107 protein-coding genes, 4 tRNA genes and 1 riboswitch (1 of these 112 running past the window's edge) are annotated in these 110,622 nt (G+C 66.4%); of the genes, 30 read left to right on the forward strand and 81 right to left on the reverse strand.

The window, feature by feature from the left end:
* The 26 genes from HUW53_RS00275 to HUW53_RS00395 all read right to left on the reverse strand — a co-directional run.
* Positions 1–210: the 5' portion of a DUF2274 domain-containing protein gene (locus HUW53_RS00275; protein ID WP_237343740.1), read on the reverse strand. It extends 54 nt beyond the left edge of the window; only the first 210 of its 264 coding nucleotides appear in the window; its start codon is at positions 208–210; its stop codon lies beyond the left edge, outside the window.
* Positions 207–1,481 carry a TraB/TrbI/VirB10 family type IV secretion system protein gene (locus HUW53_RS00280; RefSeq protein ID WP_237343741.1) on the reverse strand — a complete coding sequence of 425 codons (1,275 nt, stop codon included), beginning with the start codon at positions 1,479–1,481 and terminating at the stop codon, positions 207–209. The genes HUW53_RS00275 and HUW53_RS00280 overlap by 4 nt, the downstream gene beginning before the upstream one ends.
* Positions 1,478–2,470, reverse strand: coding sequence for a P-type conjugative transfer protein TrbG (trbG, locus tag HUW53_RS00285; RefSeq protein WP_237343742.1), 993 nt, complete (start codon positions 2,468–2,470; stop codon positions 1,478–1,480). Before trbG ends, HUW53_RS00280 begins: the two co-directional genes overlap by 4 nt.
* Positions 2,471–2,484: 14 nt before the next feature.
* A complete protein-coding gene (gene trbF / locus HUW53_RS00290) occupies positions 2,485–3,180 on the reverse strand; it encodes a conjugal transfer protein TrbF (protein WP_237343743.1) in 696 nt (231 codons plus the stop codon).
* A 3-nt stretch (positions 3,181–3,183) separates the two neighbouring features.
* Positions 3,184–4,533, reverse strand: a complete 1,350-nt coding sequence (gene trbL, locus HUW53_RS00295; RefSeq protein WP_237343744.1) for a P-type conjugative transfer protein TrbL — start codon at positions 4,531–4,533, stop codon at positions 3,184–3,186.
* A gap of 6 nt (positions 4,534–4,539) precedes the next feature.
* Positions 4,540–4,845 carry an EexN family lipoprotein gene (locus HUW53_RS00300; RefSeq protein ID WP_237343745.1) on the reverse strand — a complete coding sequence of 102 codons (306 nt, stop codon included), beginning with the start codon at positions 4,843–4,845 and terminating at the stop codon, positions 4,540–4,542.
* 10 nt (positions 4,846–4,855) lie between these two features.
* Positions 4,856–5,584 carry a P-type conjugative transfer protein TrbJ gene (gene trbJ, locus HUW53_RS00305; RefSeq protein WP_237343746.1) on the reverse strand — a complete coding sequence of 243 codons (729 nt, stop codon included), beginning with the start codon at positions 5,582–5,584 and terminating at the stop codon, positions 4,856–4,858.
* Positions 5,581–8,013 (reverse strand): conjugal transfer protein TrbE, encoded by a 2,433-nt coding sequence (trbE, locus tag HUW53_RS00310; RefSeq protein WP_237343747.1) that lies wholly within the window; start codon positions 8,011–8,013, stop codon positions 5,581–5,583. The genes trbJ and trbE overlap by 4 nt, the downstream gene beginning before the upstream one ends.
* Before the next feature lie 4 nt (positions 8,014–8,017).
* Positions 8,018–8,281 carry a VirB3 family type IV secretion system protein gene (locus HUW53_RS00315; RefSeq protein ID WP_110372410.1) on the reverse strand — a complete coding sequence of 88 codons (264 nt, stop codon included), beginning with the start codon at positions 8,279–8,281 and terminating at the stop codon, positions 8,018–8,020.
* Positions 8,281–8,553, reverse strand: a complete 273-nt coding sequence (locus HUW53_RS00320; RefSeq protein ID WP_183856974.1) for a TrbC/VirB2 family type IV secretion system protein — start codon at positions 8,551–8,553, stop codon at positions 8,281–8,283. Before HUW53_RS00320 ends, HUW53_RS00315 begins: the two co-directional genes overlap by 1 nt.
* A 182-nt stretch (positions 8,554–8,735) precedes the next feature.
* Positions 8,736–9,704, reverse strand: coding sequence for a P-type conjugative transfer ATPase TrbB (gene trbB / locus HUW53_RS00325; protein WP_442478251.1), 969 nt, complete (start codon positions 9,702–9,704; stop codon positions 8,736–8,738).
* Complete coding sequence (locus HUW53_RS00330) at positions 9,701–10,198, reverse strand: CopG family transcriptional regulator (RefSeq protein WP_237343748.1); 498 nt, start codon at positions 10,196–10,198, stop codon at positions 9,701–9,703. Before HUW53_RS00330 ends, trbB begins: the two co-directional genes overlap by 4 nt.
* Positions 10,195–12,201, reverse strand: coding sequence for a conjugal transfer protein TraG (locus HUW53_RS00335; protein WP_237343749.1), 2,007 nt, complete (start codon positions 12,199–12,201; stop codon positions 10,195–10,197). Before HUW53_RS00335 ends, HUW53_RS00330 begins: the two co-directional genes overlap by 4 nt.
* A 516-nt stretch (positions 12,202–12,717) precedes the next feature.
* A complete protein-coding gene (locus tag HUW53_RS00340; protein ID WP_237343750.1) occupies positions 12,718–13,392 on the reverse strand; it encodes a hypothetical protein in 675 nt (224 codons plus the stop codon).
* 176 nt (positions 13,393–13,568) lie between these two features.
* On the reverse strand, positions 13,569–15,533 hold the full coding sequence (locus HUW53_RS00345; RefSeq protein WP_237343751.1) for a relaxase/mobilization nuclease and DUF3363 domain-containing protein: 1,965 nt from the start codon (positions 15,531–15,533) through the stop codon (positions 13,569–13,571).
* Between the two features lie 221 nt (positions 15,534–15,754).
* Complete coding sequence (locus HUW53_RS00350) at positions 15,755–16,459, reverse strand: lytic transglycosylase domain-containing protein (protein WP_237343752.1); 705 nt, start codon at positions 16,457–16,459, stop codon at positions 15,755–15,757.
* A 241-nt stretch (positions 16,460–16,700) separates the two neighbouring features.
* Entirely contained in the window at positions 16,701–17,030 is a 330-nt protein-coding gene (locus tag HUW53_RS00355; protein ID WP_237343753.1) for a DUF736 domain-containing protein, read from the reverse strand.
* A gap of 33 nt (positions 17,031–17,063) precedes the next feature.
* On the reverse strand, positions 17,064–17,615 hold the full coding sequence (locus HUW53_RS00360) for a S26 family signal peptidase (protein ID WP_237343754.1): 552 nt from the start codon (positions 17,613–17,615) through the stop codon (positions 17,064–17,066).
* A complete protein-coding gene (locus HUW53_RS00365) occupies positions 17,612–18,082 on the reverse strand; it encodes a DUF2840 domain-containing protein (protein ID WP_237343755.1) in 471 nt (156 codons plus the stop codon). Before HUW53_RS00365 ends, HUW53_RS00360 begins: the two co-directional genes overlap by 4 nt.
* Positions 18,079–18,354 (reverse strand): ribbon-helix-helix protein, encoded by a 276-nt coding sequence (locus HUW53_RS00370; RefSeq protein WP_237343756.1) that lies wholly within the window; start codon positions 18,352–18,354, stop codon positions 18,079–18,081. Before HUW53_RS00370 ends, HUW53_RS00365 begins: the two co-directional genes overlap by 4 nt.
* On the reverse strand, positions 18,351–18,986 hold the full coding sequence (gene parA / locus HUW53_RS00375) for a ParA family partition ATPase (RefSeq protein ID WP_237343757.1): 636 nt from the start codon (positions 18,984–18,986) through the stop codon (positions 18,351–18,353). Before parA ends, HUW53_RS00370 begins: the two co-directional genes overlap by 4 nt.
* A 337-nt stretch (positions 18,987–19,323) precedes the next feature.
* Positions 19,324–20,187, reverse strand: coding sequence for a replication initiator protein A (locus HUW53_RS00380; RefSeq protein ID WP_237343758.1), 864 nt, complete (start codon positions 20,185–20,187; stop codon positions 19,324–19,326).
* Positions 20,188–20,196: 9 nt separating this feature from the next.
* Complete coding sequence (locus tag HUW53_RS00385) at positions 20,197–20,427, reverse strand: helix-turn-helix transcriptional regulator (protein WP_110372399.1); 231 nt, start codon at positions 20,425–20,427, stop codon at positions 20,197–20,199.
* Between the two features lie 115 nt (positions 20,428–20,542).
* On the reverse strand, positions 20,543–21,184 hold the full coding sequence (locus HUW53_RS00390; RefSeq protein WP_237343759.1) for a DUF2285 domain-containing protein: 642 nt from the start codon (positions 21,182–21,184) through the stop codon (positions 20,543–20,545).
* Positions 21,105–21,341 (reverse strand): transcriptional regulator domain-containing protein, encoded by a 237-nt coding sequence (locus HUW53_RS22035; protein ID WP_394086110.1) that lies wholly within the window; start codon positions 21,339–21,341, stop codon positions 21,105–21,107. The genes HUW53_RS00390 and HUW53_RS22035 overlap by 80 nt, the downstream gene beginning before the upstream one ends.
* Positions 21,342–21,636: 295 nt before the next feature.
* Positions 21,637–22,833 (reverse strand): DUF932 domain-containing protein, encoded by a 1,197-nt coding sequence (locus HUW53_RS00395; RefSeq protein ID WP_237343760.1) that lies wholly within the window; start codon positions 22,831–22,833, stop codon positions 21,637–21,639.
* Positions 22,834–23,277: 444 nt separating this feature from the next.
* Between HUW53_RS00395 and HUW53_RS00400 the strand changes: the two genes are divergently transcribed.
* Positions 23,278–23,523 carry a type II toxin-antitoxin system Phd/YefM family antitoxin gene (locus tag HUW53_RS00400; RefSeq protein WP_237343761.1) on the forward strand — a complete coding sequence of 82 codons (246 nt, stop codon included), beginning with the start codon at positions 23,278–23,280 and terminating at the stop codon, positions 23,521–23,523.
* Entirely contained in the window at positions 23,513–23,797 is a 285-nt protein-coding gene (locus HUW53_RS00405) for a type II toxin-antitoxin system RelE family toxin (protein WP_237343762.1), read from the forward strand. The genes HUW53_RS00400 and HUW53_RS00405 overlap by 11 nt, the downstream gene beginning before the upstream one ends.
* A 119-nt stretch (positions 23,798–23,916) precedes the next feature.
* Here HUW53_RS00405 and HUW53_RS00410 read toward each other — a convergent pair whose 3' ends face one another.
* Both HUW53_RS00410 and HUW53_RS00415 read right to left on the reverse strand, forming a co-directional pair.
* Positions 23,917–24,228 (reverse strand): DUF736 domain-containing protein, encoded by a 312-nt coding sequence (locus HUW53_RS00410; protein ID WP_183856684.1) that lies wholly within the window; start codon positions 24,226–24,228, stop codon positions 23,917–23,919.
* Positions 24,229–25,083: 855 nt separating this feature from the next.
* A complete protein-coding gene (locus tag HUW53_RS00415; protein ID WP_237343763.1) occupies positions 25,084–25,350 on the reverse strand; it encodes a helix-turn-helix domain-containing protein in 267 nt (88 codons plus the stop codon).
* Positions 25,351–25,445: 95 nt separating this feature from the next.
* Between HUW53_RS00415 and HUW53_RS00420 the strand changes: the two genes are divergently transcribed.
* Positions 25,446–25,883 carry a hypothetical protein gene (locus HUW53_RS00420; protein WP_237343764.1) on the forward strand — a complete coding sequence of 146 codons (438 nt, stop codon included), beginning with the start codon at positions 25,446–25,448 and terminating at the stop codon, positions 25,881–25,883.
* Between the two features lie 192 nt (positions 25,884–26,075).
* Here the strand turns inward: HUW53_RS00420 and HUW53_RS00425 are convergent, their stop codons facing one another.
* The 4 genes from HUW53_RS00425 to HUW53_RS00440 form a co-directional block, all read right to left on the reverse strand.
* Entirely contained in the window at positions 26,076–27,998 is a 1,923-nt protein-coding gene (locus tag HUW53_RS00425; RefSeq protein ID WP_370877823.1) for a ParB/RepB/Spo0J family partition protein, read from the reverse strand.
* 31 nt (positions 27,999–28,029) lie between these two features.
* Entirely contained in the window at positions 28,030–28,386 is a 357-nt protein-coding gene (locus tag HUW53_RS00430; RefSeq protein WP_237343765.1) for a hypothetical protein, read from the reverse strand.
* Complete coding sequence (locus HUW53_RS00435) at positions 28,383–30,275, reverse strand: hypothetical protein (RefSeq protein WP_237343766.1); 1,893 nt, start codon at positions 30,273–30,275, stop codon at positions 28,383–28,385. Before HUW53_RS00435 ends, HUW53_RS00430 begins: the two co-directional genes overlap by 4 nt.
* 18 nt (positions 30,276–30,293) lie before the next feature.
* Positions 30,294–30,368: transfer RNA gene (locus HUW53_RS00440), tRNA-Gly, on the reverse strand.
* Between the two features lie 351 nt (positions 30,369–30,719).
* Here HUW53_RS00440 and ettA point away from each other — a divergent pair.
* Entirely contained in the window at positions 30,720–32,375 is a 1,656-nt protein-coding gene (gene ettA / locus HUW53_RS00445) for an energy-dependent translational throttle protein EttA (protein ID WP_237343767.1), read from the forward strand.
* 55 nt (positions 32,376–32,430) lie between these two features.
* Here the strand turns inward: ettA and HUW53_RS00450 are convergent, their stop codons facing one another.
* The 3 genes from HUW53_RS00450 to HUW53_RS00460 all read right to left on the reverse strand — a co-directional run bounded on the left by HUW53_RS00450 (position 32,431) and on the right by HUW53_RS00460 (position 36,231).
* The gene (locus HUW53_RS00450; RefSeq protein WP_237343768.1) at positions 32,431–33,738 is read right to left on the reverse strand and encodes a sensor domain-containing diguanylate cyclase; all 1,308 of its coding nucleotides are present in this window, start codon (positions 33,736–33,738) and stop codon (positions 32,431–32,433) included.
* 162 nt (positions 33,739–33,900) lie between these two features.
* Entirely contained in the window at positions 33,901–34,869 is a 969-nt protein-coding gene (locus HUW53_RS00455; RefSeq protein WP_237343769.1) for a homoserine O-succinyltransferase, read from the reverse strand.
* A 38-nt stretch (positions 34,870–34,907) separates the two neighbouring features.
* A riboswitch (SAM-I-IV-variant riboswitch) is annotated at positions 34,908–35,020 on the reverse strand.
* Positions 35,021–35,082: 62 nt separating this feature from the next.
* Positions 35,083–36,231: a M23 family metallopeptidase gene (locus HUW53_RS00460; protein WP_237343770.1), complete on the reverse strand. Its 1,149-nt coding sequence runs from the start codon at positions 36,229–36,231 to the stop codon at positions 35,083–35,085.
* A gap of 127 nt (positions 36,232–36,358) precedes the next feature.
* Here HUW53_RS00460 and tam point away from each other — a divergent pair, with 127 nt between their 5' ends.
* On the forward strand, positions 36,359–37,135 hold the full coding sequence (tam, locus tag HUW53_RS00465; RefSeq protein ID WP_237343771.1) for a trans-aconitate 2-methyltransferase: 777 nt from the start codon (positions 36,359–36,361) through the stop codon (positions 37,133–37,135).
* Between the two features lie 156 nt (positions 37,136–37,291).
* On the opposite strand, the gene HUW53_RS00470 is transcribed toward tam, so the two are convergent.
* The 5 genes from HUW53_RS00470 to HUW53_RS00490 form a co-directional block, all read right to left on the reverse strand.
* Positions 37,292–38,095, reverse strand: a complete 804-nt coding sequence (locus HUW53_RS00470) for a MetQ/NlpA family ABC transporter substrate-binding protein (protein ID WP_237343772.1) — start codon at positions 38,093–38,095, stop codon at positions 37,292–37,294.
* A 70-nt stretch (positions 38,096–38,165) separates the two neighbouring features.
* Positions 38,166–38,852 (reverse strand): methionine ABC transporter permease, encoded by a 687-nt coding sequence (locus HUW53_RS00475; protein ID WP_237343773.1) that lies wholly within the window; start codon positions 38,850–38,852, stop codon positions 38,166–38,168.
* Positions 38,845–40,011 carry a methionine ABC transporter ATP-binding protein gene (locus HUW53_RS00480; RefSeq protein WP_237343774.1) on the reverse strand — a complete coding sequence of 389 codons (1,167 nt, stop codon included), beginning with the start codon at positions 40,009–40,011 and terminating at the stop codon, positions 38,845–38,847. The genes HUW53_RS00475 and HUW53_RS00480 overlap by 8 nt, the downstream gene beginning before the upstream one ends.
* A gap of 249 nt (positions 40,012–40,260) precedes the next feature.
* A complete protein-coding gene (dmeF, locus tag HUW53_RS00485; RefSeq protein WP_237343775.1) occupies positions 40,261–41,238 on the reverse strand; it encodes a CDF family Co(II)/Ni(II) efflux transporter DmeF in 978 nt (325 codons plus the stop codon).
* Positions 41,239–41,273: 35 nt separating this feature from the next.
* Positions 41,274–41,555: a metal/formaldehyde-sensitive transcriptional repressor gene (locus tag HUW53_RS00490; protein ID WP_237343776.1), complete on the reverse strand. Its 282-nt coding sequence runs from the start codon at positions 41,553–41,555 to the stop codon at positions 41,274–41,276.
* A gap of 222 nt (positions 41,556–41,777) precedes the next feature.
* On the opposite strand from HUW53_RS00490, the gene aliB reads away from it, so the two are divergent.
* The 3 genes from aliB to badI all read left to right on the forward strand — a co-directional run bounded on the left by aliB (position 41,778) and on the right by badI (position 45,469).
* Positions 41,778–42,953, forward strand: a complete 1,176-nt coding sequence (aliB, locus tag HUW53_RS00495) for a cyclohexanecarboxyl-CoA dehydrogenase (protein WP_237343777.1) — start codon at positions 41,778–41,780, stop codon at positions 42,951–42,953.
* A gap of 61 nt (positions 42,954–43,014) precedes the next feature.
* Positions 43,015–44,643, forward strand: a complete 1,629-nt coding sequence (gene aliA / locus HUW53_RS00500) for a cyclohexanecarboxylate-CoA ligase (RefSeq protein WP_237343778.1) — start codon at positions 43,015–43,017, stop codon at positions 44,641–44,643.
* 28 nt (positions 44,644–44,671) lie between these two features.
* A complete protein-coding gene (gene badI / locus HUW53_RS00505) occupies positions 44,672–45,469 on the forward strand; it encodes a 2-ketocyclohexanecarboxyl-CoA hydrolase (protein ID WP_237343779.1) in 798 nt (265 codons plus the stop codon).
* Between the two features lie 76 nt (positions 45,470–45,545).
* On the opposite strand, the gene HUW53_RS00510 is transcribed toward badI, so the two are convergent.
* A complete protein-coding gene (locus tag HUW53_RS00510; RefSeq protein WP_237343780.1) occupies positions 45,546–46,049 on the reverse strand; it encodes a MarR family winged helix-turn-helix transcriptional regulator in 504 nt (167 codons plus the stop codon).
* Positions 46,050–46,214: 165 nt separating this feature from the next.
* On the opposite strand from HUW53_RS00510, the gene HUW53_RS00515 reads away from it, so the two are divergent.
* Positions 46,215–46,982: a glucose 1-dehydrogenase gene (locus HUW53_RS00515; RefSeq protein WP_237343781.1), complete on the forward strand. Its 768-nt coding sequence runs from the start codon at positions 46,215–46,217 to the stop codon at positions 46,980–46,982.
* A gap of 306 nt (positions 46,983–47,288) precedes the next feature.
* On the opposite strand, the gene HUW53_RS00520 is transcribed toward HUW53_RS00515, so the two are convergent.
* The 9 genes from HUW53_RS00520 to HUW53_RS00560 all read right to left on the reverse strand — a co-directional run bounded on the left by HUW53_RS00520 (position 47,289) and on the right by HUW53_RS00560 (position 53,971).
* Positions 47,289–47,543, reverse strand: coding sequence for a hypothetical protein (locus tag HUW53_RS00520; RefSeq protein WP_237343782.1), 255 nt, complete (start codon positions 47,541–47,543; stop codon positions 47,289–47,291).
* Between the two features lie 264 nt (positions 47,544–47,807).
* A complete protein-coding gene (locus HUW53_RS00525) occupies positions 47,808–48,137 on the reverse strand; it encodes a lipid-A-disaccharide synthase N-terminal domain-containing protein (protein ID WP_237343783.1) in 330 nt (109 codons plus the stop codon).
* A complete protein-coding gene (locus HUW53_RS00530) occupies positions 48,137–48,886 on the reverse strand; it encodes a glycosyltransferase (protein ID WP_370877828.1) in 750 nt (249 codons plus the stop codon). The genes HUW53_RS00525 and HUW53_RS00530 overlap by 1 nt, the downstream gene beginning before the upstream one ends.
* The gene (locus tag HUW53_RS00535) at positions 48,880–49,794 is read right to left on the reverse strand and encodes a phosphatase PAP2 family protein (protein WP_237343785.1); all 915 of its coding nucleotides are present in this window, start codon (positions 49,792–49,794) and stop codon (positions 48,880–48,882) included. The genes HUW53_RS00530 and HUW53_RS00535 overlap by 7 nt, the downstream gene beginning before the upstream one ends.
* Complete coding sequence (locus HUW53_RS00540; RefSeq protein WP_237343786.1) at positions 49,791–51,524, reverse strand: ArnT family glycosyltransferase; 1,734 nt, start codon at positions 51,522–51,524, stop codon at positions 49,791–49,793. The genes HUW53_RS00535 and HUW53_RS00540 overlap by 4 nt, the downstream gene beginning before the upstream one ends.
* Before the next feature lie 326 nt (positions 51,525–51,850).
* Positions 51,851–52,012: a hemin uptake protein HemP gene (locus HUW53_RS00545; RefSeq protein WP_237343919.1), complete on the reverse strand. Its 162-nt coding sequence runs from the start codon at positions 52,010–52,012 to the stop codon at positions 51,851–51,853.
* 331 nt (positions 52,013–52,343) lie between these two features.
* On the reverse strand, positions 52,344–52,982 hold the full coding sequence (locus HUW53_RS00550; RefSeq protein ID WP_237343787.1) for an NrsF family protein: 639 nt from the start codon (positions 52,980–52,982) through the stop codon (positions 52,344–52,346).
* The gene (locus HUW53_RS00555; protein WP_237343788.1) at positions 52,979–53,572 is read right to left on the reverse strand and encodes a sigma-70 family RNA polymerase sigma factor; all 594 of its coding nucleotides are present in this window, start codon (positions 53,570–53,572) and stop codon (positions 52,979–52,981) included. The genes HUW53_RS00550 and HUW53_RS00555 overlap by 4 nt, the downstream gene beginning before the upstream one ends.
* Before the next feature lie 252 nt (positions 53,573–53,824).
* Entirely contained in the window at positions 53,825–53,971 is a 147-nt protein-coding gene (locus HUW53_RS00560; protein ID WP_237343789.1) for a hypothetical protein, read from the reverse strand.
* Positions 53,972–54,157: 186 nt separating this feature from the next.
* On the opposite strand from HUW53_RS00560, the gene HUW53_RS00565 reads away from it, so the two are divergent.
* Positions 54,158–57,112 carry an outer membrane protein gene (locus HUW53_RS00565; protein WP_237343790.1) on the forward strand — a complete coding sequence of 985 codons (2,955 nt, stop codon included), beginning with the start codon at positions 54,158–54,160 and terminating at the stop codon, positions 57,110–57,112.
* Between the two features lie 56 nt (positions 57,113–57,168).
* Here the strand turns inward: HUW53_RS00565 and HUW53_RS00570 are convergent, their stop codons facing one another.
* The 3 genes from HUW53_RS00570 to gph form a co-directional block, all read right to left on the reverse strand.
* Positions 57,169–57,840 carry an SGNH/GDSL hydrolase family protein gene (locus HUW53_RS00570; RefSeq protein WP_237343791.1) on the reverse strand — a complete coding sequence of 224 codons (672 nt, stop codon included), beginning with the start codon at positions 57,838–57,840 and terminating at the stop codon, positions 57,169–57,171.
* 378 nt (positions 57,841–58,218) lie between these two features.
* A tRNA-Val gene (locus HUW53_RS00575) sits at positions 58,219–58,293 on the reverse strand.
* A 186-nt stretch (positions 58,294–58,479) separates the two neighbouring features.
* On the reverse strand, positions 58,480–59,154 hold the full coding sequence (gene gph, locus HUW53_RS00580; protein WP_237343792.1) for a phosphoglycolate phosphatase: 675 nt from the start codon (positions 59,152–59,154) through the stop codon (positions 58,480–58,482).
* 206 nt (positions 59,155–59,360) lie between these two features.
* Between gph and HUW53_RS00585 the strand changes: the two genes are divergently transcribed.
* From HUW53_RS00585 to HUW53_RS00595, 3 genes are all read left to right on the forward strand, one after another.
* The gene (locus tag HUW53_RS00585; RefSeq protein ID WP_237343793.1) at positions 59,361–59,810 is read left to right on the forward strand and encodes a hypothetical protein; all 450 of its coding nucleotides are present in this window, start codon (positions 59,361–59,363) and stop codon (positions 59,808–59,810) included.
* Positions 59,811–59,953: 143 nt separating this feature from the next.
* On the forward strand, positions 59,954–60,658 hold the full coding sequence (gene rpiA / locus HUW53_RS00590) for a ribose-5-phosphate isomerase RpiA (protein ID WP_237343794.1): 705 nt from the start codon (positions 59,954–59,956) through the stop codon (positions 60,656–60,658).
* Positions 60,659–60,684: 26 nt separating this feature from the next.
* Positions 60,685–61,227 (forward strand): DUF2059 domain-containing protein, encoded by a 543-nt coding sequence (locus HUW53_RS00595; RefSeq protein ID WP_237343795.1) that lies wholly within the window; start codon positions 60,685–60,687, stop codon positions 61,225–61,227.
* Between the two features lie 188 nt (positions 61,228–61,415).
* Here HUW53_RS00595 and HUW53_RS00600 read toward each other — a convergent pair whose 3' ends face one another.
* Entirely contained in the window at positions 61,416–63,611 is a 2,196-nt protein-coding gene (locus HUW53_RS00600) for a glycosyltransferase family 2 protein (RefSeq protein ID WP_237343796.1), read from the reverse strand.
* A gap of 228 nt (positions 63,612–63,839) precedes the next feature.
* Between HUW53_RS00600 and gor the strand changes: the two genes are divergently transcribed.
* Entirely contained in the window at positions 63,840–65,216 is a 1,377-nt protein-coding gene (gene gor / locus HUW53_RS00605) for a glutathione-disulfide reductase (protein ID WP_237343797.1), read from the forward strand.
* A gap of 55 nt (positions 65,217–65,271) precedes the next feature.
* Here gor and HUW53_RS00610 read toward each other — a convergent pair whose 3' ends face one another.
* Entirely contained in the window at positions 65,272–66,507 is a 1,236-nt protein-coding gene (locus tag HUW53_RS00610; RefSeq protein ID WP_237343798.1) for a multidrug effflux MFS transporter, read from the reverse strand.
* Between the two features lie 360 nt (positions 66,508–66,867).
* Between HUW53_RS00610 and HUW53_RS00615 the strand changes: the two genes are divergently transcribed.
* Complete coding sequence (locus HUW53_RS00615) at positions 66,868–68,262, forward strand: class II 3-deoxy-7-phosphoheptulonate synthase (RefSeq protein ID WP_237343799.1); 1,395 nt, start codon at positions 66,868–66,870, stop codon at positions 68,260–68,262.
* A 92-nt stretch (positions 68,263–68,354) separates the two neighbouring features.
* On the opposite strand, the gene cynS is transcribed toward HUW53_RS00615, so the two are convergent.
* From cynS to HUW53_RS00655, 8 genes are all read right to left on the reverse strand, one after another.
* Entirely contained in the window at positions 68,355–68,837 is a 483-nt protein-coding gene (gene cynS, locus HUW53_RS00620; protein WP_237343800.1) for a cyanase, read from the reverse strand.
* A gap of 44 nt (positions 68,838–68,881) precedes the next feature.
* Entirely contained in the window at positions 68,882–69,802 is a 921-nt protein-coding gene (locus HUW53_RS00625) for an ABC transporter ATP-binding protein (RefSeq protein ID WP_237343801.1), read from the reverse strand.
* Between the two features lie 5 nt (positions 69,803–69,807).
* Positions 69,808–70,647, reverse strand: coding sequence for a nitrate ABC transporter permease (ntrB, locus tag HUW53_RS00630; RefSeq protein WP_237343802.1), 840 nt, complete (start codon positions 70,645–70,647; stop codon positions 69,808–69,810).
* Positions 70,648–70,651: 4 nt separating this feature from the next.
* Positions 70,652–72,019 (reverse strand): CmpA/NrtA family ABC transporter substrate-binding protein, encoded by a 1,368-nt coding sequence (locus tag HUW53_RS00635; RefSeq protein WP_237343803.1) that lies wholly within the window; start codon positions 72,017–72,019, stop codon positions 70,652–70,654.
* 81 nt (positions 72,020–72,100) lie between these two features.
* Positions 72,101–73,285 carry an NAD(P)/FAD-dependent oxidoreductase gene (locus HUW53_RS00640; protein WP_237343804.1) on the reverse strand — a complete coding sequence of 395 codons (1,185 nt, stop codon included), beginning with the start codon at positions 73,283–73,285 and terminating at the stop codon, positions 72,101–72,103.
* 226 nt (positions 73,286–73,511) lie between these two features.
* A complete protein-coding gene (locus HUW53_RS00645; RefSeq protein ID WP_237343805.1) occupies positions 73,512–74,369 on the reverse strand; it encodes a sulfurtransferase in 858 nt (285 codons plus the stop codon).
* A 123-nt stretch (positions 74,370–74,492) separates the two neighbouring features.
* The gene (locus HUW53_RS00650) at positions 74,493–75,614 is read right to left on the reverse strand and encodes an acyl-CoA dehydrogenase family protein (RefSeq protein ID WP_237343806.1); all 1,122 of its coding nucleotides are present in this window, start codon (positions 75,612–75,614) and stop codon (positions 74,493–74,495) included.
* 98 nt (positions 75,615–75,712) lie between these two features.
* Positions 75,713–76,285: an OsmC family protein gene (locus HUW53_RS00655; RefSeq protein ID WP_237343807.1), complete on the reverse strand. Its 573-nt coding sequence runs from the start codon at positions 76,283–76,285 to the stop codon at positions 75,713–75,715.
* A 269-nt stretch (positions 76,286–76,554) separates the two neighbouring features.
* Here HUW53_RS00655 and HUW53_RS00660 point away from each other — a divergent pair, with 269 nt between their 5' ends.
* On the forward strand, positions 76,555–77,220 hold the full coding sequence (locus HUW53_RS00660) for a TetR/AcrR family transcriptional regulator (RefSeq protein WP_237343808.1): 666 nt from the start codon (positions 76,555–76,557) through the stop codon (positions 77,218–77,220).
* Positions 77,221–77,290: 70 nt separating this feature from the next.
* On the opposite strand, the gene HUW53_RS00665 is transcribed toward HUW53_RS00660, so the two are convergent.
* From HUW53_RS00665 to HUW53_RS00675, 3 genes are all read right to left on the reverse strand, one after another.
* Positions 77,291–80,416, reverse strand: coding sequence for an efflux RND transporter permease subunit (locus tag HUW53_RS00665; protein ID WP_237343809.1), 3,126 nt, complete (start codon positions 80,414–80,416; stop codon positions 77,291–77,293).
* Positions 80,416–81,630, reverse strand: coding sequence for an efflux RND transporter periplasmic adaptor subunit (locus HUW53_RS00670; protein WP_237343810.1), 1,215 nt, complete (start codon positions 81,628–81,630; stop codon positions 80,416–80,418). The genes HUW53_RS00665 and HUW53_RS00670 overlap by 1 nt, the downstream gene beginning before the upstream one ends.
* Positions 81,631–81,732: 102 nt before the next feature.
* A complete protein-coding gene (locus HUW53_RS00675; protein ID WP_237343811.1) occupies positions 81,733–82,404 on the reverse strand; it encodes a TetR/AcrR family transcriptional regulator in 672 nt (223 codons plus the stop codon).
* Between the two features lie 445 nt (positions 82,405–82,849).
* On the opposite strand from HUW53_RS00675, the gene HUW53_RS00680 reads away from it, so the two are divergent.
* On the forward strand, positions 82,850–83,563 hold the full coding sequence (locus HUW53_RS00680; RefSeq protein WP_237343812.1) for a sulfate transporter family protein: 714 nt from the start codon (positions 82,850–82,852) through the stop codon (positions 83,561–83,563).
* A gap of 12 nt (positions 83,564–83,575) precedes the next feature.
* Here HUW53_RS00680 and HUW53_RS00685 read toward each other — a convergent pair whose 3' ends face one another.
* From HUW53_RS00685 to HUW53_RS00695, 3 genes are all read right to left on the reverse strand, one after another.
* Positions 83,576–84,931 (reverse strand): ABC1 kinase family protein, encoded by a 1,356-nt coding sequence (locus HUW53_RS00685; protein WP_237343813.1) that lies wholly within the window; start codon positions 84,929–84,931, stop codon positions 83,576–83,578.
* Between the two features lie 43 nt (positions 84,932–84,974).
* Positions 84,975–85,469: a DUF6790 family protein gene (locus HUW53_RS00690; RefSeq protein WP_237343814.1), complete on the reverse strand. Its 495-nt coding sequence runs from the start codon at positions 85,467–85,469 to the stop codon at positions 84,975–84,977.
* Positions 85,470–85,559: 90 nt separating this feature from the next.
* Positions 85,560–86,435, reverse strand: a complete 876-nt coding sequence (locus HUW53_RS00695; protein ID WP_237343815.1) for a LysR substrate-binding domain-containing protein — start codon at positions 86,433–86,435, stop codon at positions 85,560–85,562.
* A gap of 104 nt (positions 86,436–86,539) precedes the next feature.
* Here HUW53_RS00695 and HUW53_RS00700 point away from each other — a divergent pair, with 104 nt between their 5' ends.
* Positions 86,540–86,974 carry a tautomerase family protein gene (locus HUW53_RS00700; protein ID WP_237343816.1) on the forward strand — a complete coding sequence of 145 codons (435 nt, stop codon included), beginning with the start codon at positions 86,540–86,542 and terminating at the stop codon, positions 86,972–86,974.
* 96 nt (positions 86,975–87,070) lie between these two features.
* On the opposite strand, the gene HUW53_RS00705 is transcribed toward HUW53_RS00700, so the two are convergent.
* Positions 87,071–87,730, reverse strand: coding sequence for a DsbA family protein (locus HUW53_RS00705; RefSeq protein ID WP_237343817.1), 660 nt, complete (start codon positions 87,728–87,730; stop codon positions 87,071–87,073).
* A 118-nt stretch (positions 87,731–87,848) separates the two neighbouring features.
* Positions 87,849–88,373: a DUF721 domain-containing protein gene (locus HUW53_RS00710; RefSeq protein ID WP_237343818.1), complete on the reverse strand. Its 525-nt coding sequence runs from the start codon at positions 88,371–88,373 to the stop codon at positions 87,849–87,851.
* Positions 88,374–88,498: 125 nt separating this feature from the next.
* Between HUW53_RS00710 and mutY the strand changes: the two genes are divergently transcribed.
* Positions 88,499–89,584, forward strand: a complete 1,086-nt coding sequence (gene mutY, locus HUW53_RS00715; protein WP_237343920.1) for an A/G-specific adenine glycosylase — start codon at positions 88,499–88,501, stop codon at positions 89,582–89,584.
* Positions 89,585–89,606: 22 nt separating this feature from the next.
* Here the strand turns inward: mutY and HUW53_RS00720 are convergent, their stop codons facing one another.
* From HUW53_RS00720 to HUW53_RS00735, 4 genes are all read right to left on the reverse strand, one after another.
* Entirely contained in the window at positions 89,607–90,803 is a 1,197-nt protein-coding gene (locus HUW53_RS00720) for a site-specific DNA-methyltransferase (protein WP_237343819.1), read from the reverse strand.
* Between the two features lie 81 nt (positions 90,804–90,884).
* Positions 90,885–91,601 (reverse strand): SGNH/GDSL hydrolase family protein, encoded by a 717-nt coding sequence (locus HUW53_RS00725; protein ID WP_237343820.1) that lies wholly within the window; start codon positions 91,599–91,601, stop codon positions 90,885–90,887.
* 68 nt (positions 91,602–91,669) lie between these two features.
* Complete coding sequence (locus HUW53_RS00730) at positions 91,670–92,818, reverse strand: OpgC family protein (RefSeq protein WP_237343821.1); 1,149 nt, start codon at positions 92,816–92,818, stop codon at positions 91,670–91,672.
* Between the two features lie 216 nt (positions 92,819–93,034).
* A complete protein-coding gene (locus HUW53_RS00735) occupies positions 93,035–93,574 on the reverse strand; it encodes an Hsp20/alpha crystallin family protein (RefSeq protein WP_237343822.1) in 540 nt (179 codons plus the stop codon).
* A gap of 433 nt (positions 93,575–94,007) precedes the next feature.
* Here HUW53_RS00735 and HUW53_RS00740 point away from each other — a divergent pair, with 433 nt between their 5' ends.
* Positions 94,008–94,826: a TrmH family RNA methyltransferase gene (locus tag HUW53_RS00740; RefSeq protein WP_237343823.1), complete on the forward strand. Its 819-nt coding sequence runs from the start codon at positions 94,008–94,010 to the stop codon at positions 94,824–94,826.
* A 5-nt stretch (positions 94,827–94,831) separates the two neighbouring features.
* Here the strand turns inward: HUW53_RS00740 and HUW53_RS00745 are convergent, their stop codons facing one another.
* On the reverse strand, positions 94,832–95,548 hold the full coding sequence (locus HUW53_RS00745; protein ID WP_237343921.1) for an MgtC/SapB family protein: 717 nt from the start codon (positions 95,546–95,548) through the stop codon (positions 94,832–94,834).
* Between the two features lie 141 nt (positions 95,549–95,689).
* Between HUW53_RS00745 and HUW53_RS00750 the strand changes: the two genes are divergently transcribed.
* The 8 genes from HUW53_RS00750 (at position 95,690) to serA (ending at position 105,117) form a co-directional block, all read left to right on the forward strand.
* Positions 95,690–95,860, forward strand: a complete 171-nt coding sequence (locus tag HUW53_RS00750; RefSeq protein WP_237343824.1) for a hypothetical protein — start codon at positions 95,690–95,692, stop codon at positions 95,858–95,860.
* A gap of 92 nt (positions 95,861–95,952) precedes the next feature.
* Positions 95,953–97,380, forward strand: coding sequence for a 3-isopropylmalate dehydratase large subunit (leuC, locus tag HUW53_RS00755; protein WP_237343825.1), 1,428 nt, complete (start codon positions 95,953–95,955; stop codon positions 97,378–97,380).
* Between the two features lie 470 nt (positions 97,381–97,850).
* Positions 97,851–98,312: a metallopeptidase family protein gene (locus HUW53_RS00760; RefSeq protein WP_237343826.1), complete on the forward strand. Its 462-nt coding sequence runs from the start codon at positions 97,851–97,853 to the stop codon at positions 98,310–98,312.
* 61 nt (positions 98,313–98,373) lie between these two features.
* Complete coding sequence (locus tag HUW53_RS00765) at positions 98,374–98,934, forward strand: cytochrome b (RefSeq protein ID WP_237343827.1); 561 nt, start codon at positions 98,374–98,376, stop codon at positions 98,932–98,934.
* Positions 98,935–99,011: 77 nt separating this feature from the next.
* Positions 99,012–99,617 (forward strand): 3-isopropylmalate dehydratase small subunit, encoded by a 606-nt coding sequence (gene leuD / locus HUW53_RS00770; protein ID WP_237343828.1) that lies wholly within the window; start codon positions 99,012–99,014, stop codon positions 99,615–99,617.
* A gap of 270 nt (positions 99,618–99,887) precedes the next feature.
* Positions 99,888–101,966: a cation:proton antiporter domain-containing protein gene (locus HUW53_RS00775; RefSeq protein ID WP_237343829.1), complete on the forward strand. Its 2,079-nt coding sequence runs from the start codon at positions 99,888–99,890 to the stop codon at positions 101,964–101,966.
* A gap of 251 nt (positions 101,967–102,217) precedes the next feature.
* Positions 102,218–103,393, forward strand: a complete 1,176-nt coding sequence (locus HUW53_RS00780) for a phosphoserine transaminase (RefSeq protein WP_237343830.1) — start codon at positions 102,218–102,220, stop codon at positions 103,391–103,393.
* 137 nt (positions 103,394–103,530) lie between these two features.
* Positions 103,531–105,117 (forward strand): phosphoglycerate dehydrogenase, encoded by a 1,587-nt coding sequence (serA, locus tag HUW53_RS00785; RefSeq protein ID WP_237343831.1) that lies wholly within the window; start codon positions 103,531–103,533, stop codon positions 105,115–105,117.
* Between the two features lie 17 nt (positions 105,118–105,134).
* On the opposite strand, the gene HUW53_RS00790 is transcribed toward serA, so the two are convergent.
* Entirely contained in the window at positions 105,135–106,094 is a 960-nt protein-coding gene (locus HUW53_RS00790) for a DMT family transporter (RefSeq protein WP_237343832.1), read from the reverse strand.
* A gap of 230 nt (positions 106,095–106,324) precedes the next feature.
* Here HUW53_RS00790 and yhdJ point away from each other — a divergent pair, with 230 nt between their 5' ends.
* On the forward strand, positions 106,325–107,236 hold the full coding sequence (yhdJ, locus tag HUW53_RS00795) for an adenine-specific DNA-methyltransferase (protein WP_237343833.1): 912 nt from the start codon (positions 106,325–106,327) through the stop codon (positions 107,234–107,236).
* Positions 107,237–107,388: 152 nt separating this feature from the next.
* On the opposite strand, the gene HUW53_RS00800 is transcribed toward yhdJ, so the two are convergent.
* The 3 genes from HUW53_RS00800 to HUW53_RS00810 all read right to left on the reverse strand — a co-directional run bounded on the left by HUW53_RS00800 (position 107,389) and on the right by HUW53_RS00810 (position 108,347).
* A tRNA-Arg gene (locus HUW53_RS00800) sits at positions 107,389–107,465 on the reverse strand.
* A gap of 153 nt (positions 107,466–107,618) precedes the next feature.
* A complete protein-coding gene (locus tag HUW53_RS00805) occupies positions 107,619–107,924 on the reverse strand; it encodes an ETC complex I subunit (protein WP_237343834.1) in 306 nt (101 codons plus the stop codon).
* A 126-nt stretch (positions 107,925–108,050) separates the two neighbouring features.
* Entirely contained in the window at positions 108,051–108,347 is a 297-nt protein-coding gene (locus tag HUW53_RS00810; protein WP_237343835.1) for a hypothetical protein, read from the reverse strand.
* A gap of 417 nt (positions 108,348–108,764) precedes the next feature.
* Between HUW53_RS00810 and HUW53_RS00815 the strand changes: the two genes are divergently transcribed.
* The gene (locus tag HUW53_RS00815; RefSeq protein WP_237343836.1) at positions 108,765–110,060 is read left to right on the forward strand and encodes a PrpF domain-containing protein; all 1,296 of its coding nucleotides are present in this window, start codon (positions 108,765–108,767) and stop codon (positions 110,058–110,060) included.
* 257 nt (positions 110,061–110,317) lie between these two features.
* Here HUW53_RS00815 and HUW53_RS00820 read toward each other — a convergent pair.
* Positions 110,318–110,394 (reverse strand) — tRNA-Pro (locus tag HUW53_RS00820).
* Positions 110,395–110,622 lie beyond the last annotated feature (228 nt).

Here is a 110,622-nt window from a genome sequence, read left to right on the forward strand (position 1 = left end):
AAGCCGCGCGGCACGGAATCCCTTGTCACGAGCAATAAAGGTTTCGAGCATGAGCGGGGCCAACGTCAAAGCATCGACAACCGTGCCATGAAGCTCGGAATGAAGAGCGGCATATCGATCGAGGTCGGCTCGAAGTTGCACCGATATGGTAATGGTGAGTTTGACGGTTTCGGCCTTTGGCACTGGTCCGAGGCAAAGTTTTCTGGTCAATCATCCCTCCTGATGTCAGCCGTCATCGGTGTGGCGCGATAGGGTCGCAAGACGAGATCCTTATTGACGATGACGCGGACCGGAAAGCCCGGTCGCACCTTCAAGGTCGGCTGGATATTGAGATTTCGCCGCGTGATTTGCTGGCCGACATCGTTGATGGTGTCCTGGGCGCCGTCGCGCGTCGCGATGATGATCTGATCGCCGTTCGTCCCCTGATTTTGAGGCGCTGCCAACTCGGCGCCGATGCCGAGCAGCGAGGAGAGGACCGCGCCTCCGATCAGGCGGAACCAGTGATTGTCCACCTCATCTTCGAGGCCCGAATAGCCGGCGGTATCGACGCCGGAGAGACGATCCAGCACGATGGAGGAGCCGTCCGGCATGACAAGGCGATTCCAGACCAGGAGCACACGGCTCTGGCCAAAGGCGACGCCGGAATCGTACTGGCCCATCAGGCGGGTGCCCTGGGGGATAAGGAGATGCCTACCCGTCGCCGTGTCGTAGACATTCTCGGTGACGGTACCGATGATCTGGCCCGGAAGATCGGAATTGATCCCCGTCACCAAGGCGGCCGGAATGATGGTGCCGGCCATCACCTGATAGGGCGAGCGCGGCGTCTGGAGAGTTCCAGATCCGTAGATTTTCTGGTCGGTTTCTCGGCTCGCGAACGCCTGCTTGCGGTCCTGCATGTTTTGCGTGGTCATTTCATCGACAGGCGGAGCAACGGTCGTTTCCGCACCGGTAGCGCGTATGGCGGTAAGATCGAGCCGGTTTGGCTCCGGTGAGGCGGCCGCGGTTGCCGATACCTCCTGTTTCGGGCGCGTCGTCTGAAAGAACACGGCTGCCTTCGCTGCAGCTTCCGCTTCCTGCTGGGCACGAAGGCGCGCCGCGCGTTTGGCATCCTCTTCCGGATCGGCTCTGAAACTCGGTCGCTCGGGCATGGGCGGAATGCCCGCCTCCCGTTCGGTGCGCACGACTGGCCCGCCGAGCTCGCCGGGCAAGGGGGCACCGAGCTTCGGTGGTTGAACCTGCGTATAGTCGCGCGGCAACATTTGCAGCCCCTCCGCCGGGTTGACGCGATCGGTGTTGTAGAGCTCCTCACCGGTCCGAGCTGATCTGTCCCGGCCTTGCAATGCCCAAATCATCGCGCCGAGCACTGCGGCCGAGACGGCGCCGGCGAGCGCCATCAAGGTCCAGCGATTGAGACGGGTCACGGGACGCGGCTTGGCGCGAATGGCGAGATCGGGCGGTGGGGATTTGGGTGGCACGGTCATAGCCCGAAAATCCCCCGCCGGTTGCCGTCGGTGCGCGAGATACGCACGATCTGCTGCTTCTCGCCTCCGAGACGAAGCTCGGCCGCACCGAACAAGCGATCGACGATGTAATAAGGCGGTTTTGCGCGGTAGTTGACGAGCTGGTTCTCCCCGGTGGGGCCGACAACGAACAGCGGCGGCAACTCGCCCTGGGCGATACCAGCGGGAAACTGGATATAGACCTTCTCACCGTCGTCGAAGACGCGGGTCGGCCGCCATGATGGATTGTCGCCCGTGATCTCATAGCGGAACTGGACTCGCTCGAGCGCGACGGCATTTGCGACCGGCGTGACAGTCCCCGCACGATCGTTCTGACGTTGCAGCGCGAGGAGGCGGTCGTGTGGATAGTCCCAGGAGACCGACGCCATCCAGGTCTGGGGCGTCGATGTGAGTTCGAGAAGGTAGGTCCGGCGGTTGGTGTTGACCACCAGATTGGTCTTCAGATCCGGCCGCGTCGGTTTCACCAGGATGTGGGTCTGCTGGCTTCCGCCCCCACCGCTGGTCGTGTCACCGATCACCCATCGCACGGTGTCGCCGGCCGAGACGGAAATCAGCTCTTCGCCGCTCTGCAGGGCGATGTCCGTTACTTTTTCAGGCGCCGCATAAACCTGATAGAGCGCGCCGGCCATGTAGGGCCAGACCTGCGTGGCGTTGACATAGCCGGTGCGGGTCGGCTGCACGCGGGCGGCATCATTGGCCGTCGTGACGCGCAGCTTCGGATCGGCAGGTTCAACTGTTCCGCCCTTGACCGGCATCGGCTTCAACTGGCCGGGCAGCGGCAACGGCTTCGGCAGCTCGACTATTTCGACGGGACCAGCCGCTTCGACGATCCGGCTCGCCTCGTAGGGGTCATCCAGGGAGATTTCCGGCGGCGGTGTTTTCCCGGCGCAACCCGCCAGCAACGTGACGGACGAGAGGAGGAGAATGCGGAATGGCAGCATGCGGGTCATGATCCTTTTCTCCTTCACGACCCGCCGGCGCCGAGTTCACGGCTCCAGTTGATGCCGTTGACGAAAATGCCGAGAGGATTCTTACGCAGCCGATCCTCGGTGCGCGGTGGTTGCATGATGATGGTGAGGATGCCGGTCCAGCGATCCGTGCCGGCAAGCTGATTGTTCTCATAGCGCCGCTCGATCCAGCGGATCTGGAAGGAGCTGTCCGATGCGCGCACGACGCTGGTGACCTCGACGGCGACCGACATTTTGCCGACCTTGCCGAACGGATCGTTTGCACGCGCATAGTCATTCAACCCGGCGCTGCCGCGATCGGTGGTGAAGTCGTAAGCCTCCAGCCAGTTCTGCCGCACCACGATGGGATCGGTGGGCAGTGCGCGCACATTCTGTATGAAGCGCGCGAGCGCGTAGGCAATCTGGGCGTCGGTCGGCCGATAGGCTTCCACGGCCGGGCCAATGGTCTTGACTTGACCGAGCTGATCGACCTCGACCACATAGGGCGTGACGGCGGAGCGGCCAGCCTGCCACAACAGACCGCCAGCCATGCCCACGGCAAGTGTCAGGCAGCCGAAGGACATGAGCCGCCAATTGCGTGCTTGAACGCGGGCAGAGCCTAGGCGTTCATCCCACAACTGGCCGGCGGCCTGATAGGGCGTGGCGGGTTCCGACGTCTGCGAATAGCGCACGCCAGCGCGTTTGAAGCGCATTGTTCAATCCTCCTGTCGCAGGGATGGGTTGGCTCCCGAGCCGCCATGATCTCCCGAGCGAAGGGCGTGAGCCGCAGTGGTTGCTCCGTGGGAGACGTGCGAGTTGCGCGGTCCATGTCTCACGCGGCTGGCCCATGCGGGAGCACCGCCGGCACCGGCGAACGACGCATCGTTCCCAGCCTCACCCATCGCCCCCATGGGCTTGCCGCCGGTAGCCGTCCAGGCGCCACGGGCGCCAGCGGAAGCACGTGAGCCGACCGTGCCCGCGACGCGTGACACGACACTGCGACCCGCCTGCATGACGGCGCCACCACCCGCTTGCGCCACGCCAGCAAGACCAGCTCCAACGGCTCCCATGCCCGATGCACCGGACGTCGCTGCACCAAGTTCGAAGGCGGCGCGCGCGCCGCCCGACATGGTGGATGCCGCCTTGACGCCGGAACCGATAGCGGCCCCACCAAGCCGTGCCGCGCCGATAGCTCCTGCGCCTGCCGCGACCGCCATGCCGCCGGCGGCGAGCGCGGTGCCGGCGACTGCACCCGCCCCGAGCTGCGGGGCTCCGGAGACGAGCCCCGTCGCGATCGACGGGCCGAAGATGCCCAACCCAAGCATGGCGAGCGACGCCAGCATGATCGCCAGCGCATGATCGATGGACGGCTCTGTTCCCGCCGAGGCGCGAAATTCCGCGAAGAGGCCGTTGCCGATGCCAACGATAACGGCAAGGACCAGGATCTTGATCCCGGACGACACGACATTGCCGAGCACGCGTTCGGCCAGGAAGGCGGTCTTGTTCCAAAATGCGAAGGGCACCAGCACGAAGCCGGCCAACGTGGTCAACTTGAACTCCAGCAACGTCACAAAGAGCTGCACCGCGAGCACGAAGAAACTGACGATGACCACGAGCCAGGCGAGGAACAGGACGGCGATGGTGTCGATGTTGGAGAAGACGGAGGTGAAGCCGGACAAGTCGCCTATCTGCGCGAGGATCGGCCGGCCGGCGTCCATGCCGACGGAGGCGAGCTTACCGGGACGCAGGAAATCGTCCTGAGACAGGCCGGAGCCAGAGGCGGTCAGGCCGAGCCCGGCGAAGGATCTGAAGATGATGCCGGCCAGCGAATTGAAGTTTGTAATGATGTAGGCGAAGGCCCCGACATAGAGGACCTTCTTGATGAGCTTCGCCAGAATCTCATCATTGCCGGCTCCGAAGGCCCAGAACAGGCCGGCGAGCGTTATATCGATGGCGATGAGCGTCGCCGAAAGGTAAGCGATCTCACCGTGAAGCAGGCCAAACCCGCTGTCGATATATTGCGAGAAGGTGTCGGTGAAACGGTCGATGACGGAGAGATCGTCCATGGACAATCACTCCGCGTCCGGCGCGATGGGGTCGGTCTTCTTCAGCGACGGGAACAGATCGACCGGATGTGGCGTGTACGGTGTTCTGCCTGAACCCATGAAGCGGCGCCGCTGCGCCTTGCTAGCCATGGTGCACAGCTCGTCGCCTGTCCCAACCCAGTCGTCCTTGCACAGCTTTTGCACCTCACGGAGCCGTTGCGGATCGGCGGCGAGGCTGTCCACCGTGTCGGCCGCCCGCGCGGATTGGGCGAGAAGTCCGGCGCCGATGGCAATCGCGGCCACGACAGAGAGACGGATAATTTGTCTGAGCATGGCGGGCCCCTCAATCGCGGAACAACCGGACGGGTGCCGGCGCATAGCTGTTGCCATCGCCCATGAATCGGCGGCGAACCTCACGCGCCCGCTCTTCCTCAGCGACGGCACGGGCCTGTTCCGCGGCGACGGCGCGGTCCTGAGAGAGCTTGAGCCGGGACGCATCGATCGCCTGCTTAGCCTGAAGGGCAAGGAGCTGGTTGGTCGCCTGCGTCGCGTCGAGATTCCCCGTTGCTGACTGACTGCGAGTGACGAGATCGCTGAGAGTAGCCTCATCGGAAGCGAGGTTTTCGGAGACCTGCGCCTGCATCTTCATGGCCGTTTCCAGAGCGGCCCGAGACTGCTCCCAGCGCTTTCGCACATCGGCGAGGATCTGGTCGCCCGATGCGGATGCCGCGTATTCCTTCGGGTAGAGCTGCTGGAATTGCTGTTCCATCGCCGATATGTCGAAGCTCAAGCCCTCGGCCTCTTTGATAAGGCGCTCCGTCTTGGCGACGGACTGCTTCATCTCGTTTAGTGCGGAGAAGTCGAGGCTCGTCAGGTTCTTTGTTTGATTGAGGAGCGACTGAGCTTCGTTTTGCAGGCTCTTGATCTGGTTGTTGACCTGGTCCAAGGCTCGGACCGCCGACAGCACATTCTGGCTGTAGTTGTTTGGATCGAAGACGATCTGCGCCGCGACCGGCGGCGCGAGAGCGATGCCAAGCGCGCAGGCGCCGGCAAGGCAAAGTGGTGTCCTCATGATGCGGTCTCCTGATTTTGCGGAAGCGGGAATTGGCGGATGAGGTCGGCTGCCCAATCGAGCCCGCGCACGTCGAGCCATGCTGCGGCAAAGGCATCGCGCCCATAGGACAGGAGGACATCGTCCATCTGGCGATGATCCTCGGGGCGGCTGGCACCGGCGAAGGCGAGCGCCACAGGCCCGAGATCGAGATCGAACAGCCGATTACCGAGACGGGATTGGTAGTAATAATCCCGCTTCGGCTGAGCCCGCGTGATGATATCGATCTGGCGGCTGTTGAGGCCAAATCCTTCATAGATCGTGCGGAGCTGCGGTTCGCTCGCCTGCGGCGACGGCAGGAAGATCCGGCTCGGGCAGCTCTCGACGATGGCCGGCGCGATGGCAGAACGCTGGATGTCGGCAAGCGACTGGGTGGCGAAGACGACGGCGACGTTCTTCTTGCGCAGCACCTTCAACCATTCACGGATGCGTGCAGCGAAGATGGGATCGTCGAGAAATACCCAGGCCTCATCGAGTACCAGCAGCGTGGGCGATCCGTCGAAACGCTCATCGAGACGATGTAAAAGATAGGTGAGTACCGGCGTCACGGCGCTCGCCGTGTGCATCAGCTCCTCCATTTCGAAGCCCTGCACGTCGCCGAAGCCAAGCCGATCGGAATCAGCGTCCAGCAACCGGCCATGCGGCCCCGACAGTGTGTAGGGTTGCAACGCTTGGCGTAGCCGGTTCGATTGCAACAGCGTGGAAAAGCCGGTGAGCGTTCGCTCCTCGCGCGGGGCGGACGCAAGGCTGGTCAGCGCCGACCAGACGGCGTCCTTCACATCGGGCGTGATCTCGACATGTTCGTGCCCGAGCAGGCCGGCGATCCAGTCGGCCGCCCACGAGCGGCTGTCGTCATCCTCAATGCGGGCGAGTGGCTGAAAGGCAATGGCGTCGGAGGATCCGAGATCGTAATACTCGCCGCCGAGGCCCAAGATGGTAGCACGGGCCGAGCCACCCTTGTCGAAGATGAAGATGCGAGAGCCGGCGTAGCGGCGGAATTGGAGCGCCAGCATTGCCAGCAGCACGGATTTGCCGGCACCGGTGGGGCCGACGATCAGGGTGTGACCGACATCGTCGACATGAGTGACGAGTCGGAACGGCGTGCCGCCGGCCGTGCGGGTGACGATCAGCGGCGGAGCATCGAGATGGCCGTTCTTCTCGGGGCCTGCCCAAACCGCCGAGACCGGCATCATGTGTGAGAGGTTCAGAGTCGAGATCAGCGGCTGGCGAACATTGGCGTAGGCATGTCCAGGGATCGAGGATAGCCATGCCTCCGTCGCGTTCAGCGTCTCCGGAATGGTGACGAAGCCACGCCCCTGGATGATCCGTTCGACGGCCTTCAGCTTCTCGTCGGCGAGGTCCGGACTTTTGTCCATGACCGTAACGGTGGCCGTGACATAGCCATAGGCCACGGCATCTGAGCCCAGCTCCTGCAATGCTTCGTCCGCATCGGCGGATTTGTTGGCGGCGTCTGAATCGACCAGCGAAACTTCCTGCTGGAAGATCGTTTCGCGCAGCAGCGTGACGATACCCTTGCGCTTCGCGAACCATTGCCGCCGCACCTTGGTCAGCTCGCGTTCGGCTTCCGCCTTGTCGAGCGACAGGAAACGGGTGGACCAACGATAGGCGAAGCCGAGACGGTTGAGATCGTCAAGGACGCCGGGCCAGGTCGAGGGCGGAAAGCCGCGAATGGTCAGCACACGCACATGCTGGTCGCCCAGCATCGGCGCTAGTCCACCGGTGAAATCGCAATCGGGCAACAGCGCGTCGAGATGGAACGGCACCTGGGGAACGGCGACAGGGTGCCGCTGCGTGGAGATGCAGGCGTGAAGGTAAGTCAGCGTCTCCTCATCGGAGAGCCAGCGGATCTCCGGCATGACGCCGTCGAGCAAGGAGAGAAAGCGGTCGGTCTCGGAAATGAAGGCTGCGAGATAGTCGCGCCAATTCACGGTGCGCCGCTCGGTGCTCTCGTAGAGGAGCTGGCCGGCGCGGGCCTTGCTTTCGGACGGCGGCAGGAAGGCGAGCGTGATGTAGTAGGCACTCTCGAAATGCGTGCCCGCTTCCTCGAACGCCGCGCGCCGCTCTTCCTCCACGAGCCACGACACCGCGTCGGGAAATTCCGAGATGGGATATCCGGCGGCGATGCGCCGTTCTGCGTCGACGAACAGCGCCCAGCCGGAGCCGAGGCGCTTCAGCGCATTGTTGAGGCGGGCGGTGGTCGCGACCAGCTCGCTTTCCGTTGCACTGTCGAGGTCCGGGCCACGAAACTGCGCGGTGCGTTGGAACGCACCGTCCTTGTTGAGCACGACGCCCGATGCGACCGGCCCGGCCCAAGGGAGATAATCCGCGAGGCTCGCGGGGCGCTTGCGATATTCGGCAAGGTTCATCATGGCCTCACGCCTCCAGAAACGCGCGGTGCTTCAGGTGACGGGCGAAGACCTCCATGAACTGGGGATCGGCCTTCGCCCCCCAGACGGCGAGCGCATGGCCAGCCATCCAGAGCACGATGCCGCCAATCCACAGATGCAGGCCGATGCCGATGGCGGCGGCGAGTGTCCCGTTGAGGATCGCCACCGATCGTGGGGCGCCGCCCAGCAGGACGGGCTCCGTCAGTGAGCGGTGCAGCGGCACTTCGAAGCCGTCGGCATGGACCGCCATTAGACCAGCGCTCCGCCGCCAAAGCTGAAGAAGCTGAGGAAGAAGGAACTGGCGGCGAAGGCGATGGAGAGGCCGAAGACGATCTGGACCAGCTTGCGGAAGCCACCGCCGGCATCGCCGAACGCCAAAGTGAGCCCGGTCACGATGATGATGATCACGGCGATGATCTTGGCAACCGGCCCCTCGATCGATTCAAGGATGGATTGCAGAGGCGCTTCCCATGGCATGGACGAACCAGCGGCGTAAGCTGGGGAAACCAGAAAGGCGGACATCAGCAAAGCCGCCGTTCCGGAGATCCGGTTTCGAAACTTTCCTGCAATGCTCGAAAGCGGATTTGCTGAAATGCGTGTCTCCGGATTTACGGAAACGCACGAATCCGCACTTGCGGATTTACGTTTCTGGTTTGTTCCGGCATTCAGGAAAAGCGTGAATACGGACGTGATGGGCGGCATCCCTAATCTCCTGTGAAGTGCTCTATTGCGTAGGCATCGCCGTCGAGGCCCGTGACGCGGATGATGTCCTCGACGCGGCGTTTGCTGCCGCGCCCGGCGATGAAGACGATGATGTCTACGGCCTCCGCGATCAGCGCGCGCGGCACGGTGACGACGACTTCTTGTATGAGCTGCTCCAGCCGGGTGAGTGCTCCCCGCGCCGAGCCTGCATGCAATGTCGCGATGCCGCCGGGGTGCCCGGTTCCCCACGCCTTCAGGAGATCCAGAGCTTCGGCGCCGCGCACCTCGCCAACAACGATGCGATCCGGGCGAAGCCGCAAGGTGGAACGCACCAGATCGGCGGTGGAGACGGTATTGGCCTTTGTCCGGAGAGCCACATGATCGTCGGCTACACATTGCAGCTCGATCGTGTCTTCCAGCACCAGGACGCGATCGCCAGTGGCCGCGATCTCTTGGAGCAGGGCGTTAGCGAGGGTGGTCTTTCCCGTTGACGTTCCACCGGCAATGATGATGTTCCGTCGGTCGAGGACAGAGCTCCTCAGAAACTCTGCCTGCACCTCGGTCAAGATGCCGTTGGCGACATATCGGGCCAGCGGTATGACGCCGGCGGCGCGCTTGCGGATGGCGAAGATCGGTGCGACGGCGATGGGCGGCAAGACGCCTTCGAACCTTTCGCCCGTTTCCGGCAACTCGGCGGAGAGAATCGGATGCTCGCGGTTGACCTCGAGGCCGACATGGTTCGCCACGACCTTGATGATGCGGGCGGCATCCTCCGGGGAGAGGATGGCGCCCGTGGGCTCGCGGCCCGAGCCGAGCCTGTCGATCCAAAGCTTTCCATCGGGATTGAGCATGACTTCCACGACGTCCGGATCGTCGAGCGCGGCGATGATCGCCGGCCCCATGGCGCTGCGCAGCATGCGGACCTGGCGATCGCTGACGATCCGGGACGGGGAGCGCGGCCTGTCCATCATGGCGGCGCCGCCTCTGCATCGTGGTCTTCCGATCCAGCGGACCCCTGATCCTCGTTGTCATCGGCTAGGCCGAAGAAGCGACCTTCATCAGGGAAGATTTCTTCATGGACCTGCCGAACGAGGCTGCCGCCACGCTGCAGGTGGCGGCCGAGTTGGTCGACGAATTGGTTGAAGCGTAGGCGCCCCTGCGCGCGAGCCGCCTTCTGATGCGCCTCCGGAAGCGGAGCTGAAACCGACAACGTGTAGCGGATGAATAGCGCCAGGGTCTCGATCAGGATGGTCTGGTCACGTTCCAGCCGGCCGAACTGGTTCGACAGTCGGTCGAGGCGTGAGGCAAGCGCCGCCTCTCGCCGGTCGGCACCATCGGGAGAAAGATAGGAAGAGAGCGCGGCCGCGACGATCGCTGATTTCGTTTCACCTTTGAGGGCTGCAAGCTGACGCAGTCGCTTGGCATGGTCGGGCTCGATAAAGATGTTGAGACGGGTTTTGCTCATAGCGCGATCCCGTCATCGGGATCGAGCGAGGCCAGACGCGCCACGCGCCGGAACTGCCGGTCCGGTTTGGGGAGCTTACCGTCGCGTGTGACGGGGTTATCTGTCTCATCGTCGAGGACGGACAGATCGTCATCGCGGCCATCATGCAGACGTATGACTTCGGCTTTGTCGAGCTCCGGTAGGAGTTGATGTCCGCCTTCTACGGGCACGGCCGATGCCTGTGCGCCCGTAGAAGCGGGGATAGAAAATTTCAACCGCGGAAGGCCGGTCCAATCGTCCGTTCGCGCTGCCGGCCGATCAGCATATCCATCGTCTGAGAGAACCGGCGCCGGCAGCACGCGCGAAGTGAAATTGCTGTCGGTGAAGTATCGGATCTTGGTGGCCTTGGCCGGTGGATGGCCGGAGACCATGATGACTTCTTGAGTGTCGGGAAGCTGCATGACCTCGCCGGGCGTCAGGAGCGGGCGGGCTGTCTCTTGCCGAGATACCATGAGGTGTCCCAGCCAGGGTGACAGGCGATGGCCGGCATAGTTGCGCTGGGCGCGAAGTTCCGTCGCCGTGCCGAGCGCGTCCGAAATGCGTTTGGCTGTGCGTTCGTCATTGGTCGCGAAGGCGATTCGAACGTGGCAGTTGTCGAGGATGCTGTTGTTCGGCCCGTAAGCCTTTTCGATTTGATTGAGGCTCTGCGCGATGAGGAAGGAGCGCAGGCCATAGCCGGCCATGAAGGCCAAGGCGCTCTCGAAGAAGTCCAGCCGGCCGAGCGCCGGAAACTCGTCGAGCATGAGAAGCAGCTTGTGCTTGCGGGCGATGCCGTCCGAGCCGTCGAGGCTTTCTGTCAGCCGGCGGCCGATCTGATTGAGGATCAAGCGAATGAGCGGTTTGGTGCGCGAAATGTCCGAAGGCGGCACGACCAGATAAAGCGAGACCGGATGATCAGCGGCGATCAAGTCGGCGATGCGCCAATCGCAGCACGATGTAACGGTCGCGACCGTCGGATCGCGATAGAGGCCGAGGAACGACATCGCGGTCGAAAGCACACCGGAGCGCTCGTTCTCGCTCTTGTTCAACACCTCGCGCGCGGCGCTGGCAACGACGGGATGCGGGCCAGGCTCCCCGAGATGCGCCGTGGTCATCATAGACCACAAGGCCCTCTCGAACGGGTGAGCCGGATCGGAGAGAAAGTTGGCCACACCGCGGAGCGTTTTGTCCTCTTCAGCGTAGAGGACATGCAAGATGGCGCCGACTAGAAGCGAATGGCTGGTTTTTTCCCAGTGATTGCGCCGCTCCAACGCACCTTCGGGATCCACCAATATGTCCGCAATGTTCTGGACGTCGCGGACCTCATGGACGCCTCTGCGGACTTCCAAGAGGGGATTATAGGCGGCGCTCTTCGGGTCGGTCGGGTTGAACAGGAGGCAATGGGAGAACTGCGCGCGCCAGCCGGCGGTCAGCGTCCAATTTTCCCCCTTGATGTCATGGATGACGGCAGAATGCGGCCATGACAGCAGCGTCGGCACAACGAGCCCGACGCCCTTGCCGCTTCTCGTCGGCGCAAACGCCATGATGTGTTCGGGGCCGGCATGGCGCAGATAGGTGCTGGCCATGAGCCCGAGAAAGACGCCGGCTGGCTTCGTCAGGCCCGCCGCCGCGATGTCCGTCTTATCGGCCCAGCGGGCGGAGCCATAGGTGGTGACGAGCTTCGACTGCCGGGCTCGCCAGACGGAACCGATGATGGCGGACAGAGCGGCAATGACGCCGCTGCCGCCAGCGATCGTACCCCCCGTTTGGAAAATGTCTGGAGCATAGGCATCGTAAACATACCACCACTCGAACAACCGCCAAGGGTAGTAGACGGGTAGGCCGTTGATCAAGAACCAGGGCTCTCCAAGGCGTGGCTGGAAGCCGAGCTCGAAGGCGACCCATTGCGTGGCGGCCCAGGTGCCGGCAAGCGCGATGCCGAACACCACCAGCATCTGACCGATCAACACCTTCGTCGGTGTCATTCCCGCTCCTGCAACAGCCGCCGTTTCCGGCCGTGCGAACGGCCGACAAGGCATAAGGCTTGTTGCTTGAAGGGGTTAAGTCAAAGACCATTCTTGCGCACGACGGCAGCAACTATGATCTAAGTACGACCCGGCACTACTCCTTACCATTTCTTACTACTAATGGCAATTTAGTATTGCGGCAATGAGCCACGTAAACTATTGGAAATATCTTGAGCACCGAGACGCGTCAGAGACAAATCGCATACAGCGGCGCAATACAGTACCTGCACTCTACTTTTAGTAAGCCCGGAAGGCGCCTACTCTGATAGCGATTGCTGCGGTGCACCAAAATGGGGTGACGCAAGCGGGTATATACGCCACGTAGCTTAGAGGCCATGTCGACATTCCCGACTTCGCATCGGTTTATGCAATCGATCACGGTCTCGCGCTTCAGATCGATGTCATTGGCACTTACGGTAAGAATTGAAAGCGCCAATGACGATAAAGTTGAGATGTTCTCGATCTCGCGCTCGGTTAGGCAGCTAACGCCAGTTTTACCCCGTCGTTCGTCATCTTGGAGCTGATGTTGAACCACGCATTTGGAGAATCGGGATCGATCTGCTGGACCTTGAAGCCAAGGGCCAACGCGGCTGCGATCAGCATTCCATTCGCGACATAACCACGCGAATGCCGTGAATCCCCGAAGCGCTCAGCCTGATGTTTCAGACCATAGCTAGAAGATTTGCGGTTGATCGTCTTACGTTTGCTGAATTGCGATAGAAAACGGCATGCTTGGATGAACTCATCGGCGGCGTGATCGCTCAGCATTGACGCTCGGTCTGCCATGAACTCGGCCCGGCGCTCCTCAGGGGTCTTTGAACGGCCGCGATAGACGTTATAGCCGAATTGAGTGAGGAACGGTTCCAGCGCCATCGCACGTCGAATGCCGACCTTGGCCAAAGTGCGTGCGATCCGTCCAGGTTCGGAATCGAAACCGTGTTCCTGCAGATAGCCCAGGAAGGCTCCTTCGTCGGTGGAAACCTCGGCTGAGCCATTCGCGAGTCTCGCCCTCATGGCGGCATTGGTGTTCCACCCGAGGCCCCGAGCAAGGGCTTCGATCCTGTGCGACGATTTCACCTCCGGCAGAGTTGCACGCAGCTCTGCCTTCATGTCCTCGACGTCGTTTGCGGTGATTTCCAATTTCATCATCAAGTCCTCGGTTCCGGGCTCGAGCAGTTCGCCGATTACGCAGCCAGCCCAATCCGCAAGGATTGATGAGAGGTCGCACGAGGATCAATATTTAGGCCGTTTGACCCGGCGATAGGTCGAAGGTGGCAAACCGAGTTCGAAGATGGTCATCGCGTGGCTCGGCGTCAAGGTTGACGTTAAATTCCCAGTCCCTTGGGCCGCCCGAACTCCCAGGAGACGCTATTGCCACGAACAACCCCACCGACCGTCTGACCAAGGCGCTTTTCCAGCACCGGACGCCACGGCACGAGGCTGAATCCCACGCCGTCGTCCAGCATGGCAAAGCGACCACTGGCGAGCATGATGGAGCGGCGATAGATGCCGGCTACGTGTTCTCCGTCGCGCACGGCGCGATGATGCAGGCCGGTCTCCTCGACGATCTTCCTGGCAGCGGTTTCGACTTCCCGATCACGAAGCGTGGCGAGCAGATTCCGGGCGAGCAGCACACGCTGCCCACGCCGCTCGGCCAGGCCCTGATTGACGAGGAAGTTCTCCCGCTCGCGCATGGCGTCTCGAACGCTGGCGCCGAAGCCGGTCTGCGCGAGTAAGGAGGTGTCGCCTAAGCGCTGCCTGTCGAGCCAAGTCGCACCAATCGCGCGCGTCTGTCGATCAAGCGGCAGATGTGATCGAAGCTCGACGTCAAAACCACCAAGGCCGCGGGCATCATGAGCTTTACCGCGCTCGGCGAGGTCGGCCGGCACGCGCCAGACGCCTTCGTCCATACGGTCGACGATCCCGACCCGGCGAAGGGCTTCGAGTCGACGGACGTGTGCGGCGACGAAGTTCTCCGGATCGTATCCTGGCTTGGCTTCGGCGCGCTCCACCGCAAGATGGTGTTCGGCGCGGTAGATGCCGTCAATAGCGAGGCTGGCGATGGTCCTGTCCGCCCCGCGTTCCACTACCGCGCGCGTCTCGACGATGCCGCCGATCGGAAGGGCCTCGAGATCGGCGCTCACCGAAAGCGGAACATAGTGTGCCCGGCCATCGATCCCGTCGACAACGAGATAGGCGCGATCATAGAGTTCGTCAGCCAGTCCCTTGTCGACGATGCGACCGATGACGGGCGTTTGTGATGACATCGCGTCGAGCACGACCAGCTCACGCTTCTCGCCGGACATGACGCGCTGCATGGTACGGATGATGTCGCCGCGCTCGCCCATGCCACGCAACGCGGTTTCGGCGTCGTCGTGAAGCGCCCAGACGCAACTGCCAGTGCGGTCGGCAAGGCCCATCTCAGTGAGCCGCTGGAGCCGACCGATCATCACCGTGCGTCGGAAGCGAGCGTGGGCGTCGGCGGGTTCGCTAAGCAGGTCGATGATACCCGCCTCCGCCTCATGCTGGATCATTCGGTCGACGCCGGTCCAGCGCTCCTGCTCGACCTCGCGCGACATGGAGTTGCGGATTTCCATCTCAGTGCGGGGACCGAGCCATTCGGTTGCCAGTTCGCGGGCACGGTTGCGCATGCCGTCGGCGATGTAGTCGCGGGCGATAACCAGATCCGATCCGTCGTCCTGGCGACCGCGCAGCACGATATGAGTGTGAGGATTGTCCGTGTTCCAATGATCGACCGCCACCCAATCGAGCTTGGTTCCTAGATCGGCTTCCATGCTGCCCATGAGATCGCGGGTGAAGGCTTTGAGATCGCCAAGATCGACCGCATCTTCCGGTGAGACAATGAAGCGGAACTGATGTCGGTCCTCGCGGCCGCGCTGTTCGAAAGCGGTGGTATCGGCCTTGTCCATGCCGGGGTCATAGGCGTGGGCCTTGCCGCCATCCTTGGTCACGCCGTCGCGCTCGATATAGCGCAGATGGGTGATGGTCGAGCGCGCACCGGCCTTCTCCAGCCTGACCACGCGGGCCTTGATGACCACGCGGCGAGAACTGCCGCGCAGGGACTGACCAGCGAACTTCGCGGCGACGTGGCCGCGGCCGAGACGGGCGCCGGAACGCATCTGCCCGGAACTGAACGATCGGCCGCTTGTCGAACCGGAATGGGAAACGGCCTTAAGAACGCGTGCGGTGAACTTCGGCGTCCTTCCTCGGCCACGCGATTTTGGTGGCGAGACCCTTGGCCGGAAGCGGTTGTCGTCACGATCTGGCATGACGGCGGTCCTGCCAATCCTGTACAAGCCCATGCGATGAAGCACGCGAAAGCTCACGCATAAACAATGGCTTGATGATTCTATAGGCACGCGGGCTCATCCGCCGCGTGCCGCCCCAACCGACGTGCAGACAAGAACTTCGGGACAGGCGTGTGCCGTCCCCTTTTATCTTGCCCTGCGCCCCTAGCGCTCCGCATCCGTGCTTCATCGTGGCTATGCCATCACTTCTGCTGCACGTCGGGGCTGTCGCTGTCGTCTGGTTCGACGTGTTCGACGCGTGGCTTGACGGTCACAAAGAGCGTGCCGGCAGATGGTTGAGATGGGAGCGAGCCGATGGTGGATTTCGTCCGCGCGTCGACCGCGAACAGTGGTGCTCCCGGACCGCGGTTTATGTGCGTCTCCGAACCCGCGAAGAGGCTCGGAGCCGGGCTGCCGATGATCGACGCGAGCTTGTCGAGATAAGCACGCGTCTCATCAGGAAGCGGCACACCCAGGAGTTTGTGTTCCTCATAGCGCGCCGGCCCCGCATTGTAAGCTGCGAGGAACCCCGGCGCCCCGTAGCGATCGTACATCTCGCGCAGATAGGCAGCACCGGCGGTGATATTGTCATACGGATCGAAGGGATCGTCGCCGAGCCCGTATCGGCTTCGCATCGCCTCCCAGGTGGCAGGCATGATCTGCATCAGGCCGATCGCACCTTTCGCTGACACCACGCGCGTTTCGCCGTCACTTTCGACACCCATGACGGAGCGTATCCACTGCTCCGGAATGTCGAAACGTTGTGCCGCTTCGGTGATCTGCGCAGCCCACGGATCGGCCGATAGTTGATGGTTCGCGGGCGCTTTCTCAGGCGGCGGTGTGGACGCAGGTTCCGCTCGGGCCTCGGCGCCGGAAATCATCAGCAGCGTACAGATCATCGCCTGCATGGCGCGCCGTTGAGGCGAGCGCGACGATGTTTTGCACCATGCTCCTTGTCCGAGCGCGGACAGCCTGCCACCGTCCTCGCTCCCGTCAAGGGCGAGGCGTTGCCGGCCGCAAAGCGACCGCCCCTGACCTTCGCTGCGCGCGGTGGCTGTCTGGCCAGCGATCGGGTCGGAGGGATGATCCCGTTTCCCATCGATCAGAGGGATAAGGGTCAATCCCGGTTCGCGCGACCCGCACATGACATCAGGTCCGCTCATCGCGCTTCGATGGGCGTGTCCAGAGCAGGTTCCAAGTCGCGTTGTCGATTTCCGACTGGAACAGGTGAGCGCGGATCGGCTGGGTGAAGGACGGATCGTCTATGGCGAGCGAAAGGTAATCTCCAGCTCTCTCGCCGGTGCGCTTCCAACCAGCCCCGGTTTCGATATCGTCGGTGGTGAAGACGCGATAGTGCGGCGCATTCTCGGCGTCCGTATTTTCAGCCGACCTGATGGCCAGCTCGGCGTCAAGCGTCAGCGTCCGGATACGGCCGGTGAAGCCGTCCTTCGTCTTCTTGAAAGTCCCAATCTGCGGCATGGCACACTCCTTCTGGGGTCGGACACGAGCCGCCTATGGCTCGTCGGGAACCGACTCTGAAGCCGGATCAATGTCGTCGTCGTTGGTCCAGATCGGAACCGCGCGACCGACGATGGAAGAGAGGGGAAGCGGGCCAAAATACCGACTGTCGAATGAGTCCGGCGCATCCCAGTTCATGAGGAAAGCGGCGCCGCTCGGGACGATGCGGCAGCCCTGCCAGACAGGCAGTGGTCGGCCACGACTGTCACGCTCACGAGCCGCCCCATAGCGCCAGCCGTAAGCGATAATGTCGAAACCCTCACGGCAGACGGTCTGGCCTGCGAGCGCGAGCACGCGCTTCAAGAGCGGCACGCCGCGCGGAAGATAGCCGCGGGCATCGAGAAAACCGGCGAGCGGTTCCGGCGGCATGACAATGGCGAGGTCCGTGACCGCGATCCGGTCTGCCGGTTCGACGCGATAGAGGCCGACCGGCACACTTGCCGACGCGTTCCAGATGAAGCGCGGCGCGTGCCCCGACCAGACGGGTGCTGCGATCAGCAGCACACCGCTGGCCGTCATCATCAGGAAGAGGCTACGTCCCATCATGACAGCAGCTCCCGGCGACGGAGCCAAGCGTCATGCTGTTCTAACGAATAGGTGCGCGGTGTCTCATGCACCCAGAGCCTGTTGTGGACCTGCTGCCAATATTCCGGCGCGGCGTCAGAGGGAGCCACGCCGAGGGCTTCGACGGTGTCGACCGCCTTCAAGGCACGCTCGACCTGACCCCATCCGGCGACGAAGAGCAGTATTTTCGCGCCGGGACGCACATAAGGCCACATGCAGCACGTTTCACCCGGCGCAACCGCGCGCATGATGGCGAGATGGGAGAGGGTCGTGCCATAAGCGTTCGCCTCCCAGCGCAATAGCGCGAATGTGCTGCCCGGAGTGAACATCGCGAGGCGTCTGCGACGATCGATCTGGCGCTCGCACACCGGCTTGCCGAAGCGCAGCCGGACATTGATGCGGTCGCGGTCGAAGACGGCCAGGACGCTCGTGTAGCGGCGCGTGGTCATGCGTCTGCTCCGCCTTCGGGAAAGCGCGTTTCGAGCAGCGCGCGGATCATCTCGGCGACGGTGACGCCTTGCCTGAAGGCGGCGACCTTGACGCGGCCGCGCAGCTCCGGCGTCACGTCGATGGTAAGGCGCGCGGTGAAGATCTCGGCTTTCGCTGCCGAAGCCGGCGGCGTTGCCTGAACGGCCATCTCGACGCCGTTGCCCTGCTGTACCCAGGCATCGACTGTGGGTGCGGCTGGCTTCGCGCCGAAGGTGACGCGCTTGCCGCTCATGAGTCGCCTCCCATGATCTCGGCAGCGAGCGCGGTGATCTCCTGCGCGGCCGCGCCGGCGGGCTCCAGTTCGCGGGCCAGGCGGCCAGTGGCGACGCTCTCGGCGAAGACGACGCGCTGGCCAATATCGGCGGTGAGCGCGGGCGAGCCCTCGGGCAAGGCCGAGCGCACGTCGCGGCCGATGATGGTGCGAACGACGCGGCGGTTGACGACGAAGGCGGCGCGGAGCTGCGGCTTGAATAATCGCGCCTCGCCGATCAGCGCTACGATCTCGGCACTGGCCCAGACGTCATAGGGCGACGGCTGGACCGGGATCAGCACCAGGTCGGCGGCGAGGATCGAGGAACGCGCCAGCGCGGTCACACGCGGCGGCCCGTCGATGACGACGTGATCAGCGCCGCGGGCGATGTCAGGAACTTCCGCATGTAGCGTCTCGCGAGGCAGCCCGAGAACGCCGAACAGGCGCGGCAGGCCGCTTTCCGCGCGCCGCTGCGACCAGTCAAGCGCCGAGCCTTGCGGATCGGCATCGACAACGGCGACACGCGCCCCAGCGGCCGCCAGCTCACCGGCGAGATGGGTGGCGAGCGTGGTCTTGCCGACGCCGCCCTTCTGGTTGAGGAGCGCCACGATCATGACGCGCCCTCCAGGCTGGCATGGGCGCCATGTCCGGGTATCAGTCGCCCTTGGGGGCGTGCTAGCGCTATAGGCTGCGCGACGATCGTACGGGATTGCTCATAGGCGTACTTATTCGTATAATTTAAGACGTAATCATCTTTTGTCAGTTTAAATTTGTCGTACTTATCAACAACGTCGCCAGATAAATAAAGAAAGTTAGATTCCATATTAGAGAGGTTAAGGGATTGATTTTGCCAATCGTCACAGTTGCTTAACGCGCATTTGCGCCTTTGATAGCACGAGTGTCGTGCCTCCGATAGCACGAGTCCGAATGCCTTCGATAGCACGAGACTATTCACAGCCTTTCCACAGCCTCCCTTGAACGAGCGGACAGAAGCGGTGTGGCCCGCGCGAAGACGAGCAGTTCACGGCCGTTGTCGAGCCGGTCGATGCGCAGCCGATAGCCAGGCAAGGGCTGGCGGCGCACGATGTCGCGCAAATCGCAGGCGAAGTTCGAGAAGCGTGAGAGGCTGCCGGACTTGGCGTGGAGATGATGAAAATCGAAGCTCCAACCGCCGGGCTGGTGTCCGCCATGCTTGCGCACCAGGCGGTAGAGCCAGCGTTCGATGCCGCCGAGCAGATCGAAGTAATTCCGGTCGATGGTCAGGATCAGGGCGTTGTTGAGAATGCCTTCGTAGAACCAGTCCGGCACGATCAGCTCGATGCCGAGCGGTCGGCCTTTGGCGTCGAGCCTCTCCTTCCATTCGTTGATCCAGGAAAAGCGATGTCGGCGCCGCTCGGAGGGCTGGCGGATCGACGTGGCGACGGTAGTGGCTTGCAAACGGTCGAGCGCGGCCTTGAGGCGCTGATAGTCGCGGACGGACGTGCCGCGGCCGATGAAGGTCAGGATTTCATAGGGGGTCGTCGCCATCAGCCGCGAGGTGCGCAGGCCGAGGTCGCGGGCGTCGATGATCTGCGAGGCGGCCCAGATCAGGATGTCGGCGTCCCAGATGGTGGCCAAGCCGAACTCGGCCGGGGCCTCGACGTGGATGCGGACGTCGCCGGCCTCAAATTTGATCGGCTGGACGCGCTTCGACTTGGCGAGGGAGAAGAAGGGATAGGCCATGAGATCCTGCGAGTCGCGGGTCGCCATGTCGCCGGGGCGCGATCGGAACAGTTCGAGCTGGTCACGCTCGGATATGCGTCTGCGCGCCGGCATGCGTTGCCGTCAGCGGGCTTGGGCGTAGCGGGGATCGGAGGTGGTGCTGCAGGCGCGCGCCTCGATCCAGGTTTCGAGGTCGTCGATCGCATAGACGACGCGGGAGCCGAGCTTGCGGAACTTTGGTCCGCCGCCAATGACGCGCTTCTTGTTCAGCGTGTGCGGCGAGAGCTTGAGATAGGCGGCCGCTTCCTCATTGGTGAGGTAGCGGCTGGCCGGTTTGGATTCGGGACGATCCATGAAGCTGCCTCCGTCTCAGGCTGGCCGAGCGAAGCCCGGTCCAGCGGTTGGGAGGCAGCTTGGGGAAAGCCTGTCCTGCCGCGTATGGAGAATCCTGGCCGGTCGGCTTTCTCCCTCACGGGGCGGCGGCGGGCATGGGATACTCGCCGGCCCGACGCGCGGTCGCGCCCCAGAGGAAACGGCGATAGCCGCCGTTCATGAGCGCGCGGCCACGGTGGACGAGATAGCGGACCCTGGCGCGCAGTTCGCTGTCACCATGCCATTTCTCCTTCACGATGCGTGCGCCGAAGATCGCGATGGCGATTTCGCGCTCGCTAGCTCCGGCGAGATGACCGTCGAGGGCCTGCAAGGACTGCATGGTGATGATCGGCTCGGCCGAGCCGCGCTGGCCGGCAAGTCCGGCTTGACGGGTGGCGATCACGGCCAGCAGCTCTTTGGCTTCGCGCAAACGGGCATCGGCCCGGTCGTCCGGTGCGATCGCAAAGGTGAAAGGCATGGTGGCGTCGAGCGCGCCGGCGATATGGACATGCCAGGAGCGGCCGCGCCGGGTGAGCTTCAGCGCGAGACGGCCGCCGTCATGGCCGATCGCCTTGCGGCCGGGAAAGGTCCAGAGGTCGAAGACCGGTGCGACAGCCTCCGGGTCTTCGTCCGGCACGATCGGCAGGGCAATGTCTGGATCAGGACGCCAGAACGGCAGCGCATCGCGCGCGTCGTGTTTGGGGTTCTCGAAGAAATCGTAACCCCCAATTCTGCGCATGTGCGCTCAACGATGGACGTCGCTTCGTGCCAAAGCGGCGCCAGTCGTTCCGATAGCCGGGATTGCGCCGCAGGTGCTCCCAGGCGACAGCCGGACGGTCGAGAAAGAGGATGTAGAGATAGGCCGCGTTGGCCATCCAGTCTTGCGTGTGGGGCATGTTTCCTCCGTGTGTTTCGGAAAGCTTCTGTTCTCAAGAGCACGCACCGTGTCCCCCAAAATGAGGCGGCTAAAGTTAAGGTGTCGTGCATCGTCGGGAGAGGACGATTGCAGACGGCAATTGTTCGGATAGTTGAGGCCGTTCCAATTATGACTTGCGAGCCGGGCGGAGCCCGGCGAGCCGCGGCCGTGCTGTCGAGGCGCGGCCGCGCCGCCGACCCGGATTTACGGATCGGCGGAAAATTCCGGATACGGAAAGCCGCACGGTCGATGGACCGACCGCGCGGCATCTGTGGTTATGCGGCTTTCTCCAGTAGGGTCTTTGCTTTCGCTTCCAGTTCAAGGCGGCTGTCCTGATGCGCCTTCGCGCGGGCATGCGCCGTCATGCCCTGCACGAAATCGAAGATGCTTTCGGGCGGGCGGCCTTCCTCCTGCAAGACCGTCTCGATGATCTTGCCGGTCTCGGCCTTGCTGAAACCGCGCTTGCGCAGGAAGCTCTCGCGGTCCTCGTCCGTACGGGCGACGATCTTCTCCCGGGCCGCCTTGATCCCGGCGACGAATGGCGCGGGCGAGGAATTAGCGAAGCTCGTCAGCGCCGGGGCCGCTTCATGGGCGAAGCGCTGCGCGGCAAACTTGCTGTGCCGGATGCTGATTTCCTCGAAACCTTCCACGCCCCAAAGGTTGCGGTTCATGCACACGGCGCGGAGATAGAAGCTCGCAATGCCGAGGGTCTTCGATCCGACTTCGCTGTTCCAGCAGTAGAAGCCCCGGAAATACAAATCCGGCTCGCCGTTCGGCAGGCGCCCCGCCTCGATGGGGTGGGTGTCGTCCACGAGGAACAGGAACACGTCGCGGTCGCTGGCATAGAGGGTGGTCGTGTCCTTCGTGATGTCCACGAAGGGATTGTGCGTCATGGTCGTCCAGTCCAGCACGCCGGGCACCTTCCACATGGTGTCGCCGGTGCCGTTGCCGGCGATCTTCATGACGGCGGCGACAAGCTCATGGTCCCAGATACGGCCATAGTCCGGGCCGGTCACGGCGCGAAGCTCAACCCGTCCGTCTTCGGTTTCCAGCGTCTTCACAAGCTCGGCGCGGTGCGACAGCAAACCATGCTGCAGGTTGATGCCGGCGAGCGGTGCGGGAAGCTGACGCATATAAGTCGAGGGCGCACCCACTAGGCTGCACAACTGCCCGAAGCTCCAATGCGTCGGGGCGATGGGCTCCTCCTGTCCGGGAACGATCAGCGAAAGCCGCTCCGCATCCTCCCGGCTTGCCTCCACGCGTACGGCGCGGCTCTCCACGGTGCGGGCCTTGGCGCGATCCGCGCGGGCCTTCACGGCATCGTAAAGCTCGGTGAGCGACAGGAAACGCTCGTCGTCGGGCCGCGAGAACCATTCCGACGACACGCGGCCGATCCGCTCGCCGCGTGAAATGTCCACGCGGAAGCCGCTTTCAACGGGCTGGCCATTCTGGCTGGTGCTGATGATGTTCATGGTCGTTGCTCCTTTTCCCGTAAATGCCGAAGGCATGTCCCCCGACATGCCTTCCGGGGGCGCGAGAGCGCGCGGGAATGGAGGGGGCACATGCCGGCGCGCGGAGCCGGACTGCCAGGCCGAGCGAGGTGGGGCCGATGATGGGAAGGATGACCGTCATGACCACCTTGCGAGGCGGCGGCCCTGCTCTGCAACAGGCGGCATTTGCGGGGAGCAAGGGGAAAGTCCCCCTTGGCTCCCCCGAGGATCGGCAAGGCTCCGGCTGCGGCCGATCAGGACAAAGGGAGCGCAGCTCGCCATACTCGATGCTGGCTGTGGGAGACTTCGTCAGCCCCGGTCGATGGCCGTCCGCCTCTCGCAATCGTCGCGGAGACGGGCTATATAGTTCGAAATTCAATATCGAAATCGGACCTGATTTTGATGCCGTTATTCGAGGACGAGGCCATGCAGCGCGTGGAAGCCGAAATCGCCGTCAGCGTCTCCGACCTGAAGAAGAACCCAACCGCCATCGTCGATGGCGCGCGGGGCAGCGCGGTCGCGATCCTGAACCACAACCGGGTCATGGCCTATATGGTACCGGCCGATACCTATGAGGCGATGATGGACGCGCTCGACGATCAGGCGCTCGTCGAAATCGCCAAGGCGCGCGCGAGCGAGAAGGGTGTGCCGGTCAGCCTCGATGACTTATAGGCTGGAGTTCCTGCCTTCCGCACGCAAGGAATGGGACAAGCTCGGCGCGACGCTGCGCGAACAGTTCAAGAAGAAGCTAGCGGAGCGCGTGAGCCAACCGCATGTGCAGGCCGACACGCTGCGCGGCATGCCGGATCACTACAAGATCAAGCTGCGCTCGGCCGGTTATCGGCTGGTCTATCGCGTCGAGGATGAAAGGGTCACGGTGGTCGTCGTCGCTGTGGGGAAGCGCGAGCGTTCCGAGGTGTATGAGGCGGCAAAGAAGCGCCGTTAGGACGCTTCACAGCCGATCAGGGCAAAGGGAGCACGGCTCGCCGTATCTCCTTCGGGCGGCGGCGGACATGAACATGGCGAAGCCCCGCTTTGGCGGGGCTCCCCCTGTGGTGGCTGGTGTCACTCGGCGGCGCGGCGGGACCAGATGAGTGCGAACTCACCCTCGGTCTCCGTCTCGACCAGGCTCGCATAGATCGGAGCCGGGAATGACGGATCGTCCAGCTTGACGGAGTGGTAGTCGCGGCCCTCGCGCGAGGTCTTCTTCCACGCCGCTCCGAACTCGGTGGCACCGGAGAAGATGCGGAAGTCCGGCCCCTTCTCGTTATCGCCTTCGGCGGGGACGAATTCGACCGCCTTGACGTTGAGGCTCAGGGTCTTGACCGCGCCCTTGAAGCCCTTGGCGGTGGCAGTGAAAGTGCCGATGGTGGCCATTGCGGTGGTTCCTTCTGCTGACCGGGCCGCGCCCATCGCGGCCTCGATGGGGGTCGGCAGACCGGGGACGATCGGCCCGCAACATCCGGCGAGGACTTTTTCGCTTCGCGGTGCAAAGCCGGCCTTGGCCGGCGGCGGGAAAAAGCCGCAGGCGGCGTGTTGCGGGTTCAAGATCGAGGTGACGCCAGCGTCGCCGGTCTTCGGTCAGACCCCTGCCTATCGAGGACGAGATGGACGTGGCTTGAGACAGGCGGACAGGAGGAACCGCCTGATAGCTGCAATCGGAACGACGCTTTCACTGCCACCGCCAAGGGCTTCTCTGAGAGGGCCGGACAGGCCCTCAGCCTCACCGGCGAGGCGAAGTGATCGGTTCACCCTGACGGTCGGCCGGCGACAATGAGAGCGGGCTGAACCCTCTCCACGCCTTGCCTGCCACCGAGTTCGGGGCGGCGTGCAAGAAACGACATTGCTCCCACCTGGGGCCGTGGCTGCCTCGCCTCCTCAAGCCCCCGGACGATGCGGGCTTTCCCGATCCGTTCGATGCAATGCGGGCACGGTCGAGATCGACATTTGGGGGTAGGATCGTCCTCATTCCCTTACGTCATCACGATTTGCCGAGTGACGCCGGTCATCACAAGGGAAGCCCCGCGAAAGCGGAGGATTTCATCGTGGGAATGCCCACCGCCGCTGTCCCGCGCGTCAGGGATCGTTACCGGAGGCGAAGACCCTTAAGGGGCTTCGGAAGCCACCGCAGGAGGCGCGTAGAGCCCGGCCCGAAGGGCGACGCCTAGCATCTCAGAAATATAGGAGGTGAGAATGTGTTAGCGTTGTGAAAATTGCACTGATGTTCGATCGTCACGTCTTTCGCTTCGCTTTGCGCTTCGTCGCAATTGCAGATACTTCGCGGATGACGTCATGGGGATCGAAGCCGATCGTTTCGGCCAGCTCAAGGAACTCGATGACATCGATGCGACGGCCGCCGGATTCGATGGCGGCAACGACGGACTGGTATCGGCCGAGCGCTTCGGCCAGATCGGACTGGCTCATGCCGGCTTCCCGGCGCTTGTCGACGATGATCTGAACCAGACGCATATGCCTTGGCGAGCGAAGCGTTTTTTGCATATGCCCTGCCGGTCATTGACGAAACCGGCAGATCAATTAAACCGAAATACAGATAACCAGAAAATCTGGTTAGCCTTGGCACGACGGATTCCGGCATGGATTCTCGATTGTTGGCGGACCGACATCCAGCGCTAGGCCAGCTTTATCGCGTCTGGCTTGCGCGCGGTGAAGGCGTGGCCATGCCGCCCGCTGGGAATATCACCGAGCGTCTGGCCGATCTGGATGATGTGATCGTCGTGATCCGGCGCCCGGCCGAATCGGATGAGACGCTGAGGATCGAGCGCAGCGGCAAGGATGTCGACCGGCTCTATGGAGTTGCTTTGGCCGGTGAGCCGGTCGGCCGGCTCACGCCGTCGAGCGCGGATGCGGACAATGAGGCGGCCATCGTTCTCGCATCCGGGCGCACGCTGATGATGGAAGACCAGGTGCAGCTTCCGGGTGGGTCTGCGCGCATCGTCCGGCTCTATCTGCCGTTTGCCGACGAGGCCGGCGCTGTGGCGGGCGTTGTGGTCGGCATCGTCAAGGCCGCCTGAAATCCGCAAAAGCGGATTTCAGGGAACGGAGCGATCATCATTGCGACCGCTGCTCGATATAGCTTCTCATGGTCATGGTTCCTGCTCTCGCGCAGTCGAGGTCTCCGGCCGCGCCGTACCGGCGCGGCCGGAAAATTCTCGATGCTGTCGAGAGACCGGCCGGAACCGCCGAAGCGGCTCCGGCCGTGGGGCTCATTCAGCGGCGTGGTTGAAGGCTGCGCCGTCCTCGACCGTGCCGGTATCGTCGCGACTGGCTGCGGCCGGCGCATTTAGGACCACTCCGGCGTCAGCCTCCGGGGCATCCAGCCATGCGGGCCGTTCGGTGCGCAGGAATGTGGGGAGCCATCCGGTGGCGGCGACAAGCTGCTCGGCGGCTTCCGCCATGGGTTGTTTTTTCATGCCGGCGATCCGGTCGGCGGCCTCGTCGCTGACGGCCTCCCGCACGGCGGCGACAATGTGCGCCTTGGTCACGCGACTGAGGTAGGTCCGTGCCGTGGGCGTCCAGTGCGCCGTCATGTCGAGTGCAAGCGCGGTCGCTAGCCGGTCCGCCGTCTCATGGACGCGGGGCTTGCGGTCCCAGGGCAGCCTCACCGCATTGACGGTGAGTGAAGCGCAATGGGCGAACAGCGCCAGCACGCTCGCCTGATCCAGCGCGGCGATGAAGCCCCACAGGTCAGCCACATCGCCCGGCATATCCGCTGCCCATCCGGCATGACGATCCGCCAGCGCCTTCGCCGGAGCGGTGTCATTGATGCCGTCCGCGTGCCCGGTGAGGGTGCTGCTCGTCGACCGGATTTCGAGGCAGGCGGCTTCCGCGCCGCGATAGAAGGTCTGCGCGGCGAGGGCATGGGTGACGGCGATCAAGGCTATGTCCGGCTGCTCGCCGAGAGCGAGGCGCAGGCCGAGCGTGCGGTGGGCCGTGAGGTCTCGCACGAGAAGGTCGGACAGCGGCTTGCCCGCATCCCCGGCGTCCTCGTCCTCGGGGTCGAGCGCGGAAACGGGATTTCCATCCTTGTCATCCGTGCCGTCCTCGATGATCTCGCCATCCTCGGTGACGCGTATGTTCTCTGCGGCTTTTTCCGGCTCGGGTTTCTCGTCCCCGGCCCGGATGAAGCCGCGCTCGATGCGGGCAGTGCCGTCATGCGACAGCACGACCAACACGCCGCCGCGCGCGATGTCGTCCGGGTCATAGATGTGCTGGAGCGCGTCGATGCGCTCCATGTCCGCTTCAAGTACCCCGAACCGCTCGTCCGCCTCTTGGGGAAGCTCCTCTGCGCCATCCCATTCCTCCGACAGCCGGTTGTATTCCTCCTGCGCGGCGGCATAGGCGGCGGCATCTTCCTCGGAAAGCTCCACCGGCTGCGGATAGGCGCGGCGCAAGCCGTGGGCATGGGGATAGTCGATGTGGACCGAGACCCACTTCCAGCCTTCCGCCTGAACCTCGGCGGCGATCCGCTCCAGCTTCCTGGTGACGAGCCCGTCCAACAGCGCGGCATCCTCGTAGAAGCCCCCACGATCCTCCGTGAACAGGTCGCGGATGATGGTGCCGCCCGCCTCGGTGTACTCCTCCGGGCCGATGAAGATCGCCCGGCGATCCGTCGCCGGAATGTGTGCCTTGGTGAGGTCGCGGCGGATGATCCACGGCTCGCGGTTGTAGGAGAGGTTCGCAAAAACCTGCTCCTGCCGCCCGTGGTCCTCGGTGATGGCGAAGGCCATCAACTGGTCGAGGCTCAAGCCGCCGTCGCGGTACACCTGCAACAGCTTGGGGCTGACCGCGCCGAGCCGCAGGCGCTGGCGCACCACTTGCGCCGTCACGCCGAAGCGGGCGGCGATCTCCTCCGCTCCCCACCCGCGATTTTCCGCAAGCTCGCGGAATGCCTCGAACTGGTCGGCCGGATGCATCGCCTCGCGGGTGACGTTCTCGTCAAGGCTGATCTCGTGCGGGTCATTCGCCGTGTCGATGACGCAGCGCACCGGCTCGGTCTTCCTGATCTCCTTGCGCTTCACGCGGAGAAGCTGGGCAAGCCTGCGGCCTTCGCCCACCGTCACGAAATAGCTGCCGGTGGGCTCTCCCGCCGCATCAAGCTCGGGCTCCACCACAAGGTTTTGCAGCATACCCTTGACGGCGATGCTGGCTGCCAGCGCCTCAATGGTCGCTTCGCTGTGCGGGGTCTCCCGCAACGTCGGGTGGCAGCTTGTCGCCCTTATCGAAGAGTTTGAGCCCTTCGTTCATAAGGTGCTCGATCAGCCGATAGGGCTGAAGTTCCTCAGGAAAGAGGGCCTCCACGACAGCCTTGAGTCCGCCGTCCGCGTCTACGCTGCCGACGTTCCATTTTGTACCGGCGCCTTCAGACGTGCCGCGCTGGACGCCTTGTTCGATGGCGTGAGCCATGGCGAATTTCGCCGCTTCGATCTCCGACCCAAACTGGCCCGCGGCCACGAGGGCGGCCAAGACGCGCTCATTACCGCTGGTGATCCCGATGGTCTTCTTGTCGGTGCTCATGCCACAGGTTCCTTGCGTTGAACGAGTTCGGTGTGGCGGGCGGTCACCCGCTCCAAGCTCCACTCCGCGCGAAGGCGTCCCTTAAGCGCCTCGCGCGCGCGGGCCGGTGGCATTTCCTCTTCGTAGACCAGGAGAACCACTTGGTCGGCCATGTCTGGGAGGGCCTGCACGATCCGAGCCCGGTGTCCGCCGTCAAGTCGCCCGAACGGGGAGTCGATCACGATTGGGCCTCGAAGCGGCGCGTTGTTCTGTAGGGCCGCTACCAGCGAAAGGGCGACCACGTGCTCGGCGCCGGCCGAGCGAACGGGAATGTCCGTGTTGTCCTTGTGAACAATGGTGAGACCGTACCCGTCGTTGATCCGCAGCCCCCCATAGTCCGGCTCTGTGGTCAGCTGGAGGAAATAGCGCGAGGCATCTGCTTCGACACGGCGGCGCAGTTGTTCCCGATAGACACTCACCGCGTCTTTGAAGAGATCCTGGAGGTCCGACGCGAGCGCGCGGCGCCGACGTTCCACGTCGAGCTGGCCACCGGCGAGCTTGTCCAGTTGGCGTTGGAGCTTTTCCCTGAAGGTTTCGTTCTTCAGCAAAGCCGAGCGGCTTTCGGTCAACCCATCTTCCAATATCTGGATTTGTCGGATGACGTCGTCGTAGTCGCGTCGGAGGCCTCGCAGTTCATCCTCCGTGCCGTCGCTGATTTGGCGGTCCAGCTCTTCGACCTCGGCCTTCTTGGCGTAAATATCCCGCTCGATTTCTTCGAACCCGCTCCACAGCAAGACCAGTGCTTCCGGGTTCGCTGTCGCCAGCTGCTCGTCGATGGCGTCAAGCCGGCGTCGGAGGCTGCCGAGTTCGCGTTGCATCACCTGTGGGGCGGCCCTTTCTTCGCTAACGGCTTCCCGGATCTTTGCTTGAGCCGCCGGAGAGACTCCTTGCAGGCAGGTTGGGCATGACGGGTCGTGATCTTCGGCCAGACTGTGGAGGACGTGAGCCCGGGTCAGGGCGATCTGGAGCTCACTCTCGCGCGTTCGTAGTGCTGTGGCAGCGGCCAACAGCCGGGGTTTCAACAGCGCCGACCAAGCGGGTCCCATCGCCTTGCCGATCAGTTCCCGCTGCCTCTCGGCGCGGTTGTCGAGGCCTTTCACCTCATCTTTGAGGCGGTCACGCTTATCGAGCAGCGACGCCAGACGTTCCCGGCGGCGCATGTCATCCTCGATGGCCACCTTTCGGGCGCGCTCAGTCTCGAGGTCCCGTTCCTGGCGGAACAAGTCATTGGTGAGCACGTCCCGTTCCTCCACCAGCGACTGGAGTTGATTGCCAAGCTCACGGGTTTTCTGATCGCCCTGCGCTTCAAGCGCGACGCGGGCGTCGGCCCGGTCCAGTGCTGCCTTCAAGCTGTCGCGCGACGCCGTAAGCACGGGTAAGCCCAATATCCGTTCAATTGAAGCGCTGATCTTCGGCCCGATATCGGTGTCGCCGTGGAGCAGGTCTTCATATTCTTGGAGCAACTCCCCGTCGAAGAGGAAGAAGCGCGCGATCTGCTCTGGAAGGATTCGTTCCAGTTCGACCTTCGCTTGTTGTGGCCCGAGAATATGACCACCCCGCTCAAGGTAGTAGTCGATCTCATAATCATCGTCGGTGGTGGGCACGATGCCGCGCACCTTCGGCCGACACGTCCGGGTGAGCCGATAGTCGGCACCCGCGTAGGTCAATTCCAGACGGACTTCAAAGCCGAAGACGCCATCGGCGCGCGCTTCCCAATTCTCGGTGTCATGCCAGGAGACGTCGCGCCTTTCCACAGGGGGCTGGTGGACACTCTCGACATCGGTGGTCACCAAGTGGTCACCAAACAAAAAACGACAAAACCGCCTCTCGGCGGTTTCGCTATAAGTCATTGTCTTTCTGAAGAATTTTGGAGCGGGCGATGGGATTCGAACCCACGACCCCAACCTTGGCAAGGTTGTGCTCTACCCCTGAGCTACACCCGCATCCATCTCGCCGCGCCTCAGTCAGTCGCGGCGGTGCGTTCGTATGCCAGCACGCGATGCCAAATGCAACACTCTTCGTTCCGGTCGCAGTCAGGGCTGTGGATGTCTCGCCGGCTGAGTATCTGTAAATATATGAAAAATATATTGAAAATACTCCAGCGTAAGGTGCCGCGGCGCGGGGCGGGCGCTTGATGCTCATGTGGACCGCTCGCGATCTGCCGAACGCCCAGCGGTGTCAGCGGCGGGAGCCGCGCAACGCGGCGGCGCGGAGAGCATGGGCGGCTTGCCGTGCTCCGGCCGCACCGCTACAACGGCGCCAACTTTCGCAAACCCCGATGGAGCCGGCGGCTTATGGCCTCCTACCAATATGCCTATCACATGCACGGTCTCACGAAGACCTATCCGGGCGGCAAGAAGGTCCTGGATAATGTGCACCTGTCCTTCTACCCGGATGCCAAGATCGGCGTGCTTGGCGCCAACGGCGCCGGCAAGTCGACTTTGCTGCGGATCATGGCCGGCCTCGACAAGGATTTTTCCGGCGAGGCCCGTCCCGCCGAGGGCGTCCGGGTCGGCTACCTGCCCCAGGAGCCGCCACTCGACCCCAATAAGAACGTGCGCGAGAACGTGATGGATGGCGTGGCCAAGCAGAAGGCCATTCTCGACCGTTACAACGAACTCGCCATGAACTATTCGGAAGAAACCGCGGACGAGATGACCCGCCTGCAGGACGAGATCGAGGCGCAGGGCCTGTGGGATCTCGATTCCAAGGTGGAGCAGGCGATGAACGCCCTCGGCTGTCCGCCGGACGATTGGGAGGTCACCCGCCTCTCAGGCGGTGAGCGGCGCCGCGTGGCCTTGTGCCGCCTGCTGCTGGAGCAGCCGGAACTGCTGCTGCTCGACGAGCCCACCAACCACCTCGACGCGGAGACGGTGAACTGGCTGGAAGGCCACCTGCGCACCTATCCCGGCGCCATCCTGATCGTGACCCATGATCGCTACTTCCTCGACAATGTGACGGGTTGGATCCTGGAGCTCGACCGCGGCCGGGGCATTCCTTATGAGGGCAACTACTCCTCCTGGCTCGGCCAGAAGCAGAAGCGCCTGCAGCAGGAGGGCCGCGAGGACGAGGCCCGCCAGCGCGCGCTGGCCCGCGAGCAGGAGTGGATCGGCGCCTCTCCCAAGGCGCGCCAGGCCAAGAACAAGGCCCGTATCCAGCGCTATGAAGAGCTGGTGCAAAAGGCCTCCGAGCGCATGCCCTCGGCCACGCAGATCGTCATTCCGGTGGCGGAGCGGCTGGGGCAGAACGTCATCGCCTTCGATCACCTCAACAAGGCGTTTGGCGACAAGCTGCTCATCGACGACCTCTCCTTCAAGCTCCCGCCCGGCGGCATCGTGGGTGTCATCGGACCCAACGGCGCGGGCAAGACGACCTTGTTCCGCATGATCACGGGCCAGGACAAGCCGGACGGCGGCACCATCTCCATCGGCGAGAGCGTGAAGCTCGGCTATGTGGATCAGAGCCGCGACGCGCTCGATGACAAGAAGACCGTGTGGGAGGAAGTCTCCGACGGCAACGAGATCATCTACGTCGGCAAGAAGGAAATTCCTTCGCGCGCCTATTGCGCGGCCTTCAACTTCAAGGGTGGAGACCAGCAGAAGAAGGTGGGCATGCTCTCCGGCGGTGAGCGCAACCGGGTGCACCTTGCCAAGGTGCTCCAGCGCGGCGGCAACGTGCTGCTGCTCGACGAGCCCACCAACGACCTTGATGTGGAAACCCTGCGCGCGCTGGAAGAGGCGCTGGAAGATTATGCCGGCTGCGCCGTCATCATCTCGCATGATCGCTTCTTCCTGGATCGGGTGGCCACCCACATGCTGGCCTTCGAGGGCGACAGCCATGTGGAGTGGTTCGAGGGCAATTTCGCCGATTACGAGGAAGACAAGAAGCGCCGCCTAGGGACCGATTCCACGATCCCGAAGCGCATTCAGTACAAGAAGTTCTCACGCTGACGGGCCTTGCCGGCGGATGGACGTGTCCGCCGGCACCCGCGTTCTCGGGGGCTTCTCAGGCGCCGCCGGGGGAGATTTCGGCCACGCGCACGGTGTTGCGCCCGCCCTGCTTCGCCTTGTAGAGCGCGGCATCGGCCGACATGAGCAGCGTCTGGCGATAGGTCGTCAGATCGCCAATCTTGGGCACGCGCTCCAGTGTCGAGCCGCCCACGCTGACGCTCAGACGGCCAAGATCACTTGCTTCATGGGGAAGGTCGAGGACGAAAACCGCCTGCCGCACGCGCTCGGCCACCACCTGCGCGCCGGCGTGGTTGGTCCCCGGCAACACGATCGCGAACTCTTCGCCGCCATAACGGCAGACCGAATCGCGCGGTCGCGAGCAGGCGCTGACCAGGGCTTTTGCCACCTCCCGCAAGCTGCGGTCGCCGGCGGCGTGGCCATAATGATCGTTGAAGCGCTTGAACTGGTCCACATCGACGATGAGCAATGACACCGGCTGGCGTTCGCGCCGGGCCGAGCCCAGCTCCATCCGGAAAATCTTCTCGAACTGGCGCCGATTGAACAGGGTCGTCAGGTAATCGCGCTCGGCCAGCAACTGGAAACGTCGATTGGCGTTGGTGAGGCCGCGGATGGTATTGTCGTAATTGGTGACATCCACCAGGGCGATGCTGCCGCCGACGATGTCGCCCTCCGCGTTGCGCACCGGCTCCACCGACATCCGGAAGAAGCGCCCGCGCCATTTCAGCTCATGCTCGGCCACATCTCCACCGAGGTCGAAGATTTGAATGTTGCTTTCGAATTTTTGCGCGGCTTCCGGCGAGAGGTCGGCGAGGGGAAGGCCGATAATGCTCTCGGGCGCGAGGCCGGCGGTCCGGGCGAACTGTCCGTTGACCCGTGTGTAGCGCCCTTCGCGGTTCACGACGCACAGGGCGACCGGCGCTTCAGTATATAGCGTCTTGGGATCGAGCAGGCCGCGTGCGTCGGAGGCTTCGGCGGTGATGTCGATGCTGACGCCGAAGAAACCATCCGGCGCGCCGTCGTCCCGGCGCACGGGAGCGCCACTGACGTCAAGTATGCGGATGGTTCCATCCGCGTGCTGGGTTTTGTGAACAAGGTTTTCGAGCGAGCTGCCGTTATCCACGGCGGTCCGGAATGCGGTCTCGAAATCAATGGGGCCGATATTGGGCAAAAGGGAAAAGTATGGGCGCCCGATGACTTCATTGGGAGAAAGGCCGAGCAGGGATTTACTTGCAGAAGAGGAAAAGCTGAATTCGCAATTCCGGTTGACCTGCCACACCCAATATTGAGACGTCTCGGCTGTTCGCTGTAGGGGTGGCTCGTCGAGCACGTTGCTTTCACTCATCGCAATTGGCAATCCTGCAGCACATGCTCCAGTGTCGTCGTTATTTGGTGAAGACTTTCACGAAGACTTGTAGTTGGATAAGATCAAAACTCTAGGTTGGCTGACGAAGCTTGTCAATGTATACTTTCTGTCCCGAAACGGCGTGTGGGTGTCTGGTGTTGTTTATGGTTCCGGGCGCCTGGCTGGGTGTAATGCGGTATATTCATGCTCCTCACTGCGCCCGATGTCCTCCGTCGCGAAGGGAGTCGTCTGGTATATCTCGTTGATCCAGTTCGCGAACAAGAGATGGGCGTGGCCGCGCCAACGGTTTTCGGGGGGCTCGCTGGGGTCGTTGGCCGGGAAGTAATGGGCGGGTAGTCGGGTCCGTGGATCCTTCGCGGCATCCCGGAAATATTCATTCGCCAGAGTTGAGGTATCATATTCCAGGTGATTGAACAGGTGCAGGGTCCGCCGCCGGGGATCGTCGATGAGGCATAGCCCGGCTTCCGCGCATTCGGCCAACACGACGAGCCCGCTGTCGGCGGGGATGTCGCGCGCTCGCGCTTCCGCCCAGCGGGAGACCGGCACCCGGAATGTGTCCGGGAAACCCCGCAGGAAGGGGGAGGCGGGCTGCAACGTACGGTGGCGGTAGAGGCCGAAGGCCTTTTGGGGCAGGTCGTGCTTCGGCATGCCGTGGAAGTGGTGCACGGCGGCGAGGGCGGCCCAGCAGATGGTGAAGGTGCGGTGGACGTGGGTCTGGGTCCAGTCCAAAACGCGGGCGACCTCGTCCCAGTAAGTGACAGCCGAAAAGGGCAGGTGCTCCACCGGCGCGCCCGTGATGACGAGGCCGTCGAACCGTTCGTGGCGCACCTCCTCCCAGGGCCGGTAGAAGGCGGCCATGTGGTCATGGGGCGTATTGCGGGAGACGTGATCGGTCAGGCGCACCAGGGTCAGTTCCACCTGGAGCGGCGTGGCGCCCAGCAGACGGGCGATCTGCACTTCGGTGGCGATCTTGTCGGGCATCAGGTTCAGCAGCGCGATGCGCAGGGGGCGGATGTCCTGCCGCACCGCCTCGCCCTCGCCCATCACCATCACGTTTTCCGCTTCCAGGGTGCGGCGCGCGGGCAGAAGGTCGGGGATCTTGATGGGCATGGCGTCGTCCTCGGCTCGCGGGGAACTGACGCTTGGTGGCTGGGCCCGTGGTTTGCCGGCTTGGCCACATCCTCTCACCAGGGGTGAGAGTACCACCTTGCCCGGGACGGCAGGTTGGTGTTGGGCGTCGCCCCAACTCTTGATGTGACGCCGTCTCTACGCCGTGTCGCCGGGCTTGGCAATGCGCGCCGGCGGCCCTTTGCCGGGCGGGGCCTATTCGTAGGTGGCGATGCTGCCCGCCAGCGGGTAAGCCGATTGCACGGCTTGGCTGGCTTTTTCGATCTCGATGCCGTCGTCGCGCACCTGGGTGATGCGGCCGGTCACTGTGAAGGCCGGATAGACGAAGGGCAGGGCATTGCCGGTGATGACATCGGGCCGGTCCAGAAGGCTGAAGTGCAGGTGCGGCGCGGTGGAATTGCCCGAGGAGCCGACCTTGCCGATCACATCGCCCGCCCTGATCTGCTCGCCCACCTTGGCGCTGACGGAGCCCTGCTTGAAATGGGCGTAGAAGGCATAAACGCCGGGCGCGATGCGCTGGACCACATAATTGCCGCCGAAGTCGGGCGGCCCCCGCAGGCCCATGGCGGGGGTGTGGGGCGCACCATCCGCCATGCCATCCCGCATGGCGATCACCTCGCCGTCGGCCACCGCCAGAACCGGTTGGCCGAACGCGGGAAAATGCGCGTTCTCCTTGCCGTCGCCGGTAAAGGGCAGGTCGTTGACGAGCTGGACGTAGTCGATGGAATAGGTCTCCGGTGTTGCGATCCGGGTGCCGGCGGAATGGCGCACATTGCGATGCAGAGCGGGCGTGCAGCATCCGTTGAAGGTCACCCATCCCTCGCCCCTCAAGGGCGGCTGGATGGTGATCGGGGGCGCGGTGTTCACGCTCACCTCTGGCCCCTCGATCGGCGCGCCGGTGAACAGCGCGCGCACCGGCGCCGGCGCGTCCTCAAGCGAGGTGAAGATGCGATGGGTGAGCCGGTCCGGCACCGGGCCGCCCTCAAGCTCGAGGTCCACCTTGATGGCTGCCGCTCCGTTGGCGGGCAGGCGTGACAGGGCCTTCTGGTCGAGGATCTCCCGTGTGGCCGCGTTCAGCTCGGCCCCGGTGAAACGGCCGAGCGTCCGCCCCGCCGGGTCCAGGATTTCAAGTGCGCTGACCGCGACCGGCACCGGAAAGGTGTTCACGACGAGCAGGTCATATTCCACGTGGAGCTTGCCGTCGTCGCCACGCATCCAGCTTGCCGGACGCAGGGGGCTCACGAACAGCGCCGTCGACTCCGTTCGAATCGCTTCGGCCGGTTCCCCATGGAGCGGTCCGGCGGCCAGCAGCAGGAGGGCGACGAGGGCAGCGCGAAGGGTCACGGCAAGGCTCCGCGGCGGAACGTGATCGAACTATAGCCGAACGGTGGACGCGGCGGTAGCGCGCAACGCAAACGTCCCGCCACATGGAGTGCTAGTGTGAGTGCCCGCGTCCGTCAGGAGACCTCCCATGGCCGATTGGAATGCCCGCCAGTATCTGAGATTCGAAGACGAGCGCACCCGCCCGGCCCGAGACCTTCTGGCGCAGGTTCCGTTGGAGCGAGCGTCGTTCGTGGTGGATCTCGGCTGCGGTCCGGGCAATTCCACGGAGCTGCTGGCGGCGCGCTTTCCCGACGCGGAGGTGGTGGGGCTCGACACCTCCGCGGCGATGCTGGAGGCGGCGCGGGCGCGCCTGCCCCGCGGGCGGTTCGAGATCGCCGATGCCGCCACCCTCACGCTGCCGCGGCCGGCCGATCTCATCTTCGCCAACGCGGTCCTGCAATGGGTGCCGGACCATGAGAGGGTTTTCCCGCGCCTTCTCTCCCTGCTCGCGCCCGGCGGCGTGCTGGCGGTCCAGATGCCCGACAATCTGGACGAGCCGTCCCATGTGGCCATGCGGGAGACGGCCATGTCCGGCCCCTGGTCATACAAGCTGCGCGACGCCGTGGCCGCGCGCACCGTGCTGCCGCCGCCGACCGCCTATTACGACCTGCTGATCGCCGCCGCGGAACAGGTGGATATCTGGCACACCATCTACAACCATCCTCTCGCCAGCCCCGCGGCCATCGTGGAATGGGTGAAGGGCACCGGCCTCAGGCCTTTCATCGACCCCCTGGAGGGTGACGAAAAGGTTCAGTTTCTGGAGGGTTACCGGCGGCGGCTGGTGACGCCTTATCCGATGCGGGCCGACGGCAGGGTGCTGCTGGCCTTTCCGCGCCTGTTCATCGTGGCGCGACGTGCCGCTTGAAACGGCAAGCGCGCGGGGGGGCTTCCGCGCGCTTTTGAGTCAGGGCATGTTCAAGCGAAGTGGAGTCCGGTTCGCGTGAAGAAAAGGCGTCCATACACATCCGAGGGCGCATGACGCGAGCCCAGACGCACGGAAACCGCTCGAATGGCCGGGGGGTCACCAGCTCGGCAGCACGGCGCCCTTGAAGGTGTCGAGGATGAAGGTCTTCACCTCGGGCGACTGATAGCTTTCCACCAGCGTCTTCACCCAGGGCTTGTCCTTGTCCTCGGTGCGCACGGCGATCACATTCACATAAGGGCCCTTGGGCTCCTCGCGGAGGATGGGGTCCTTCACCGGGTCGAGGCCGGCTTCCTTGGCATAATTGGTGTTGATGCCGGCGGCGTCCACGTCGGGCAGGGAGCGGGGGAGCTGGGCGGCGTCGATCTCGACGAACTTGAACTTCTTGGGGTTCTCCAGAATGTCCGCCACCGAGGCCTTCACGCCGGCCTTCGGATCGACCTTGATGATCCCCTTGTCCGCCAGCAGCAACAGCACGCGGCCGCCGTTGGTGGGATCATTGGGAATGGCGATGGTCGCGCCCACCGGGATGGCGTCAAAGCTCTTGTACGTCTTGGAATAGATGCCGATGGGGAAGTTCACGGTGTAGCCCACGGGCGTGATCTTGTAGCCGCGGTCGGCGATCTGGGCGTCGAGATAGGGCTTGTGCTGAAACGAGTTGGCCTGGATCTCGCCGGATGCCAGGGCGGCATTGGGCACCACATAGTCCGAGAATTCGACGATCTGGATGTCGAGCCCGTTCTTGGCGGCGATGGGCTTCACCGCCTCCAGAATCTGGGCATGGGGGCCGGGGGTGACGGCCACCTTGATGGCCTCGGCGCGGGCCGCGCCCGCCGCGAGGCCGGAGAGCCCCAGCGCGGCCGCAAGGGTGAGCGCGGAAAGGGCAAGGGCGGGGAGCTTCATGGATGTCTCTCCATCGACGTGAGGGCGGCACGCGTGCGGCCGCGGATGACGGGTTGGGGCGCGCCGGGCTTCAGCCGCGATGGCGCTTGTCGAGGCGGCGGGCGAGGCCGTCGCCCAGGGTCTGCACGCCCTGCACCAGCAGGATCAGCACCACCACCACGGCGGCCATCACCTCCGGCATGAAGCGCTGGTAGCCGAAGCGGATGCCAAGGTCGCCGAGCCCGCCGCCGCCCACCGCGCCCACCATGGCCGAATAGCCGAGCAGCGACACCACGGCGAGCGTAAGCGCGAGGGTGATGGAGGGCAGCGCCTCGGGCAGCAGCACCTTGGCGACGATCTGCAGCGGGCTCGCCCCCATGGCGCGCGCGGCTTCGACCAGGCCCTGGTCCACCTCGCGGATGGAGGCCTCGATCAGCCGGGCGATGAAGGGCGCCGCCGCCACCGTGAGCGGCACGATGGCCGCATTGGTGCCGATGGAGGTGCCGGCCACCAGCCGGGTGAAGGGGATGATGGCCACCACCAGGATGATGAAGGGCGTGGAGCGCGCCGCGTTCACCACCAGCCCCAGGGCGCTGTTCAGCCACGGCGCGGCGAACAGCTCGCCGGGCCGGCTGGTGGCCAGGAACACGCCCAGCGGCAAGCCGATGGCGGTGCCCAGCAGCCCGGAGACCAGCACCATGTAGAGGGTCTGCCGCGTGGCCTCGAGGATGAGATCCACCATGGCCGGGGAAAGAAGGCCGAATGTGAAGTCAAACATAGCCGAGCACTTCCGAGCTGAGCTTCAGGCGCTCCACCGCATTGGTCACGGCGGACAGGGTGGGGGCATCCCCCGGCACCGAGATGACGATGACGCCGAAGGGGCGGCCGGCGATCTCGTCGACCTGCGCCTGGATGATGTTGATGTCGACGGACAAGAGGCGCGCGACCCGCGACAGCACCGGATCGGTGGCATGGCCGCCGGTGAAGACAATGCGGATGAGGGCGTCGCGGCCGGGGCCGGGCTCGGCCTTCAGGCGGTCCGCCACATAGGGCGGCAGGTTGGCGCCGGTGAGGGCGGACAGGAAGGAACGGGTGGTCGCGTGCCGCGGATGGGCGAAGACCTCGTAGGTGGAGCCCTCTTCCACGATGCGCCCGCCGTCGATGACCGCAACCTTGTCCGCCACCGCCTTGATGACCGCCATTTCATGGGTGATGAGCAGCACCGTGAGCTTCAGCTCGGCATTCACTTTCCGCAGCAGGGCCAGGATCTGGTTGGTGGTCTCCGGGTCGAGGGCGGAGGTCGCTTCGTCCGAGAGCAGAACCCGTGGCTGGGTGGCCAGGGCGCGGGCGATGCCCACGCGCTGCTTCTGCCCGCCGGAAAGTTCGGCCGGATAGCGGTCGCGCTTGTCGGCGAGGCCGACCAGCTCCAGCAGCGGCTCTACGCGGGACTTGATCTCACGCTGCGGCAGTCCGGCGATCTCCAGCGGCAGCGCCACGTTGGCGTAAGCGGTGCGGCGGGCAAGCAGGTTGAAGTGCTGGAAGATCATGCCAATGGCGCGGCGCTGCCCGCGCAGCGCCTGTTCCGACAGCGCGCCGATGTCCACGCCGTCCACCACCACGCGGCCGGCGGTCGGCTGCTCCAGCCCGTTGACCAGGCGGATGAGGGTGGACTTGCCGGCGCCGGAACGGCCGATGACGCCGACGATGGCGCCTTCCGGCACCGCAAGGGAGATGTCGGACAGGGCCGTCACCGGATTTTGCCCGTGGCGGCCGGAATAGGTCTTCTCGACCTTTTCGAACAGGATGGCCGACGCGGCTTCAAGGCGGCGCGGCGTGGTTTCGACCGAAACAGGGGCGTTCACGGGAGGCTCCGTGGTGGCGCCTGGGGTGCGTTCGTCAGATCGAATGCTCGGGCCGGTGGAACGGGGGTTCGACATGACGCGTGACCACAGGGCTGGAAATGAAAATCCGCCGGCACGCACGCGGGACAAGGCTCAGGTCTCGCTTTGCGGCAGGCTGCCAGATCACAGGGAAGAGCGACACATCGACATGATTGGCCCGTGCGTTCTGGGGCGGAATAGAACACAAGTATCGTTCTCTTTACCGAACGGGTCAAGATCTGCGTTAAATTATTTAATCCCGTGCATTTTTCGTTTAATTGGACGACGCGGTGTCGGAGCCTCCGCTCAGCGGCACTCCACCGTGACATGCGCCAGCTCGTGGATGGGGGCAAGGCGCTGGCGGATGGTCTCGGCGTTGATGCCAGGGCCGCGGACGCTGACGATGGCGGCGCGGGCCTGCGGGCCGATCCGCCAGACGTGGAGGTCGCGGATTTCCGTGCCGCCGGCGCTGGCCAGGGCCTCCCGCACCTCCTCGGCCACATGGCCGTCGCTGGAGTCGAGCAGGACTGCCGCGGTGTCGCGCATCAGTGTCCACGACCAGCGACCGATGACGAGGCCGCCGACGATGCCCATCAGCGGATCGCACCACACCCACCCGAGATAACGCCCCGCCACCAGGGCGACGATGGCCAGGACCGAGGTCAGCGCATCGGCCAGCACATGGAAATAAGCCGACCGCAGGTTGTTGTCGTCGTGCCGGGCGCCATGATGATCGTCACCGGGGTGGTCGTCATGATGATGGTCGCCATGGTGGTGCCCGTGATGGGGGTGGCCGTGATGGGGGCCGTGGCCACCGCTCAGGAGCAGCGCGCTGACGAGGTTGACGCCGAGCCCGACCACCGCCACCGCGATGGCTTCGCCGAACGCCACCTGCACCGGCTCCAGCAGGCGCGCGACCGATTCTACCGCGATTCCCAGCGCCACCAGCCCCAGCACCAGGGCCGAGGCGAAGCCGGCAAGGTCGCCCACCTTGCCTGTGCCGAAGGAAAAGCGGGGATCGGCGGCATGGCGCCGCGCATAGATGTACGCGATGGCGGCGACGCCCAGGGCGCCGGCATGGGTCGCCATGTGGAAGCCGTCGGCAAGCAGGGCCATGGAGCCGGTGATGGAGCCGGCGATGATCTCCGCCACCATCATCACGGCGGTCAGGATCACCACCCACAAGGTCCGCCGGGTGTTCTCCTCGTGATGCGCGCCGAGAAAGACGTGGCCGTGGAGCGCGTCCGGCCGGTCGGCGGGGGCTGCTTGGTCGAGGTGTGACATGGTGTGTTCTTCCGGTCGGATGGGGCGGGGACCTGCTATTTCGCGTAACGGCGCAGCACCGTGGCGAGCTCCTCGGCGCCGCGGCTGCGCTCCTCGTCGGAAAGGCCGGGGCGGGCCACGTGGTCCTTGAGGTGCGCCTCGAAAATCTCGTCCATGAGCCCGTTCACGGCACCGCGCACGCCGGCCACCTGATGCAGCACGTCGGCGCATTCCGAGCCGGAGGATAAAGCGCGCTCGATGGCCTCGATCTGGCCGGCGATGCGCTTCACGCGCATCAGCAGGGCCGCGTTGTGCTTGGGGTCGCGGGTATGTGCCATGGGATAGGGGGGTATACTATATGGCGCCTGCTGGCAAGGTGACGGTCTGGCTGCGCCTCGTGGGTGCCGCGGCGGCGCCCGATGGGGGTGTTGCCGCCTCACCATATGGCAATGTATTGACATTAAATCACGGTGGCGATAGCTTCCGAAATATAGCAACTAATTGCCATATAAGCGGCCCACCCACGGGGCAGGGCGGCGACGAGGAGAGGTCCAGGGAGCATGACGCAGCCGCAATCCGCATCGCCGGAAGACTTCGGTTTGACCCCCGACCAGGCGAGCTTTCGTGAGACCACCCGCCGCTTCGCGGCAGATGTGCTTGCGCCCGGCTACAAGGCGCGCGAGGTGAGCGCCAGCGTGCCGGTGGAGCTGCGCCGGCAGATGGGCGAGCTCGGCCTGATCGGGGTGGAGTTCCCGGCGGAATACGGCGGTCTTGGTGCCGATCATGTGACGGCGGGGGTGGTGCTGGAGGCCATTTCCGAGGGCGACTTCAACGTCGGCTACATTCAGCTCCTGTCGTCCCTGTGCGGGGCCATCGTCGCCCGTCACGCGGCGCCCGAGATCGCCGCCGCCGTGCTGCCGAAGGTGGTGGCGGGGGAGGCCCTGATCGCCCTGGCCCTCACCGAGCCGCAGGGGGGCTCGGACGCGGCCTCGCTCGCGCTGAAGGCGGTGCGGGACGGCGACGATTATGTGCTGGAGGGCGAGAAAACCTCCATCTCCATGGCCGACCAGGCCGATCTTGCGGTGGTGTTCGCCCGCACCGGCACGCCGGCGGAGCGGGCCCATGGCGTTTCCGCTTTCCTGGTGGACATGAGCTTGCCGGGCATCACCCGCACCCGCTTCAACGACCTCGGCGAGCATGCCATCGGCCGCGGCTCCATCTTTTTCGACCGGGTGCGGGTGCCGGCCTCCCATCGCCTGGGCGCGGAAGGCTCGGGTTTCGTGCAGGTGATGCAGGGCTTCGACTTCTCCCGCGCCCTGATCGGCCTGCAATGCCTGGCGGTGGCGCGCATCTCGCTGGCCGAGACCTGGGCCTATGTGAGCGGGCGCAAGGCGTTCGGGAAGCCGCTCTCGGACAACCAGGGCGTCACCTTCCCGCTGGCGGAGGCGGAGACCATGGTGGAGGCGGCGCGGCTGCTCTGCTACCGCACCCTCGCGGCCAAGGATGCCGGCGTGCCCCACACCAAGGAGGCCGCCATGTGCAAATGGTGGGCGCCCAAGCTCGCCTTCGAGGTGGTGCAGACCTGTCTGCTCCTGCACGGCCACGCCGGCTATTCCACCGAACTGCCGTTCGAGCAGCGCCTGCGCGACGTGTTCGGCCTCCAGATCGGCGACGGCACCGCCCAGATCATGAAGCTCATCATCGCCCGCGAGGCTTTGAAGGCCACCCCCCGCTGACCAACAGACGGCCACGCCAAAGGGGCCGCACCGGAGGATCCGTTCCCGTGAGGACTTCATCATGAGCTTCGATCTGCTGCCGGCGGCCCGCCGGGACGCCATGACCGCCGCAGGCCTGTGGCGCGACGAGACGCTGCTCGATCACTTCCGCCGCCATGTGAAGGCGGCGCCCGACAAGCCGGCGCTGGTGGCCTCCCGCGCCGAGGCCGGCGACACCGTGCGCCTCACCTATGGCGGGCTCGACACCCTCTCCGATCGCCTCGCGGTGGGCCTCGCCCGCCACGGGGTGGGGGAGGGCGACGTGGTGTCGTTCCAATTGCCCAATTGGTGGCAGTTCACGGTGCTGCATCTCGCCTGCCTGAAGCTCGGCGCCATCTCCAATCCATTGATGGTGATCTTCCGCGAGCGCGAGCTGTCCTTCATGCTTGGCCTTGCGGAAACCAAGGTGCTGGTCGTGCCGGCCCGGTTCCGCAATGTGGACCATGCGGCGATCGCCGCGGCGGTGCGCGGCGGCCTGCCCCGGCTGGCCCATGTGGCGGTGGTGGACGGGACCGGTCCCGAGGCGTTCGATGCGCTGCTGGCCATCGACATCACCGATGCGGAGCGCGCGGCGCTGGCGCGGCGCCGGCTGGCGCCGGATGCGGTGATCCAACTGCTCTACACCTCCGGCACCACCGGCGAGCCCAAGGGGGTGACCCACACCTCCAACACCATGCTTTCCAACCTGGTGCCGTTCGCGCAGCGGCTGCGCCTGGGGCGGGATGACGTCATCCACATGCCGTCCCCCATGGCGCACCAATTGGGCTTCATGTACGGCCTCGTGCTGCCGTTGCTGCTGGGCGCCACGGCTGTTCTCCAGGACATCTTCGTCGCCGAAACCATGGCGAAGCAGATCACGCAGGAGAGCGCCACCTTCACCATGGGCGCGACGCCCTTCCTCAACGATCTTGCCGATTACTGCCTCGCCACCGGCACCAAGACGCCATCGCTGCGCATTTTCGTGTCCGCCGGCGCGCCCATTCCGCGCCCGCTGGTGGCTAAGGCGCGCGAGGCGCTGGGGGCGGCCATCATCTCCGCCTGGGGCATGTCGGAGAACGGCGCGGTCACCACCGCTCGGGTTGAGGATCCGGAGGAGAAGGTCACCGGTACCGATGGCTGTCCGCTGCCGGGCATGGAGGTGCGGGTGGTGGACCTTGCCGGCGCCGTGGTTCCGGCCGGTGAGGAGGGCATGCTTCAGGTGCGCGGCTGCTCGAATTTCGTGGGTTATCTGAAGCGGCCGGGCCTTGCCCATGTGGAGGACGGCGGCTGGTTCGACACCGGCGACATCGCCCGCATGGACGCCGACGGCTACATCCGCATCGCCGGGCGGTCCAAGGACATCATCATCCGTGGCGGGGAGAACATTCCCGTGGTGGAGGTGGAGAACATCCTGTTCAAGCACCCGGCCGTCGCGGCGGTGGCCATCGTCGGCTATCCCGACCCGCGCCTGGGCGAGCGGGCCTGCGCCTTCGTGATGCTGCGCCAGGGCCAGAGCCTCTCCTTCGAGGAGATGGCGGCCTATCTGAAGGCCCAGAAGATGGCCATGCAATACATTCCCGAGCGTCTGCAGGTGGTGGATACCCTACCGCAGACGCCATCTGGAAAGATACAGAAATTCCGCCTGCGCGAGATGGCGCGGGATGGACAATGACTTGAGCGTACCGCAAGGGAGAAACGCCGTGACTTACGAGGATATCATTTACGAGGTGCGCCCGGCCGGCGTCGCCCGCATTACCATCAATCGGGTAGACAAGTACAATGCGTTCCGTGGTCAGACCGTGGAGGAGCTCATCCACGCCTTCCAGACCGCCGGCTGGGATCGGACCATCGGCGTGATCGTGCTGACCGGCGCCGGCGACAAGGCCTTCTGCACCGGCGGCGACCAGAGTGCCCACGATGGCCAGTACGACGGGCGCGGCACCATCGGCCTGCCCATCGACGAATTGCAGAGCCTCATCCGCGATGTGCCCAAGCCCGTGATCGCGCGGGTGAACGGCTTCGCCATCGGCGGCGGCAATGTGCTCGCCACCATCTGCGATCTCACCATCGCCTCGGACAAGGCGCAGCTGGGCCAGGTGGGGCCCAAGGTGGGATCGGTCGATCCCGGCTTCGGCACCGCCTATCTCGCCCGCATCGTCGGCGAGAAGAAGGCGCGGGAGATCTGGTATCTGTGCAAGCGCTACACCGCCCAGGAGGCGCTGGCCATGGGGCTCGTGAACGCGGTGGTGCCCCATGAGGAGCTGGACGCCGAGGTGGATCGCTGGTGCGCCGAGCTGCTGGAGCGCAGCCCCACCGCCATTGCCCTCGCCAAGCGGTCCTTCAATGCCGATACCGAGAGCATCCGGGGCATCTCCTCCCTCGGGATGGCGGCGCTCAGCCTCTATTACGACACCGACGAATCCAAGGAAGGCGGGGTCGCCTTCCGCGAGAAGCGCAAGCCCGACTTCCGCCGGCACACCCTGAAGCCGAAAGGCTGAGCGTCAGCCTCAGACCGCGAGGCCGAACGGCTGAAGCGGTCGGGACCGGGCGGCGGAGACGGGGAGCGCCGCCCGGTCACACCACGTTGAGCCCGCCTTTCAGCCGGTCGAGCAATTGCACCAGCACCACTTGTTCGGCTTCGGTCAGGGGGGAAAGGGCCTGGTTGTAAAAGGCCTCGATGGGGCCGCGCATGGCCTGCCAGGTGCGGTTGCCGTCCTCGGTCAGGCGGATGAGGCGGCTGCGGCCATCCTCTGGGTCCTTCACCCGCTCCACCCAGGCCCGCGCCTCCAGCCGGTCCAGCACGGCGGTGAGGTTTTGCCGGCTGAGCAGAAGGAACTCGATCAGGTCCTTCACGCTCATGCCCTTGGTCGCCACCAGCGGCCGCGCCAGGGCGCCCAGCACCGCCCATTGCTGGGTTGTGGCGCCGAAGTCGCCCATGTGGCGGGTGCCGTTCTTATGCAGGAGGTTCGAGCATTGATAGAGGCGAAAGAACAGGCGGTTCGCCACCTCGAACCAATCGGCCTCGGCGGCCGGCTCGCGGCGGGGCGAGGCGTCGGACGGTGCTGCGGGTGGGCTCATGGCTTCATCGGTCTCCTGCCGGGCGGCTGCGCCCGGCTCCCTCGACGGGAGGTGTCGTGTCTCCCGAAATATATATCAATATATTGATATAAGCAACGGGGTGGACGTGCTGATGGCCGCCATTCCGGACCTTCCCTCCACTTCAGAAGCGAGCGAGACTTCATCGTGAACGACTTCAATGGCAAGACCATCATCATCACCGGCGGCGGCGGCGGCATCGGCGGCGCCACGGCGCGGCGCTTCGCGGCCCTGGGCGGCAAGGTCGCCGTGTTCGACCGCGATCTTGCCGCGGCCGAGCGGACCGTCGCCGAGATTGCCGCCGCCGGTGGCACCGCGCGCGCGTATGCCTGTGATATCACCGATCGGCCGGCGGTCGAGGCGGCGGTGGCGGGCGTAGAGGCCGATCTCGGCCCGATCGACGTGCTGGTGAACAACGCCGGCTGGGACGTGTTCAAGCCGTTCCTGAAGACCGATCCCGAGGATTGGCGGCGCCTCATCGAAATCAACCTCGTGGGCGCCCTGCACATGCACCATGTGGTGCTGCCGCTGATGGTGGCGCGCAAGGCGGGGCGGGTGGTGAACATCGCGTCCGACGCCGCGCGCGTGGGCTCGAGCGGCGAGGCGGTCTATGCCGCCTGCAAGGGCGGGCTGGTGGCCCTGTCCAAGACCTTGGCCCGCGAGCACGCCCGCGACGGCATCACCTTCAACGTGGTGTGTCCCGGCCCCACCCAGACCGCCCTGTTCGAGGATTACAAGAAGGGCGCGGGCAACGCGGAGAAACTGACCGAGGCGTTCCGCCGGTCCATTCCCCTCGGCCGCATTGGCGAACCCGAGGATCTGCCGGGCGCCATCACCTTCTTTGCCTCAGACGCTGCGGCCTATGTGACGGGGCAGGTGCTCTCCGTTTCCGGTGGTCTCAGCATGGTGGGCTGAGGCGAGAGCTGGCGCCGGGGCCATGAGCGGGGCCATGAGCGGGGCCATGAGCGGGGCCATGGGCGGGGCCATGGGCGGCTTCGCGCGCCTCTCGAAGCGGGGTGATGTGTCGCCCCGTCCTCGCATGTCGTCCTTGGGCCGGCGGCGCGGCGTTTGCTGGAGACGCGCTCAAAGCGCCACCGTGGCGGGTCCGCTTCCAGGCGAACCGGCCGGGTGGAGCGCGCGGAATCGCTGGCCGGGCGGGCTGGGCGATTCCTTCTTCGGCCGCGCCCCGGCCTCTTTTTCAGCGGCGCGAATCGGCGGCCATCACGATTGGGAACTGTCCGGTGTATCGGCCTGGGGCCGGCGGGGCGGCGCCCACGGCGCGGCCGTGCCGCCGAGGAGCGGATCCGGTGGCGCGGCATGGAAGACCACGCGCACGCCGTGGCCCGGCACGTCCCGGATGATCCAGGCGCCGCCGTCGGCCTGCATGATTCTCAGCTCGTCCTGGGTCTCGGTCGCCACCTGGCCCCATTGCAGGTCGAACTTGTAACCGCGCCAGTGCACTTGAAATCCAGACATCGCCCGGCCTGCCCATCCCTGATGCGTTCAGGACAGACCTACACCAGGATGCATCCGTTCCCAAATCCGCGCGCCAGGGGCACCTTAGAAGCGGTGTCGAGGTCGGGGAGATAAGGACGCCGATCGCGCGGTGCATCCGCCGGCGCCTGGATCTTCCGGGGACGCGCCGCCCTTGAAAGGGGACGCTATCTCAGCTCTCCGGAGGCAGACGGCCGGGGGAGCGCCCGCCGATTTTCGCCGTGTCGCGCCCCCATCGGCGCGCTGTCAGGTCACCGCGCGGTTGGTGCGGCGTTCGCGCAAGGCAAACTGAAGATTGCGGATGTAGATGAAGGTGGAAAGGGCCTGTCCGGCGATGAACACTGGATCGCGCCGGTAGATGGCATAGACCAGCAGCAGAGTGCCGCCGCCCAGGGAGAAGGTCCAGAAGGCGAACGGGATGACCGAGCGCTGGGCCTTCTCCGAGGCGATCCATTGCACCACGAAGCGCATGGTGAACATGAATTGCGCCACGAGACCCAGCACCGTCCACCAGTCGAACTGGTCGATGAAGACCTCGTGGAGATACTGGCCGATCTCGCCAAGATAATAGAGCATCAGCCGCGCTCCACCACCTGGGGCACCCGGCGCCGCTTGACCAGCCACCACACGCCGAGCAGATCGGCGATGCCCACCCACAGGCGGTTCCAGAAGCCATATTTCGACACGCCGTGCCAGCGCTCGCGATCCACCACCTTCACGGTGAGGATCTCGTAGCCCTCGCGCTTCACCAGGGCCGACATGAAGCGGTGGAGGCCATCGAACAGCGGCAGCCGCAGGTGCAGCTCGCGGCGCACCACCTTCAGGCCGCAACCGGTATCCCGGTTGCCGTCATTGAGGAGGCTTCGTCGCACCCCATTGGCAAGCCGCGACTGGAAGCGCTTGAAATTGGTGTCCTTGCGGCCCTGCCGCTCGCCCTGCACCATGCCCACCTTCGCGCCGCCGGCGTCGATCACGCGCACCATCTCGGGCAGGTAGGCGGGGTTGTTCTGGCCATCGCCATCGAGCAGCAGCAGCAGCTCGCCACGGGCGGCGCGGGCGCCGGTGTCCACGCCGGCGGATTTTCCGCAGGACGTGGCGTGGACCAGAATGCGCAGATAGGGCCGCGTGGCTGCCGCCTTGCGCAGTTCCGCGAGGGTGGCGTCGGAGGAACCGTCGTCCACGAAGATCAATTCGAACGGCTCGAAGGTGAGGGCCGCGTCGATCTCCGCGATCAGCGGTGCGATATTCTCCGCCTCGTCGCGAACGGCGATAACCACCGAGAGGCGGGGAGCGGGGGCGATTGGTGCATCAGCAGAGGTCACGATCTCGCCTCTTCAAGGGAAACGGGGAAACGACCGCTCCAGGGCAGCAGCCGCCCGAGCCGGCGCGCGGACGGCCCTGCCATGGGCGCGATGGCGCCGCGCGCGTCAACCCGGAACACGAGCCGGCGGGCGGCGAACACCTTCGCCATCCACAGAACGAAGGCCGTCGCCACGCCCGCCCCCGCGATCACATCGCTCGGATAATGGGCGCCGAGCAGCACCCGCGTGGTGGCGACCACCACCGCGAGCGCGATCAACGGCCGGCGCGCGCGGGGAAACAGCATGGCGAAGGCGACCGCCGTGGCGAACACGGTGGTGGCGTGGCCGGAGGGGAACGAGGCATAGCTCGCCTTCCAGGAGAGCCAGTCGAAGGTGAGCTGCGCTTCCGCGCCGGGCAGTCGCAGCGCCACATGGGGCCGCGCCCGGCCGATGAGGCGCTTGACCACAGTGACCAGCAGGCCGGCGCCGGCGATGGACACGAACAGGAAACCGATCCGCGCCAGCAGCGCGGTCGCCACCCTGCGGCCCATGGCGTCGCCCGCGGCGGCCAGATGGCGCCGCAGCACCAGAACCGTCACGAGAGCAAGGCCGAGCGGCCACAGCACCACGCCGCCGAGGCCGAGGTCCGTCAGGCGCTCGGCGAGCACGACCATGCCCGCCGACAGGTGCGCCCGCAGGCCGGGCGTCAGCGGGTCCACCAGCAGCATGGCCGCCGCCACCAGCCCGCACGCGAGCGCCCCGAAGGCCAGGATCTCCGGCCAGCCGGCGCTGACCACCTGCGGCCGTGGCCGGCGCACCGGGCGTCGCCACAGGTCCCGCAGCCCATCGATGGCGTCGGTGATCGCGTCCCGTCCCCCTTCCGCGAGGCGGCGCGCGCGGTTGGATGCGCGCAAGGCGCCGGCACCCGTCATTGTGCCGGCTCCTGGGATCGGTAGACGGTGATGCTCACCGGCCGGCCGCCGTTGTAGGTGAAGCCGTCCACGGTGGCGATGGCGCTGTATTTCAGGTTCAGCTCCGCGGCCCGCTTTTCGAACAGGGGCTGCATCTTGCGATCGATGAAGGCGAGGGCGCAGCCGCCCTTCTTCAAAAGGTCCGCCGCCTCGGTGGGGGCGATGTAATTGATCCTGGTGCCCACGAGGAACACGAGGCTCGGCTCCTGATAGGGCACCGAGGCGATGTTCTCAGCCGGGCAGCCGGTCTCGGCCGCGATGGCGGCGAGGCGCTCGGAAATCCACACCGCCCGCATCTGCGGCAGCAGAACCTGATACACGGCGAAATAGAGGAAGAGCGCCGCCACCACCATGGTGAGAAAGGCGCCTTCCACTCCAGTGCGTGGCAAAGCCCGCGCGGCGATCACGGCCAGCCCCACGGCGACCAGCAGCAGCGGCCATGCCAGCACGCCGAAGCCGCTGCCGAGCCACAGATAGGCGCCGCCCAGCGCCACCGCGAGCAGGCCCGCCATGACCGACCACAGCCAGACGAGGCCCGCAAGCCGGCTGCCAGCCTTGGCCAATGCGTTCCGCTCCAGCGCCAGCGCCGCGAGAATGGCGAGCCCCGGATAAAGCGGAAGCACATAATGGGGCAGCTTGGTGGCCGCGATCTCGAACGCGATCCAGGTCGGGACCACCCAGGCGAGGAGGAAGCGCACGGCCGGTTCCCGCCGCGCGCGCCAGGCGAAGGGAACGGCCATGGCGGCCAGCACCACGCTTGGCCAGAAGGTACCCCATACTGCCAGCAGATAGGTCCCCGGCGGCCCCCAATGGCCTTCCTGTCCTTCCGTCACCTTGCCCAGCATGTCGACGCCGACCGCGAGCTGATAGAAGGCGCCGTTGGTGACGTAATAGATGGCGATGAACCAGGGCAGCACCAGCAGCAGGCACCAGAGCAGGCCCGGCAGCGGCTTCAGCGGCTTCAGGAAGCGCCCCGAACGCTCGGTGATGGCCAATGCCAGCACGGCGAGCCCCACGAACAGGGGCGCCATCGGCCCCTTGATGAGGATGCCGCCGGCCATGGCGGTCCAGAAGATGGCGGCGAGCTTGAAATCGCTCATGCGCGCGCCGGCGGGCTGAAGATAGGCCCGTGCCAGGGCGCCGAACGCGGCGACGATGGTGAACAGCAGCACCGCGTCGGTCTTGGCGAGGCGGGCTTCCACGCCCAGCAGCACGCAGCTTGCCATCAGCAGGCCGGCGATGAGCGCCCCGCGCCGCGAGACGAAGACCAGCGCCGTCCAATAGGTGAGCAGCACCGCGCCGATGGCGCCGATGAGCGAGGGCAGGCGATAAAAGGCGATGGAGGTGCGGGCCGAGGGGCCGACCACCGCCTCGCCCAGCTTCACGGATGCCGCCTGCAGCCAGTGGATGCCCACCGGCTTCTTGTAACGGACCTGAACGTGGAACCGGATGTCCACGTAATTGCCGCTCTCCAGCATCTGCTTCGTGGCCTGCGCGAAGCGGGCTTCGTCGCGATCGATGGGCGAGAGGGAGAAGAAGCCCGGCAGGAAGGCGAAGAGCGCCACGATGACGAGCAGCAGGCAAGCGTGGGCGTGGCGCGTCGCGGCGCGGTCGAGCAGGCGCGGCAACCGGCGCGGAAGGTCGAGGTCGAACGCCCGGCCCGAAGGCGGGGTGGGCTCTGAAATGGCCATGCTTCTTGTCGGATCCGCTCGAATTGGGCGCGGACAATAGCAGAACCGCCCACACCGGAAAGGCCCGACGGCGGGACGCTGCGCCCCTCCCCCGAACCGGCGGACCTCTTGCAAAGGAAAAGGGCAAAGGAAAGGCGCGAATTGCCACGCTGCCGGCGCCGTGCCCGGAGTTGCGCCGTCGCGCCGTGTCCGCGCCGTTAACGCCGCCGTTCGAGGCGGTATCGCCAGCGCGGGCGCCCCCCTCGCCAAGCCGGCCCCGCGCGGACCCGTCATGTCCTACGCGGCGTTGACCCGGCCGGGGCGGGATCCGCCGTCGCCGCGCTCGCCTATTTGGTCAGGATCAGCTTGTTCTGGGCGGTAAGGCGGAGCTGATAGGTCTGGTCGCCATGGGCGATGGTGATGAGCCGCCCGGCCGCGAACAGGTCCCGGCTGTCGAGCTGGGCATCCACCATGGGGATGGCGCGCGCGGCGGCGCTGGACCGACCCATCCAGCCGTCCGCAGGCGATTGATCCCCGGACCAGGAGGCGCGCAGATACTCTTGCTTGGTCATTTTGAATCGCTCCAAATTGCCCGTAGTGAGATCATAAGTATTCATGTCTACATGGCCACTTTAGAAGCATTCAATATTTCGCTTCATGGCCCTCGTATTTGAATAATACATGAACTTGTTCGGATCAACTCGCAATATGGCGCTGCTGTGTCGGCAAATGACCGGGTGCCCGGTGCGTGGGGCGATGCGCGCCGGTGGAGACCCGCGACGGGGCGGACGACGGTGATGGCGCGGGGGCTGCGGCGCGGAACAAAACGGTGCCGGGGCCCTACCAGCGCAGCAGGCGCCAGCCCAGCCCGGCACCCAGCGCCGCGACCAGGCCGATGGCAAGCGTGTACCAGACCGCAACGAACAGGGGCGAGTCGTCCGTGCCATGGGCTGCATAGAAGAAGGCGCCGATGCCGCCGGCGGCCAGCCCCGCCACCAGCCCGGTGAGCGCGCCCGATTCGCTGGCGCTGCGGCGCAGGGCGGCCAGCAGAAGCGCGAGCGGCGCCAGCGACAGGGCCGGCACCATCACTAGGCATATGGCCCCGTTGACTCCCACCATCCGCCGCGCCCAGGAGGCTTCGGGCACGCTCGCGAGTTCCAAAGCCACCGCGCCGAACAACAGCAGAGCCGGCACGAACAGGCCCGCCTCGGCCGACCAGCGGGGCGCCCCGGGTCGGGCCATCTGTGCGGCGAGCCGCACGGCCATCAGCGTCAGCGCCGCCGTCTCCACGCATTTGAACAGGAAACGCGGTGTCGCGAGGGCGGCGAGGATGTCGGGGCGCAGGCCGAGGGTCAGCTGCATGCCCACCAAGGCGGCCACCGCGCCTGCGGCCACCGCCGCCCCCAGCGCGATCGCGAGCGAGGGCCCGCGCGGAGGCACATCGGCGGACAAGGCAAGGATCAGATCGTCGGTCTTCATGACTGTGCTCCTCCGTCGCCGGCGGCCAGGCGCTTCAGCGCGCGATGCAGCGCCCTCCGCACCGCCCCCTCGCTCATGGCGAGGCGCAAGCCCGCCTCCGTGGTGCTCGCCCCCGCGAGATAGACCGCCTCCACCACCGCCCGTTCGCGACCCGAGAGGCTTTCCGCGAGGCGGGCCACGTCATTGCCGGCGTGGGCGTCGTCCGCCTTCGCCGCCGTGTCGGCCAGCACCGCGTCCAGCTCGTCGATGGGTACGTGCACCCGCCGGCCCTGGCGGCGCAGGGCGTCGAGGACCTTGTGGCGGGCGATGGCCCAGACCCAGGGCATCAGCGGCTGGGCGGGATCCCAGGTCTGCCGCTTGAGATGGATGGCGAGCAGGGTTTCCTGCACCACGTCTTCCACATTCTGGGCATCGGCGCCGGCGCGATCCAGGATACGCCGCGCCGCCACGCGCAGCACCGGCGCAAGCGCCGTCAGCAGGCGGCGATAGGCGGTTCCCTCGCCCTTCAGCGCGGCGCGCATGAGTGCCGCCCACTCCTCTGTCGTGGCCGTTTCGGTCGGGGCGGTTTCCGTCATCGCAGTTTCGGTCATGGCGTCCCGGACCGTACCCCTCCTCTTCGGCGGCAAGCGGTGGATCGTGACATCACGCCACCGCACAAGGTCATTTCGCACGGGGGCGCGTCAGCGCGGGAACACAGGCGCGTGATCGGCTAGACGGCGGCCTCGGCGCGAAATGAGGTCATGGCCGCGATGAGCGTGGCCGGTGCTCCAACCGCAGAAGACCTCTGAAGCTTGATGCCACCCGCGCCGTCCCAGGCTCCATCGCCGCGCCGTGTGGCTGCTTCACCACGGGTTTTGCGGGTGCTGCGCGGGCCGTGACCAGATTTTCGAGCGAGATGGATCGCCGGCGATGTGGATCAGATGCAGGTCGCTCGGCAGATCGGGGCTTGCCACATAGGGGTCATAACGGAAGATCGGCGCGCCGATCACGATGGCGACGTCGTACCCCTCGCGTGTCTTCGCCAGCGGGCCAATTGCGAAGGGCAGGGCCGCGCCGCGTCACCGGGCGGGTTTCGTGGCGTGCCGTGGCATCGCCTGTTTCCGTCGAGGCCGAATCGCTAGAGTTTGTCCGCTCCTGGGAACGGTGTTTAAAGAAGGGCGGCGGGGATGCGCGGCGTGCGATTGGTTTCAGCTGTCCTGGTCGCGATGGCCGCCGCGCGGGCCGCGCTTGCGGGTGATCTGCCGGTCAAAGGGGTCGAGGCGCCGGACGCCGGGAGCTGGACCGGCTTCTATCTCGGCACCTATGTGGGCGCGGGCTTGGTGGACAGCCAATGGAGTCCGGGAGCCACGCCCGGCACCCTTGCCGCCGTCTCGTCCGTCAGCGGACTGGGCTCCGCGTCGGGCGCGATGATCGGCTCGCAGGTCGGCTACAATCAACAGGTTGGCGCCTTTGTGTACGGCATTGAGGGGGAAGTCGGCACCGGCTTCCTCCTGTCGCGCGCCCGCTGCCGCGATGGCAGCACATCCGTATGCGCCATGCAGACCGATCTTGTCGCCACGCTGACCGGGCGTCTCGGCTACGCCTTCGACAACGTGCTTGTGTATGGAAAGGCCGGCGCCGCCTTCCTCGATTCGAGCGCCAGCGCGACGGGCAGCGGATACCAGGGCCAATACACGGGCTCGGCGCTGCGCACCGGGTGGACCGTCGGCGGTGGCGCGGAATTGGGCCTGACGCCGAACCTGTCGGCCAAGGCGGAATATGCCTATCTCAATTTCGGCACCGACAGCATCGATCTGAACTATGGCGTCTATGGCGGCGCCATGTCCGTGTCCCAATCCGCGCAGATGGTGAAGCTGGGCCTCAACTGGCGCCCCTGGGGCGCGCCGCTGCCGGGCACGGGCGCGCGCCTGCCGGTGCCGGGGCGCGACTGGAGCGGGCTCTATGCGGGTCTCCACGCCGGCGGCGCCTGGGGGCGGGACGAATGGACGTCCGGGACCGGCTTCCTCGCGGATGCCGCCGTCTCCGGCGCCTTTCCGGGCACCGGCACGGCCATGGGCCTGCTCGGGGGCGGGCAACTGGGCTTCAATTATCAGATGGGCCCCTGGGTGGCGGGAGCCGAGGTGTCGGCCAGCGCCGCCGACCTCGGCAGCTATACCAAATGCGTGACCAATGCGCTGTCCATGTCGAGCTTTGGATGCCACAACACGGTGGATTCGCTCGGCTCCATCTCCGGGCGGCTCGGCCAGAGCTGGGGCGACGTGCTGTTCTATGGGAAGGCGGGCGCGGCCTGGGTGTCTGGCTCGGGCGCGCTGTTCCCGACCACCGCCACCCTCCAGTACACCGCCAGCGGCACGCGCTGGGGCTGGATGCTCGGCAGCGGCGTCGAATATGCCCTGACGCGGAACTTCTCGGCCTTTCTGGAATATGATTACTACGATTTCGGCACCCAATCGCTCACCTATTCAGGGGGCGGGCTGAGCGCGACGGCCGATTTCAAGCAGCGGCTCGACGTGGTGCGGATGGGCCTCAATTATCGCTTCGGCACGGGGCCGGATGGCGCTGTCGCGGCCTTCAGGGCGCCGGAGCTGCCGGCGGGTTGGACGGCGGAGATCGGCGGGCGCTATTTCGCCAGCACCGGACGCATGCAGAAGGACCTGATGCATCCGGCCTTGACCGATCGCCTCAACTCGCGCCTGATCTATGGTAACACCACCGGCCAATCGCTGGAGACTTTCTTCCGTTTCGAGAACCGCGACGGCTTGTTCCTGAAGGGCTTCGCGGGGCTGGGGACGCTGGCCGGCGGCCGCCTCAACGACGAGGATTTCCCCTCCGACGTCGTCTATTCCAACACCCTTTCCGATTTGCGTGACGGAAGCCTGAGTTACGGTGCGCTCGATCTCGGCTATGAGCTGGTGCGCCGGGGCGAAAGCACCCTCGGGGCCTTCGTGGGCTACCGGGCCCTGTACCAGAACGTGAACGGTTTCGGCTGTTGGCAATTGGCGCGGGACACGACCTGCGACCAGGCCTCCCACCAGCAGGTGCCGGCGCTCGCCTCGGCGCTCGCGCTCAGCGAAACGGAGACATGGCAGGCGGTGGCGCTGGGCCTCAACAGCCGCCTGCAGCTCGCCGAGCGGCTGCGGCTGGAGGTGGATGCCGCCTACCTGCCCTATGCCACGCGTTCCAGCATGGACAATCACTGGTTCCGCGCGGACATCAACCCGCAGATCGAACGCGGCACCGGCTGGGGCACGCAGCTGGAGGCGGTGTTGAGCTACGCCGTGACGAATCGGCTCGATGTAGGCCTGGGCGGGCGCTATTGGTATTTCGCGACCGACGGGGCCTCGACGGGCTTCCCACAAGTGCCGATCCGTTCGCCCATGACCTTCTATTCGGAGCGCTATGGCGCCTTCGTTCAGGCGTCCTACCGTTTCGGCGACATTCCGCCGGCCGAGGCCGATGCGGCTGGTATGCCCACCAAGGCGGAACCAGCGCCGGTGAACTGGAGCGGGCTTTATGCCGGCGGTACGCTGGGCGGGGGCAAGGCGCACACCACTTATGCCTCGCCGTTCACGCCGCCGGTGTCCGGAGATGCGGTGGATCTCGGCGGGGCGATGGCCGGCGGGCAGCTGGGCGCGGACGTCCAGATGGGCGCGATCGTGCTGGGTGCCGAAGCCTCCGCCGCCTGGAGCAATGTGGGCGGGACCGACACCTGTTTTTCCACCGCGCCGGTCGGCGCCGCCTCGGGTTTCAATTGCGGCAGCCGGGTGAATGGGCTGGGCACCGTCACCGGACGCTTCGGCTATGCGGTCGATCGTGCGCTGGTCTACGCCCGCGGCGGCTTTGCGTGGGACCGCCAGGGTGACAGCTTCAACACTTACGCTTTCACGGGCACGGTCCCGGACCACCAGAGCACCAATACCGGCTGGACCCTCGGCGGCGGTATCGAGTATGCGCTGCTGCCCAATCTGTCGGTGGGCCTCGAATACAAGCATTTCGATTTCGGCGGCGCGTCGGGCTTTACCACCACCTGGCTACCGCTGGCGGGGTTGGATCTTGCCCCCGATAGCCTGCGGCTCGACATGGTCGCCATGACCGTCAATTACCGCTTCCTCACATTCTCGGGACGTTAGAGCGGCATCTTTGGTGGCGATCGGCGGTTTCGCAGGGGGCCTCCACCGGATCCGCTTCAGGCGGCGCAGGCCGTGTGGGCCAGGCGGTCGCGCCACAGGACGGCGCCGGCCGTGTTCGGATGCAGGCCATCGGAGGTCTCGGCGGTGCGCGGCGCCGGCACCAGGCGTGCGCCGTTGAGGGCGGCCAGCTCGCGGATCACCGCATTCTCGCGGGTGATGAAGTCCTGATCGAAATAGCGTGCGACCACAGGAAAGCGCGCGTCGACCGGATTGATCTCCACGAGGGTGATGTCGGCGCCGGCGAGCGCGGCCAGAAGCGTGCGGAGCTGGTTCGTCCATTCCTCGATGCTGAGGTGCGGCATGATGGCGTCGTTGACGCCGATGGCGACCACCACATGCGCGGGGCGGATGCGGTCGGCGATCCGCGTTCCCTGGCCCAGGAGGTCCTTCAATTTTGCGCCCGGGATCGCGGCGTTGAACACCTCCCCATCGCAGAGCCGGCCGGGACCACTGGCGTAGGAGATGCTGTCGCCCAGCAGCAGCACCGGCGCAGTGGTGAGGAAGGACTGCACTTCGTGGCGAGCCCAGATGCGGGAGGTCGGGGGAATGTGGAGGACGGCATAGGCCAGCGCGGCCAGGGCCGCCAGGATGACGCCCGCCTTCCATGCACGGGCGGACAGCCGCCGCGGCCGAGGGATGTGAAGTTCGCAGGTGTGGTTATGAGTCATGGGACGCCGTGAGGATGGGGAAACGCGATGGAGCCATGCTCAGGCGTGCCGGTGTTCAGGGTGAGACCGTCCGGAATCAATTGTTTGCGCGGCTGTGTCCGAATGTTGCCCCGGATCGCGCCGATGGCGGGGTCTCTGGCGCGGTCTCTGGGGGGCGGGCCGGAGCTTCCATTTGAGGCTGAAGATCACGCGCGGACCTTGGGCCGGGCGCCGAACGGCTGAGGCGGGCAGGTGGCGATGCGGTGAGGGGAGTGCTCCCGCGCGGGGATTTTGTGCGCGGCCCTGACGATGGAGTGCGCGCCTTGGCCTTGGCCCGGCAGCCCCGCCCCGTGCCCCGATGGGCTCATTCTTCAATAACGGCAAAGCTGAGGAAAGGAATGGTGGGCGATGCAGGGATTGAACCTGCGACCCCTCCCGTGTGAAGGGAGTGCTCTCCCGCTGAGCTAATCGCCCATTCCAATCGCGGAGGAGCGCTTGTTAGGGCCCAGGACCCCCTGGTGTCAAGGGGGGCATTCCGGAGGCATCACCTATCCACAGGTCTTGCCTCAGGTTTTGGCGCTTGCGTTTGGCGACGATGCCGCCCGCTCGCCATAAAATCCTTGTGGCCGAAGGGTTTGATGGCAGAAACGCGGGTCTGGCTCAGGTGGCGGAGCGCGGCAGCAGGGCGAGGACGGCGCGGCTCAGATCGTCGTAATGGTGAATCAGCGCGTCGGCGCCCAGCTCCGCCGGCGGGGTTTCGGTGTAGCCGAAGGAGACTGCGATCACCGGCACGCCGGTCGCGCGGGCCGCCCGCACATCGGTGATGCTGTCGCCCACCATGATGGCGCTGGCGAGCGCACCGCCGGCGGCGGCGATGGTGGCGCTGAGGGGCAGGGGGTCGGGTTTGGGCTTGGCATAGGTGTCGCCGCCGGTGACCACGGTGAAGCGGCCGGTCAGGTCGAGGGCGTCGAGCAGGCTGCGGGCCAGGCGTTCCAGCTTGTTGGTGCACACGCACAGGCGGGCGCCGGTGTCGGCGAGTCGGTCGAGCGCCGGCAGCAGGCCGGGGAAGGGACGCGATTCGTCGGCGATATGCGCCGCGTAATAGGCCACGAACTGTTGATTCAGCTCGCCGAGCTCGGCTTCGGAAAAGGGAACATTGGCGCTGGTGAGGGCCCGCTGAATCAGCATCTTGGCGCCGCCGCCGATCATGTTGCGGGCGTTGGCGCGGTCCACTGGGGGCAGGGCGTGACGCGCCAGCGTCGCATCGAGAGCGTTCAGGAGGTCGGGCGCCGTGTCCACCAGGGTGCCGTCGAGGTCGAAGGCGATAACGGGCATGTCCGTCGGCGCGGATGGTTTCGGCGCAGTTGGTGTTAGGGCAGTCGTCGTCGGGGCGGACATGGGTCGTTCCTCGCTTGATTGGGGCTGCTGCGGGCCTTATGCGTGCCCCGCCATAAATCCTGCCGCTTTTCGGCGCCAGCGTCGCGGCCAGCGGTGACCCTGCGGCCACACAGCGCGGGGCGAAGCAGCCGATGGAGAGGGGTATGCAGATGGTGCGACAGGGGGTTCGTTCCCGCGGTGGACGTGTCGTGCGGGGCGCGGGGGTGGCCCTTGCCGTGGTCGGGTTCGCGCTCGCGGCGCTGCCAGCGGCTTCGGCCCAGACCTTCGGCGCGTTCGATTTCGTGGCGCCGCCATCGGCCGAGGCGAACCGGGTCTATGGCGTGAACCGCAAGACCGGGGAGCTCTCGGCCTGCCAGTTCGAACGTCCCGCCGGATCTTCCGTCGGCGTCACCCGCTGCTTCGCACTGGGCGAGGGGGCTGGCGCCCAGAAGGCCGGGCGCTACGGGCTTCTCGCCACCCATTACGCGGGTGAAACCGGCGTGTTCCGCGTGAATTACGAGACCGGCGAGATGAGCATCTGCTACGTTCGCGACCTTCCCCGGGCCGACGGCAAGGTGGAACCGACCGTGCTGTGCACGCCGCAGGGGCGCTGATCTCGCACCGCAACGCGGTGGGGTGAGGCGTCGCGGCGCTTGTCCGCTGGCGCGATCGGGGCTAGAGCCGGGCGACGGGGTGCCGTGCCTTGCGCGGGTCCGGCGCCCTTTACCCCAACCGCGCACCACGACGGAAACGCCCCATGGTCCACGCCGAAGACTTGAAGCGCCGCGCCGCCGCCGCCGCCCTCGAATATGTCACGGACGGCATGCGGGTTGGCCTTGGCACCGGCTCCACGGCCCGCCACTTCGTCGAACTGCTGGCGGAGAAGGTCTATGCCGGCCTCAAGGTGATCTGCGTCCCCACCTCCGAGCAGACTTTAGCTCAGGCGGTGGAACTCGGCGTGCCGATCGCGACCCTCGACGAGGTGGGCGAGCTTGACCTGTGCGTGGACGGCGCCGACGAGGTGGGGCCGGGCCTTGCCCTGGTGAAGGGTGGCGGCGGCGCGCTGCTGCGTGAGAAGATCGTGGCCCGCGCCGCGAAAGAGATGGTGGTGATCGCCGATTCCACCAAGAAGGTGGGTGTGCTCGGCCGCTTCCCGCTGCCCATCGAGATCGTGGATTTCGGTGCCGTCAGCATCGCCCGCAGCCTTGAGGAGGCGATCCGCTCCGCCGGCTGCGTGGGCGAGCTGCGGCCGCGCCGGGACCGCGACGGTCATCCTTTCATCACCGATCACGGGCATGTGCTGCTGGACGCCCATCTTGGCCGTATTCCCGACCCGGCGGCGCTGGCAAGCGCCATCTCCGAAGTGCCGGGGGTGGTGGAGCATGGGCTGTTCATCGGTCTCGCCAGCCGCGCGGTTCTCGCCGGGGCAGAGGGCATCGTGGTCCTCGACCGCCAGAGTTGAGTGAACAATTGCGCTTTCCGGAGAAGATGATGCGTTCTTCCAACTTCGCCCATCGCCGTTTCGCCCTGCTCATGGCCGCGGCGGTCTCGGTGTCGGTTCTTTCGGGCGCGTTCGTCGGCCCGAGCCTCGCCGTGGCGCAGCAGGCGGCGCCGTCACCGGCGCAGATCGCCCTCGCCAAGGATCTGGTGGAGGCCAATGGCGAGGCGCATGCCTTCGACGGCGTCATCGCCAACATCGTGGACGGGGCGGCGTTGTCCTTCCTCTCCACCAATCCCGACCTCGCCGCGCAGCTGCGCGATGTGGCATTGGCGGTGCGGCCGGACTTCGAGAAGCGCAAGCCGGAGATCCTGCAGATCCTCGCCACGGCTTATGCTTCGCGCTTCTCCGAGACGGAATTGAAGGAGGCTTTGGCCTTCTACCGCACGCCCACCGGCAAGAAGCTGGTGAGCGATCGCCCGGCCATCGTGCAGCAGGCGGTCCAGGGCATCCAGGCCTGGGGGGCGCAGCTCAACGCCCAGGCGGTGGAGCGGGTGCGCGCCGAGATGCACAAGAAGGGCTTCGACCTCTGAGATCGGGCCGGTTTCAGCTCCCGGCCGGCGCATGACCGGCTCGGAGCGGATTCGCTTGGGGCCGATTCCTTTGGGAATGGTGTGATGAGCGGCCGGCGGGGGCGACCTCGCTGGCCGTTGTCGTGCCGGGTGAACGACCCGGGTGAATGTCGCGGGTGAACAGCCCTTGGGGCGCGGGCGGCGGGGAGTCAGATGGCGTCGGTTCGGGCATCGCGCGGGCCCTCGGGCGCGCTGGCGCAGGCGGCGAGCAGGCTGTCGCGCTTGAGGTTGGGATTATAGTGCGGGTCCACCAGCGTGCTGGCGTGCCACAGGGCATCGAAGCGCGCCCGCTGCGCCTTCAGGCGGGCACGGTGCTCGGCGGTGCGGCGCCGCCCGCGCGAGGCGGATTCGTGGTGGATCAAGAGTGCGAAGGGCGTCTGCACCACGCCGTAGCCGCCCCGGCGGGCGCGCAGGCATAGGTCGATGTCGTTGCAATCCTCGGCGAACCGCACCGCGTCGAGGGGGCCGATGGCGGCCCACACATCCTTGCGGATGAGCAGGCAGGCGCCGGTGACCGCGCTCAGGTTCTGCCGGGTCAGCAGCCGGCCCTCATAGCCTTGCGCCCAGTGCGGGCAGTGGGCGAACCAGTGGGCGGCATAGCGGAACAGACCGGCGATGACGCCCGCATGCTGGATGGTGCGGTCCGGAAACAGCAGCTTCGCGCCCACCACGCCGGTGTCGGCGGCGCCGTCGCGACGGCAGATCAGGGCCACCATCTCGTCGAGCCATCCGCCATCGATGACCTCGATGTCATTGTTGAGCAGCAGGATCAGCTCGCCGGTCATGGCGGCGACGCCGGCATTGCAGATGCGCGGGAAGTTGAAGTCGCCGTCGTCGCGCACGATCGTCGTCGCGGGCCAGGCGGCCTTGGTTTCCTCGAACAAGGCGAAGGTGTCCGGCTCCACCGAGCCGTTGTCCACCACGATGATCTCGAAATTGCGATAGGCCGTGTTGGCGATCAGGGTGCGCAGGGTCATCCCCAGCACTCCGGCCCGGTCGCGCGTGGGGATGACAATGGAAACCTTCGGCGCTGCCGCCGGTACCGGAAACAGGGGGCGCAGGAAGCGACCGTCGGCGCTCATCTCCACCGCGGTGCCGAGCCGGGCCGTGAGGGCGCGGGCACCAGCCGCGGCGGCGGCCGGGTCGGCGAAGCCGGCTTCGCGGCCGGTCCCGCTATAGGCGATGCGCGGCAGGTGGCGGATCGCGGGGCCGTCGAGCCCGTCCACGTAGCGCAGCAAGAGGTCGTAGGTCGCGGCGTCGCCATAAGCGGGATCGAGCCCCAGCGCCTGCGCGCGGTCGGCGCGGAACACGGTGAAGGCTCCGGTATAGGGCCAGGCTTCCAGCAGGTGGCGGTTGAAGGCGGGCTTGAACACCCCTTCGAGCGGCGCGCCCGCCGCGTCGCGACGTTCCTCGTCGGTGTAGAGCAATTGGCAGTCGGGATGGGCGGCAAAGGCGGCGCGGATCATGGCCACCGCGTCGCGGGTCGGCTGGCCCGAGGGGTCCAGAACGGTGATGAGGCGGTCCGGCGTGGCGGATGCGAGGGCGGCGGCAAGGCCTTCCGCTGCGCCGCTGCGTGGCGCCGGCACGAGGCGGGCGAAGCCTGAAGCCACGCTCTCCAGAGCCCCGGCGGATGCGGCGAGGTGCGCCTCGGGCACCGCGATCAGCCAGTCGAAGCGGGGGTCGGTCTGGGCCTTGAGGGCGGTCGCGCAGGCGTTCAGCGCGGCAAAGTCCGCCTCCGTGCCATCGCTGGCGGTGATGAAGGTCAGGAGCGGCGCGGCGTCCGGCGGCACGGCGGCGGCGAAGTCCTCCACCCACTTGGCGCGAAAGCGCCGGTAGTCCGCTTGCAGGGCATGGCGGCCGAAGGCCGAGCAGACGATGAGGGTCGAAAGCCGCGCGCGCAGCTCGCGGGCGGCATCGGTGGCGATCTTCCAGCGCAGCGCGAGCCCCGCGATGCCGCCCTTGGCGTCGGGTGGCATCTCGATGCGGCCGCGCAGGAAGGCGTTGAGCTTCAGCGCCAGCCGGCCGAGGGGAAACGAATCGGGCACCGGCAGGAAGCCGGCGTGCAGGTCCGCGCCGGCGCCGGCCGCGACGATCCGCGCCGCGCCGCGGGGCAGGGCGAGGAGGATCAGCGGTTCGTCGGTGGCAAGCGGCGCGGCGAACAGGGCGTGGCCGCGCGCATCCTCGACCCGCACCGTAACGCCGGCGCACGGTCCGGCGAAGCGAAGGGCGATCAGGCCATCGCGCGTCAGCCCCCGCAGGCGCAGCGGCAGCGGCAGGGAAAACACCACGCCCTCAGGCCCCGCCCGCCCGCGTCGCAAGGGAAGGGGAGGGATCTCATCCGCCATGGTGCGCGCTCGCTGAATTGCTCAAGCAGGCCTTACACCACCGACCGGCGGGCGAAGGCAAGGGCCGAAGCCTCCGGCGCCGGCCAGGGGTGGCCAGGGGTGGCCAGGGAGATTGGTCAGGCGCCCCGGCGGTGTGATCTGCCCCTCGCGGCACCGTGCCAGCTTGACGCGGGGCAGCAGGGCAGACTTGTCTGGGCGCCTTACGGTGCGGCCAAAAGGTGGAGCCCCATGTCGCAGGCGTCGCAGTCGCAGAGGGAAGTGGATCTGTTCGTCATCGGGGGCGGCTCTGGCGGCGTGCGCGCGGCGCGGATCGCCGCCCAGCATGGCGCCAAGGTCATCATGGCCGAGGAATACCGCGTGGGCGGCACCTGCGTGATCCGCGGATGCGTGCCCAAGAAGCTGTTCGTCTATGCCGGCCGCTATGCCCACGACCTCGCGGACATGGCCGGCTTCGGCTGGCGGGTGGAAGACGTGGAATTCGATTGGCTGACCCTGGTGGCCAACAAGGACAAGGAAATCGCCCGCCTGGAGGCGGCCTACACCCGCAACGCCCAAACCTCCGGGGTGGAGCTGGTGGCCTCCCGCGCCGTGGTGGTGGACGCCAACACCGTGCGCATCATCGCCACCGGGGAAGAGGTGAAGGCGCGTTACATCCTGGTCGCCACCGGCGGTCAGCCGGCGCTGGGGCCGGCGATTCCCGGCGCCGAGCTCGCCATCACCTCCAACGAGGTGTTCAACCTGCCGCGCTTCCCCAACCGCATCGTGATCCAGGGTGCCGGCTATATCGGTGTCGAGTTCGCCAGCCTGTTCCGGGCGCTGGGGGCGGAAGTGACGCTGGTCTATCGCGGCCACGCGGTGCTGCGCGGCTTCGACGAAGAGGTGCGCACCCACATGACGCAGGAGTTCACCACCGCCGGCCTGCGCCTGATGCCCGGCCAGTCGCTCTCCGCCATTGAGGCGGTGGAGGGTGGAAAAAAGGTGACCCTCACCGATGGCACCAGCATGGAGGCGGACGAGGTGATGCTCGCCGTCGGCCGCATTCCCGCCACCCGCAACATGGGCCTGGAGGCCGCCGGCGTGGCGCTGGACAAGGTGGGCGCAGTGGTGGTGGACGCGCAGTCGCGGTCCTCGGTGCCGTCCATCTATGCGGTGGGTGATGCCACCAACCGGGTGAACCTCACCCCGGTCGCCATCCGCGAGGGCCATGCTTTCGCCGACACGGTGTTCGGCGACAAGCCCTGGACCGTGGACCATTCCCTGGTCCCCACGGCGGTCTTCTGCGAGCCGGAGATCGGCACCGTGGGCCTGTCGGAGGAGGTCGCGCGGGCCGCCGGTGGCCCCCTCGACATCTACAAGACCACCTTCCGGCCGCTGAAGGCCACGGTGTCCGGGCGCGACACCCGTTGCTTCATGAAGCTGGTGGTGGATGGGCAGACCAATCGCGTGCTGGGCGTCCACATCGTCGGCGAGGGGGCGGGGGAGATGATCCAGCTCGCCGGCATTGCCGTGGGCATGGGCGCGACCAAGGCGGATTTCGACCGCACAATCGCGGTGCATCCCACCGCCGCCGAGGAACTGGTGACGCTGCGCACCAAGGCGTCGTGAGCGCGCGGCCCCGGTGTTCAGGCCGGGGCCGCCGATCCGGCTTGAAGCGCCGCCCTCAGGCCTGGTGGCCGAACAGCCGCCAATGCTCGGCCCAGAGGGTGGCCACCAGCGCCAGCACGCACAACACCAGATAGGTGAGGCTGAGCGGCAGAACCGTGCCATCGAAGGCGCGGCCGGCGAAAAGGCCCAGTACCGCCGCCGTCAGCGTCGTATAGCAGCCGATGAAGGACGAGGCGGTGCCCGCCACCGATCCCAGGGGCTCCATGGCCATGGAATTGAAGTTCGGCACCGTGAGTGCGAACAGGAACTGGCCGAGCGCGATGAGGGTGCAGAACATCCAGAACGGCGGCTTGCCGCCGAAGGCCACCGCCGCCGCCACCAGGCCGACCGACACCGCAAGGAAGCCGAGCAGCCCGCCATGGGACAGCCGTCGCATGCCCATGCGCCGCACCAGGCTGGCATTGAGGAAGGAGGCGACCGCCATCGAACCCGCCACGCCGGCGAACAGCACCGGGAACAGGGATCCCAACTGGTACACGTCGGTTTGGAACACCTGCGAGGCGGAGCCCACATAGGCCATGAGGCAGCCCATCATGAGGCCCATGGCGGTGGCGTAGCCCACGGCGCGGCGCGTGGTGACGGTGAGCTTCATACCCGCGAAAATGGCGCGCGGCGAGAATGCCATGCGATATTCGGGATGCAGCGTTTCCGGCATTCTGAGCCCGAACCACAGCGCCAGCACCAGCGCCAGCGCCACCATGGCCACGAAGATCAGCCGCCACGAGCCGAAGACGAGGATGAGGCTGCCGGCCGCCGGCGCCAGGATCGGTACCGCCAGGAACACCATCATGGTGAGCGACATGATGCGCGCCATCTCGCGCCCCTCGAACCGGTCACGCACGATGGCCACCGCCAGCACCCGCGCCGCGCCGGCCCCCGCCCCCTGAATCACCCGCGCCACGATGAGGGTATTGAAGGAATCGGTGACGAGCGCCAGCACGCCGGCGGCGATGTAGATGGCGATCCCCACCATCAGCACCGGGCGCCGGCCCACCACGTCCGACCAGGGCCCGTACACGATCTGCGCCGCGCCGATGCCGATCAGGTAGGCGTAGACGGCGAGCTGCACGTCGTTCGGATTGCCGAGCGCGAAATGCTCGCGGATGAAGCCGAAGGCGGGCAGCAGATTGTCGATGGAAAAGGCGGTGATGCCCATCATCAGGGCCACCAAGGCCACGAATTCGTAGAAGCCGGGAGCGGATTTCGCAGCGGAACCGGTGGGGTGGGACATGACGCACTCGAGCGGTGAGGTGTCCCGCAACAGACACGCGAGGGAGGCGCGGCAACCGTGAGGCGGCGCCACGCGGAGCGCACTCATAAGGGAACGTGCCGGCGAAGAGAAGGCAGGAGAAGAGCCTCTTCGCATTTGCAGCATGATCTTGCGATTGCGGTGCAGCATCGCCACATGGCGTTCCACCGACACCGTCGCCTTTCGGATGACACCGTGTTCATGTATAAGCCCGCTTCCCGGCTAGGCGAACACAAGAGGAACGCCAGTCCGGGTCCGGTGGGGAACAGCCCCGAGCCGGCGAACTTCATGGAGAGTCAAATGGTGACCCGCCCGCATTCCGCACCTGTCCCTGGCGCCGAGATGTCTCGCCGCGCCGAAGGCTGGCGTCCGGACAGCTGGCGATTTTATCCCGGCGTCCAGATGCCCGATTATCCGGACAAGGCGCTGCTCTCCGAGGTGGAGGCGAAGCTTGCCTCCTACCCGCCCCTCGTGTTCGCGGGCGAGGCCCGCAAGCTGAAGGCGGAGCTGGCCCGCGTCGCCAGGGGCGAGGCGTTCCTGCTCCAGGGCGGCGATTGCGCCGAGAGCTTCGAGGAGCATTCGGCCGACAATATCCGCGATTTCTTCCGGGTGTTCCTGCAGATGGCGGTGGTGCTCACCTTCGCCGGCGCCTTGCCGGTGGTGAAGGTGGGCCGCATCGCCGGCCAGTTCGCCAAGCCCCGCTCGGCTGACACCGAGACGGTCGATGGCGTGACGCTGCCCAGCTACCGGGGCGATATCGTCAACGATCTCGCCTTCACGGAAGCCGCGCGCGTGCCGGATCCACGCCGCCAGATCGAAGCCTACCGGCAGGCGGCGGCGACGCTGAACCTGCTGCGCGCCTTCGCCAACGGCGGCTATGCGAACCTCGCCAACGCACATGCTTGGATGCTGGGGTTCGTGAAGGATTCGCCCCAGTCCTCCCGGTATCAGGAACTGGCGAACCGCATCACCGAGGCGCTGGAATTCATGCGCGCCTGCGGGATCGATCCCAAGAGCCACCCCGAACTGAGCTCGACGGATTTCTTCACGAGCCACGAGGCGCTCCTGCTGGGCTACGAACAGGCGCTCACCCGCGTGGATTCCACCTCCGGCGATTGGTACGCCACCTCCGGCCACATGCTGTGGATCGGCGACCGTACCCGTCAGGCGGATCATGCGCACGTGGAGTATTTCCGCGGCATCCATAACCCGATCGGCATCAAGTGCGGTCCCTCGCTGACGCCGGACGGCCTCATTCGCCTGCTCGACATTCTCCAGCCCGACAATGAGCCGGGCCGCATTAGCCTCATCTGTCGCTTCGGCGCGGACAAGGTGGGCGATCACCTGCCGGCCCTGGTGCGGGCGGTGGAGAAGGAAGGCCGCACGGTGGTGTGGTCGTGCGATCCCATGCACGGCAACACCATCAAGGCGGCCTCCGGCTACAAGACCCGTCCGTTCGAGCGGGTGCAGGCGGAAATCCGCGCCTTCTTCGACGTGCACGCGGCCGAGGGCACCTATGCCGGCGGCGTGCATCTGGAGATGACCGGCAAGGATGTGACCGAGTGCACCGGCGGCGCCCGCGCCATCTCGGACGAGGATCTGCGCGATCGCTACCACACCTATTGCGATCCGCGCCTCAATGCCGAGCAGGCCATCGAGACCGCGTTCCTGGTGGCCGAGCTGCTGAAGCGCGACCGCCTCGCCCGCGGCCGGGTCGCGGTGGCGGCGGCGGAGTGATCCGCCCGTCTGGCCCTGCTCTCAAATAGAAGGCGCCGCCGGGATCGGCGGCGCCTTTTTTCGTGTGCGCCGGCAGTTGTGGCTTGCCGGCCTCAGTCTTCCTTGTAGCCGAGCTGCGGAATGCCCTGCTCTGCGCCATAATATTTGTAGGGCAGGAACTTGCCCGACATGGAGATGGCCACGCGATCGCCCTTCTCGTTGGCTTCGCGGGCGATATCCATGTTGAAATCGATGGCCGACATGATGCCGTCGCCGAACTCGTCCTCGATCAGGGCCTTGATGGCGGGGCCATTCACCAGGATCAGCTCGTAGAAGCGATAGATGAGCGGGTCGGTGGGCGGCATGGTTGTGCCGCGCATGGGCACCTCGTTCAGCATCTTCTCTTCCAGCTCGGAGAGGCCGAACAGGGTCGCGGCCTTCTTCGCCAGGGGCTTCACCAGCTTCATCTGGCCAAGCAGGGCGCCGGTGACGAGGATCGGGGACATGCCGCCGATTTCCTCGCAGATATACTTCCAGCTCCAGCCCTTTTCGCGCTTGATGTCGAGGATCTTCTCGGTGAGCTGTTCACGCTTCATGTTTCATCTCCACATTTCAATCGGGGGTGGGTTCGCCGGGGCCGTCAGTCGCGGGCGCTGGCGGTGGCGGGAAAGGGGATGGTGTTGGCCATCTCCGCCGCCTGGGCGGCGGATCCGAGCTTCACGATCGGTGGCCGGCGGGGGTCGTAGCCGGCGGGCTTCTCATCGCGGAAGGTGCGGCTGCGGCTCACCAGGAAGTCCACCAGGTGGTTGCGCACCACATAATAGTCTTCGTGGCGATGGATGCTGTCGCGGACGCGGTCCTTGGGCAGCGGATTGGCCACCACCTCGGCCACCATGGCCTCCGGACCATTGGTCATGAGCACGATCTTGTCGGCGAGGTAGATGGCCTCGTCCACATCATGGGTAATCATCACCACGGTTTGGCCGGTGGCGGTGCAGATGCGCCGCACCTCGTCCTGCAGCGTGCCGCGGGTGAGGGCGTCGAGGGCGGAGAACGGTTCATCCATGAGCAGGATCTTGGGCTCGATGGAGAGCGCGCGGGCGATGCCGACCCGCTGGCGCATGCCGCCGGACAGTTCCGCCGGCTTCTTCAGCTCGCTGCCCTTGAGGCCCACCAGCTCGATGAAGCGGCGCGAGCGCTCGTCCACCTCCGCCTTGCCCGCCTTGCGCCAGCGGGAGGAGACCGCATAGGCGACATTGCCGAGCACGGTCCTCCATGGCAGCAGCGCATGGCCCTGGAAGATCACCGCGCGGTCGAGGCTGGGGCCGGAAATGGCCTGCCCGTCCACGATCACCGCGCCGTCGGATGGCGTTTCGAGCCCCGCCAGGATGTTGAGCACCGAGGTCTTGCCGCATCCCGAGTGGCCGATGATGCACACGAATTCGCCGCGCGGCACCTGAAGCCAGAGGTTCTCGAAGATGGTGGTGACCCCGCCCTCGCGCTTGGGATAGCGCCGCGCGATGCCCTCGATGGAAATGAATTTGCTGTCGATCTCGGCCATGGCGCTCACTCCGGAAAGGTCACGCGCCGCTGGAGGCGCGCCAGGATCAGATCGAGGATCATGCCCGCGATGCCGATGAGCAGGATGCCCACGATGACATTGGCGATGGACAGGTTGTTCCACTCGTTCCACACGAAGTAGCCGATGCCGGTGCCACCCACGAGCATCTCCGCCGCCACGATGACAAGCCAGGCGATGCCGATGGAGATGCGCATTCCGGTGAGGATGGTGGGCGCCGCCGCCGGCAGGATCACGGTGAACGCCCGCCGCCAGGCCCCCACTTCCAGAGTGAGCGCCACGTTCAGCCACTCCTTGCGCACCGCCCCGACGCCGAATGCCGTGTTCAGCAGCATGGGCCACACCGAGCAGATGAAGATGACGAAGATGGCCGAGAGATTGGAATCCTTGATGGTGTAAAGGGCGAGCGGCATCCACGCCAAGGGCGAGATCGGCTTCAGCACCTGGATGAACGGGTCGAGCGCCCGATAGGCCAGAGGCGACATGCCGATGAGAAAGCCGACCGGCACCGCCACCAGCACCGCGAGCCCATAGCCGATGGCGACCCGGCCGATGGAATAAAGGAGCTGGAGCCCCAGCCCCTTGTCGTTGGGCCCGTTGTCGTAGAACGGGTTCTTCATGGCGTCCCAGAACTTCTGCGCCACATCGAGCGGCCCCGGCATGGCGGACTGCGCCCCGACCGTGGTGATGCCCATGAGCTTCGCATATTCCGGATCGAGGGCCGGCCCCGAGCTCGTGCTCGGGGTGACGGCGATCTGCCAGGCGAGGCAGAAGGCAAGAAACAGCACCACCGACAGGATGCCGGCGCGCACGCCGAGGCTCTTCATCGCGTCAGCTCCGCTTGATGGCGAAAGAGTTGAGATATTCGGTGGGCTTGGCGGGATCGAACACCTTGCCCATGACCGAGAACGACTTCATCGTGGTGGTGGGCGGGGTAAGACCCATTTCCTTCATCACCTTGGCAGCGTCGGTGGCGAGGAAGACCTGGTCGGCGATGCTGGCATAGTCCACTTCGCCCTTGACCTGACCCCAGCGCTTCATCTGGGTGAGCATCCACACCGCGAAGGAATCCCACGGGAAGGGATTGAAGTCGATGCGGTCCGGATCATCCTTGATCTGGCCGAGGCCGTTCGCATACTTGCCCACCAGCACCTGTTCCAGAACGATCGGCGGCGCGTTGAGATAGGCGGCCGGGGCGATGGCTTCGGCGATGGCCTTGCGGTTCTCGGCTTTGGAGGCATAGCCGGTGGCGTCCACGATGGCCCGCAGCAGAGCCGCGTAAGTATTCGGCATGGTGGTCATGAATTCGCGGCTGGCCGCGAACGCGCAGCAGGGGTGCCCGTCCCACATGGACTTCGACAGGGAGTGGATGAAGCCCACCCCGTCATAGACCGCCCGCTGGGCGACATTGTCCGGGGCCAGGAAGCCGTCGATGTTCTCGGCGCGCAGGTTCGCCACCATCTCCGGCGGCGGCACCACGCGAAGCTGTACGTCGGTGTCCGGATCGATCCCGTTTTCCGCCAAAAGGTAGCGCAGCAGGTAGTTGTGCATGGAGAAGTCATAGGGAATGGCGAACTTCAAGCCCTTCCAAGACTTCACATCCATCTTGTCCTTGTGCTTGATGCCGAGCGTGAAGGACTGGCCGTTGACGTTTTCGATCGCGGCGGTGACGAACGGAATGGGGTTCGAGCCCAGCCCCTGCGAGATAGCGAGCGGCATGGGCGCCAGCATGTGGGCGGCGTCGTATTCCTTGTTGATGGTCTTGTCGCGGATGACCGCCCAGCCCGCGGTCTTCACCACGTCCACATTGAGGCCATGCTTCTTATAGAAGCCCATGGGGTGCGCCATGATGATGGGCGTGGCGCAGGTGATCGGGATGAAGCCCACCTTCAGGTCGGTCTTCTCCGGCTTGCCGGTGTCGGCGAAGGCTTCGGTGGCGGTGTCCAGCGGGAAGAAGGTGGCGAGGGCGGCGGCGGCGGTGGAGGCGCCCACCGCCTTCAGGAAGGCGCGGCGCTTGATGTCCTGGGGAAACAGGGCGCGCATGAGGCCGGAGGCCACCACCTCCCTGTAGCGGGTTTCGTCGTCGAGGCTCCCCGCCCGTTCGGCCGCCAGATGGGCGTCCGCGCTGTCATGCTGGCCGCAGGCGCACCGCCCGGACAGCCTCGACTTGGTTGAGAACGGGTTCGAGAACATCGACATCGACGGATCTCCTTGCGGGCTGGAACGGGAAATGCGGGGCACGCTCCGCAATTGGCGTGCCAGCGGGTGACGTTGGGTCGCTTAGACCGGGGAAGGCGTCGCCTGGGGCGCGGGCGCGGCCAGCGCGCGGCGCGCCAGCATGTGGCTCTTGGGATCGTTGATGGAGCAGACGGCGATCAGGCGGTCGCGATCGAAATACCGCACGCAGAAGCGTCCGGCGGCAACATCGCCCTCGCATTCGGTCCGGGTGAAGCCGTCGAGCAGGCCGGCGATCTGGAGCTTCACATCATATTGATCGGACCAGAACCAGGGCACCGGATCATAGGTCACGGCGCTGCCGGTGATGGCCTTGGCCGCCGCTTTCGCCTGATCGATGGCATTCTGCACGGATTCCAGGCGCACCCTCCGCCCATAAAGCGTGCTCGGGAAGGAGGCGACGTCGCCGATCGCATACACATCCGGAGCGCTGGCGCGCGCCTGGGCATCCACCTTGATGCCGTTGTCGAGGGCGAGGCCCGCTTCGGCCGCCAGCTCGGCATTGGGCAGGGCGCCCACGGCGGAAAGGACGATGTCCGCCGGCAGGTGCCGGCCGTCGGTGAGCTCCACGCCGGTCACCCGGTCGCTGCCCGTCAGCCGCGCCACGCCCATGCCGGTGAGGATGGAAACCCCGTGCCCCTCCTGCAGGTCGCGGGCGAAGGCGGAAATGGTGGCGCAGGCGACGCGGGCGAGTAGGCGCGGCTGGCCTTCCACCAGGGTCACATCGAGCCCCAGCTTGTTCGCCTTGGCGGCGACCTCAAGGCCGATATAGCCGCCGCCGATGATGACGAGGCGCGCGCCGGGCCGGGTTTCGGCGCGGAAGCGCTTCACGTCATCGATGGAGCGGATGGAATGGACGCCGGACAGCGTCGCGCCCGGCACCGGCAGGTCGCGGGCGCGGGTGCCGGTGGCGAGCAGCAGCGTAGCGTAGGGCTGGCGGGTGCCGTCCTCCAGCTCGACCGCCTTTCCGGCGAGGTCGAGGCGCGCCACGCGGGTGCCGAGCCGCAGCGCGACGGCGCTGTCGGTGTAGAATTTCGGGGCCTTCAGCTCCAGGCGGTCCTCGCTCAGCTCATCGCCGAGATAGGCCTTCGAAAGGGGCGGGCGCTGATAGGGCAGGTAAGGTTCGTCGCCAAGGAGCACAATGTCGCCGGAAAAGCCTTCCGTGCGCAGGGAGGCAATGGCCTGGGCCGCGGCCTGGCCGGCTCCGACGATGACAAGGGGCGCGCTCATGGGATGTCTCCTGGATCAGTGGTGGCGGTGCCGCGCCGCGTGTTGCGGCATCGCGCAGCGGCGGCGACGCTGCACTGCCGCGCCCGAGGGGGCAAGGGCGCGGCAGTGCCGGCATCGTCGGCGCCGGTTCTCAGAGCGTTTTCCGTTCGCAATAGCTCACGTCAATCGATCTAAGTTATTGTATTCACGTATTTTTGAGCCGGAATCGACGTCGCCTGAACATGCTCTAGCGGGCGGCGGGGTGCCCGTCCTCAATGGGCAGGGCCGGGTCGCGGGACCATTCGTTCCACGAGCCGAAGTACATCTTCACGTCCTTCACGCCCGCTTCCTTGAGCGCGAGGAACGTATTGGACGCCCGTGCGCCCTTGAAGCAGTAGAGATAGACCGGGGTTTCGGGCGAAATGCCCACGGTGGCGCATTCGGCCAGGATTTCGGGCGCGGACTTGAAGCGCGGGCCGTCGCCGGTGGGCTTCATCATGCGATACCACTCGATCCAGACCGCGCCGGGGATGCGGCCCTTGCGCGGGCAGAAGTCCTTGCCATAAGGCGAGGAGCTTTCGCCGATCCATTCGTCCACGTCGCGCACGTCGAGCTTGGCCACCGCGGGGTCGGCAACGGCGGCGAGCATGGCGGCGGCGTCGATGACCACCTCGCCGGCCGTCTCGTCCACGGGGAAAGCGGCCGGCGCCGGGCTCGGCACCTCGGTGGTCACGGGCAGGCCCGCAGCAGTCCAGGCCGCGAAGCCGCCGTGCAGAACCTTGATCTTGGGATAGCCCAGGAAGGTCAGCAGGAAATAGCCACGGCACGACTGGCCGAAGCCGGAGGCCATGGACTGCTCGTAGATGACGGCGGTCTCGGCTCCGGAGAGGCCAGCCTTGCCAAAGGCGTCGGCGAACTTCTGCCTGAGCTCCGCATAGCCCTGCGGGGTCGAGGTGGCGAGATAGGTGAAGACCTCGTTGAGGTTCACCGCGCCGGGAATGTGGCCGGCCGCATAGCTCGCCGCGTCACGGGTGTCGATGACCACCGTGGGCTCCGATGACATGAAGCTGGACAGCTCGGACGGCGTAATCAAGACTTCGCTCATGGTAATCCCCTCTCGAAAGCAAGATGAACCGAGACGAACCGGAAGGTGGGATGGCTTTGCCATCTTCTTGTCTGGAGCGGGCGTTCGCCCTCTTGTGTCTTGGAAAGCCTGGGGATGCCGGCGTCAGGCCGGCATCTGGTCCAGCATCAGCCGGAGCTGCTTGGTGGCGGGGGTGACGATGGCCACGAAATAGGCCTCGCGCAGGCGGCGCTGGCAGCGGTGGGCGGCCACATAGCCGCGCGCGCCGCAATGGAGCATGGCGTTATGGGCGGCCTGCACGCTCACCTCGCCGGCCAGAAGCCGCGCCGATACCACCCGCCGCCAATAGGCATCGGAGGTGTCGAAGGGGGTGGCGGCAAGCGCGGCCACTTCCTGCTCGATGGCGGCGAGCGTCTGTGCCATCTGGTCGGGCTGGACCTCCAGGAAGCGGTTGACGTGGCCGAGCGGGCCTTCCACCTCGCGCATCAGCGCGATGCAGTCGCGGATGAGGCCCACCGCCATGCCGGCCTGCAGCATGATGAAGCCGCCGCGCATCTTCTTCACGAACGACATGGCGTTGTCGGCGAGCACCATCTCGTCGGGCACGAACAGGTCGCGCACCTGCACGCCGTAGGTGCCGGTGCCGTCCATGGACAGGAAGCGCTCGCACGGTTTCAGGGTGATGGCGGGCGCGGCGCAGTCGAACAGGGCCATCACCGGGGTGTCGCGGCCCTCCACGGCGAAGATGCCGCCGAAGAAATGGTCGGCGCCCAGGTTCGACACCCAGGGCAGGATGCCCTTGACCGTGTATCCGCCCTCGACCCGCTTGCCCTTCAGCTTCAACGTCTCGATGTCGTAGAAGGACTTCATGGGGTTCGAGAGGGCGGTGCCGCCGAGGATGCGGCCTTCAGCGGCGGCGGCGAGATATGTGTCGCGGGCGGCGGTATTCTCGGAATTAATCAGGTACCACACCAGCGTGTTCTGACACCACGCCATGAAGCCGGTGGACACGCACTGCTCGGACACGAGCGACATGCCCTCGATGGCGTCGCCGAGCGTGTTGCCCGCGTTCAGATGCAGGCGGAAGGCGCCGGCATCGGCAAGCCGATGCAGCAGCGCGGTGGGATAGGTGCCCTCGTCGATGGGACGGGCCCAGGCGGCCAGGTCGCCGGACGCGATCTTGGCGATCTCGGTGAGCGCCGCCTCGGGCGGCAGCGGGGATGCGGCGGAAACGGCTTCGGCCGTGGTCGGTGTGGCGGCGAGCATGTCGGTCCTCGAAGGCGGTGAAGGTGCGCGCCCGGCCCCTGCCGGGCGCGTCGATCGTCGTCAGCTGTCGGGGCTCAGCTGCTGGGCGGCCGGTCGGCTCAGCCGAGGCCAACCTCCAGGTTCACCGGACGGGTGAAAGTGTTGGCCACCGGCGACCACTTCTTCACATGGGCGATGAGGGCGTCGATTTCATCCTTGGAGACGCCGTCGCACTCCATCTCCACCTTGATGCGCACGTCGGTGAAGCCGACCGGCTTCTCGCTCACGTCGCCGGTGCCCCACACGGCGGTGATGTTGAGGTCGCCTTCCAGGTGCAGTTCCAGCTTGCGCACGGTCCAGCCGCGATGAATGGCGTTGGCGTGCAGGCCCACCGCGATGCAGGAGCCCAGTGCGGCGAGGGACGCCTCGGACGGGTTGGGGGCGGTATCGTCACCCAAAAGTCCCGGAGGCTCGTCCACGATGTAGGGGGGCAGGGAGCGGATGTAGTTGGCATGGCGGAAGCGGCCTTCCGCCACCGTCTTGCACTTGAGGGTCTTGATGACGTTGGGGTTGGCCTTGCCGACTTCGATCAGCTTGTCGAGACCGTCCTTGTTGATGGGGGCGAGGCAACCCGTGGCGGCTTCCGGCGCCAGGCAGCCAGTGAGCACGGTGTTGGGGGCGGATGCAGACATCTCAATCTCCTTGGTGCGCCTAAACAGACAGACCGTTCTGTCTCATGCAGGGGATGTGCCAAGTGGGAGGAATGCCCGTCGTGTTTTCGAGGAATCGCCTCAAGGCCTCATGTGGCCTACATTCCCGCCGGGATTCGCCGGCTGAGTTTCGGCATGATCTCTGCTAGGAGTAGTCAGACAGGTCTGTCTTTTTGCCCGCAAATGCGGCACAATGGTCAGACCCCGTGCAGGACCTGCTTCAGGATAAAGCGAAGGCGAAGATGGCGCGCGTGACCAAAACCTCTTCCGGCACCCTTGTCGAGCCCACGGTCTGCCCGCCGCGGAACCCCCATGGCCGGGCCTTCGCGGAGGGCGCGGACGGCGCGGAGCCCAAGGCCCGCGACCGCATCATCGCCGCCGCCACCCGCCTCTTCTGCCAATACGGCATCACCGCCGTGGGCGTGGATGCGGTGGTGGCGGAGGCCGCGACCGCCAAGGCAACCCTTTATAAAACCTTCGGCTCCAAGGAGCGGCTGGTGGAGGCGGTGCTGGAGAAGGAGGGCGCGGCGTGGCGTGACTGGTTCATAGGCGAGCTGCTTAAAGGGGAGGCAACTCCCGTGGCGCGGCTGCGTCGCGTGTTCCCGGTGCTGCGCGAGTGGTTCAATGACGACGCCTTCTTCGGCTGCCCCTTCATCAATGCGGTCGCCGAAACCGACAAGCGCGACGACCGCATGCGCCAGATCGCCCTTCATCATAAGAAGGTGGTGCTCGACACCCTGATTGACCTTGCGGGACAGGCCGGCGCGCGGGATGCCCACGGCCTCGCCCACCAGCTCGGCCTGCTGATCGACGGTGCCATCGTGGCCGCCATGATCACCAAGGATTCCAACGTGGCCTTGCTGGCGGGCCAGAGCGCTGACATGCTGCTGCGCAATCTGTGCGCGGAAGCGGCCTGATCCTGCTTCCACCCGGCATGGGTGAGGGCTGGCCGCGCCGATGCGGTGCCAGCCCGCCGAAGGGAAGCCTCTATTCCGCGGGATGCACCGGGCCTGGGGCGTGGTGGCCGCCGGGTTCGTCCCTTTTGCCCACGAAGCGGCCAAACAGGCGTCCGAGCAGGTGGCTCAGGTCGTCCATCACCGTGAACACCGCCGGCACGAACACCAGCGATAGCACGGTCGAGGTGATAAGCCCGCCGATCACCGCGATCGCCATGGGCGCGCGGAAGTCGCCGCCTTCGCCCAGGGCCATTGCGGACGGCAGCATGCCCGCCGCCATGGCGATGGTGGTCATGACGATGGGTTGCGCCCGCTTGTGGCCCGCTTCCATCAGCGCGGTGAAGCGGTCGGCGCCCTGCTTGGTGGCCTCGATGGCGAAATCCACCAGCAGGATCGCGTTCTTGGTCACGATGCCCATGAGCATCAGGAAGCCGATCACCACCGGCATGGAGATGGAATTGCCGGTGATGAGCAGTGCGATGAACGCGCCGCCCACCGACAGGGGCAGCGAGACGAGGATGGTGATGGGCTGAAGCACGTCGTGGAACAGCAGCACCAGCACCGCCAGCACCAGCACCAGCCCCGCCCCCATGGCCATGGCGAAGCCGGAGAACACCTCGCCCATGATCTCGGCATCGCCCGCTTCCTTCAAGGTCACGCCGGGCGGCAGGCTGCGGGCGGTGGGCAGCGCCTTCACCGTGTCCACGGCGGTGCCGAGCGGCGCGTCGCCCACGAGATCTGCTTCCACCGCGATGCGGCGGGCGCGGTCGTAGCGGTCGAGCGCGGTCGGGCCCTTGCCGAAGCGGATGTCCGCCACCGCCGAAAGCGGCACGGCGCCGCCGGTGGCGGTGGGCACTTTCAGCGCGTCGAAAGTGGACAGGGCGGTGCGCGCCTTCTCGTCGAGCTGCACGCGGATGTCGATCTGCCGATCCTTGGCGGAGAATTTGGCGAGGTTGGCGGAAATGTCGCCGATGGTGGCGATGCGCACCGTCTCCGCGATGGTGTCCACCGACACGCCCAATTCCGCCGCTTCGTCCAGCTTCGGCACGATGCGGATCTCCGGCCGGTCGAGGGCGGCGGAAGACACCACGTTGGTCAGGATCGGCGCGTCGTGGCGCATCTCCTTTTCGAGGGCGAGGGCCGCCTTTTCCACGGCCTCGCCGTCATTGCCCGAAAGCACCATCTGGAAGCCGCGCTGGGCCGCCTGACCGTTGGAGCTCCAAGTGAAGCGCATGTCGGGAAGGGCGGACAGCGGTGCGTTGAGGGCGCTCTCGAAGGTTTTCTGGTCCACGTCGCGCTCGGCGCGGGGCTTCAGATTGATGACGATCTGCGCCTTTCGCACCTCGCCCGCCGACATGGCGAGCCCGCCTGAACCGCCAGAACCGGCGGTGGCATAGACATTGGCCACTTCCGGCCGCTCCAGCAGCAGGCGGGTGATGCGGTCCGACACGCTGCGCGTTTCCGCGAGGGTGGTGCCGGGCGGCAGCTCGATGGAGAGCATGGAGCGGGAGATGTCGCTGGTGGGCAGGAAGCCGGACGGCAGAAGGGTCGAGAGGAAAATGGTGCCGACGAAGATGCCGAGCCCCATGGCGATGGTGACAAAGCGATGCCGGAGCGACCAGTTGAGCAGCCGCATGTAGATCGCCATGACGCGCCCGTCACGGGTGTGGCGGTGGCCGGTGTCGCGTAGGAAATAAGCGGCAAGCAGCGGCGTGACGAGCCGCGCCACCGCCAGCGAGAACAGGACCGCGATCGCCACCGTCAAGCCGAATTGCTTGAAATACTGTCCGGCGATGCCGCCCATGAACGACACCGGCGCGAACACCGCCACGATGGTGAGGGTGGTCGCCACCACTGCGAGGCCGATCTCGTCCGCGGCCTCGATCGCCGCGCGGTAGGGGGATTTGCCCTGCCGCATGTGGCGCACGATGTTTTCGATCTCGACGATGGCGTCGTCCACCAGGATGCCGGTGACGAGGGTGATGGCGAGCAGGCTCACGGCGTTGAGCGAGAAGCCCAGCATGTCCATGATCCAGAAGGTCGGCAGGATGGACAGCGGGATGGCGAGGGTGGTGATGATGGTCGCCCGCCAGTCGCGCAGGAAGATGAACACCACGATCACCGCCAGGATGGCGCCTTCGATCAGGGTGTGCATGGCGGACTGGTAGTCCGACTTGGTGTAGCGCACCGTGGTGTCGATCTCGGTGATGGTCACGTCCGGATGCTGGGCGCGCAGCGCGTCGAGGGCCTCGTGGACCCGGTCGTAGACGGTCACGTCCGAAAAGCCCTTGGCGCGGTAGACGCCGAACGCCACCACATTCTTGCCGTCGAGCCGGGCGAACACCCGCGGCTCGGCCGCCCCGTCGGTGACGGTCCCCAGGTCCTTGAGCCGCACATAGCGGCCATTCGAGAGCGCGATGCGTGTGTCGGCAAGGTCGTCCACGGTGCCGGCGCCGGCCAACGTGCGGATGGACTGTTCCTGGGTGCCGACCTCGCCGCGGCCGCCGGAGACGTCGAGATTGGTGGCCCGGAGCTGGCGGCTCACGTCGGCGGCGGTGATGCCGAGCGACATCAGCCGGTCGGGATCGAGCGCGATGCGGATCTCGCGGTCAAGCCCGCCCTCGCGCTGCACCTGGGCCACGCCCCGCACGCCTTGCAGGGCGCGGGCGACGGTGTCGTCCACGAACCAGGACATTTCCTCCGCCGTCATGGACGGGGACGAGACCGCATATGTGACGATGGGCAGGCCCTCGATGTCCACCCGCTGGATCAGCGGCTCGTCGATGGAGCGCGGCAGCTCGGCGCGGATCTTGGTGACGGCGTCGCGGGTGTCGTTCACCGCGCGGTCCACGTTGGTTTCCAGGTAAAATTCCACCGTCGTGATGCTGGTGCCTTCCGAGATGGAGGAGGTGATGTGCTTCACCCCCGAGACCCCGGCGATGGAATTCTCGACCTTCTTGGTCACCTGGGTTTCCAGCTCGCTGGGCGCGGCCCCGGTCTGGGTGATGGTGACCATGACGATGGGCACGTCGATGTTCGGCATCTGCGTCACCGGCAGGGTGCCGAAATGCACCAAGCCCAGGATGGTGAGGATGACGAACAGGACGAGGGTGGGAACCGGCTTGCGGATGGCCCAGGCGGAGACGTTGAGGGCCATCAGCGCGCCTCGCCCACGGAGAATTGGGCCTCGACCGGATTGACCCGGTCGCCTTCGCGCAGGAACCCGCCGGCCCGCGCCACCACCATGTCGTCGCCCGTCAATCCCTGGGACACCAGCACGCTGCCCCGGCTCTTCAATGCGGGCGTGACGCGGCGCACCGCCACCGTGCCGTCGCGCACCACCAGCACATAGGCGCCTTCGTCATCGAACATCACCGCCGACTGGGGCACCACCAGCCCCGCGCGGGCGCCGAGCGTGACGAGGGCGCGGGCATAGGCGCCGGGCTTGAGGCGCGGGTCGGCGGCCAGAGCGATCTTGACGCGGCCGAGGCGGGAGGCCTTGTCCACCTCCGCCGAGACCAGCCGCACCGTGCCATCGACGGGGGCGTCGAAGCCGGCGGGGGTCACCTGGGCGGTCAGGCCGGCCTTCATGCGCGGCATGGCACCCTCCGGCACCTCGGCGTCGAGGTCGATGGATCCATTCTCGGCGATGCGGAACAACGGCTCATTCCGCGCCGACAGGGCGATGGCGCCGACCTTGGCGTCGCGGGAGAGGATGATGCCGGCTTCCGGCGCGCGGATATCGGTGCGCCGCAGCTTCACTTCAATCTCGTCGCGCTGGGCCTTCACCAGCACCGATTCCGCCTCGGCCGCGATCAGGCTTTCCTCGGCCGCCGACACCTGGGCGGTGGCCACCTTCACCGCGCGCTCGCGCTCGTCCAGGGTCTCCTGGGACACGGTGCCGGTCACGCGCAGCTTGCGGGCGCGGTCCACGGACGAGGCGGCCTCGGTCTGCTGGGCGGTCGCCTGGTCGAGGGCGGCGCGCTGCTGGGCGACCGCCGCCTTGGCCTTGGCGGCGCTCGCGGTGTTCTGGGCAAGCTGGGTGTCCAGCACCTCGCGGGAGAGGCGCGCCAGGATCTGGTTCTTTTCCACCTGGTCGCCGGCTTCCACCAAAATGTCTTCGAGCCGCAGGCCCTCCACTTCCGGGCCCACCTCGATTTCCTCACGCGGCATCAGGGAGCCGGTGACGAGCAGGGTTTCCGGCAGGGTCTCGCGGCGCGGCCGCAGCACCGAGACCGTCAACGCCGCCGGGCTGGCCGCTGGTGGCGCGGTCTCGGCCGCGGCGGGGTCGACCCGGAGCGCGCTCGACGCCGACCCCAGGAGGCAGGTGGCAAGCGCGAGGGCGCGGACGCGGCGGACGAAGGCGGACATGGCGGGGTGAACCTCTTTCGGACAGCGGGCGGCAACCGGCCGCGGCGGGGCGGCATCCGCGGGATGGAGGGCAGCAGGGGGGAACGGGAGAGCGGGCATGGTTCAGCGCGCCGGAGCGGGCGCCAGCATGCGGCGCATCAAGGTGTTGAAGGCGGTCATGCGCTGGGGCAGCCCCCAGGTGGGGTGCAATTGATGGTGCAGGATGAGCCCGTCGGCCAGGACCTGCAGCATGATCATCACGTCTTCGATGTCGAGCGCGGGATCGATCTCGCCCCGGGCCGCGGCGCTGACCAGGGCGGCGCGCAACTGGACGCGGGTTTCTTCCTCGCAGGGCTCGATGGCATCGCGCAGGTGGGTGTTGCGAATGGCTTCGGCCATGATTTCGGGCCCGAGCTGCACCGTCGGCAGGGTGGGTTCTTCCAGAATCAGCCTGAGACAATCGGTGAGGGCGTCGAGCAGGCAGGGGGCCTCGGTCACCGCATCCAGCAGATGCTGTCGCTCGCTGCGTTCGTCGGCGACGATGGCGGCGATCAGCTCTTCCTTGGAGCGAAAGTAGCGGTAGAGAGCACCCGGGCTCATGCCCGCCTCGGCGCAGATCTGCTGCATGGAGGTGCCATGGAAGCCGTCACGGGCGAAACAGGCCATGGCCGCCGCTAGGATGCGCTGGCGCTGCTCCTTGCGCCGGTCCGCACGGGGCGGCGGGGTGGGGAAGGCCGTCTCCGGCGCGGCCGGGGGCTGGTCGTCGCTCTGCGGCGCGGAAGGTCGAGCGGTCATTGTCGGTATGGACCTTGCCGGCGCGTCCCAGCGCTGAAGAGGTGGCGGATCTGCCTGTGAACGAATGTTCGTTCTAACTCACATTGTAGCCTCCGCGCGTCCCTTCGGCAAGAGCGAACGTTCGTTCGCAGTGTAGGGCGCCCGGTGTGTCTCGCGGGGTGGGGGCGTCAAGAGACGAAGCGCGGCCAGCATCCAGATCATGTGCTGGGCGTCAGGGCCGGATATATGCTGGTCTCGGGCACAGAGCGCCGTCGCGCCAGTGTGCAGAGCAGCATAGCATAGGCCGGACCGGCCGCACATGCCCCAAGGGGGGCGGCGCGGCTGCACATGGGCGCTTCCTGGAAAGGGGCTTTGTGGACGCCGCTTGCCGGAGCTTTGCGCGCGGCCCCTTGAGCCGGCCGGTGGGACGCCCTACCTGTCGCCCGTCACTGGAGCCCGTCGCCCGATGCTCGCCGCCGCCCTTGAAGCCCTGCGCCAGACCTTTTCGCCCCTGTTGCGGGGCGTGCTGCTGCGCTCCATCGGCCTTGCCCTCGGGCTTCTGGCGGTGCTGGCCATCGCGCTTGAGGCGGCGCTGACCCATGTGCTGAACGTGCCGTCCTACCCCTGGGTCGAAACCACGCTGGCGGTGGTGGCGGGACTCGGCCTCGTGTTCGGCGTGTTCTATCTGGTGCCGGCGGTGTCGTCGCTGGTGGCGGGCCTGTTCCTGGACGAGGTGGCGGAAAAGGTGGAGGCCGACAGCTACCCCGCCGATCCGCGCGGGACAGCGCAGCCGGTGCTGCGGTCCCTCCTGTATTCGCTGCGCTTCTTCGGCGTCGTGCTGGCGGTGAACCTCGGCGCATTGCTGCTGCTGCTGGTGCCGGGGGTCAATGTGGTGATCTTTTTCGTCGCCAATGCCTATCTCATCAGCCGGGAATATTTCGAGCTTGCGGCCATGCGCTATCGCACGCCGGAGGAGGCGCGCGCGCTCCGGCAGGCCAACGCCACCAAGGTGTTCCTGGCCGGGCTCCTGTTGACGCCGATCCTGCTGGTGCCGGTGCTGAACCTCATCGTGCCGGTGTTCGGCACCGCTTTCATGGTGCATCTGCATCGCCGTCTGGCGCCGCTGCCGGTGCGGCGGGCGCCGGATGGCGGCTGCGTGATCGAAGGCAAGGCGCTCTGAACGAAGCCTGGATCAGTGCAGGCCGGTGGCGGCGAGGGCCGCCATCTGGCGCACGGCGACGCGGCCGGCGTCGAAATCGCCGACGGCGGCCTCGAACAGGCGGTGGAAATTGAGCTGCGCCCGAAGGTGCAGAAAAACCGCGCCGAGTCCCACCGCCGCCCGGTCCATGAACACGAATTCGCGCGGCACCGTCACCGGGCCAAGGCGCTTCAGCTCGGTGTGCACCTTGAAGGCTTCCTTGCGGCCATATTGGCCCGGCGCCACGCCGTCGGCGATGGTGCGCACCCGGTCATCCATCAGCGGGCCGTAGATGAAGCGGGCCCAGATGTTCAGGGCGTCGATGAGATCCTTGTTGAGGCCCTTGAACCCCCAGGTTTCATAGGCGTGCACCACCCGCGCCCCGTCGCCCTCCAGAAGGCCGCGATAAAGGTCCACCACCCCCGCCACGAACAGCGGCGGGAAGATGCGGACGCAGCCATAATCCAACAGGTTGATGCCGGCCGGACGACCCGCGTCGTCGAGAAAGACGGTGTAATTGCCCAGGTGCGGATCGCCGTGGATGACGCCGAACCGGCTGAACGGCTGCCACCAGGCCGTGAACAGCGCGTCCGCCAGAAGGTTGCGCTCGGCCTGCGGATGGCGGGTGAAGGTGAGGATCTTCTCGCCTTCCAGCCAGTGGAGGGTCAGCAGGCGGCTGGTGGAGAGGTCTTCGCGCACGGAGGGCACGCGCACACGGGTTTCATCCTTCAGCATCAAGGCGTAGAGGGCGGCGTGGCGGGCCTCGCGCTTATAGTCCAGCTCCTCCCGCACCCGTTCGCCGATCTCGTGGGCGATCTCGCGGGTATCGATGGTCGAATCCATCCGGCGATGAAGGGAAAACAGGATCTGAAGCTGGTTGAGGTCGGCTTCCACGGCCGCCTGCATGTCGGGGTATTGCAGCTTGCAGGCGACGGTTTCTCCGTCCGGCGTCACCGCCTTGTGCACCTGGCCGAGGGAGGCGGCGGCGGAGGGCTGGTGCTCGAAGCGGGCGAAGCGCTTTTCCCAGTCCCGCCCCAGCTCCGCGTTCATGCGGCGCTTCACGAACGACCAGCCCATGGGCGGTGCGTCCGATTGCAGGCGGCGGAGCTCGGCGGCGTATTCCGGCGGCAGCAGATCGGGAACGGTGGCCATCAACTGCGCCACCTTCATCAGGGGACCCTTGAGCCCGCCAAGGGCGGCGGCGAGGGCGGCCGCATTGTCGCCGGCGCGGTCGCCCCGGCCCAGAAGCCGGTTGCCGGCGATCCGCGCGGCCACCCCGCCCATATTGGCGCCCACTTTCGCATAGCGCGCGGCACGGGCCGAAAACCGGTTTCTTTCGTCGTCAGCCATGTTCGCCAGCCATGTTCGGACGCGCCTTGCGGTCGCGTGCCGCTTATCCCCGCGCCGGCGCCGACCGGAAGGTCAGGGCGAGCAGCAGCAGGAGGGACAGGGGAGTCAGCACGTCGGTGTAGAGAATGGGTCCGGCGTTTCCGGCCGCCAGATTGCCCGTTTCGGCGATCTGCACGAGGTGGCCGATGGCCGCGCCGCCCAGGAAGCCGGTGGTCATGACGGCGATTGCCGCCCGAAAGCCCCAATTGGGCCAGATGGCGGCGATGATGCCCGCAAGGCCGATGCCGAGGTTCGCCACTCCGACCTCAAATTGGAACGGGCTCGCGGCCCAGCCGATGGCGCGCGCCGATTCCTCGGGAAACGCGATGTGGCCGAGCGCCGCCCAAAGCCCGATGAGCCCCACCGGGAACAGATTGATGTAGCGCAGCAGACGGTCCGCGGCCAGGCGCACGCCACGGGGCGACGGCGCGCGGGCGACTGCGAGGCCGGCGCACACCAGCGCCGCGATCCAGGCAATGATGGGAACCCAGAACACCATGATGGAAGCCTCCCCCGTAGGTGCGCCGCACGGTGACAGATCCCGCGCCGCACCGCCAGAGCCCCGCTCACGCCACCGCCAGAGCCCCGCTCACGCCACCGCGTAGAGCGGATGCTCGCGGCGGATCTCCTCGCACAGGATCTCCTCCACCTTCGTGAGTGCCTCGGTGCGGGCGCCGGACCGTCCGTAGAGCACGAATTCCATGTCGGGCAGGGCGGTGGTGCCGAGGTCGTTCACCACCGCGAGGTCGTGCCGCAGCGAGCGGGGCGAGCGCACGGTGACGCCGAGCCCCGCTCCCACCGCCGCCATCAGTCCCGGCAGGCTCGGGCTGGTGAAGGCGACGCGGAAGCCGCGGCCGGCAGCGCTGAGCGCGGCGATGGCGGCGCTGCGGCAGATGCAGGGATTTTCAAACAGCACCAGCGGCACCGGCGCCTCGCGGTCGAGCCGGAGGTGGCGCGAGGCGATCCACACCAGCGGCTCGCGCAACAGCACGGTGGCCGGCAGTTCGGTCTCGTGGCGGAAGCCCACCGCAAGGTCGAGCTCTTCCACCATCACCTTCTCCAGCATGGCCAGGGTGGAGCACACCCGCACCGTGATCGGCGCCTGGGGAAACGAAGCCGCGACCCGGACCAGGATGCGCTGCATCACCCCTTCGCCCACATCCTGCACGAAGCCGAGACGCAGCGGCTGGGCGAAGCTGCCGTGCAGATGCTGGTTCAGCACCTGGTCGTTGAGGTCGAGCAGGCGGCGGGCATCATCGAGGAAGGCGCCGCCGCGCGGGGTGGGCACCACGCCCCGGCCCTTGCGCTCCAGCACCGGGAAGCCAAGCATTTCGGCGAGCCGGTCCATCTGCAGGCTGACGGCCGACTGGCTGCGCCCCACCCGCCGCGCCGCCGCGGAAATGGAGCCAAGGTCCGCCACCGCCACGAAGCTGCGCAGCAGGTCGAGATCGAAATTCCTGATCATCCTATGAGGATATCAAATTCCTTGGATTTTTAAATTCAATTTTTTTCATGAATTGCGTGCCGCTAGGGTGAGCCGTATCGATCAAGACCAAAGGAAACGGATCCATGCCCCTGTTGAACGTAACCCTGTCCGGAGAGCCGGACGATGCCTTGGCGGCCGCGGTGGCGGCTGCCCTGGGCGATCTTACGGCCCGCATCCTGCGCAAGGATCCTGCGGTGACGGCGGTGTGCATCGCCTTCGTCCCGGCGTCGCGCTGGTTCACGGGCGGGGTGTCGCTGGCGGCGAAGGGGGCGGCATCCTTCTCGCTCGACATCGTGGTGGTGGATGGCACCAACACCAAGGACGAGAAGGCGGCCTATCTGGACGCCGTGTTCGCCGCCATGGCCGAGCTGCTGCCGAACCTCGATCCGGAGAGCTACATCCTGGTGCGCGAGGTGAAGGCCGACGCCTACGGCTATGGCGGGCGGACCCAGGAGCGGCGGTATGTGGAGCGGCGGTATGGGACGCGCGGCCCGGTGGAGGCCGGACGCGCCGCCTGATGCGCCTAAAACCAGGGACGGCCCGGAGCCGAGGCGCCGGGCCGTCCCTTACTTAGGCGACCGCATCAGGTGTGGTGTGCCGGGGCGCGCGTTCGCTCATTTGCCGGCGAGCAGCGGCGCCAGTTCCTTGTCCCAGGTGGCGATGTCGAGGGCGCCCGAGAGCTTCTTGCCGTTGACGAAGAAGGTGGGGGTGGCGTTCACGCCCAGCTCGGCATTGGCGTAGCGGGCGCTTTCCTGCACCTTCTGGGCGAGACCCTGGTCGCTCAGGCACTTTTCGAACTCGGCCTGGCTCATGCCGGTCTGGCGCACCACGGCCAGCAGGCCGGCTGCGGGATCCTTGCTGTAGGCCCAGCTCTTCTGGGTCTCGAACAGGGTCGAGACCATGGGGAAATACTTATCCTCCGGCGCGCAGCGCGCCAGCATGAAGGCCGCGGTGGCCACCGGATCGAACGGGAATTCGCGGAAGATGAAGCGCACCTTGCCAGTGTCGATATATTTCGCCTTCAGCTCCGGCAAATCCTTGGTGTGGAAATCAGCGCAATGGCTGCACGTCAGCGAGGCGTATTCCACCACCGTCACCGGGGCATCGGCGCTGCCGATCACCTTCTGCGGCAGGGGGCTGGCGGCCGGCGCCATCACCTTCGCCACATCCGCCGACTGGGCGCGCGCGTCGTGGGTCGAAAGGGGCAGGCCGAAGCCGGCGAGAACGGCGGCAACGCCGGCTCCGGCGAGCACGCGGCGGCGGTCGAAAGTCATGGTCGTCTCCATGGGGAAGCCGAAAGCGGGAGGTCGCAAAAGGGCGTCCAGGCGCCAATGTGCAGCGCGCTAGCATGTCCGGCATGGGGTCGCAAATGCCCATCCGATCACAGTTGGGTCAAGAGCCGCGCTTCAGCCCGCGCCGCTCCCGCCGCACCAGGGCGCCGAGCCGGGCGAGGGCGGCGGCCAGAGCCTCGTTGTCGAAGGCGCCGATCTCCTGCGCCAGCTCGCGCCGCACGGTGGTGACGGTCGCGGGGTCCGGCGGCGGCGGCGGCACGGCGCGGGCGTGGCGCGAGGGAACCGGACCTTGGCGCAGGGTGATTCGGCCGACGCAGCGCCAGCCGAAATAGACGTTGATGCGCTCGATCACCACCGGCGCGGCATATTGCATCTCGATGGCATAGGCCCCCTCCACTCGCACCACGAGGGTCGCGGGCTCGGTCTCGCTGCCGCGGGCCCATTGCAGCTTCATGGGCAGGGAGCGGGGGGCGAGGTCCGGCCCCACGATCTCGTCCCAGTGGGTCACCACCTCCACCACCGAGAAGCCGGCCTTGCCGCACACGTCGGCGATGCTCGGCGCCACGAAATCGGCGAGCGGGCGGGCACTGCGGGGGCGGAAGGCGCGCGAGGCGGGGCTTTTCATGGTGCTGGGTTCGGATCGCTTTGACGTATCGCTAGGGGGAGCCGGACGGCGCGCGAGGCCCGCCCCTTGCCGGGACGCGCCGGGGCGGCCACTTTGCGCGCATGACATCTTCGCCCGCCGCCGCCATGGGGACAAGGCCGTTGCCCGCGCCCGACCCCGAAGCCCTGCTCGCCTGGTACGATATCCACCGTCGCCGCCTGCCCTGGCGGGCGGAAGCGGGGCGGCGGGCCGATCCCTATCATGTGTTCCTGTCGGAAATCATGCTGCAACAGACCACGGTGAAGGCCGTGGTGCCGTATTTCGACGCCTTCCTGCGGCGCTGGCCCACGGTGGCGCACCTCGCGGACGCGCCCCTGGAAGAGGTGCTCTCGGCCTGGGCAGGGCTCGGCTATTATGCCCGCGCGCGCAACCTGCACGCTTGCGCCAAGGCGGTGGTGGCGCGCCATGGCGGGCGCTTTCCCGCCAATGAGGTCCTGCTGCTCGACCTGCCCGGCATCGGCCCTTACACGGCGGCCGCCATCGCCGCCATCGCCTTCAATCTCCCCGCGAGCCCGGTCGATGGCAATATCGAGCGTGTGGTGACCCGCCTTCATGCGGTGGAAGAGGCCTTGCCCAAGGCCAAGCCCCGCATTCGGGCGCTGGCCGCCGAACTCGTGCCGCCCCGGCGGCCGGGGGATCATGCACAGGCCATGATGGACCTGGGCGCCACCATCTGCACGCCCAAGTCGCCGGCCTGCGCCCTGTGTCCGTTCTCGGCGCCGTGCCGGGCGCGGGCGGAAGGCACCATGCTGCGCTATCCGGTGAAGACGAAGAAGGCCGCGAAGCCGGAGCGGGCCGCCATCGCCTTCCTCGCCGTGCGCGCCGACGGCGCGGTGCTGCTGCGCACCCGGCCCGACAAGGGGCTGCTCGCGAAGATGACAGAGGTGCCGGCCACCCCCTGGTCGGCGTCCGAGGGGGCAATTCCCGCCGATCCGGCCCGCCATGCCCCGGTGAAGGCGCAATGGCGGGCGCTGCCCGGCGCGGTGCGCCACGTCTTTACCCATTTCGCCTTGGAGCTGAGCGTGTGGCGGGCCGATCTGCCGGCCGGAACACCGGCCCCGGATGGCGCGCGTTTCGTCCTGCCGCGCGATTTCGACGCGGAGGCGCTGCCCTCATTGATGCGGAAGGTGCTGGCCCATGGCGGGGCCAATCGCCCGCCCAAAAGGAGCTGAGGGGCGCGGAATAGCCGCGCGGCTATTCCGCCGCGATGCCCATCTCGGCCCGCAGCCGGGCCCTGAGGACGTCGATGGGATGGCGGCGGCCATCCTGTTCCACATGCCAGAAGGTCCAGCCATTGCAGGCCTCCGCCCCCTGGGCGAGGGCGCCCACGCGATGGATGGAGCCGACCTTCTGCGCCTCGCCCGAAAGGGCGATGGTGCCGTCCGCCCGCACCACGGCGCGGAAGCGACCCTTGGCGTCGGTGAGTTCGGCGCCCGGCGTCACCAGCCCGCGGTCCACCAGGACGGAAAAGGCGACGCGCGGCGCTTCCCGCGCGCTCGGCGGGGCGATCAGGGCCTCTTCCGGCAACGGCTCCACCGCATCGATGCGGGCGCGCGCGGCCTCGGCATAGCCGGTCTCGCGCTCGATGCCGATGAAGTGGCGGCGCAGGCGCCGGGCCACGGCGCCGGTGGTGCCGGAGCCGAAGAAGGGATCCAGCACCACGTCGCCCGGCTTGGTGGCCGACAGCAGGATGCGGGCGATCAGGGCCTCGGGCTTCTGGGTGGGGTGCAGCTTGCGGCCGCTCTCGTCCTTCAGCCGCTCCTGGCCGGTGCACAAGGGGAACAGCCAGTCGGAGCGCATCTGCACGTCGTCATTGCCGGCCTTGAGGGCCTCGTAATTGAACGTGTACTTGGCATCGGCGTCGCGGGCGGCCCAGATCAGGGTTTCGTGCGCGTTGGTGAAGCGCCGGCCCCGGAAATTGGGCATGGGGTTCGCCTTGCGCCAGATGATGTCGTTGAGGATCCAGAAGCCCAGATCCTGCAACGTCGCGCCGACGCGGAAGATGTTGTGGTAGGAGCCGATGACGAACAGCGTGCCGTTGGGTTTCAGCACCCGCCGCGCCGCCATGAGCCAGGCGCGGCTGAAGGCATCGTAGGCCTGAAAGCTCTCGAACTGGTCCCAGGCGTCGTCCACCGCGTCCACGCGGCTTTCGTCCGGGCGCTTCAGTTCACCGCCGAGCTGCAAATTGTAAGGGGGGTCGGCGAACACGAGGTCCACCGAATGGGCCGGGAGCTTGGACAGCTCCAGGATGCTGTCGCCCACCAGCACCTCGTCGAGGGGCAACGGGGGCGCGTTTTTTGTGGTCAAGGGGGCGATGACCGAAAGCTTACTCGGATGCTCGCCAGACCGGCGGGCCGCCTGCCCGGGCGCCCCCTTGACCACACTACGCATGACGCAACCCTACGCAACGCTTACTCACAGGACGCAGTGTGGCGGCAAGGGGTTAAGGCCGGGTGAAGGGAGCGAAAAAGCTCACCGCGTCACCGCTCGCACGATCGCTTCGGCCACCAGCTCGGGCATGCACAGGCGGGTTTTCTGCTCGGCGGGGGAGGGGGCTTGCGGCGGGGGCTCCGCCGGGGCGGCGGCGGGCGCTGATGCGGGCTGGGACAGCAGGTAGCTGGTGGCGGCGTATTGCTGCACCACGTTCATCTTTTCCTGGTCGGAGATGGTGTCGATCTGGTTCACGATTCGGCCGTAGAGCTGCTCATGCGACACATTGGGCACGAACGGCGGGTCGATGAGGACGAGGTCGATGTTTCGCCCCTTCAGGTAATCCGCCGCCTGCTCCAGGGTGTGGGCGAAATCCTCCGGGTCGGTGGCGGCCAGCGCATCGCCCGTGCCGATCTGCCAGATCACGAGGTCCGGCTCGTATTGCTCGATGGCGCTGCGGATGCGCTGGAAGTCTTCCCGTGCGAGGCCAGGCTGCGGTCCCTCCTCGATGATGGTGAAGACGATGTCCGGCAGCCGCCGGTTCAGCTCCACCTCCAGCCGGCTGCGCTTGTGCTGGGAGAAGGCGAGCCGGTCCGGCTGCGGGCCGATGAGCAGGATGCGCACCGGCTGGGAGCGATCCACCAGGCGCTCGGTGCGCGTGAGGTCGCTGTCGAAGGTGAGCAGGATGTCGGGGACGCGGCAGACCTTCGACATGTCCGCCCAGGCCGGTGCCGCCAGCGCCAGGAGTGCGGCGAACAATGCGGCGAACAGCGTGGCGAGGAGCGCGGCCAGGGACGCGGCGAAGACCCCGGCGGGGCCGATCGCCCTCAGGCGCGCGGCGCGAAGGGCTGAGACGCGGCCGCGCGTTCGCCCGATGCGTGTGCGTCGGCCGTCCGTCCACCCTTCTGCCATTCGAGCGCCCATGCGAGCAACCACTGGAGCGAGAACCCGATCCCAACGATTAACAGGTCGAACGAAACGGCGCCATCGAATGCGGGGCGAACCACCTGCGCGCCGAGGCTTAGCACCGTGCCGAAGCAGAACACCGGCAGCGCGTGGCGGCCGATGAGGATCAGCGGCGTGGCGGCGCGGGTGGCCCGCAGCCAGCGTTCCAGCGGCAGGCGTGCCGCGCAATAGGCCAGCGCCAGGATGTGCAGGATGCGCGGCAGATCAAGGGAGGACTTGTCGAAATCCCACATGAAGGCGGGCAGGGGCCACACTTCCAGGGACAGCGGAAAATCAAGCTGTGCCCACACCAGGGCCGCCAGCAGATAGAGCGGCGCCAGAATGTCGAGGCTGCGGCGCGCGACCCGCACGCCCCCGCGATCCAGCGCGACGCCGATGGCCAGCCCGATAGTGAACAGCAATTGCCACGCCAGGGGATTGAAATACCAGCGGCCGGCGCCGGGCCAGACCGGCGGGCCGAGATGTGCGAATTGGGCGATGAGGTAAATCGCGGCGGAGACGCCGAGGGCCAGCGCCAGACTGCGCCGGGCCAGCATCACCAGCACCGGCGCCAGCAGCAGCAGGCTCACATACAGCGGCAGGATGTTGAGATAGGCCGGCTGGAAGGTGAGCAGGGCGATGCCCACCAGGGCCTCCACCGGCGCCTCGGTGATGAGATCGAGGTGGTACCAGCCCAGTACGCGGGTGTCGCCGGCTTCCACCACGAAGCCGCCGATGATCGCCACCGCCACCATGACCAGCGCCAGATGAGCCACATAGAGATTGAAGGCACGGGTGACGATGCGGGCGCCGATGCGCAGCCGCCGTCCCGGCTCGAACGGGCGCACATAAGCGAAGGCGGCGGAGACGCCGGCCAAGAGAACAAACAGCTCGGCGGCGTCCGAAACGCCGAAATTGCGGAAGGTGTAGGCGCTCAGCACATGGCCGGGAATGTGATTGATGAAGATGGTGAGCAGAGCAAAGCCGCGCCAGAAATCAATGCTGACGATGCGCGCTCCCGCTGATGCCACCGCTGTCACTCCCCGTCGATCCTGCGACAACGCATCCTCGCTGCCCGTGTTCCCCATGGTGGTGCGGGAGGCGGCGCAGGTGCAGCGCAGCAGGTCTAGGACCGATTCATGTTCAAATTGTTGTCAGTGTCGCGCGCCGTGCGCAGGCGCGCGACACTGACGCACAGCGGCCCGGATTGCGGGATCCGGGCCGTGCGGCTGTGTTCGCGGAGGGGCTTATGCCGCCTTCACCTGGATCGTTTTTTCCTGGCTTTTCGCCTCGGCGCTCTTGGGCAGGGATATGGTGAGGACGCCCTTGGCGAAGCGGGCCTCCACCTTGTCGGCGTCCACGCCGTCGGGCACCTTGAAGGCGCGGGTGAAGCTGCCGTAGCGCCGCTCGGAGAGGTAATAGTCCTTCTCCTTTTCTTCCCGTGTTTCCTTCTTCTCGCCCCGGATGGCGAGGTTGCCGTTGGCGAGCTTCACCTCGATGTCTTTCTCGTCCATGCCGGGAAGCTCGACGGTGATTTCATAGGCGGTGTCGTGCTCCGCCACATCGACGGCGGGCGCCAGTGCCGCCGCGCCGAGTCGCGGCCGGGGCAGGTCGAAGCCGCCGCGCGGCAGCGGGAAGCCCAGGCTTCCAAAGCGGAAATTGTCGAACACCTGCTCGATGTCCTGTCGCAACTGGTCGAACGGTGAGGCCAATGCAGCGACTACGCTCCGGCCGGGGCCGGCCTTCGCGGGGATCTTCTGTACCGGAACCTTCTGAATCTCGGCCATGATCGTCTCCTTCAAGCAGACAATGGACTGACGGCTTCTCGCCGCCATGGTCTCATCGGCTTTCGCGGCCGGCCGGGGATGGAACCAGGCTCTGGTCGCTGGAAGTCGAACGCGATCACTCATACCAACAACTGCCGACGCGCCGGAAAGAGGCGCGCGGGCGCCGAAGACATGCCCCACCAGGATGGCGGCAATATGCCCATGCGGACGGGAGCCCCGCATGGGCCGCATGCACCCGAATGCATAGCCGCCAGGGGCTTCATGCACGCGGCTGTCGTCGGTGCGCACATTTTCCACCAGGCGTCGTTGTGCGCCTTGATGTGTCTCAAGTCCGCCGGCCGATCACAGGCGTGGTCTCGGCGCTGGCGATCACGCTATAAGGCGCCATGATCGCGCATCCGTTCCGCCGCGGCCGCACGCCGGGCCTTTCTTCATGATCGTCTCCATTTCCGATCCCGACGATCCGCGGATCAGCGCCTATCGCGATGTGCGCGAGCGGGATCTCGTGGGGCGGCAGGGCCGCTTCATGGCGGAGGGCGAGGTGGTGCTGCGCCTGTTGGCCAGCCATCTCAACGCGCATGGGCGCACGGCCCAGGGCCATCGCCTGCTTTCGCTCCTGGTGTCGGAGGGGCAGGCGGACCGGCTGGCCGACATCATCGGCGCGCTGCCGCCTCAGCTTCCGGTGCATGTGGCGGGGCAGCAGGTGATGGACCGCATCGTGGGCTTTCCCATCCATCGCGGCATTCTGGCCCTGGGCGAGGCCCGGCCTGCGGTAGAGGCGGGCACGCTTCTGGATCGGCTGGGACCGCGGGCGCTGGTGGTGGCGGTGGCTGGCATCACCAATCACGACAATATGGGCGGTATTTTCCGCAATGCGGCGGCCTTTGGCGCCGATCTGGTGCTGCTTGATCACGCGAGCTGCGACCCGCTTTACCGCAAGGCGATCCGGGTGTCGGTGGGGGCGAGCCTGATCGTGCCCTTCGCCCGGCTCGCCGACGTCAGCGCCATGATGGCGGCCCTGGAGGCAGCGCAAACGAGTGTGGTGGCGCTGTCGCCATCTGGGCGGGAAACCCTCTCCTCCTTCACGCCGCCGCCCCGCGTCGCGGCCCTGTTCGGCACCGAGGGGCCGGGCTTGCCGGCCCATGTGCTGGCGACTGCGCGAACCCTCGCCATTCCCATGGCGCCGGGCTTCGACAGCCTGAACGTCGCCACCACCTCCGGCATCGTGCTGCACCATCTGGCCGGGGTGTGAGGGGCTCAGTTCTGGGTGGTGATCTCCCAGGTGGCGTGGGTGACGTCCGGCACATGGCCGAGCCGTTCGACCACGTCGTCGAGTTCGGCCCGGTTCACGGCGGTGCTCACCAGCCGCGCCACGATGTCCACGCCGTCGCCGGGCTGGTCCTCGGTGTCGAGATCGGCGGCCGGATACTTGGCGGCGTCCAGGATGTCGTTGAGAAGGTCGCGCACCACCGCGGCCGCGGCGGGGGTGGTGGAAACGCGCACCTCGTAGGTGATCTCCGACAGGCGCTCGTTGATGGGAATGCGGTCGATGAAGGCGGCGAGCGGGCGCAGGATCGTGTTGCCGGCGACGATGATGAAGGTGATGAGCACGGCTTCCGCCAGCATATCGGTCCCGGTGCACGAGCCCACCGCCGCCGAGCACCATAAGGTCGCGGCGGTGTTGAGGCCGCGGATGTTGAGCCCTTCCTTCATGATGACGCCGGCCCCCAGGAAGCCGACGCCCGTCACCACATTTGCCACCACGCGCATGGCGTCCTGCGAGGTGCCGACGCGGGTCGCAAGGTCCGCGAACGCGGCGGCGCCCACCGCCACCAGCACATTGGTGCGCAGGCCCGCCGTGCGCTGGCGATACTGGCGCTCGGCGCCGATGATGGTGCCGAGCACGAACGCCGCGCCGAGGCTCATGAACGAGTCGACAAAGCTGACCAGTTGGAAATCGGCGATGAAGCGCAAGCTGTCCCCCGCGGCTGGCCGCGAGGCGACGATGCCAAGAGGCGCTTGTTTCAAGGGGCGCTTGTGTGATGGGACTACATGACATGACGATGTCGCGACGCGCGATTGTCGCGGCAGCGTGGAACTGATACAAATCCCGCCATGTCTCATGGGTGCGCCATTTCCTTGAATCTGAGCCGGGCCGCGTTCTGCGCCGCCGGGCCGTTCGCGCGCACCACCATGGAATTTGCGGCGGTGCCGGACCATGTGCGCCTGCCCGGCCGCTTCTTCGGCCGCTTCACCACCGCCGCCTCGGCTGTGCTTGCGCGCTGACGCGCGACATTTCTTCCGCCTTTCGCATTCCGGCTGGCCGCCCTCGGCGGGCGCCGGCCGCCCCTCGGCTTAAGACCCCCAAGGACGAACCCATGACCGCACCCGCCGGCAGCCCGCGCACCCTGTACGACAAGATCTTCGACGAGCATGTGGTGGCCCGTCAGGAGGATGGCACCTGCCTGCTCTACATCGACCGGCACCTGGTGCACGAGGTGACCAGCCCGCAGGCGTTCGAGGGCCTGCGCATGGCCGGCCGCCCCGTGCACGCGCCGCAGAAGACCCTTGCCGTGGTGGATCACAACGTGCCCACCACGGACCGCACCTTGCCGAACCCTGATCCGGAAAGCGTCGCCCAGATCGCGGCGCTCGCCGACAACACCAAGGAATTCGGCATCGAATACTACGATGGCTTCGACAAGCGCCAAGGCGTCGTGCATGTGGTGGGCCCGGAGCAGGGCTTCACGTTGCCCGGAACGACCATCGTCTGCGGTGACAGCCACACCTCCACCCACGGCGCGTTCGGTGCGCTCGCCCACGGCATCGGCACCTCGGAGGTGGAGCATGTGCTCGCCACCCAGACGCTGATCCAGAAGAAGGCGAAGAACATGCGCGTCACCGTCGACGGGATCCTGCCCGAAGGCGTCGGCGCCAAAGACATCATCCTGGCCATCATCGGCACCATCGGCACCGCTGGCGGCACCGGCTATGTGGTCGAGTTCGCAGGCGACGCCATCCGCGCCCTCTCCATGGAGGGGCGGATGACCGTGTGCAACATGACCATCGAAGGCGGCGCTCGCGCCGGCCTCATCGCCCCCGACGAGAAGGCGTTCGAATATCTCAAGGGCCGCCCGAAGGCGCCGCAGGGCGACGCCTGGGACGCGGCCGTGCGCTATTGGCAGACCCTGCGCACCGACGAGGGCGCGGTGTTCGACAGTGAGATCCGCCTCGACGGCGCCAATCTGCCGCCCATCGTCTCCTGGGGCACGAGCCCGGAAGACGTGGTCTCGGTGGAAGGCGTGGTGCCCGATCCGGCGTTGATCGCGGACGAGGTGAAGCGCGCCGCCAAGACGCGCGCGCTCGCCTATATGGGCCTTTCGGCCGGCACGAAGATGACCGACATCGGTATCGATCGCGTGTTCATCGGCTCGTGCACGAACGGGCGCATCGAGGACCTGCGCCAGGCCGCCGCCGTCATCGCCGGCCACACCGTGAACCCCAAGGTCAACGCCATGGTGGTGCCGGGCTCGGGCCTGGTGAAGGAACAGGCGGAGGCCGAGGGACTCGACAAGGTTTTCCTGGCCGCCGGCTTCGAGTGGCGCGAGCCGGGCTGCTCCATGTGCCTGGCCATGAACGCCGACCGGCTGAAGCCCGAGGAGCGCTGCGCCTCCACCTCGAACCGCAATTTCGAAGGTCGGCAGGGCTTCAAGGGGCGCACCCATCTGGTGTCGCCCGCCATGGCGGCGGCAGCGGCCATCGCCGGTCACTTCGTGGACGTGCGCAGCTTCCCGAAGGCGGGTTGAGCACTGTTGCGGTAAAGCGACGGGCCAGCGTCCACGGCCCGTCGCGCCATCACAAACGCGCGATCGCGCGGCGCGAAAATGCCCCGTGCGAACCGCACGCCTCAGGCCGGTGTTGCGGTGCTGAGGGTCAGAGCGGTGGTTGTCGCCTCATGTGGGGCGAAAAACGCTGCAATTCCAAGGATAGCCACCAGCGCGCTGGCGACCGCGAGCTTGCGAAGCATGGTGTCACTCCTGGTCGCTGTCTGCAGGATCAACGATGCAGACCGTTAAGAGTTCCTTAACCATTCCCATCTGAATGCGCGGTGAATGGGGCGGTTCGGGCTGCATTCGTGAAGATCACGCTGGCGTGAGCGCAAGACGTGCCGTGCGGACTTCTTCCGCATCCCGCTGCGTGGGCTTTCGCCGTCGCGTGTGTTCGCCGGTCGTTTGCGCACGCAAGTCGTGCGTGGAATCTGAGGAGGGGAGCAGGGATGTCCGCCGAAACCGAGACCGCATCTGCGGGCGCGCCCGCCGCCTCGGCGCCCGCCGCCTCTTGGCACGACCTCGCCGCGCCGGGCCTTGCCGCGTTCGAGGCATTGGCCGAGGGCGCCCTTGTCCGGCTGCCGGAGGGGTTCCGGAAGCTGTGCGCGGACGTGGTGATCGTCATCGAGGACTTTCCCACCGACGAGGTGCTCGATGCCCTCGGCGCGGAGACGCCGTTCGACCTCCTGGGCTTGTTCCAGGGCGTGGGGCAGGCGCAGGGCGGCGCGCTCGCCCAGACCGGGCAGATGCCCAACATGGTGTTTCTCTATCGCCGGCCGATCCTGGATTATTGGGCCGAGCACGAGGAGACCCTGGGCGATATCGTCACCCATGTGCTGGTGCATGAGATCGGCCACCATTTCGGCTTGTCGGACGACGACATGGAGGCGGTCGAGGCGGACGCGGATTGAGTGCTTTGCTGGACCCCTCCCAAGGAGAGGGGTTAGAAATCTTCCCGATAAAGGAGCTCCCATGCCTGTCGATCCTTCCCTCACCCGTTATCCGCCGCTGGCCCGGTCGCTGCATTGGCTCACCGTGCTCGCGGTGCTGGTCATTTATGGCGTGACCTATCTTGAAGCGTTCTTCGCACGCGGCACCCCCGAGCGCGCCATGATCTGGTGGACCCATATTTCGGTGGGTCTGGTGCTGATTTTGATCCTTGCCCTGCGCATCCCGAACCGCCTGTTCGGGCGGATGCCGGCGCCTTCGGCCCAGCTCAGCCGGCCGGTGGCGCTGGCCTCCGAGGTGGCGCACGGGCTGCTTTATCTTTTGCTGATCGTGACCCCGCTGGTGGGCATCTATCTCGCCTTCCTGCGTGGGGATGCCGTGACATTCTTTTCGCTTTTCACCATCCCCTCGCCGGTGCCGGTGGATCGCACCTTCGGCCGTACGGTGAAGGAGGTGCACGAGGTGCTGGCCAATGCGCTGGTCATCCTGGCGCTGCTGCATGCCGCGGCCGCCGTCGCGCACCATGTGGTGCTGAAGGACGACGTTTTGAGGCGGATGCTGCCGGGGCGCCGCGGCGAGGCGTGAGGCGCGGAACACCCGTCGCGCGCCGGGCGCTTGTGCGGCCGGCGCGCACCGACAAGGCTTGAATGAGGGAAGGTCCGATGGAGAAGTTCACCGTTCTCGAAGGCGTCGCGGCGCCGATGAAGCTGGTCAATGTCGATACCGACATGATCATCCCCAAGCAGTATCTGAAGACGATCAAGCGCACCGGTCTCGGCACCGGCCTGTTCTCCGAGATGCGCTACAAGGACGACGGCTCGGAAAACCCCGACTTCGTCCTGAACCAGCCCGCCTATCGCAAGGCCAAGATCCTGGTCGCCGGCGACAATTTCGGCTGCGGCTCGTCGCGTGAGCATGCCCCCTGGGCGCTGCTCGATTTCGGCATCCGCTGCGTGATCTCCACCTCGTTCGCGGACATCTTCTACAACAATTGCTTCAAGAACGGCATTCTGCCCATCGTGGTCTCCCAGGGCGACCTCGACAAGCTGTTCGAGGATGCCGAGCGGGGTGCCAACGCCACCCTCACCGTGGACCTCGCGGCCCAGGAGATCCGTGGCCCCGACGGCGGCACGGTCCATTTCGAGATCGATCCGTTCCGCAAGCGCTGCCTGCTGGAAGGCCTCGACGACATCGGCCTGACCCTGGAAAAGGCACCGGCCATTGCCTCCTACGAGACCGCCAAGGCCACCGAGCGCCCCTGGCTCTGAGCCTTCGCCCATTGCGGAAGAACAATATGGAGGGCACCCCGGCGGGTGCCCTTTCTGCTTGGCGGACATGACGCGTTCTCGTCATGCGAATCGGCTTCCAGTGCCCCGCGCCGCGCGCGCCCAGGCTGCGGCGATGCGACCACATGTGCGGGAAAAGCTGGACCCGCCCTCGGTTTCCCTTAATCTGTGGGCATTCCATGCATTCGGGCGTGAGCGCGCCGTTCGGCGCGCGCGCTTCTTTTGTCTGTATCCATGTCCGGGAGGTGACGCGTGCCCCACGATACGCCGCTGATTGCGACCCTCGTCGGGGCCTTCGTGCTCGCGTTCGTGTTCGGGGCCATCGCGCAGCGGCTGCGGCTGTCGCCGCTGGTCGGCTACCTCATCGCCGGTGTCATGGCGGGACCCTTCACCCCGGGCTTCGTGGCGGACCAGCATCTGGCGGAGGAGCTGGCCGAGGTCGGCATCATCCTCCTCATGTTCGGCGTGGGCCTGCATTTCTCGTTGCGCGACCTGTTGTCGGTGAAAGCCATCGCGGTGCCGGGCGCGGTGCTGCAGATCGGCGTGGCGACGCTGATGGGCATGGGCCTTGCCCACCTGATGGGCTGGGGCATCGGCGGCGGCATCGTGTTTGGCCTCGCCCTGTCGGTGGCGAGCACGGTGGTGCTGCTGCGCGCGCTCCAGGAGCGGCGGCTGGTCGAGAGCGAGCAGGGCCGGATCGCGGTGGGGTGGCTCATCGTCGAAGACCTCGCCATGGTGCTCACCCTGGTGCTGCTGCCCGCCCTCTCGGAGGCGCTGGGCGGCAAGGCGGTGGATGCGGGGGCGGCCGCGTCCTGGTTCGGGCCGATGAACGTGTGGACCTCGATCGCGGTCACCATCGGCAAGGTGGCGGCGTTCGTGGTGCTCATGCTGGTGGTGGGGCGGCGGGTGATCCCGTTCATCATGCATTGGGTGGCGCATGTGGGCTCGCGCGAGCTGTTCCGCCTTGCGGTGCTCGCGGTGGCGCTCGGCGTGGCATTCGGATCGGCCAAGCTGTTCGGCGTGTCGTTCGCGCTCGGCGCCTTCTTCGCCGGCATGGTGCTGAGCGAATCGCCCCTCTCCCAGCGCGCGGCGGAGGAAACGCTGCCCCTGCGCGATGCCTTCGCGGTGCTGTTCTTCGTGTCGGTGGGCATGCTGGTCGATCCGGAGATCATCGTCACCCAGCCGCTGCCGTTGCTCGCCACCCTTGCCATCGTGCTGCTTGGCAAGTCGATCGCGGCCTATGTGCTGGTGCGGATCTTTGGCTATTCCAAGCTCACCGCCTTCACCATTTCCGCCTCGCTGGCGCAGATCGGCGAGTTCTCCTTCATCCTGGTGGCGCTGGGCATGAGCCTGGGCCTGCTGCCGAAGGAGGGCAGCGACCTGATCCTCGCCGCCGCGATCATCTCCATCCTCGCCAATCCCTTCTTCTTCCTGGTGCTGGACCGTTTCCGCGCCCGCAAGATGGCGCAGGACATGGCGCGGGAGGTTGCCCGCAAGCTGGAGAAGGCGGAGGCCAAGGCGGTGAAGGCCGAGGAGAAAGCCGCCGCCAAGGCCGCCGCCAAGGAGGTGGCGAAGGCGGAGGCCAAGGCCGAAGCCAAGGCCGAAGCCAAGGCCGAAGCCAAGGCGGCGAAAGCGGAGGCGCGGGCGGCCGCGAAGGCAAAGGGAAGCTCGGCCGCCGAGGCCTCCGGTTCCGAGGACGCCGACGGTGAGGAAGCCCTGCAACTGACGGACAAGGAAGACCACACCGTTATCGTCGGCTACGGCCGTGTGGGTCGGCTGGTGGCGGAGGCACTGAAGGCCGCCGGCGTGCCGCTGCTGGTGATCGAGGACCAGGAAGACCGGGTCGAGGAATTGCGGGAGGGCGGCTTCGAGGTGGTCAATGCCAACGCCGCGTCCCCGGCCGCCATCACCGCCGCCAATCTGGCGGGGGCCAAGCGGCTGATCCTCGCTATTCCCAACGGCTTCGAGGCGAGCGGCGTGCTCAAGAAGGCGCGCGCCGTCAATCCCGACATCGAGATCATCGCCCGTGCCCATTCGGACGAGGAAGTGGAGCGCCTGCGCCAGACCGGCGCAAACTTCATCATCATGGGCGAGCGCGAGGTGGCGCGTGGCATGCTGGGCCATGTGCTGCCCGGCCCCGAGGTGGAACGGGAGAGCGCCGCCCCTGCGGCGTCCGGGCTCTCGCCCGTGCAGGAGGCGTCCGTGGCGTCAGCCGCCCCCGATGCCCCGGCCCACGGCGACGGCGTGGAGCCGGCGGCGCCCGCCTCGCTCGCGCCCGGAGCCTCGGCCGGGACCACTGTCGCCGCAGGGAACCCGCCGCCGGCAAGCTGAGCCCGACGCTCGGAAGGATGTGCCGAGGCCAGGGGTGAGCGCATAGCGCGCGCCTGGGGCTGGCGCTTCGGTGTGGCGCTGCCGGTGTCGTACCGTCATCGGGGTTGCTTCCGGCGGATGCGGGGCGGGGGACGTGCGGCGCGGTGGTCGCAGGGCGCGAACCGGCGCTTGACGCCGGCTCCACCGCGGGCGTATCGCCGTCGGCGGGCCACCTCCCCCCAACGGGAGGCGATCATCTGCAAGGATGGCACATGACTGCGAACCCCGCTCCGGCCACGCGCCCGGAAAATCCCAATTTTTCCTCCGGCCCCTGTGCCAAGCGGCCGGGCTGGTCGCTCGGCGGCCTTTCGGACGCGCCCCTCGGCCGCTCCCATCGCGCCAAGGTCGGCAAGGTCAAGCTGAAGGAAGCCATCGACCTTACCCGCGAGGTGCTGGAGGTGCCGGCGGACTACCGCATCGGCATCGTGCCGGCCTCGGACACGGGCGCGGTGGAACTGGCGCTTTGGTCGCTGCTCGGCGCGCGGCCGGTGGACATGCTGGCCTGGGAATCCTTCGGCGAGGGCTGGATCACCGATGTGGTGAAGCAGTTGAAGCTCGCCGACGCCCGCGCCATCACCGCCCCCTATGGCGAATTGCCGGACCTCTCGAGCGTCGACTTCACCCATGACGTGGTCTTCACCTGGAACGGCACCACCTCCGGCGTGATGGTGCCCGATGTGGAGTGGATTGCGGCGGATCGCACCGGCCTCACCATTTGCGATGCCACCTCGGCGGCATTCGCGCAGCGGCTCGATTTCGCGAAGCTCGATGTGGTCACCTTCTCTTGGCAGAAGGTGCTGGGGGGAGAGGGCGCGCACGGCATGCTCATCCTTTCCCCGCGCGCGGTGGAGCGGCTCGAGACCTACAAGCCGGCCTGGCCGCTGCCGAAGATCTTCCGCCTCACCAAGAACGGCAAGCTCATGGAAGGCATCTTCGTGGGCGAAACCATCAACACGCCCTCCATGCTGTGCGTGGAAGACTATATCGACGCCCTCACCTGGGCGCGGAACATCGGCGGATTGTCGGCCCTCCAGGAGCGCGCCAACCGCAATTTCGAGGCGATCGCCCGCTGGGTGGCGATGACGCCCTGGGTGGATTTCCTCGCTAAGGATCCGGTGACGCGCTCCAACACTTCGGTGTGCCTGCGGGTGGTGGATCCCGCCGTCACGGCGCTGCCGGCCGAGGCCCAGGCGGCGTTTGCCAAGGCTATCGCGTCGGGTCTGGAGAAGGGCGACATCGCCTATGACATCGGCTCCTATCGCGATGCCCCGCCCGGTCTGCGCATCTGGTGCGGCGCCACCGTGGAGCGCGCCGATGTCGAGGCGCTGACCCATTGGCTGGACTGGGCCTTCAACGAGGCGCGGGCCGCGCTGCCCCAGGCGGCGTAAGCCGCGCCGCTCGCCTTCTTTGGCGGCCTGATCGCACGTCGTGCGCGCCCTTTCCGCCCGGCGGGAAGGGCGGAGCGCGGGCGCGATCCGTTGAGGGCCGGAGCTCGAATCCGAGGCCCGAATCTGGAGCCTGCGCCATGGCACCGCGCGTTCTGATCTCCGATCCGCTGTCGCCGGCCGCCATCCAGGTGTTCGAGGCGCGCGGCATCGCTGCGGATGTCCGGCCGGACCTCGGCAAGGACAAGGAGCGGCTGGCCGGGGTCATCGGTCAGTATGACGGCCTCGTCATCCGCTCGGGCACGCGGGTGACGTCGAAGATCCTGGCGCGCGCGGATCGGCTCAAGGTCATCGGCCGCGCCGGCATCGGGGTGGACAATATCGATCTGCGGGCGGCCACCGCGCGCGGCGTGATCGTGATGAACACGCCGCTGGGCAATTCCATTACCACTGCGGAACACGCGCTTGCGCTCATGTTCGCGCTTGCGCGGCAGATTCCGGCGGCGGACCATTCCACCCAGGCGGGGCGGTGGGAGAAGAACCGCTTCATGGGCGTGGAACTCAGCGCCAAGGTGCTTGGCGTCATCGGTTGCGGTACCATCGGCTCGATCGTGGCCGATCGGGCGCTGGGATTGAAGATGAAGGTGCTGGCCTTCGATCCGTTCCTGACGGCGGACCGCGCGCTGGCCCTGGGGGTGGAGAAGGTGGAACTGGACGCGCTGCTCGCCCGCGCCGATTTCATCACCCTCCACACCCCCCTCACCGAGAAGACGCGGAACATCCTTTCGGCGGACAACATCGCGCGGACCAAGCCGGGCGTGCGCATCATCAATTGCGCCCGCGGCGCGTTGCTGGACGAGGAGGCGCTTGCCGCCGCGCTCGACAGCGGCCATGTGGCCGGGGCGGCCCTCGACGTGTTCGTGGAGGAACCGGCGGTGAGAAGCCCCCTGTTCGGTCGCGACAATGTGGTGTGCACCCCCCACCTCGGCGCCGCCACCACGGAGGCCCAGGACAATGTCGCGCTCCAGATCGCCGGGCAGATGAGCGACTATCTGCTGACGGGCGCGGTCTCCCACGCGGTGAATTTCCCTTCCATCACGGGGGAGGAGGCGCCGCGCCTCGCGCCGTTCGTCGCACTGGCGGAGAAGCTCGGCTCCTTCGCCGGCCAGCTCACCGACATGGAGGTGGAGACCGTGACCCTCACCTATGAGGGGACGGTCGCCGGCCTGAACGTCAAGGCGCTGACCGCCGCCGCCATCGCCGGCCTGCTGCGCCCCATGTTGCAGGAGGTGAATGTGGTTTCAGCCCCCGCCATCGCCCGCGAGCGGGGCATGGTGGTGGAGGAGACCACCCGCGCCGCCACCGGCGACTATGAAAGCCTCATCACCCTGACGGTGGTGACGGGCCGGCAGGCCCGCTCCGTCTCGGGCACGGTGTTCACGGACGGGCATCCGCGCATCGTGAATGTGCAAGGCATCACGGTGGATGCGGCCTTCGCGCCGTTCATGATCCATGTGGCCAATGAGGACCGGCCGGGCTTCATCGGCCAGTTCGCCAGCCTGTTGGGGGAGGCCGGCATCAACATCGCCACCTTCGCCCTCGGCCGCGACACGGCGGGGGGCGATGCCATCGCCCTTGTTGCCGTGGACAGTCCGTTGCCGGTCGATCTGATCGCGCGGGCGCGGGCGCTGCCGCAGGTCAAGCAGGTGAACGCCCTGGCCTTCTGAGGGGCGGCTCCCGCCGATCAGGGCGCGCCGGCCTGCCCTTCGGCGCGGGTGTCCTTGCGGCCGTTGCGGGCGGCGAAGGTGGCCAGCGCAATGCCGGTGATGACCAGCGCATAGCCGCCCAGGTGGAACCAGGCGATCTGCTCGCCCAGGAAGGCGATGGCGAGCGCGGTGCCGAACACCGGCATCAGGTGCAGGAACGGCGCGGCCGTGTTGGCGCCCACCAGCTCCACCGCCCGATTGAAGAACAGATAGGCGATGAGCGAGGGGCCGACCATCACATACGCGAGGACGAACACGGTCCGTGTGTCGAAGGTCAGCACATGGCCGGTGGCGTATTCCCAAATGGCGAACGGCACCAGCAGCACCGCCCCGAGCGCCATGATGACGGTGAGGAACGACAGCGGGCCGAGGGGCGGCCGGGTGCGCAGGATGGCGGCGTAAAAGGCATAGATGAGGAGCGCGATCAAAATCCAAACGTCGCCGATGTTCGGCTTCAGGTGAATCAGCGTGTCCATGTCGCCGCGGCTGATGATGAGCAGCACCCCGCACAACGAGGTGAGGATGCCCGCCGCCTGGCCCAGGCGCAGCCGGTCGCGGAACAAGGCGAAGCACCACACGGCCACCAGCAGCGGCGCCATGGATTGCAGCAGGAGCCCGTTCAGCGCCTCCGTGTATTGCAGCGCATAATAGCTCATGGCGTTGAAGCAGGAGATGCCGGTCCCGGCGAGCAGCAGCAACGACCAGAAATGAGCGCGAATCAGCGGCAGGTCGCGGCGGATCTGCCCGAGGGCGAACGGGGTGAGGATGAGCGTGGCGCCGATCCACCGCAGCATGGCGAGGGTGAATGGCGGCACATGCCCCGCCACATAGCGGCCGAGCACCAGATTGCCCGCCCACAGCAGCGATGTGAGGCAGAGCAGGACATAGGGCGCATTGAACAGCCCCTTGAGGGGCCGCGGGAGAGCAGGGGCCGGCATGATTCCTCCCAAGTGTTATTCCTCCCAAGTGTCGCCGGCGGTTCGGTGCGCGCCGGCGCGGCGGGTCTGCCCTGAGGCGCCCGCATCATTGAACAGATCTGATCGGCCAATCCGGTATGCAGCGCAAGGACGGGTCGGCGCCCGCCGCCCTGCGGACAGCGCATGGCGCGGCTGCGCCGGGGGCGATAGAGTGACGCGCGCCGAGACCGGGGACAGGTGGGACACGCCGGATGCGTACATTCGAATCGCTGGGCCGCACCATCATCCATGGCGACGCCCTCGATGCGCTCGGCGCGATTGAAACGGGCAGCGTGGACCTCGTGTTCGCCGATCCGCCCTACAATATCGGCAAGGATTTCGACGGCGTCGGTGATCGGCGCGAGGAGGGGGCCTATCTTGCCTGGTGCCACCGCTGGATCGACGAATGCCGACGGGTGCTGAAGCAGGGCGGCAGCTTCTACCTCATGGCCGCCACCCAGATGATGCCGCACCTTGATCTGTATTGCCGGACGCGGCTTACCATCCTGTCGCGGATGGTCTGGGTCTATGACAGCTCTGGGGTGCAGGCGCGCCGGTTTTTCGGTTCCATGTTCGAGCCGATCCTGCACATGGTGGTGGATCCACGCGCCTACACCTTCAATGCCGACGACATCCTGGTGGAGGCGAAGACCGGGGCGCGGCGGGGCTTGATCGATTATCGCAAGGAGCCGCCTCGCCCCTACAACCAACAGAAGGTGCCGGGCAATGTCTGGGCCCTGCCGCGGGTGCGTTTCCGCATGGACGAGTATGAGGACCACCCCTCGCAGAAGCCCGAGGCATTGCTTGAGCGTATCGTTCGCGCCTCGAGCCATCCGGACGATCTGGTGCTCGATCCGTTCGCCGGCACCTTCACCACCGGCGCGGTCGCGCGGCGCCTCGGCCGGCGGTTCATCGGCATCGAGCTGAGCGAGGCTTATGTGAAGACCGGCCTGCGTCGGCTCGACATCCCCTCGGACTATGCGCCGGAGGATCTGGCGAAATCGAAGCGGCGCAAGACGAAGAACCGATCCAAGCACGATCGTGGCGGGCCGGTGCCGGGGGCGCTGGATCCGATGGATGTGGAACCGGATGCAAGGGCGGTGGGTGAATCCGGGACGGCGTAGGCGTCACGGTGCGTCTAGAGCATTTTGTTTTATCGCGATTTCAGACGCAAAACCGCTGCACACTTTTGCTGAAATTGCTCTCGTGGCGGCGTCGAGAACGGCCGGCGGCTGTGACAGGCTCCGGCCTTCGGACCCATACGCGCCGGCAGGGATGGCGACCCCGGCGTGACTCGAACACGCAACCGCTCGCTTAGAAGGCGAGTGCTCTATCCAGTTGAGCTACGGGGCCGGAACTCCGGCGAAGCATGCGAACAGAATGCCGTCGCTGGAGAGAATGTGTCGGCGCGCATCACCGCGCAAAGCCGCTCCAATTCCAGGCGCGGGCGGGTTGTCGCTCACCTTATGGCCGGGGAGCGGCCCGCCGCGGGCCTGAGGCGCCGGGTCAGTGCGTCCACTGCCCCATGCGCTGGAACGCGAAATTATCGGAATAGGCGATCTTCTTCCGGCTCACGTCGTGGGGCTCGAGCACCTGATAGGGGATGGCGTTGCGCTCCGCGTAGGCCACCGCCTCCTCCTTGGTGTCGAAGGAGAGGCGAATCTGGCTGTGCATGTCCACCGAGCAGGTGTAGCCCATGAGCGGCTCCACGGTGCGTGGGCTCTCGGGTTCATACTCAAGCACCCAGTGCTTGGTCTTCGCCGCGCCGGATTGCATCGCGTTGCGTGTCGGCTTGTAGATGCGTGCCACCATGTCTTTCAGCCCGCTTCCCATCGCGGCGGGGCGAGGCCCGCCGACCCAACAGGGTGTCTGTTCCGTCTGGATCTATAGTGAGCGCGCGCGGCGCTGACAACCGATCGCCGAGATCCGGCTGCCGTTTCAGCGCAGCACGAGGCAGGCGGCGGCTGCCATGGCCGCATCCTGGGCCTTGGTGAAGTCCACCTGACCGCCGAGCACGAGCTTGCGGGTCTCCTCGGTGACGACGGCGCGCCCATCGGCGCCGGGCACCAGCTTGGGCGCGCTGGCATCGTAGATGGCGCGGGCGTCGATCGGCAGCTTGGCCGCGCAGCGCGCGGCGGCGCCGGTGTCCGCATGGGCCGCGCCACCGGTCAGAAGGGCGCAGCTCAGAAGGAGGGCGGCGGTCCCGCGTCGGGCGGCGGCCGGAGGGATTCGCATCAATCGGTTCCGTTCACGGGTCCGCTAGGGCGGGGGAATTGACGCGCGGGCGAGATGGAATGCAAGCGGTATCGCGCGGGCGTCGCCGGCCCCGAGGCCGGGCGGCGGCCAGGGGGCCGGCATCCGGGGTGCGGGGATCTGGTGCGCCATCATGCCGCCGCACGGCGCGACATCACCCGATCCCGCGGGCGCCGGGGTTTTGCGCGACCCTTTGAAGGCAGGCGCATTAAACGCCCCTCCGCCGGCTTCCGCGCGCATCGACAGGCGAGGGGAAGATGGGTAGCGTAGGACTGAGGGGCGGGTGATTTCGCGAGAGATGAAAATAAAGGCGGTAGTTGTGGCGTGTGTACAAATGGTGTCACGCGTTCGCGCTATCCATCACGCTCGCTCTTTCATCTTATGGGCGGAGGTGACGTCATGAGCTATTTTCATTTCGACAGAAATCTGGAGCAGATGCTGGCGCCCATCACCTTGATCCGGGGCGGTAGCAGTCGCGGTTTCTATTTCGAGGGGCGCAATGTTCCCGCGCCGGGCGCGGGGCTGGAGGAGTTCCTGCTGGCGGTGCGCGGTTCGCCCGATCCCATGGGGATGGACGGGCTCGGGGGCGACACCATCCTCCAATCGAAGACCGCCATCGTTTCGCCCTCGACCCGCCCCGGCGCGGATGTGGACTACACTTTCGTGCAGATCTTCCCGGATCAGCCGGCGACCGTCACCTACAAGATGAATTGCGGGAACATCTCGGCCGGCGTGCCGGTGTTCGCGCTGATGAAGAACATGATTCCCGGTGTCGCCGATGGCCGCCTCACGGTGCGCGCCTTTTCCACCAACACGCAGAAGATGATGTACATGACCCTCGACGTGCTGAACGGCGAGGCGCGGGTGGACGGCGATACGGTCATCGGCGGTGTGCCCGGCAGCGGCGCCGAGATCCTGGTGGACTTTCGCGACCAGGGCGGCGGCTTCACGGGGCAGACCTTTCCCACCGGCAATCTCATCGACACGGTGGTTCTCAGCGACGGCAGCAAGGTGGAGGTGACCATCGTCGACATGGTCAACATTTGCGGTTTCTTCCGTGCGGAGACGTTCGGCCTTGGCTGTACCGGGCTGGAGTTGCCCTCGCCCACCGGGGCGGTGCTGGAGCCGCCGGGCATGCTCGCGCGTCTGACCGAGCTGCGCCTGAAGATCGCGGAATTGATCGGCTGGACCCAGTACACGCGTGACACCATCGGCAAGGCGACCCTGCCGTTCGCCGTGTCGGTGGCGGCACCCACCGGCTACACCGATCTCGACGGGCACGCGGTGAAGGCCGAGAGCATCGATCTGGTGGCGCGCTTCTATCTCGAATCGATCATGCACTCGGCGGCGCCGGGCAGCGGTTCAACCTGCCTTGCGGCGGCGGCGGCCATTCCCGGCACGGTCCCGAACATGGCGCTGCGCGAGGGCGCCCTGAAAGCCGGCCAGGGCGGGCAGCTCACGCTTGGCCATCCAAGCGGCACCTTCACCCTGAACACCCGCCCGGTGCTGGGCAAGAGCCCCAACGCCATCACCTTCACCGAGCTGAGCTTCCCGCGCACGGCCCGGATCATCTGCGACGGCACCGTCTATATCAAGAACAGCCGGCCGCCCGAACAGAAGGCCTGGGTCGAGGCGGACGACCTCACCGCCGCGTCATTCTTCCTGCGCGGCGACGATATCACGGTGCAACGGTAAGGCTGAACGCCCCCCTCCGGAGTGCCCGACGGCGCGCTTTCCGGGGCGCGGGGTGGAGCGCGGGTCGCTTCTTCTGCCATTTTGGAACTGAACGTGCCCGGCTATCGCGAGGTGGCCGGGCCTTTCTTTTTCAACGCCCAGGCGAGCCTACCCCGCGACCGGCGGAGGCGGGCGAAAAGCCCTGCCGCGCGGGCGCCGGAGGCGCCGGCACATGGCGCAAAGGCTTGAGCTTCAAGGCCCGGATCACTGAGGGGGAATGGTCGGAGCAGCAGGATTTGAACCTGCGACCCTCTGCTCCCAAAGCAGATGCGCTACCAGGCTGCGCTATGCTCCGACACAGGGAGAATGGCGCCAGTGCTACATTTTTAAGAGCGGGAGCACAAGGGGCGGATCGCGACCTTGTGGTCGACGCAACCGGAATGGTGGCTTTTGAACATCCGCCGCGGCTTGTGCGCGGTGTATGTCACGGGTGTGTCTTCCCGCCATCGGGGGCGTTGCCTGCTTTCAAAATCATTGCGGCAGGCTGAGATCGAACACGGGTGATGCCGCGCGGCGTCCCGCC

The sequence above is a fragment of the Xanthobacter agilis genome (genome assembly GCF_021730435.1).
In the GTDB taxonomy this organism is placed as follows: domain Bacteria; phylum Pseudomonadota; class Alphaproteobacteria; order Rhizobiales; family Xanthobacteraceae; genus Xanthobacter; species Xanthobacter agilis.

What these genes read in the sequence shown, in the direction of transcription:
- HUW53_RS00280 (WP_237343741.1), bottom strand. Translation starts at nt 1,481, where the DNA reads ATGACCGTGCCACCCAAATCCCCACCGCCCGATCTCGCCATTCGCGCC.
- trbG (WP_237343742.1), bottom strand. Translation starts at nt 2,470, where the DNA reads ATGACCCGCATGCTGCCATTCCGCATTCTCCTCCTCTCGTCCGTCACG.
- trbF (WP_237343743.1), bottom strand. Translation starts at nt 3,180, where the DNA reads ATGCGCTTCAAACGCGCTGGCGTGCGCTATTCGCAGACGTCGGAACCC.
- trbL (WP_237343744.1), bottom strand. Translation starts at nt 4,533, where the DNA reads ATGGACGATCTCTCCGTCATCGACCGTTTCACCGACACCTTCTCGCAA.
- HUW53_RS00300 (WP_237343745.1), bottom strand. Translation starts at nt 4,845, where the DNA reads ATGCTCAGACAAATTATCCGTCTCTCTGTCGTGGCCGCGATTGCCATC.
- trbJ (WP_237343746.1), bottom strand. Translation starts at nt 5,584, where the DNA reads ATGAGGACACCACTTTGCCTTGCCGGCGCCTGCGCGCTTGGCATCGCT.
- trbE (WP_237343747.1), bottom strand. Translation starts at nt 8,013, where the DNA reads ATGATGAACCTTGCCGAATATCGCAAGCGCCCCGCGAGCCTCGCGGAT.
- HUW53_RS00315 (WP_110372410.1), bottom strand. Translation starts at nt 8,281, where the DNA reads ATGGCGGTCCATGCCGACGGCTTCGAAGTGCCGCTGCACCGCTCACTG.
- HUW53_RS00320 (WP_183856974.1), bottom strand. Translation starts at nt 8,553, where the DNA reads ATGTCCGCCTTTCTGGTTTCCCCAGCTTACGCCGCTGGTTCGTCCATG.
- trbB (WP_442478251.1), bottom strand. Translation starts at nt 9,704, where the DNA reads ATGATGGACAGGCCGCGCTCCCCGTCCCGGATCGTCAGCGATCGCCAG.
- HUW53_RS00330 (WP_237343748.1), bottom strand. Translation starts at nt 10,198, where the DNA reads ATGAGCAAAACCCGTCTCAACATCTTTATCGAGCCCGACCATGCCAAG.
- HUW53_RS00335 (WP_237343749.1), bottom strand. Translation starts at nt 12,201, where the DNA reads ATGACACCGACGAAGGTGTTGATCGGTCAGATGCTGGTGGTGTTCGGC.
- HUW53_RS00340 (WP_237343750.1), bottom strand. Translation starts at nt 13,392, where the DNA reads ATGATGAAATTGGAAATCACCGCAAACGACGTCGAGGACATGAAGGCA.
- HUW53_RS00345 (WP_237343751.1), bottom strand. Translation starts at nt 15,533, where the DNA reads ATGCCAGATCGTGACGACAACCGCTTCCGGCCAAGGGTCTCGCCACCA.
- HUW53_RS00350 (WP_237343752.1), bottom strand. Translation starts at nt 16,459, where the DNA reads ATGCAGGCGATGATCTGTACGCTGCTGATGATTTCCGGCGCCGAGGCC.
- HUW53_RS00355 (WP_237343753.1), bottom strand. Translation starts at nt 17,030, where the DNA reads ATGCCGCAGATTGGGACTTTCAAGAAGACGAAGGACGGCTTCACCGGC.
- HUW53_RS00360 (WP_237343754.1), bottom strand. Translation starts at nt 17,615, where the DNA reads ATGATGGGACGTAGCCTCTTCCTGATGATGACGGCCAGCGGTGTGCTG.
- HUW53_RS00365 (WP_237343755.1), bottom strand. Translation starts at nt 18,082, where the DNA reads ATGACCACGCGCCGCTACACGAGCGTCCTGGCCGTCTTCGACCGCGAC.
- HUW53_RS00370 (WP_237343756.1), bottom strand. Translation starts at nt 18,354, where the DNA reads ATGAGCGGCAAGCGCGTCACCTTCGGCGCGAAGCCAGCCGCACCCACA.
- parA (WP_237343757.1), bottom strand. Translation starts at nt 18,986, where the DNA reads ATGATCGTGGCGCTCCTCAACCAGAAGGGCGGCGTCGGCAAGACCACG.
- HUW53_RS00380 (WP_237343758.1), bottom strand. Translation starts at nt 20,187, where the DNA reads ATGCCGGCGCGCAGACGCATATCCGAGCGTGACCAGCTCGAACTGTTC.
- HUW53_RS00385 (WP_110372399.1), bottom strand. Translation starts at nt 20,427, where the DNA reads ATGGATCGTCCCGAATCCAAACCGGCCAGCCGCTACCTCACCAATGAG.
- HUW53_RS00390 (WP_237343759.1), bottom strand. Translation starts at nt 21,184, where the DNA reads ATGCGCAGAATTGGGGGTTACGATTTCTTCGAGAACCCCAAACACGAC.
- HUW53_RS22035 (WP_394086110.1), bottom strand. Translation starts at nt 21,341, where the DNA reads ATGCCCCACACGCAAGACTGGATGGCCAACGCGGCCTATCTCTACATC.
- HUW53_RS00395 (WP_237343760.1), bottom strand. Translation starts at nt 22,833, where the DNA reads ATGAACATCATCAGCACCAGCCAGAATGGCCAGCCCGTTGAAAGCGGC.
- HUW53_RS00400 (WP_237343761.1), top strand. Translation starts at nt 23,278, where the DNA reads ATGCAGCGCGTGGAAGCCGAAATCGCCGTCAGCGTCTCCGACCTGAAG.
- HUW53_RS00405 (WP_237343762.1), top strand. Translation starts at nt 23,513, where the DNA reads ATGACTTATAGGCTGGAGTTCCTGCCTTCCGCACGCAAGGAATGGGAC.
- HUW53_RS00410 (WP_183856684.1), bottom strand. Translation starts at nt 24,228, where the DNA reads ATGGCCACCATCGGCACTTTCACTGCCACCGCCAAGGGCTTCAAGGGC.
- HUW53_RS00415 (WP_237343763.1), bottom strand. Translation starts at nt 25,350, where the DNA reads ATGCAAAAAACGCTTCGCTCGCCAAGGCATATGCGTCTGGTTCAGATC.
- HUW53_RS00420 (WP_237343764.1), top strand. Translation starts at nt 25,446, where the DNA reads ATGGATTCTCGATTGTTGGCGGACCGACATCCAGCGCTAGGCCAGCTT.
- HUW53_RS00425 (WP_370877823.1), bottom strand. Translation starts at nt 27,998, where the DNA reads ATGCTGCAAAACCTTGTGGTGGAGCCCGAGCTTGATGCGGCGGGAGAG.
- HUW53_RS00430 (WP_237343765.1), bottom strand. Translation starts at nt 28,386, where the DNA reads ATGAGCACCGACAAGAAGACCATCGGGATCACCAGCGGTAATGAGCGC.
- HUW53_RS00435 (WP_237343766.1), bottom strand. Translation starts at nt 30,275, where the DNA reads ATGACTTATAGCGAAACCGCCGAGAGGCGGTTTTGTCGTTTTTTGTTT.
- ettA (WP_237343767.1), top strand. Translation starts at nt 30,720, where the DNA reads ATGGCCTCCTACCAATATGCCTATCACATGCACGGTCTCACGAAGACC.
- HUW53_RS00450 (WP_237343768.1), bottom strand. Translation starts at nt 33,738, where the DNA reads ATGAGTGAAAGCAACGTGCTCGACGAGCCACCCCTACAGCGAACAGCC.
- HUW53_RS00455 (WP_237343769.1), bottom strand. Translation starts at nt 34,869, where the DNA reads ATGCCCATCAAGATCCCCGACCTTCTGCCCGCGCGCCGCACCCTGGAA.
- tam (WP_237343771.1), top strand. Translation starts at nt 36,359, where the DNA reads ATGGCCGATTGGAATGCCCGCCAGTATCTGAGATTCGAAGACGAGCGC.
- HUW53_RS00470 (WP_237343772.1), bottom strand. Translation starts at nt 38,095, where the DNA reads ATGAAGCTCCCCGCCCTTGCCCTTTCCGCGCTCACCCTTGCGGCCGCG.
- HUW53_RS00475 (WP_237343773.1), bottom strand. Translation starts at nt 38,852, where the DNA reads ATGTTTGACTTCACATTCGGCCTTCTTTCCCCGGCCATGGTGGATCTC.
- HUW53_RS00480 (WP_237343774.1), bottom strand. Translation starts at nt 40,011, where the DNA reads ATGTCGAACCCCCGTTCCACCGGCCCGAGCATTCGATCTGACGAACGC.
- dmeF (WP_237343775.1), bottom strand. Translation starts at nt 41,238, where the DNA reads ATGTCACACCTCGACCAAGCAGCCCCCGCCGACCGGCCGGACGCGCTC.
- HUW53_RS00490 (WP_237343776.1), bottom strand. Translation starts at nt 41,555, where the DNA reads ATGGCACATACCCGCGACCCCAAGCACAACGCGGCCCTGCTGATGCGC.
- aliB (WP_237343777.1), top strand. Translation starts at nt 41,778, where the DNA reads ATGACGCAGCCGCAATCCGCATCGCCGGAAGACTTCGGTTTGACCCCC.
- aliA (WP_237343778.1), top strand. Translation starts at nt 43,015, where the DNA reads ATGAGCTTCGATCTGCTGCCGGCGGCCCGCCGGGACGCCATGACCGCC.
- HUW53_RS00510 (WP_237343780.1), bottom strand. Translation starts at nt 46,049, where the DNA reads ATGAGCCCACCCGCAGCACCGTCCGACGCCTCGCCCCGCCGCGAGCCG.
- HUW53_RS00520 (WP_237343782.1), bottom strand. Translation starts at nt 47,543, where the DNA reads ATGTCTGGATTTCAAGTGCACTGGCGCGGTTACAAGTTCGACCTGCAA.
- HUW53_RS00525 (WP_237343783.1), bottom strand. Translation starts at nt 48,137, where the DNA reads ATGCTCTATTATCTTGGCGAGATCGGCCAGTATCTCCACGAGGTCTTC.
- HUW53_RS00535 (WP_237343785.1), bottom strand. Translation starts at nt 49,794, where the DNA reads ATGACGGGTGCCGGCGCCTTGCGCGCATCCAACCGCGCGCGCCGCCTC.
- HUW53_RS00540 (WP_237343786.1), bottom strand. Translation starts at nt 51,524, where the DNA reads ATGGCCATTTCAGAGCCCACCCCGCCTTCGGGCCGGGCGTTCGACCTC.
- HUW53_RS00545 (WP_237343919.1), bottom strand. Translation starts at nt 52,012, where the DNA reads ATGGGTCGGTCCAGCGCCGCCGCGCGCGCCATCCCCATGGTGGATGCC.
- HUW53_RS00550 (WP_237343787.1), bottom strand. Translation starts at nt 52,982, where the DNA reads ATGAAGACCGACGATCTGATCCTTGCCTTGTCCGCCGATGTGCCTCCG.
- HUW53_RS00555 (WP_237343788.1), bottom strand. Translation starts at nt 53,572, where the DNA reads ATGACCGAAACTGCGATGACGGAAACCGCCCCGACCGAAACGGCCACG.
- HUW53_RS00570 (WP_237343791.1), bottom strand. Translation starts at nt 57,840, where the DNA reads ATGACTCATAACCACACCTGCGAACTTCACATCCCTCGGCCGCGGCGG.
- gph (WP_237343792.1), bottom strand. Translation starts at nt 59,154, where the DNA reads ATGCCCGTTATCGCCTTCGACCTCGACGGCACCCTGGTGGACACGGCG.
- HUW53_RS00585 (WP_237343793.1), top strand. Translation starts at nt 59,361, where the DNA reads ATGCAGATGGTGCGACAGGGGGTTCGTTCCCGCGGTGGACGTGTCGTG.
- rpiA (WP_237343794.1), top strand. Translation starts at nt 59,954, where the DNA reads ATGGTCCACGCCGAAGACTTGAAGCGCCGCGCCGCCGCCGCCGCCCTC.
- HUW53_RS00595 (WP_237343795.1), top strand. Translation starts at nt 60,685, where the DNA reads ATGATGCGTTCTTCCAACTTCGCCCATCGCCGTTTCGCCCTGCTCATG.
- HUW53_RS00600 (WP_237343796.1), bottom strand. Translation starts at nt 63,611, where the DNA reads ATGGCGGATGAGATCCCTCCCCTTCCCTTGCGACGCGGGCGGGCGGGG.
- gor (WP_237343797.1), top strand. Translation starts at nt 63,840, where the DNA reads ATGTCGCAGGCGTCGCAGTCGCAGAGGGAAGTGGATCTGTTCGTCATC.
- HUW53_RS00610 (WP_237343798.1), bottom strand. Translation starts at nt 66,507, where the DNA reads ATGTCCCACCCCACCGGTTCCGCTGCGAAATCCGCTCCCGGCTTCTAC.
- HUW53_RS00615 (WP_237343799.1), top strand. Translation starts at nt 66,868, where the DNA reads ATGTCTCGCCGCGCCGAAGGCTGGCGTCCGGACAGCTGGCGATTTTAT.
- cynS (WP_237343800.1), bottom strand. Translation starts at nt 68,837, where the DNA reads ATGAAGCGTGAACAGCTCACCGAGAAGATCCTCGACATCAAGCGCGAA.
- HUW53_RS00625 (WP_237343801.1), bottom strand. Translation starts at nt 69,802, where the DNA reads ATGGCCGAGATCGACAGCAAATTCATTTCCATCGAGGGCATCGCGCGG.
- ntrB (WP_237343802.1), bottom strand. Translation starts at nt 70,647, where the DNA reads ATGAAGAGCCTCGGCGTGCGCGCCGGCATCCTGTCGGTGGTGCTGTTT.
- HUW53_RS00635 (WP_237343803.1), bottom strand. Translation starts at nt 72,019, where the DNA reads ATGTCGATGTTCTCGAACCCGTTCTCAACCAAGTCGAGGCTGTCCGGG.
- HUW53_RS00640 (WP_237343804.1), bottom strand. Translation starts at nt 73,285, where the DNA reads ATGAGCGCGCCCCTTGTCATCGTCGGAGCCGGCCAGGCCGCGGCCCAG.
- HUW53_RS00645 (WP_237343805.1), bottom strand. Translation starts at nt 74,369, where the DNA reads ATGAGCGAAGTCTTGATTACGCCGTCCGAGCTGTCCAGCTTCATGTCA.
- HUW53_RS00650 (WP_237343806.1), bottom strand. Translation starts at nt 75,614, where the DNA reads ATGCTCGCCGCCACACCGACCACGGCCGAAGCCGTTTCCGCCGCATCC.
- HUW53_RS00655 (WP_237343807.1), bottom strand. Translation starts at nt 76,285, where the DNA reads ATGTCTGCATCCGCCCCCAACACCGTGCTCACTGGCTGCCTGGCGCCG.
- HUW53_RS00665 (WP_237343809.1), bottom strand. Translation starts at nt 80,416, where the DNA reads ATGGCCCTCAACGTCTCCGCCTGGGCCATCCGCAAGCCGGTTCCCACC.
- HUW53_RS00670 (WP_237343810.1), bottom strand. Translation starts at nt 81,630, where the DNA reads ATGTCCGCCTTCGTCCGCCGCGTCCGCGCCCTCGCGCTTGCCACCTGC.
- HUW53_RS00675 (WP_237343811.1), bottom strand. Translation starts at nt 82,404, where the DNA reads ATGACCGCTCGACCTTCCGCGCCGCAGAGCGACGACCAGCCCCCGGCC.
- HUW53_RS00680 (WP_237343812.1), top strand. Translation starts at nt 82,850, where the DNA reads ATGCTCGCCGCCGCCCTTGAAGCCCTGCGCCAGACCTTTTCGCCCCTG.
- HUW53_RS00685 (WP_237343813.1), bottom strand. Translation starts at nt 84,931, where the DNA reads ATGGCTGACGACGAAAGAAACCGGTTTTCGGCCCGTGCCGCGCGCTAT.
- HUW53_RS00690 (WP_237343814.1), bottom strand. Translation starts at nt 85,469, where the DNA reads ATGGTGTTCTGGGTTCCCATCATTGCCTGGATCGCGGCGCTGGTGTGC.
- HUW53_RS00695 (WP_237343815.1), bottom strand. Translation starts at nt 86,435, where the DNA reads ATGATCAGGAATTTCGATCTCGACCTGCTGCGCAGCTTCGTGGCGGTG.
- HUW53_RS00700 (WP_237343816.1), top strand. Translation starts at nt 86,540, where the DNA reads ATGCCCCTGTTGAACGTAACCCTGTCCGGAGAGCCGGACGATGCCTTG.
- HUW53_RS00705 (WP_237343817.1), bottom strand. Translation starts at nt 87,730, where the DNA reads ATGACTTTCGACCGCCGCCGCGTGCTCGCCGGAGCCGGCGTTGCCGCC.
- HUW53_RS00710 (WP_237343818.1), bottom strand. Translation starts at nt 88,373, where the DNA reads ATGAAAAGCCCCGCCTCGCGCGCCTTCCGCCCCCGCAGTGCCCGCCCG.
- mutY (WP_237343920.1), top strand. Translation starts at nt 88,499, where the DNA reads ATGGGGACAAGGCCGTTGCCCGCGCCCGACCCCGAAGCCCTGCTCGCC.
- HUW53_RS00720 (WP_237343819.1), bottom strand. Translation starts at nt 90,803, where the DNA reads ATGCGTAGTGTGGTCAAGGGGGCGCCCGGGCAGGCGGCCCGCCGGTCT.
- HUW53_RS00735 (WP_237343822.1), bottom strand. Translation starts at nt 93,574, where the DNA reads ATGGCCGAGATTCAGAAGGTTCCGGTACAGAAGATCCCCGCGAAGGCC.
- HUW53_RS00740 (WP_237343823.1), top strand. Translation starts at nt 94,008, where the DNA reads ATGATCGTCTCCATTTCCGATCCCGACGATCCGCGGATCAGCGCCTAT.
- HUW53_RS00750 (WP_237343824.1), top strand. Translation starts at nt 95,690, where the DNA reads ATGTCTCATGGGTGCGCCATTTCCTTGAATCTGAGCCGGGCCGCGTTC.
- leuC (WP_237343825.1), top strand. Translation starts at nt 95,953, where the DNA reads ATGACCGCACCCGCCGGCAGCCCGCGCACCCTGTACGACAAGATCTTC.
- HUW53_RS00760 (WP_237343826.1), top strand. Translation starts at nt 97,851, where the DNA reads ATGTCCGCCGAAACCGAGACCGCATCTGCGGGCGCGCCCGCCGCCTCG.
- HUW53_RS00765 (WP_237343827.1), top strand. Translation starts at nt 98,374, where the DNA reads ATGCCTGTCGATCCTTCCCTCACCCGTTATCCGCCGCTGGCCCGGTCG.
- leuD (WP_237343828.1), top strand. Translation starts at nt 99,012, where the DNA reads ATGGAGAAGTTCACCGTTCTCGAAGGCGTCGCGGCGCCGATGAAGCTG.
- HUW53_RS00780 (WP_237343830.1), top strand. Translation starts at nt 102,218, where the DNA reads ATGACTGCGAACCCCGCTCCGGCCACGCGCCCGGAAAATCCCAATTTT.
- serA (WP_237343831.1), top strand. Translation starts at nt 103,531, where the DNA reads ATGGCACCGCGCGTTCTGATCTCCGATCCGCTGTCGCCGGCCGCCATC.
- HUW53_RS00790 (WP_237343832.1), bottom strand. Translation starts at nt 106,094, where the DNA reads ATGCCGGCCCCTGCTCTCCCGCGGCCCCTCAAGGGGCTGTTCAATGCG.
- yhdJ (WP_237343833.1), top strand. Translation starts at nt 106,325, where the DNA reads ATGCGTACATTCGAATCGCTGGGCCGCACCATCATCCATGGCGACGCC.
- HUW53_RS00805 (WP_237343834.1), bottom strand. Translation starts at nt 107,924, where the DNA reads ATGGTGGCACGCATCTACAAGCCGACACGCAACGCGATGCAATCCGGC.
- HUW53_RS00810 (WP_237343835.1), bottom strand. Translation starts at nt 108,347, where the DNA reads ATGCGAATCCCTCCGGCCGCCGCCCGACGCGGGACCGCCGCCCTCCTT.
- HUW53_RS00815 (WP_237343836.1), top strand. Translation starts at nt 108,765, where the DNA reads ATGAGCTATTTTCATTTCGACAGAAATCTGGAGCAGATGCTGGCGCCC.